Origin of the sequence: Ottowia sp. VDI28 (assembly GCF_049532675.1) — a bacterium.
In the GTDB taxonomy this organism is placed as follows: Bacteria; Pseudomonadota; Gammaproteobacteria; order Burkholderiales; family Burkholderiaceae_C; genus Ottowia.
Genome location: NZ_CP149820.1, coordinates 800352 through 912429 on the forward strand (window position 1 = coordinate 800352; position 112078 = coordinate 912429).

Below are 112078 nucleotides of genomic sequence, written 5' to 3' on the forward strand. Positions count from 1 at the left end.
TCGTTGTCGGTCAGCAAGGGAAGCATCGTCGCGCTGTTGGGTTCCAACGGGGCAGGCAAATCGACCACGCTCAAAGGCATTTGCGGCGTCCTTTACCCGGAAAATGGCGAAATCAAGGGCGGCCAGATCATCTTCGAAGGTCGTCCACTTGCCGGGTTGCCGCCGGACGAGATTGTGCGCACGGGTGTGGTGATGGTACCCGAGGGGCGCCGCCTTTTCGACCAGTTGACGGTTGAAGAGAATCTCGTGATGGGTGGCTACACGCGAAGCCGGGCCGACGCCAAACGCCGGATCGACATGGTGTACAGCCTGTTCCCGCGACTGGTGAACAAACGCACCACGGTGTCGGGCTATCTTTCGGGCGGCGAGCAGCAGATGGTAGCCATCGGTCGCGCCCTTATGTCGGCCCCGAAGCTACTGATGCTCGACGAGCCGACGCTCGGCCTTGCACCGCAAATCACCGAAGAGATATTCGAGATCGTCACCCGCCTCTGCCGTCAAGACGGCATGGGCATTCTCCTGGTGGAGCAGAACGCGCAGATGGCACTGGCCATCGCCGACTACGGTTACATCATGGAAAATGGCCGCGTAGTGCTTGATGGCCCGGCGGACAAGATGCTGCGCAATGAAGACGTGCGCGAGTTCTACCTTGGCTTCGGCGAGGGCGGATCGCGCAAGAACATGCGCGACGTAAAACACTACAAGCGGCGCAAGCGCTGGCTATCCTGAGAAGCATCATGAACGACGATTTGCTGAGGGTCGAAACCCTGTCCAAGCGATTCGGCGGCGTCGAGGCCGTGGCCGGCGTCAGCTTTCACGTCAAGCGCGGCGAGATCTATTCTCTGATCGGCCCCAACGGGGCCGGCAAGACAACAACGTTCAACATGATCAGCAGTGTGGTCAAGCCCAGCAGCGGCACGGTGCATTTTGACGGTCGCGACATCACCGGCATACCCACGCATCGTCTGGCCGCCATCGGCATCGGTCGAACTTTCCAGAACCTGGCAGTATTCAAGCATGCCAGCGTGGTGGACAACCTCCTGGTAGGTCGCCATTGCCACATGGCGACGAATGTGCTGGATGCCTCTTGGTTCTTCGGGCGGGCGCGACGCGAAGAAATGGAGCACCGCCGCAAGGTCGAGGAGATCATCGATTTTCTGGAGATCGAGGAAGTCCGCAACATGCCGGTGGGCACCTTGTCCTACGGGCTTCAAAAGCGGGTCGAACTTGGGCGCGCACTGGCCACGCAACCCAAGCTGCTGCTGCTGGACGAAATGGTGTCGGGAATGAACAGCGAAGAAACCGAAGACATTGCCCGCTTCGTGCTCGACATCCGCGACGAATTAGGGATCTCGGTGCTTATGGTTGAGCATGACATGGGCATCGTGATGGACATCTCCGACCGCATCTGTGTGCTCAACTTCGGGCGCAAGATCGGCGAAGGCACGCCCGCCGAGATATCGGCAAACCCGGCGGTGATCGACGCCTACCTGGGCAGCAAAACAAAGGAGGCTGCGTGATCGACTCCCTGGAGACCAAGCTGCGCGACGGTAACGCCACCCTTCCCAAGCTGTTGCAGCATTGGGCGCAAAGCACCCCGGATTCGCTGGCCTTTCGGGAAAAGGACTACGGCATCTGGAACCGGATGACCTGGCAGCACTATTTTGAAACGGCGCGCCGCTTCGCCCTGGGACTGAAGTCCCTGGGCTTCAACAAGGGCGACCGGCTGGCCATCGCCAGCGAGGACAGCCCGGAGTGGATGTTCGCTGACCTAGCCACGCAGGCCATCGGCGGCGTGGTGGTGGGGATCTACCCCACCAATCCGTGGCCGGAACTACAGTACATCGTGCATCACTCGAACAGCAAGTTCGTGGTCTGCGGCGACCAGGAGCAGGTGGACAAGGTGCTCGATGCGATGGACAAGCACGCGACCGGTTTGCCCGATGTGGTAAAGATCATCTGCGCCGACATGAAAGGCATGCGCGGCTACAAGCTCGACAAGCTGATGTCGTTCGAGGATGTACTCGAACTCGGCGACCAGTACTTTGCATCGTCGCCCGAGAACGCGAGAGCATTTGACCGTGCCATTGAGCAAACCCAGCCCGACGACACATGCATGCTCGTCTACACCTCGGGAACCACCGGCCCCCCAAAGGGCGCAATGCTCTCACACCGCAACCTGATCGTCACGGTGGACAAGCTCAAGACCCATTTCAGGCTGGACCGTCACAACTACGAGGTGGTGTGCTACCTGCCACTGTGCCACGTGGCGGAACGTGCCTTCTCGACCGTTTTGCACCTGCTCACTGGCGGCGTGGTCAACTACGCCGAATCGATCGACACCGTCGCCGTCAATTTGCGCGAAATTGCGCCAAGGGTGTTTCTGGGCGTGCCGCGCATCTGGGAGAAGTTGCAACAAGGCATTCTGATTCGCATGCAGGATGCCTCGCGCTTTCAACGCTGGGCATTCTCGCGCTGCATGGCGGCCGGACAGCGGCTGTTCGAGCGCGTCGAGGCACGAGAAGGACGACGCTCACTCACCGACCGGCTGCAGTTCTTCCTGCTCTGGCTGGTGATGTTTCGCAACCTGCAAAAGTTCATCGGTCTGGACCGCATGCGCTGCGGGTTCTGCGGCGGCGCCAGCGTCTCGCCCGAAGTGCTGAAGTTTTTCCGCGTCCTCGGTCTTCCGGTGTTCCAGGTATACGGCATGACCGAGTCCGGGGGTGGTCTTCTTCCAGCATGAAAAAGCGGCCAGGCTGGGCGCCACCGGACTGCCGATCGACGGCCTGAACTGGAAGATCGCCGACGACGGCGAGCTGATCATCAAGCACCCCGCCGTGTTCAAGGGGTATCTCCACGACGATGGCGCCACCGCCAAGACCGTGGTCGATGGCTGGCTGCACACCGGCGACATCGTGGCACTCGCCGACAACGGCGAACTGATGATCGCCGACCGCAAGAAGGCCATCATCATCACCAGCGGGGGAAAGAACATCGCCCCGTCCGAAATCGAGAACGCACTCAAGGACAGCCTGTACGTGCGCGAGGCCATCATTCTGGGCGACGGTCGCCATTACCTGTCCGCGCTCATCCAGATCGACTACGAAACGGTGGGCAAGTGGGCACAGGAGCGCAAACTGGCCTACACCACCTACAAGAGCCTGGCCTTGCTGCCCGAGGTGCGCGAGCTGATCGACGAAGACGTCAAGCGCGTCAACAAACTGTTTGCGCGAGTCGAAAATATCCGCAAGTTCCTGATCCTGGAAAAGGAACTCGACCACGATGACGGTGAACTCACCGCCACCCAGAAAGTGCGCCGCAACGTGATCGAAAAAACTTTTTCTCGCGAGATCGCGATCATTTACGGCGGGGGAAATGCCTGATGGACTATTTTCTTCAGCTACTCATTTCCGGTATGGCCGTCGGTCTGATCTATGGCTTCATCGGCATGGGCTTTGCGATGATCTACCGCGCCACCGGCGTGGTGAACTTCGCCCAGGGCGAGATGATGATGCTGGTGTCCTACATCGCATTCACCCTGGCAGATACATTGCACTTTGGCTTCTGGCCGATGCTCGCGGCAACAGTGGCGATCTCGGTACTGATCGGTCTGATGGTCGAGGTTTTGCTGATCCGGCCCATGCTCGGCCAGCCGGTCTTTTCGACGGTGATGGTGACCATCGGGCTGGCCGTGATTCTGCGCTCGGTAGTCGTGCTCATCTGGGGTGCCGACCCGATGCCGATGAATACAGGCCTGTCCACCGAAGTCATCAGGATCGGGCCCGCCGGTCTGTACCCGGCACAACTGTACGCCTTGGGACTCATGGCTGCGGTGCTGATCGGTGTTTGGGCCTTCTTCCGCTATTCACGGGTCGGCATCGCGATGCGCGCGACCGCCAACCTGCAGACCGCGGCGCTGCTGATGGGTATCAATGTCAAGCGCATTTTCGCGCTGTCGTGGGCCCTGTCGGCCGGCCTCGCCGCCATAGCCGGAGTGCTGATCGGCGTGATCTACGACGTCAATCCCGGCATGTGGACAACGGGTCTGCGCAGCTTTCCGGCGGTGATTCTCGGCGGACTGGACTCGGTGTTCGGTGCCGCACTGGGTGGCGTTCTAATCGGCGTCGTCGAAAACCTGTCTGAAGGTTACATTGGCCGCGGCATGAAAGAAATCGCCGGCTTTGTACTTATTCTGGTCGTCCTCATGGTCAGGCCCTATGGCCTGTTCGGCAAACCTGATATCGAGCGTGTCTGATGCGTAGCGGGAATTTCAAACAAAACTATCGCGAACTGCTGGCACTGACCGACTCGGTCGCTGTCGTCTTCTGGTCATGTGTGCTGGTGGCGTTCCTGCTCGCTGCGCCGCTGGTGTTGCCCACGTACTACGTGTCCGTGCTGCTGCTGCTCCTGATCACGGCGGTGGGGGTGCTGGGCCTCAATCTGCTGACCGGCACCACCGGGCTGATCTCGCTCGGGCACTCCGGGTTTCTGGCGGTCGGCGCCTACGCGACTGGCATCGTGGCCAGCAAGCTGGGTTGGTCAATGCTGCCGGCTATATTGGTCGGCGGCGTGAGCGCAGCCATCGCAGGCGTCATCGTGGGCATACCGTCGCTGCGGCTCAAGGGCCTGTACCTGGCCATTACGACAATGGCCTTCGCCGTGATCATCAACCATCTGATTCTCAATGGCGGCACCCTCACGGGGGGGTCGGAAGGCCTGACGGTCCCGCAGCCCTCGTTGTTCGGCCACCCACTTGGCGCAGAGCGCGGTTACTACTACGTGGTTCTCGCATTCCTGGTGGTGTTCACCTTCATTACCCTGAACATCCTGCGCAGCCGCATCGGCCGGGCTTTCCTGGCCATTCGGGAGCATGACATCGCCGCCAAGGCGATGGGCGTCAACCTGATCCGCTACAAGTTGCTGGCGTTCATGATCAGCGCCTTCTACACGGGAATCGCCGGCGGATTGCTGGCGTTTTACACACGTTACCTGAATGTCGACAGCTTCAGCCTGCTGATATCGATCGAGGCACTATCGATGCTCATCGTCGGTGGGCTCGGCACGGTGGCCGGAGCCTTGCTTGGTACTGCTTTCATCGTCTTGCTGAATGAAGGACTGGGCTTTTTGTTCGGCATGATCGGCGCCAGCTTCGGCGGGTCAGGCTCCACTGCCGCCTACGAAATCAAAGGCGTGATATACGGGCTCGCGATCGTGCTGTTCCTGCGCTTTGAACCCGACGGGTTGGTGGGACGCTGGCACGACATCAAGCACTACTGGACCAACTGGCCCTTCCGTTTCTAAGCACCTCGGCGGGGAACGACCGCCGCTGCTGATGCTCAAAAGGAGACCTGAGATGCGAAAGATCCACAAGTTGACCATGCGCCATTACCTGGGCACCCTCGTCACAATGGCCCTGGGTAGCGCTCTTGCAGCAATGAGTTCCATCCCCGTTTCACCCATCAATAGAGGAGTGTCTTTCATGATTCAAAAACTCAACCGACTCGCGGTTGCCAGCCTGATCGGCATGGCGGCCGCCATTGCCGCAACACCAGTGGCAGCGGAGCCTGGCGTGACCGACACCAAGATCGTTCTCGGCTCGGTGACACCCGTCAGCGGTCCGGCAAGCCTGCTCGGCAAGGCTCACATGCTCGCCCTGCGGGTGTGGGAACAAGACGTTAACGCTCGCGGAGGCATCAACGGCCGCAAGGTGGATATCCGCCAGGACGACGACGGCTACGTGCCACAGCGCGCCTTGCAGAGCGTCAAGAAACTGGTCGAGGTCGAGAACATCTTCGGACTCATCGGCACCTCAGGGTCGGCGATGCTGCAGGCGATGATCCCCTACATCAACGAGCAGCAGATTCCGACGATCAATGCCATGGCGGTGGCGGCCGCCCATTTCACGCCCCCCAACAAGACCGTGTTCGTGGTCGGGCCCACCTATTGCCAGGAGGTCAGCGCCGCGATGAGGCACATGGTGACGAGCAGGAAACTGCAGAAGGAGAAGTTCGCGATCGTCTACCAAGACGACGAGTTCGGCAGCGACGTGCGTTGTGGCTACCAGAAGGCCGTCAAGGAACTCGGGCTCAACAGCGTGTCCGATATCTCCTTCAAACGCGGTACCAAGGATTTCTCGGCCGAGATGCTCAGCCTTAAGCAGGCCGGAGCGACCTTCCTCTTGTCGGGCGGTGTGGTAGCCGAGCACTCCATGCTAATGAAGGAAGCTGCCAAAAACCAGATGCCGCTGACCATTCTGACGGTGCACTCGGCCCATCTGACACCGGTGCAGGCGCTCGCTGGCGCTGCGGGAGATGGCTATTTCGTCGCCGATTACGTGCCGCCTCTGACAGACCTGTCTGTTCCGGGGATGGCCAAGTTCATGGGACTGGCCCAGAAGTACCTTTCATCAGACGAGCTGAAATCGCTCAACCGCTACTCGATCACGGCCTACATTGGCGCGCTGTTGATGGAAGATGCCATCAAACGCTGTGGCAAAGCATTGACGCGTGCCTGTGTCGTCGACAAACTCGAAGCAACCAAAAACTTTGGCACCGACGGCTTGGCATCGCCGATCAGCTTCGCAACCGGCGTACGTCACTCACCAAGCAGTATTCTGGTCTTGCGCTCAGATGCCAAGAATTCCCGGTTCGAGCGTGTGTCCGAGCCCCTGCCGGTGGTCGACTGATACCTGCGTCGCCATTGACCTGTCCTCATATGCCGGTATTCCAAAAAGTTCTGATCGCCAACCGGGGGGAAATCGCGCTGCGGATTCATCGCAGTCTGAAGGCCATGGGGCTTTCCACCGTGGTTGCTTACCATGCGGTGGATGCCGGTAGTCCGGCAGTGCTGGAGGCTGACCAGGCCGTCGAGCTGCACGGTGCGACGCCAGTGGCAGCCTACCTCGACATCGCCCAAGTCGTCGAAGCTTGCCGCAGCACGGGGGCGCAGGCGGTACACCCCGGCTACGGCTTCTTGTCCGAGAACACGGCTTTTGCCCGTACTCTGATGCAGGCAGGCATTGTGTTCATCGGGCCCCGTGCCGACACCATTGAGCTGATGGGCGATAAGGTGCGCGCCCGCAACTTTGTGGCCGAACGCGGATTTCCAGTGGCACCCGGCGCGATTGAGGACGACGACCCGGAGACTTTTCTCGAACGCGCCCGCCAGGTGGGCTCGCCGCTGCTGATCAAGCCCTCGGCAGGTGGTGGCGGCAAGGGAATGCGCATCGTGCGAGACCTGGCCCATCTCGAGGCCGAGGTTGCCACTGCGCGCCGTGAGGGCGAACGCTACTTTGGCGACGGCCGCCTGTTCGTCGAGCGCTACGTTGAGCGCCCGCGCCACCTCGAGGTGCAGGTGCTGGGCGATGAATCCGGTCAGGTGGTCCACCTGTGGGAGCGCGAATGTTCGGTGCAGCGGCGCTTCCAGAAGATCATCGAAGAAACCCCCTCGCCCGCGCTGACCGGCAAGCAGCGGCGCGATATCTGCGAGGCTGCGGCGGGCATCGCCCGCGCATGCGGCTACCGCGGCGCCGGTACGGTTGAATTCATTTATGGCGCGGGCGGGGAGTTTTACTTTCTCGAGATGAACACACGGTTGCAGGTCGAGCACCCGGTGACCGAGATGGTCACGGGCATCGACCTGGTGCGCGAGCAGGTGCGGGTAGCGCGCGGCGAGCCGCTGGCCTTCGCCCAGTCCGATATTGCGCAGCAAGGCCATGCCATTGAATGCCGGCTCTATGCCGAGGACGCGGCGCATGACTTCCGCCCGGCCATCGGCAAAATCCTGCGCTGGCAAGCGCCTGCGGGGCCCGGCGTGCGCGTCGATTCAGGCGTGCGCGAAGGCCAGGCCGTGACCGCCGCCTTTGACCCGATGATCGCCAAAATCATCTGCCACGGCGCCACGCGCGACGAGGCCATCGCGCGTTCAGTGCGTGCGCTGCAGGACACCGTGCTGTTGGGCCTGACCACCAATGCGCGCTACCTGACCCGTGTTTTGCTCCATCCCGAATTCATGGAAGGCCGAGCCGACACCGGCATGCTGGCGCGCTGCGCCGACGAGCTGCGCGCCGCACCGCCAGGCGAGGCCGACACCGACATGGCCATCGCCGCGGCCGTGCTGTCTGATCGCGAGTTGCTGCGCGCGGTGCGCAGCGTGCCCGCGATGCATGCCGCAATGGGCGCCTGGAGGAATTGACGATGCGCCGACGCTACCTGATAGACGGACAAACCCATGACGTTGTGGTAACCCGCAGCGTCCATGGAGGATTTTCCATTCTGCGCGATGGTCGCCGCATTGACGTGCACGCCGAAGCCCTGCCCGACGACCGCCAGCGCTTGCACATAGACGGACAGGCGCACGATGTCTGGGTCGCTTGCAGTGAGAAGTCGGTTTTCGTGCACAGCAACCTCAGCGGTGCCATCGAGATCGAGACGGTGGACGCCGCGGGTGGTGCCGGACAAGCCCGCGTTGGTGCGTCCGACACGCTGGTTGCACCGATGCCTGGCACCATCATCGCCGTTCACGTGTGCGAGGGCGACATGGTGAACGCCGGCCAGTCGCTGTTGGTGATCGAGAGCATGAAGCTCGAAACCACACTGGTCGCGCCCCGTGACGCGCGCATCCAGGCCGTGCATTTTGGCGTTGGAGCCACCTTCGGACTCAAGGCAATTTTGTTGACGCTGGCCGACGCCTGAGCCCCAAAAACTTTTGCCTCACGCCATGAAACGCATCGAATCCCGCATTGACACTTCGTCCCCGGCGTACCGTGGCAACTACAAGGCAATGACAGCCATCGTCACGAAGTACCGTGAGCGCATGCAGATCACCCGCCACCAGCGCCCGGCGCACGAAATCAAGCGTGTACGCGATCAAGGCAAGCTGCTGGTGCGCGAGCGCCTGGATCTGCTGCTCGACCCCGGCACGCCCTTCCTCGAATTCTCGGCCCTGGCTGCCTGCGATGACTACAACGGCGAGGTGCCAGGCGCCAACGTCGTCACCGGCCTGGGTGTGGTCAGTGGCCGTGAGGTGCTGATCCATGCCGACGACTCCAGCGTCAAGGGGGGCGTCTGGTACACCCTTACGCCACGCAAGCTAAGTCGCCTGCTCGACATCGCGCTGGAAAACCGCCTGCCGGTGATCCACCTGTGCGACAGTGGCGGCGCCTTTCTCGAAGAACTATCAGGCGTGTACATCGAGGGCGGCAAGGTTTTCCGCAACCAGTGCCTGCTGTCGAAGGCCAACGTGCCGCAGGTCGCCATCGTTTTCGGCCACTGTACGGCCGGCGGCGCCTACATTCCGGCGTTGTGCGACTACAGCATCATCGTGCGTGGCACCGGCGGGGTGTTCCTGGGCGGCCCGCCGCTGGTCAAGGCTGCTACCGGCGAGGAGCATACCGCAGACGAGATTGGCGGCTGCGACCTGCACACCCAGGTTTCTGGCACGGTGGACTATCCAGCCAACAGCGAGGCGCATGCGTTTGAAATCTGCCGCGACATCGTGGCCCAGTTCAAGCCGCCGACGCGCAGCTTCCTGCCCGAGCGCGAACCCGAGGCGCCCTACTACGACCCGGACGAAATCCATGGAATCGTTTCGCCCGACCATAAGGTACAGTTCGATCAGCGCGAACTCATTGCCCGCATCGTCGATGGCAGCCGTTTCCACGAATACCAGCCAGCCTATGGCACGACGCTGATCTGCGGCTACGCGTACATCTGGGGCTACCGCGTGGGTATCCTGGCCAACAACGGCGTGCTGTTCAGCGACAGCTCCAAGAAAGCGGCGCACTTCATCTCGCTGTGTAACCAGAACCGCACGCCATTGCTGTTTCTCCAAAACACCACCGGCTACATGATAGGCCGCGGCTACGAAATGGAAGGCATCACCAAGGACGGCGCAAAAATGCTGATGGCCCAGGCTGGCAGTGAGGTGCCCAAGTTCACGGTCATCACCAGCGCCGCCTTCGGCGCCGGCTACTACGGAATGTGCGGCCGCGCCTGGGACCCGCGCATGCTCTGGGCCTGGCCCAACGTGCATATGGGCGTGATGGGACCAGAGCAGGCAGCAAACACCCTGGCCGACGTAAAAATCGCACAGTTGCGGCGCAAGGGGAACGAACCCGCCGCAGATGAAATCCAGGCGCTGCGGCAACGGGTCTATGAAAAGGCGGAGCGCGAGTCCAACGCCTACTTCGGCACATCGCGCCTGTGGGACGATGGACTGCTGGCACCCGTCGATACCCGCAATGCGCTCGGCATGGCCCTGTCAGCGGCCTCGCACGCTCCCATCGCCGATCCGCACTACGGCATCTTCCGTTTCTAAAGGCGCGCCCCATGACCGAACCCACCCCCTTCGGATTCGACGACGAGGCCCTCGCCGCCCGTCCCACCGTCTACCAGCCAGGCCTCTTCGCCGGGCAGGTGGCCATCGTCAGCGGCGCTGGCAGCGGCATCGGCAAGGCCATTGCCTTCCTCTACGCACGGCTCGGTGCCCGGCTCGTGATCTGCGGTCGCGACCCGGCCAAACTCGAATCCTGCGCCGAGTGGTTGCGCCGGCTGGGCAGCCCCGACGTTCTGGTGCAAGTCACCAACATTCGCGAACCCGAGCAGGTCGACCGGTTGATCGACGTTGCTTGGCTGCACTTTGGCCGCATTGACGTACTGGTCAACAATGCGGGCGGGCAGTTTCCTCAGCGGGCGCTGGACTACAGCGTCAAGGGCTGGAAAGCGGTGATCGACACCAACCTCAACGGCACCTGGTACATGATGCATGCCATTGCCCGCCGCTGGAGAGATACTTGCACCCAGGGCAACATCGTCAACATCGTCGCCACCTTCCAGCGCGGCATGCCGGGAGTGGCCCACACCTGCGCCGCGCGCGCTGCAGTCACCTACCTGTCCAAGACGGTCGCGGTGGAGTGGGCGCAATACGGCATCCGGGTCAACTGCATCGCACCAGGCGCAATTGCCAGCACGGGCTTCCGGCAGTACTCGCCAGAAGCGGTAAAAGCCTTCGCCGGAGCCAACCCGATGAAGCATGTCGGTGACGTGCAGGACGTCGCTGAAGCCGTGGTGTACCTCAGCGCGCCCAGCGGCAAGTTCATCACCGGCGAGCTGCTCACTGTGGATGGCGGCGGTGTGCTCTGGGGCGAGGCTTGGACCATCGCCAAACCCGACTACTTCAAGGTGAACGCATGAATTCAGCCGCCACACCAAACCCCAAGTTCGGCCCGGGTGACCAAGCCCTGGCCGCGTTGCCCACGGTTTACCGTGACGACCTTTTCGCCGGCAAGGTGGTGCTGGTATCGGGTGCCGGTAGCGGCATCGGCAAGGCCATCGCCTTCCTGTTTGCGCGACTTGGCGCCACGCTCGCCCTGTGCGGGCGCAAGGCCGACAACCTGGAGGACTGCGCCGAAAAACTACGCGCGCTGTCGGGACGCGAGGTGTTTATCTACCCCATGACAATCCGCGACCCCGAGCAGGTGGACGCCCTGTTGGCTGCAGTCTGGGAGCGTTTTGGTGGCATCGACGTACTGGTCAACAATGCTGGCGGCCAGTTCGCCGCCCATGCGATGGACTTCACCGTCAAGGGCTGGAACGCTGTGATCGACACCAACCTCAACGGCACATGGTTCATGATGCAGGGCGCGGCCAAGCGTTGGGTGGAGCAGGGTCGGCCCGGCAACATCGTCAACATCACCGCCGCCATCGACCGTGGCCTCACGGGCATGGCGCACACCACCGCTTCGCGCGCCGGCGTGATCGCGCTGTCGCGCACGCTGGCCATCGAATGGGCCGAACACGGCATCCGCCTCAACTGCATCGGGGCCGGAGCCATCGAGAGCAATGGCTTCAACAATTACCGAGAAGAAAACGTTTCCACCTTTTATTCCTGCAACCCGATGAAACGCGCTGGCGACGTGCAAGATATCGCCGAAGCAGTGGTGTACCTGGCGGGGCCATCCGGCAAGTTCATCACCGGCGAGGTGCTCAACGTCGAGGGCGGAATGCTGCTGTGGGGCGAGTTCTGGCCTGCCGGCAAGCCAGACTATTTCATAGTGGAACCCACTTGAGCGCGCAGGACCCTTCTGCGTCGGCAAGCTACTTCCACGGGCCGTTTCAGCAGCTCGTGGGATACGATATCCTGAACAACGAGCGCGGCCTGTATTTCCGGCTGCCAATCCGGCGCGACCACCTCAACCCCCACGGCGTGCTGCACGGCGGCGTGCCCTTGACCTTGCTCGATGCGGTCGGGGGCAGATCGCTGATTGACCGACCCATCCCTGGCAGCGGCCAGCTTATCCAGTCGTCCGTGACGGTCACGCTCACCGTGGATTTCATGCGTGCGGTCAGCACGGGTATTCTATTTGCATCTGCAACGCCAGACCACATCGGCAAGACGCTGGCCTAAGTCTCTGTCAAAGTGACGCTCGACGCACTCGACGGCGACATCGTTTCGCGCGGCATCGGCACCTACCGCATCTATACCAAGCCGCTGGTTAATTGCGTCTAATCGACACTGAATCTAGAAACGGCAATTGACTGCATGCATCCCCGATGGACCCGGCACGCGCATGAACCCAGACTTCCTGGGTGAGGGCGCTACGTACGCGATTGCGCCATCCTAGGGCGCGGCCAAATGCCGTTTCTAGGGTCATTCATGGCGGCTCGTAAATGATAGCCCTGCTGCGTTCCTGAAATCAGGTACAATCAGGCCGCCCGGAATCGCGGAAGTACCATGCCGCCCCCGGCGGGCTCGCAGACCAACTCGACTGCCATGTCGAAACTCACAACTGATGGATCTGCACCCACAAAGGAGCTGATCATCCGCGGGCCTTCTTCGAGTTCGACCAGGATCACGGCATATGGCGTGTCCTGTTTGAAAGCCGGCCCGGGAGCCCGGTGAACGACGCTAAAGGAATGCACTTTGCCGCGGCCGCTGGCAGCACGGTGCTCCAGGCGCTCACTGCCGCACGCGCGGCAAATGGCCTGCTGGTAGTACTGCACGTGAGCGCACGCCTGGCAGTGCTGCAACAGCAACTTGCCCTCGTTGATGCCCTGCCAGAAAGCTTGCGAATCGGCATCTGGCATGGGCATCGGCTTGATGTGGGCATCTTTGGGGTTGATCACAGGGTCGCCTCCGTTCCCAAAATAGTCGTTGCGTTGGTTGCGAAGCCTGCCCCCAGGCTGTGTACCAGGCCAAGTTCGGCACCCACCACCTGGCGGTCGCCGCAACGTCCACGCAGCTGGTTGATAACCTCATAAAAGTGGAACAGGGAGCCCGGCATGCCCGAGTGCGCGAACGACAGCAGGCCGCCGTGCGTGTTGCATGGAATGACACCTCCGTAGGTGATCTGACCAGCGTCGACAAAAGGCCCGCCCTCACCTTTGGCACAGAAGCCAAGATCTTCCAGCATCATGATCACCGTGCCGGTGAAGCAATCGTAGACCCCGGCCACGTCAATATCCTTGGGGCCGTAGCCGGCCATGGCATAGGCTTTGGCACTCGACTGCACCGCGCCGGTGGTGGTGAGCGAGGGCATCAAAAAGATGTGCTCGTGCGTGTAGCATTCGCCGCCACCCAGAATGTAGACCGGCTTGCCAATGCCCAAGGCCTTCGCGCGCTCGGCCGAAGTAACGACGAAAGCCGCGCCGCCATCCGAAATCAAAGAACAGTCCAGCTTGTGGTAGGGGCTTGTCACCATGCCCGAGTTGAGCACGTCGTCGACGGTGAGGGGGTCGGTCATCTGCGCCCCCGGCGTGCGGCGCGCGTGTTCACGGTGGATCACCGCCACCTTGGCCAATTGCTCTGGGGTGGTACCGAACTCCCTCATGTGCCGATGCGCGGTCATGGCGAAGGTGTTGGCCACGGGAATGCCGAACGGCATCTCGTATTGCTGGTCACGGCTTTCGGTCATCGAACGCAAGGCGAGGTCGGGCGACAGGCCGGTCAGCAGGCTGTCTCCACCGACCACCAGCACGGTTTCGGCCAGGCCACTGGCAATCGCGGCGGCGGCGCTATTGAACATCGTCGCCGCCGTGGCGCCCGAGACCTGCAGCGTGTTGGAGAATGTGGGCTGGATGCCGAGGTACTCGCTGAAGGCGACGCTGAAGCGATGAAACGGCGAGGCGAAGGCGGCGCTTGAGAGCACACCATCCACCTCACGCTTGTCGATGCCTGCCTCGGCCAGCGCCTTTCCCGCAGCATCCGCTGCCAGCGCGAGTGCACTCTTGCCCGGCACGCGTCCGACTGCCGAAAGACCAGCACCGATGATCGCTGTCTGCCCGCGAAGCGTCCGCCGTGATGACGAGGAAGATTTGAAACGTGTCATGGGAAGTCGGATCGGGAAGTAATTCAGGTTGCGGGTGCGCGCAAATGCTGACGCAATTGCACCTTGAGGATTTTGCCCACCGGATTGCGCGGGATCACATCGATCAACTCCAGCCGCTCCGGCAGCTTGTAAGCTGCCACGCCAATCTGCCGCAGGTGCGCGACGATATCTTCCAGCGTCGGCGGCTGCGCCTTGTCCTTGGGCACGACCATGATGCAGGTCTTCTCGCCCATGATGTCGTCGGGTACAGCCACCGCCGCCACCTCTTGCACGCCAGGGTGGGTCAACACCAGATTCTCCACCTCGGCAGCGCTGATATTGAAGCCGCCGCGGATGATGATGTCTTTCTTGCGGTCAAAAAAACCAACATGGCGCTCGTCACGCACGATGAAGAAATCGCCGGTACGAAAGAAGCCGTCCGGCGTGAACGAGTTCTGCGCAAGGTCGGACCGCCGGTAGTAACCGGCAAATACGTTCGGCCCACGGAAAACCAATTCGCCTACCTGGCCCGGCTGCGTGCACTCCCGGTCTTGCTCGTCGAGCAGCTTGGCCTGCACGCCTTCCATATTGGACGGCCATTCAAGCCCTGGCTTGCCCCACCAGGGGAAATGGTCCGAGCGCATGGCGAAGTCCGGCACATCGACTGGCCCCCCCACCAAGCCTGTGCCCTCGGTCTGACCCCACAGGTTGCAGATTTCGATGTTCCAGCGCCGTTTGAACTCTTCCATGCTCCAACGCGACGGCGGTGCCGAACCGGTGGCGATCGAGCGGATCGACGAGAGGTCAAGCTGGTCGACGTTGGGCAGCTTCAGAATCATGTTCAGAATCGCCGGCACCAGAATCGTGAACTGAACCCGCTCCGTGAGTATCTGCTTGAGAAACAGCTCAACGTTGAGCGGATGGTGCAACAACAGCGTGCCACGTGCCGCCAACCAGCTCATCCATGCTACGGCGCCAGTCATGTTGACCATCGGTGCAGGTGCCAGCACACGGTCGCCCTCCTGGATGCCCGCTGTACTGGGCACAAGCCGCATCTGGTAAATCCAGTTGTTATGCGACATCGGGCAGCCCTTGGAATAAGATTCGGTCCCCGAGGACCAGCAGATGCTGAAGATATCGTTGGGACCGATACTGATCGCGTCCAGCAACGCCAGGTCCGGTGCCTGCGCGGACATGGCAGTGATGTCTTCGAGCACCAATGTATTGCAGCCCAGCTTGTCAGCCATGGCGATGTGATTGAAGCCCTTGAAGTCCTTCACGCCGATGTACAGCCGTGCCTGACTGGTATCAAAAACGTTGCGCAACTCGGTTTCGCGCCACTGCATCGCCACAGGCGACAGCACGCCACCGGCACGGGAAACAGCAAAGTACAGCGCAATCAACTCCCAGACGTTGGGCAGCTGCGCGACCACAACATCATCCTTTTTTAACCCCCAGCGTATCAACCCAGTGGCGATAGCATCAACGGCCTGACCGAACTCGCGCCAGGTCACCGAGGTGGCGGGCGTGCCGATCAGCGCCTCGCGGTCTGGGGTGTCGACGATAGCCACCCGTTCAGGAACATGGGTGACGTGTGTTGCAACGACATCGAGCAACGTTCGGTCACCCCACAATCCGGCAGACGTGTAGCGTTCAATCGTGGCAGGGCTATGCAGAATCATGTTGCAGGTCTCCAAAAAGCAAACAACTCAGGTCGCGATCCACTTTGATCACTCCCTGAGGATCAAAAACCATGGAAGCTGGCGAAGGCATCCACCTCGGCACGTTCGGTAATGAAGGCGTTTTCCGGGGCCGACAGGTCTTCGTGACCCAAGGCAATACCGCAGGCCAGGATCTCGTGGTCGCCGATCGGCAGCTGGGTACGCGCCACTTTGTGGAACCAGGCAAACGCCGCCTGCGCACAGGTGTGCAGGCCTTGGGCACGCGCAGCGATCAGGATGTTCTGGATGAACATCCCCAGGTCCATGAAGCTGCCGGTGTTCAGGCGACGGTCCAGCGTGACTATCAGCCCGACCGGCGCCTCAAAGAACAGGTAGTTGCGCAGCATCTGGTGCTCGCGCGCCGCCATATCGTCGCGGCCGATGCCCAGGCTGGCATACAGGCCGAAACCGCAGCGGCGCCGGCGCTCCAGATACGGCTCAACCCAGGTCGTGGGGTAATAGGCGTACTCGGGCAGGTGGCGGTCGGCTTCGTGGGTGGCCGCATGGATGATTGACTCGCACAAGCGCTGCCGGGCCTCGCCTGCCACCGCATAAACCCTCCACGGCTGCACATTGTTGCCACTCGGCGCCCGCGCCGCCACGTTCAAGATGTGATGAACGACCGAGGTGGGAATGGGCGTGGGCAGAAAACGCCTGACCGATTTTCGGCTGCGGATCGCTTCGTCGACATGCATGGGAATACACCGCCTTTCTGACATGCCAAATAAAGGAAAATTTATACGTGCACCCGCACTGGACTCCAGCACGACCTTCAGTGTATATTATGTCATGATTTCTAACAAACAACCGTTCGACTGGGTGCCGACCCCGGACCTGATGGCGCAATCGAACCTCACCGCCTTCCTGCGCAAGGTTGGCGAATCGAGCTTCGCGAGCTTGAGCGCTCGTGCCGATGCCGATCCGGCATGGCTTATGGAAGAGGTGCTCGACTTCTGCGACATGCGCTTCTACAAGCCCTACACCCAGATGCTCGACACCTCGCGCGGCATCGAATGGGCGCGCTGGTGTGTAGGCGGCACGACCAACATCGTCTTGAATTGTCTGGACCGGCACCGCGGTACGCCGGTGTGGGATCAGACCTTCCTGGTCTGGGAGGGAGAAGACCCGAAAGACCGCAGAAGCCTGAGCTATCGCGAGTTCGATGCCGAGGTTTGCCGTCTGGCAGGCGCGATGACGTCGCTTGGCATAGGGCGGGGCGACCGGGTCGGCCTGTTCATGCCCAACCTGCCAGAGACCTTCATCGCGTTTTTTGCGGTGCTGAAAATAGGCGCGGTCCTGATGCCTCTGTTTTCCGGCTTCGGGCCGCAGCCGATCATCTCGCGCCTGAACGATGGCGAAGCCAAAGCCGTGCTGACAGTCGATGGCACCTGGCGGCGCGGCAATCCAGGGGCCATGAAGCAAGTGCTCGACGAAGCGCTGGCCGAAGTGCCAAGCGTCCAGCATGTAATGGTACTAAGCCACCTCGGCGAAGCACTCGCCTGCCCGATGACACCCGGACGCGACCACGACTGGGCCACGCTGGTGGCCAACCAACCCGCCGACCACCCGACTGCCGAAATGGAGGCCGAGGCACCCGCCGTGCTGCTCTACACCTCCGGCACCACCGGCAAGCCCAAGGGCTGTGTCTGGACGCATGTCAGCTTCCTTGGCTCGATGGTCACGCGCGACATGCATATCTGTGGCGACTTCAAGCCAACGGATCGATTCTTCTTCATGAGCGACATGGGCTGGATGGTGGGTGCCATGTGCGCCTGCATTCCAAGCTACTTCGGCGGCAGCCTGCTGGTGGCCGAAGGCACACCCGACTTTCCCGATACCGGCCGCTTCTGGCGCTTGCTGCAGGACCACCAGGTCAGCTATGCCGGGGTGGCGCCGACGCTGATCCGGGGGCTAATGCGCTATGGGGATGAGGACGTCAAACGCTACGACCTGTCGTCGCTGCGCGTCACTTGCTCAGGCGGTGAGGCCTGGACCGAGGCACCGTGGCGCTGGTTCTTCAAGCATGTCTGCAAGTCGACGCTTCCGTTCCTGAACATCGTGGGCGGCACCGAGGTCGGCGGCTGTAATTTCACCGGTACCCTGCACCATCCTCTGCGTCCTGGTTCGTTTGGCGCGCGCGGCCTCGGTGCAGGCGTTGACATCGTGAACGAAAGTGGCCAGCCGGTCGGCCCCGGGGAAGTCGGTGAACTGGTGCTGCGCAACCCCAACATCGGCTTTACCAAAAGCCTGTGGCGCGACGATGAGCGCTACCTCGACAGCTACTGGCGTACCCTCCCCGGCCTGTGGGTGCATGGCGATTTCGCCATGCGTGACGCAGACGGTCTGTTCTACATCCTCGGCCGCAGCGACGACACGATCAAGGTCTCGGGCAAGCGCACCGGCCCGTCGGAAATCGAAACGCTGCTCACCGGCACCGGCAAGGTGTCGGAGGCAGCCGTGATCGGCGTGCCCGACGAGGTCAAGGGCTCGGCCATCGTCTGCGTCTGCGTGCCGATGCCCGGCGTGGCTGCGGACGCGGTGCTGCAAGCCGAACTGTCGGGGGCCGTGGTTGCAGGCATGGGCACGTCTTACCGTCCTCGCCAGGTGCTGCTGGTCAGCGACCTGCCGAAGACACGCAACATGAAGATCATGCGTCGCGTCGTGCGTGCCGTGTACCGCGGCGAGAGCCCTGGCGACCTTTCCTCACTGGTCAACCCGGAGTCCGTGGCCGAACTGCAGGGAAAACTGGCAGGGTGAGACTTCGATCGCTCCGTAGGCGAAAGCTCAGATTGGGTTCCGCTCCACCAGTTGGCGGGCAATGATCAGGCGCTGCAGTTCGTTGGTGCCCTCGCCGATGCACAGCAGCGGCGAGTCTCGGTAATAGCGTTCGACGTTCAGCTCTTTAGAGTAGCCGTAGGCACCGTGAATGCGCAGGGCCTCCATGGCGTTTTCAACCGCCGCCTCGCTGGCGAACAGCTTGGCCATACCGGCTTCCATGTCGCAGCGCTGGCCGGCGTCATAAGCACGCGCGGCCTGTTCAACCAGCAGCCGCGCCGCCTCGGTCCGGGTCGCCATGTCAGCCAACTTGAGCTGAATGGCCTGGTGATCGCAGATCGGCTTGCCAAATGTGCGCCGCAGTTGCGCATAGGCAACCGATTCCTCCAGGCAGGCGCGCGCCACACCCACGCCGCGTGCCGCCACATTGATGCGCCCAAGCTCGAGCCCGCCCATCACTTGCTTGAAGCCTTGCCCTTCCACACCGCCCACCAGATTTTCGGACGGCACGCGGAAGTTGTCGAACACCAGCTCGGCGCTGTCAATGCCCTTGTAGCCGAGCTTTTCCAGCTTGCGGGTGGAGGTGAAGCCCGGGCCTTTCTCGCAGATGAACAGGCTCATTCCAAGATGCCGTGGCTGCGCTTGGGGTCGGTCTTGACCAGCACGGCAAAGGCCTGTCCATGGATGCCGTTGGAGATCCAGGTCTTGGTGCCGTTGATGACGTAGTGATCACCGTCGCGGCGCGCCACCGTGCGCACCGCCTGCAGATCGGTGCCGCAATCGGGCTCGGTCAGTGCCAGCCCGCCGCGCAGTTCGCCTCTGGCAAAGAGCGGCAGAAAACGCTGGCGCTGCGCCTCGGTGCCGTTGCGCTGCACGCAAGCTGCCATGATGAGGTGAGAATTGATGATGCCGGACACCGACATCCAGACCCGCGCGATGCGCTCCACAACCTTGGCATAGGTGCTGGCCGACAGGCCCAGGCCGCCGTATTCCTCTCGGATGATGCAGCCAAACAGGCCCATCTCGCGCATCCCGGCGACAATGCCGACCGGCCACTCGTCGGCATGTTCGAGCCGCTGCGCCACCGGCTTGATCTCCCTCTCTACGAAGCGCGCGACGGCATCGAGCACCAAACTTTCTTTTTCAGCATCAAAGGCCATGGGCTGGCTGGTGGTCATCAGGGTGCTTCGGAGGTGTTGGACTGGGTCAGGGTGCGCGCCAAGGTGGCTGCGTCTTTGATCCGGTCAGCCGCCAGCACGGCGTCGCGCCAGCGCAGCGCTTGATCGCGTGGCAGCTCCAGCAGCGCATTGCGCATGAATTTGGTCTCGATGTCAGCGCCCGTGATGGGTTGACCCGGCGCGCCGCGGTGCATTGACTCACGCCAACGCAGTTTGCGCCCATCGTGCGTGCGCACGCGCAGTTCGCCCGAAAAGAAGGCCGTGTATCGGCCTCGGGGTCAGCCACGTGCGCTATGCGGTCAGCCAGCGCCCGCACCTGCGGGTCGCTCAGGTTGGCAGCATCCAGTTCGGTCAGCCCCAACTCCCCGCGCAGCAGGGCCAGCGCGACAAGGTGGTGAATGCTGAACTGCGACTCATAGACGTTGGCCGGGCGGCGCTTGGCCGCAACGGGTTCGCACACCACCGGGTGCACCCCTTGCGGCAGGAGCACTTGCACCGATGCCACCTCCTCGGCGCGCAAACCAGCGGCCCACAGCGCCAAGGCGGCGTCGATGCTGGCATGCGTGAAGTGGCACGTCGGATACAGTTTGACGGCGACATCGAGCACTTCCCAGCGCTCGCCCAAGCCGCGCGTGCACTGCGACAGGTCGGCCTGCAGGCCGCGCGCAGCAAGGTGACTGGCGTACAGGCCAAAACGCCCCTCGTAAGGTTGCGAAGGGCCGCGAAAACCGGCTCCGGCCAGTGCCGGGGCTGTCAGTCCGCAGACACCGGCCCAGCCCGGGTGCATGCGCTTGGTCCAGGCACCGTCGCTCAGAAATTCCATGCTGCCGGAAGCCATGGACAACACCACGCCTTGCGCGTGTTCGAGTCCGGCTCGGTCCAGCCCCATCAACTTGCCCGCCGCCAGCGTGCAACCAAAAGCCCCCACCAATCCGGTCGGATGAAAGCCAACGTCGTGGAAGCCGCCCCGGGCCGCTGCACCCAGGCGGGCTGCGACCTCAATCGCCAGCACGTAGGCTGCAATCATCTCGGCACCCGTGGCATGCCGCTGTGCCGCCAGGCCCAGCGCCAGCGAAAAGGCGCTGGCGCCGGGGTGCGTGATCGCGCCGGGGTGGGTATCCTCAAAGTCCAATCCATGCACCAGAATGCCATTCATCAACACCGCATCACGCAACGGCAACGGCGCAAAGGTGCCCATAACGGCGCTATCGCCCGCGCCGCCCAAGGCCTGCAGACCGCGGTAGGCGCAGTGAGCGAAATCCTGCTGTGACGACGCTAATGCGATGCCCAGTGCGTCGAGCATCAGCAGCTTGGCCCGTTCGACCACGGCCGCCGGCAGCATGCCGGGCTCGAGGTCATGCGCGAACGAAGCCAGCTGCGCGGCAATGCTGGGGGCGGCGTCAGGGGTGTTTGGAATCATTTTCAAGAACCTCGCTTGCGGCAATTCACGGCAGACTGAGCGCAGCCAGTGACTGGACGTAACGATCTTGTCCATCCTGCGCTCCGTTGACACTGAGACCCACCGGCCGCAACAAGCCATCGCGCAGGCCATAAACCAGCCCATGCACCTCGACTTGCTGCCCGCGCTCCCAAGCACGACGCAGGATGGTGGTGCGGCACACATTGCTGACCTGCTCGATCACGTTCATCTCACAAAGCCGGGCGGCGCGCTCGTCGGCACAGGAAATGCCGTCAAGCCGATCGGCGTGCTTGCGCGCCACGTCTTCCAGATGACGCAGCCAGTTGTCGGCCAGGCCGGTTCGGCGCTGTTCGACCACGGCCTGCACGCCGCCGCAACCGTAGTGCCCTACCACCAGCACATGCTCGACCTTGAGCACCTCGACCGCATATTGCAGCACCGTCAGGCAGTTCAGGTCAGAGTGCACCACCAGGTTGCCGACGTTGCGGTGCACGAACACCTCGCCCGGCTGCAAGCCCACGATTTCATTGGCTGGCACCCGGCTGTCGGAGCAGCCGATCCACAGATAGCGTGGCATCTGCTGCCTCGCCAGCCGCTCGAAGTACTGCGGGTCCAGGGCCGCGCAGCGCGCCGACCAGGCACGGTTGTTCTCAAACAAAGGGTTCAGACTGGACATGGCTTTTCTCCAGTGCGCCATCAGCGGCGCTGCACATTGGCTTTCCGTTCCCGGCAAAGGCGGGCGGGCTGCCGCGCCCGGCGACGTGCAAATCTGGGTTCACGCGCTGCATCCGGCCGTTGGCAATCAGGTGAAGTGCCGAGCCTATGACCACAAGGTCTGCGATCAGGGTTTTATGGAACATGTCAGCCCCCGCGCCAGCGCGGTGGGCGCTTTTCGTTGAAGGCCTTGACGCCTTCGAGTCGATCGGCCGACGACACCAGCACGTTGTAGGCCGTAATGTCGAGCATGTAACCGCTGTGAAAGTCGATTTCGCCGCCGCGCGAGGCGGTCAGTTTGGCGTAGCGGGTGGCCATCGGTGCAGCCCGCACGATTTCGCGCGCGTCGGCCAATGCGGCGGCCAGCGCCGTGCCCGGCTCGGCCAAGTCAGTTACCATGCCCCATTCGGCGGCTTCTTCGGCTGAAAACCTTTGTGCGGTGAGCAGCAGCTTCTTGGCCCGCCGTACGCCGACCGCGCGCACCAGGTTCTGGATGCCACCGCCGCCAGGCATGATGCCGCGCCGCAGTTCGGGCAGCGAAAACACCGCCGCGCGCGAGGCGATGATGTAGTCGCACATCAGCGCCAGTTCGCAGCCACCACCATGCGCGTGGCCTTCGACGGCGGCGATCACCGGTTGCGGAAAATCCTTGACTGCCAGAAAGACCTCTTCGGCGAGCTGGTGCTGGCGCCGCCACTGGCCGTCGGTCATCCCGTCGCGCTGCTTGAGGTCGCCGCCGGCCGAGAACGCGCGGCTGCCGGCACCGGTGAAGATCAGCACGCGCAAGGCGTCGTCAAAAGCCAGTTCATGCAAGGCCTCGCGCAACTCGACGAACATCTGCGTGTTCATCGCATTCATCACCTCGGGCCGGTTCAGCACCAGAGTGCGAATGCCGTCAGTGGGATCAGTGTTGGGCGCGGCTTCGACGCGCAGGGTAGTGTAGTCCATGGTCGGGAATGGCGGCTTTAAAGCGGTCAATAGGATCGGGGCATGCCCAGCAGGTGCTCGGCCACCTGCGCCAGCACCAGGTTGTTGGAAATCGGCGCGGTCCGAAACAGCCGTGACTCCTTCCACTTGCGCTCGATGTCAAACTCGCAGGCTATGCCGTAGCCGCCAAAGGTGCTCATCGCCGCCTCGGCCGCCTCCCAGGCGGCTTCGCTGGCCAGGTACTTGACCATAGTCGCTTCGCGGCCGCAGGGCAAACCTGCGTCGAACAGCGTGACGGCCTTGTTGCGCATCAGTTCGGCGGCTTCGATGTTGATATGCGCGCGAGCGATGGGAAACTGCACCCCCTGGTTGGCACCGATCGGACGGTCGAAGACGACACGCTCGCTGGCATAACGCGAGGCCTTTTCGACAAACCACTTGCCGTCGCCGATCGCCTCGCTGGCCACTAGCAGGCGCTCGGAATGCAGCGAGTCGAGCAGGTAATAAAAGCCCTTGCCTTCTTCGCCGATGCGGTCGTCGTCGCTGACCTCAAGGTTGTCAATGAAGACCTCGAACGTGTGGTGGTTGATCATGGTGCGGATCGGCTTGGCCTTGAGCGAGGAGCCAGCCTTGGCGATATCGACCAGAAACAGGCTCAGGCCGTCGGTCTTCTTGGCCGATTCCTCGAACGGCGTGGTGCGCGCGATCAGCAGGTACATGTGCGAGTGGCTGTAACGCGACGTCCATATCTTCTGGCCGTTGATGACATAACCGCCGGCCACCTTGCGCGCGAAGGTCTTGATGCGCAGCGTGTTGGAGCCTGCATCGGGCTCGGTCACGCCGAAAGCCTGCAGGCGCAGGCTGCCGTCGGCAATGCGCGGCAGCGTCTTGCGCTTTTGCGCCTCGCTGCCATGCCGCAGGATTGAGGCCATGGTGTACATCTGCGCATGGCACGAAGCGCTGTTGCCACCGTTGCGATTGACCTCTTCCAGGATGGTGCAGGCATCCATCAGCGACAGCCCGGAACCGCCGTATGCCTCAGGGATCAGCGCGGCCAGCCAGCCTGCCTCGATCATGGCATCGACAAATGCCTCCGGATAGGCGCCGTCCTGCGCGCACTGGCGCCAGTAATCGGGGCCAAAGCCGTCGCACAGGGCTTTCACGGCGGAACGAATCTGCGTCTGTGTTTCCGTGTAGCTGAAGTCCATGGGTATCCCCTGAGGGCTCACCTTCTGAACACGCCGAATTGCGTGTCGCGCTGGGGCACGCGTATCGGCTGCTTGAAGCGCTCCCGGTCTTCATCGATCCAGCTGGCACCCGCGCACCGGTGGATGGTCCCGCGCACCATGGTCAGCGTGGCGGCGGGCTGTTCGGGGCTACCGCAGCCAGCGCCGCAAAACGCTGCAGGTGGTGGTCGGCGCTGCCGAACAGGTTGCAAAAGAGGGTGAGACGGCGGAAGTAGTGGCCAATGTCCAGCTCCTCGGTCATGCCCACCCCGCCGTGCAACTGCACCGCCTGCTGGGCGACGAAGCGAGCTCGCTCGCCAATGGCCGCCTTGGCGGCCGACACGGCGCGCGAACGAGTCACCGCATCAAGATGCTCGGCATGCAAGGCCGCCATCAACACCAGGGAGCGAGTGGCTTCGACGGCGGCAAACATATCGACCAGACGGTGCTGGATAACCTGGAAGCTGGCAATCGGCACGTCAAATTGTTTGCGCGTACTGACGTATTCGCCAGTCTTTCGCAGCAGCGCGCCCATCGCGCCCAGGGCATCGGCGCAGGCGGCCACAATGCCCAGATCGATCAAGTGCTCCAGCAGCGCAAGGCCTTCGCCTTCGGTGCCGAGCAGCGCGCCCTCGCCGAGCACGACATCGTCGAGCCGGAGATCGCCGGCCCGGCTGCCGTCATAGACCTTGTACCCCGTCACCTGCACCCCCGGCGTGCTGGCCCCGACCAGAAACAAGCTGATCCCCTGGCGCTCATTGACCGCGCCCGACGTCCTGGTCACGACGACAAAGCCGTCCGCCCAGGGCGCGCCCAGCACGCCGCTCTTGCGACCCGACAGCACCCAGCCACCGCCCTTGGCCGTGGCGCGGGTCTGCACATGGGCGAGGTCGTGACGCGCATCGACCTCGGTGTGCGCCAAGCTGAGAATGAGTTCGCCCGAAGCCAGTCCTGGCAGCCACGTCGAGCGCTGCGCCGGGCTGCCTGCGCGCGCCACCGCCTGCGCACCGAGCACCGTGCTGGCAAGGTAGGGTTCTACCGCCAGCGCCGCACCCAAGGCCTCGGCGACCTGGATCGTCTCGACAATGCCTCCGCCGAAACCGCCATCCGCTTCGGGCAGGGCCACGCCCAGCCAGCCGAACTCGCCGAATCGCCGCCAGTGCTCGCGGCTCATGCCAGGCTCGGAGGCGACGATTTTGTTGCGGGCATCGAAACCGTACTCGGCGCGCAAAAATTTCTGCGCCGCGTCACGCAGCATCGTTTGTTCTTCAGACAAATCAAAGTTCATGCGGTTTCCTTTAGCGTGCGCCGCCGGCCAGAAGCATCTTGGCCAGTACGTTCTTCTGCACCTCGTCGCTGCCACCGTAGATGGTGGCAGCGCGTGAGAAGCAGTAGCGCGGCATCGCATGCGCGTAGCGCCCGTGGCCCAACTCGCCGCCCTCGTGCCAGGGCCACGCCATCTCGGCGGCGATTTCCACGTCCAGCTCGGACAAGGTCTGCTGCACCGCCGTGCCCATGGTCTTGAGCAGTGAGGATTCCGGCCCCGGTGCCTTGCCTGCGGCGGTGGCCGCGAGCACACGGAAATTGGTGTATTCAAGCGCCATCAGTTCAATCTCGGCACGCGCCAGCTTGAGGCGCATCGCGCCATCCTCGGCCAGCGGTCGGCCGCCCGAGCGGCGCTCATCCGCTGCGGCATACAGGTTGGCCAGATGCGCCTTGCAGTCGGCCACGCCGGCGATGCTGGTGCGCTCGTGCGTCAGCAGGTACTTGGCGATATCCCAGCCCTGGCCCTCACGGCCGACCAGGTTTTTCCGGGGCACGCGAACGTCGGTGAAGAACACCTGATTGAGGTGATGCTCGCCGTCGATCGAGACGATGGGCTTGACCTCTATGCCAGCACGGTCCATCTCGATCAGCAGGAAGGAAATCCCTCCCTGCTTTTTCCCGGTGCTGGATGTGCGCACCAGGCAGAACATGTGGGTGGCCCAGTGAGCGTAGGTGGTCCAGATTTTTGAGCCGTTGACGATGTAGTCGTCGCCATCGGCCACGGCCGTGGTCTTCAAGCTGGCCAAATCCGAGCCTGCGCCCGGCTCGGAATAGCCCTGGCACCACCAGTCGTCACAGCGACGGATACGCGGCAGGTACTGCGCTTTTTGCTCAGGCGTTCCAAAGGCGATCAGCACCGGCCCGAGCATGATTACCCCCATCGACAGGCCCACCGGCGCGCTGGCCGCCGCGCGTTCAAGGTCAAAGATGTAGCGCTGCGTTGGCGTCCAGCCCGGCCCACCGTGCTCCTTGGGCCATCCGGTGACCAGCCAGCCTTGCGTGTCGAGTCGGCGCTGCCATTGAACGATGTCGTCCTTTTGCAGCATTTCTCCGGTGACGGTCTTGCGCTTGAGATCGGCTGGCGTGTGGGTCTTGAACCATGCGCGAACCTCTTGCTGGAACGCTCTGTCTTGCGGGCTGAAATCGATGTCCATCGTGTGCCTCTGTGCGCTGGTGATGTGCGTTTCAGATCGAGATGCCGCCGCCGCAGATCAGGGTCTGGCCGCTGACGTAGTTCGATTCGGGAATGCACAGCAGATAAACCGAACCAGCCGCCTCCTCGGGCGTTCCGCCGCGACCCAGCGGAATGGTGCGCTCCATCATTTCCAGCAGATCAGGATTGACACCAACCTTGATCTTGTGGCCTTCAACATCAATCGAGGCATCGCCTGCGGCCGAAGCTTCGGTCAGCCGCGTCTTGATCATGCCGAAAGCGACAGCATTGACGTTGACCTTGTAGCGCCCCCACTCCTTGGACAGCGCCTTGGTCAGACCGATGATGCCGGCCTTGCCGGCCGAGTAATTGGCCTGGCCGGCATTGCCGCCGGTGCCGGCGATGGACGAGATGTTGACCACCTTGCGGAACACTTCCTGCCCTGCTTCGGCTTCCTTGCGCGAAGAGGCACGAATGAACTCCGCGGCCGCGCGCAGAATCTTGAACGGCGCGGTCAGGTGCACATCAATGATCGCATTCCATTGCTCGTCGGTCATCTTCTGGACCACGTTATCCCAGGTGTAGCCGGCGTTGTTGATGATGATGTCCAGGCCGCCGAAGTTGTCGATCGCGGTCTTGACGAAGCGATCAGCGAAGCCGTCGGCGGTGACGCTGCCTACGCAGGCCACGGCGGTGCCGCCGGAGGCCTTGATATCGGCCAGCGTCTGCTCGGCCGGCGCGGCATCGAGGTCATTGACCACGACCTTGGCTCCTTCACTGGCGAGCTTCATGGCGATGGCGCGCCCAATGCCGCGACCCGATCCGGAGACGATCGCGACTTTGCCTTCGAGTTTCTTCATGGTGTGTGTCCTTGCTTGTGAATGAATCGAAAAGAGATAGAGCTCTCGACCGCCCTTCGGTGGTCCGTCAGTTCAGGGCCACCAGAGCCTCGCCCGCCAGCGTGATTTCACCCGTGGCCTTGGCCGCGCTGATTTGAACGCGCACGCAGGGGCGACCGGCGTGGTTGAGCTTCTCGACCACCTTGCCGCTGCAGCGCACGCGGTCACCCAGGTGGGTCATGGCTGCAAAGCGAACGCCATAGCTGAGAATCTGGCGCTGCGGCACCCATTCGGTGAGTGCACGCCCCAGATACGCCATCGACAACATGCCTTGAGCAAACACGTCCTTCATGCCCGCGCCACGGGCGAAGTCGATATCGATGTGGATCGGATTGTGGTCTCCCGATGCACCGGCGAACAGGGCCAGAGTGGTGCGGGTGATGGGTGGCAACTCCAGCACGGGCATGTCATCACCGACCTGGATCATCTTTATTGGAGAGTTCATGGATATTTCCTTCAGGCGTGGCGCACGACGATCACCGCGTGCAAGTCGGCGACATGCTCGCCGAACTGATTGGTGACTTTCGTGTCGTTGACGACAAACTCGAGCGCGCCATCCTTCTTGTCGTAGATGTCGGCAACCCGGGTCTGAAAGCGTAGCGTGTCGCCAGCGCACACCGGGGCGTGATAGTCGAAGCGTTGCTCACCGTGCAAAACCTCGCGCAGATCGATCTTGAGCGTGTCGAGCAACTTCATCAACACGCCCGAATCGCTCTCGGCACCAAAGATAAAGGTCGGTGGCGCAACAACGCTGCGGTAACCGGCGGCCTTGGCGGCGGCCTCGTCGAAGTAAATCGGGGCGGCGGCACCGATCACCTCGGCAAAGAAACGGATGCGCCCCTTCTCCACCTCCCACAGCGTCGGCGGCACCTCGTACCCGATGAATTTTTTGTCAATCATGGCATTCAAGCTCCGGCTTTCCTGTGGTGACGCTCAAGCGGCCTGGTAGAGCGTGACGACGCAAGCGCCGCCCAGCCCAAGGTTGTGCTGCAAGGCCACGCGCGCGCCCGCCACCTGGCGTTGATCCGCCGTGCCACGCAGTTGATGGGTCAGCTCAAAACATTGCGCCAGGCCCGTTGCACCCAGCGGATGACCCTTGGATAACAGGCCACCCGACGGGTTGGTGACGACCTTGCCGCCATAGGTGTTGTCGCCGTCCAGCACGAACTTCTCTGCGCCACCCAGGGGACACAGGCCCAGAGCCTCGTAAGTCAGCAGTTCATTCTGTGCAAAGCAGTCGTGCAACTCGACCACATCCACGTCGTCCGGCCCGATGCCGGCTTGCGAATAGACTTTTTGCGCCGCATCGCGTGCCATGTCGAAGCCGACCAGACGCATCATGTCGCGCGATTCGAAGGTGCTGGGGAAGTCTGTGCTCATCGACTGGGCGCGGATGGAGACGCGGGTGTCTAGCCCATGCTTCTTGGCAAAGGCTTCAGAGCAGATAACCGCGGCGGCGGCACCACAGGTCGGCGGGCACGCCATCAAGCGCGTCATCACACCGGGCCAGACGACAGGTGCGTTCATCACGTCGTCAACACTGACCTCCTTGCGAAACAGCGCGAGCGGGTTGTTGGCGGCATGGCGGCTGGCCTTGGCACGAATGCGGGCGAAGGTGTCCAGGCGGGTGCCGTATTTGTCCATGTGCGCCTTGCCCGCACCGCCAAAGTAACGAATCGCCAGCGGGATTTCCGGGTGGCCCACCAGTTCGGCGGTGGTGCGATCGAATTCTTCAAAGGGCGTGGGCCTATCCTCGAACTGAGCCTTGATGGCACCTGCGGCCATCTGCTCAAACCCCAAGGCCAAAACGCAATCGACCGCCCCGCTTTCCACCGCCTGGCGCGCCAGAAACAGCGCGCTCGAACCGGTGGAGCAGTTGTTGTTGACATTGACAATCGGTATGCCACTCATGCCCACTGGATACAGTGCGCGCTGACCGCAGGTGGAATCACCATACACGTAGCCGACGTAGGCCTGCTGAATCATGGGGTACTCGATGCGCGCGTCGGCCAGCGCCTGGCGCACAGCCTTCTCCCCCATCACGTGATAAGGCTCGCTGGCACCCGGCTTGGTGAAAGGAACCATGCCGACGCCGGCGACGATGACTTTATGACTCATGACTCTCTAACTCCTCAAATTAAGCGTCGGCTGACGCGGATGAATGGCCGGGTTGCAGGCGGCGCGACCGGATGGTTGCCAACGCGGCAGCGCCAAGTGAACGTGTACGCAATGAAGTCTACCTAACGCTTGACAGTTTTGCAATGCCCCAGTAAATTCACACTGAGCTAAAGATTTGCATCGACGCCGGTGGATCGATCTGGCGGGTGTCGTAACTCTTTGATCCACAACCCAAACACTGATTGACACCCCGACATGGTCGCTCCTCGCAGTTTCGCCCTCTCCGCCGATGACCGCGCCGTACTCGACGCTGCGGACAAGTTCGCCCGCAAGGAATTTGTACCGCTCGCGCGCCGCATGGACGACGAGGAATGGTGGCCTTCGGATATTTTTCAGAAAATCGGCGCGGCCGGCTTCATGGGCGTCACAGTACCCACGGAGCATGGCGGCGCAGGCATGGACTTGTTCAGTTCGGGCCTGATCTGCCAGACCTTCGCGCGTTGGAACCCTGCCATCGCGCTGTCGTGGGCGGCGCACGACAACCTGTGTGTCAACAACATTTATCGCAACGCCAGTGAAGCGCAGCGCCGCCAATACCTGCCCGGCCTATGCGACGGCAGCAAGATTGGCGCGCTCGGCCTGACCGAACCCGGCGCCGGCTCGGATGCACTAGGTGCCATGCGCACCAGCGCACGCCGTGAGGGCGACCACTACATCCTCAACGGCACCAAAATCTACATCACCAACGGTCCGGTGGCCGATGTGCTGCTGGTCTACGCCAAGACCGCCCCGGAACTCGGTGCCAAGGGCATCTCGGCCTTCATCGTCGAAAAGGACTTCCCCGGCTTCAAAGTGGCGCAAAAACTGGTCAAGATGGGCTTTCGCGGCAGCCAGACCGGAGAGCTGGTGTTTGACAACTGCCGCGTGCCGGCGACCAACCTGGTGGGCAAGGAAAATGAGGGCGTCAAAATCGTCATGAGCGGGCTCGACCTGGAGCGCGCGCTGGTGGCCGCGCTGTGCGTCGGTATATGCGAGCGCGCGCTCGAATTAGGCGTCGAATACGCCAGGACACGCGTGCAGTTCGGTAAACCTATCGGCAGCTTTCAGATGGTGCAGGCCATGCTGGCCGAGATGTATACCGAAACCGAGGCAATGAAGACCCTCGTCTGGCGCACGCTGGCCGAGGTCAACGATCTCGAGGTCGGCAGCGGCGGGCGCGGCGCGGCGCACAAGATCACCGCGGCGTCCATCCTGTACGCGGGTGAGGCCTGCAACCGCATCCTCAACCATGCCGTACAAATTCACGGCGGCAGCGGCTACATCTGGGAGTCCGAAATCAACCGGCTGTTCCGCTGCATCAAAATCCTCGAAATCGGTGCGGGCACCTCCGAGGTGCGCAAAATGATCATCGCAGAGGAACTGCTGCGCAACTGATTCCCTACTGCATTGCCAACAACCGTGCCCGCGCCTTGCCTGAGGCAGGACGCACAACGATTCCATAAGGACATAAGGAGACAACGAACATGGCAACCCCCTCCACCATCCTGTTCGAACAGCGCGGCGCCACGGCCTGGATCACGCTGAACCGGCCCGAGGCCATGAACGCGCTCTCCGACGCCATGTGCGCCGAACTGCTCGAGGCCACCGAGCGCTGCGAGCGCGATACCTCGATCCGCGTGATCGTGCTCACCGGCGCCGGACGCGCGTTCTGCGCGGGCGCCGACCTCAAGGGCGTATTCGAAAACAAGCAAAGCAGCCCAGGCCCGCGCGACCCCATGGGCGAGTTCCTCGACCTGGTCAACCGCATGATGGACAAACTGCGCTTTTGTCCCAAACCGACCATTGCAGCACTCAACGGTCTGACCATTGCCGGCGGGCTCGAGTTGGCCATGGCCTGCGACCTGATGCTGGCCACCGAGAGTACGCGCATCGGCGACGCGCACGCCAATTTCGGCGTCTTTCCCGGTGCCGGCGGCGCGGCCATCCTGCCGCGGCGCATAGGGCCGACGGCGGCCAAGTACCTGCTCTTCACGGGCGACACCATGCCCGCACGCGACCTGGTGCCGCTGGGCCTCGTGAACCGTGTCGTGCCCGACGCCGAGTTCGTACCCGAGGTCGAGAAGCTCGCCGCACGTATCGCCAGCAAGAGCCCGCTGGTGCTGCGCCGCATGAAGCAGACCGTGGCCGACGGGCTCGAGCAGCCGCAAGCTGCAGCGCTGCGCCTGGAGCGCCTGGTGCTCGAGGCGCACAGCCATTCGCACGACATCCAGGAAGGCCTCGCAGCCTTCGTCGGCAAGCGCACGCCCGACTTCAAGGGCTATTGAACCCCGGCTGCGGCGCGAGCGCCCAAAGTGGATCGCGCCGGCCACGGCAAAGTATTTTTTGAGAAATCAATCCCGAAAAGATAGCTGCTTACGCTTTATTCACAAGCATCGAATGCCTATTTTTATCATCCATTATTGCTATTGTTTTTGAAACTCAGGAGCCCTCCATGAGCCACACCCAGCCTCCCGTTTACATCGCCGGCATCGGCATGACACCCACCGGCAAGTTCCTTGACAAGAGCATCAAACAGCTCACGGCCGACGCTGTGCATGCGGCGCTCGCGGACGCGGGCCTTTCGGTAGCCGACATCGAATCGGCCTTTTTCTCCAACGCCACACAAGGCGCGCTCGAGGGGCAGACCATGGTGCGCGGCCAGATCGCGCTGCGCACCATGGGCTTCGAGGCCATTCCCATCTTCAACGTCGAGAACGCCTGCGCGAGCGCAAGCTCGGCGTTTCACCTCGCAGTGCAGTACGTGCGCTCGGGCGCGGGCGAGATCGCGCTTGCCGTGGGCGCCGAAAAAATGTTCTGCGCCGACAAGGCCAAGATGTTCAGCGTGTTCGACGGTGCCTGGGACGTCTCCACCGTCGAGCAAAACAAAAGCACGCTGCTGCAAATGGGCCACGGCGTCGTGCCGCCCGAGGGCAGTACGTCCAAGGCGCCGTACAGCCTGTTCATGGACATCTACGCGGCCTTCGGGCGTTTTCACATGCGCGAGTTCGGCACCACGCAGCGCCAGATCGCCGCGGTCTCGGCCAAGAACCACGGCCACTCGGTACACAACCCGCTCGCGCAGTACCGCAACGCCTACACCATCGACGAAGTGCTGGCTGCGCCGCCCATCACCTACCCGCTCACGCTGCCCATGTGCGCGCCCGTGAGCGACGGCGCTGCGGCGGCCATCGTCTGCTCCGAAGCCGCGCTCGCCAAGCTCGCGCAGCGCCAGCGCGCAATCCGCGTGCTCGCCTCGGTGATCGCCACGGGCACCAACCGCCGCCCCGAAGACGTGGGGCAGCACCTCACCGTGCGCGCCGCCAAAAAAGCGTATGAAATGGCCGGCGTCGGTCCCAAGGACATCTCCGTGGCCGAGGTGCACGACGCCACCGCGATCGGCGAGATCATCCAGAGCGAAAACCTCGGCTTTTGCGCCTTCGGTGAGGGTGGCCCGCTCGCCGAGCGCGGCGAAACCACGCTCGGCGGACGCATCCCCATCAACACCTCGGGCGGCCTCGAATCCAAGGGCCACCCCATAGGCGCGACCGGCATAGGCCAGCTGCACGAACTCGTGCAACAGCTGCGCGGCGAGGCCGGCGCGCGCCAGGTGCAGGGCGCGCGCCTGGCGATTGCCGAAAACGGCGGCGGCCTCTACGGCTTGGAAGAAGCCGTGGCCGCGATCACCATCCTGGGCCGCTGAAGCGGGGCGCGTCATGAATCCACGAGACAAAGTCGCCATCGTCACGGGCGGAGCCTCCGGGCTGGGCCGCGCAGTCGCGCAGGCCTTGCACGATGCGGGCGCAAGCGTGGTCTTGTTCGACCGCAATGCCGAACTTGGGACGCAGGCCGCCGCCGAGCTTGGGCAGCGCGCGCTGTTCGCGCAAGTCGATGTCACGAGCGAAGAGCAGGTGCAGGCAGGTCTGGACGCTGCCATGGCGCGGTTTGGCGCCGTGCATATCTGCGTCAACTGCGCCGGGGTTCCTGACGCCGCCAAAACCGTGTCTGATGGCAAACCCTTTCCGCTCGCGGTCTGGCAGAAGGTGATCGCGATCAACCTCACGGGCACCTTCAATGTACTGCGGCTGGCCGCCGTGCTCATGGCGCGCAACACCCCCGAGGGCGAAGAGCGTGGCGTGATCGTGAATCTTTCCTCCGGCGCCGCACACGACGGCCAGATGGGCCAGGCAGCCTATGCCGCCAGCAAGGCCGGCGTGATCGGACTCACCTTGCCCGTGGCGCGCGACCTGGCAGAGCACGGCATACGCTGCGTAGCCGTGGCTCCAGGGCTGTTCGACACGCCCATGGTCGCGGGGCTGCCGAAAAAAGTGGCGCAGGCCATCGTCGATCGCATGGTGCTGTTCCCGCCACGCATGGGGCGCCCTGCGGAGCTCGCCCACCTGGTGCGCAGCGTCGTGGAAAACCCCTACATCAATGCCACCTGTCTGCACATAGACGCCGGTGCACGCATGAGCGCCCGCTGAGCGTTCCATGCTCACATCGCCCTCTCCTTCCTCCATCCCACCCCTGTCCCGCAGCCCATCATGAACTTTCTGCCCACCGAAGAACAACGCATGGCCGTCGAAGGCTTCACCCGCTTTCTCGAAGACAAACTGCGCCCCATCGTGCAGCGCTACCAGCCCGACAAGCTCATCGAAAAAGAGCGCATGCTCGAGATTTTCCAGATGATGCTGCCCTACGGCATGGGCGGCAACGGCCTGATCTCGGAAGAAAACGGCGGCATGGGGCTCTCCTGGCTGACCTACGCGCTGATGTACGAGCAGCTCGCGCGCATCTCGGGCGACGTGGCCATTTCGCTCTTGATCCAGCAACTCGGCGCGTATTCGCTCGAAGTCTGCTCGAACGACGCCATGCGCCAAAAATACCTGCCACGCATGGTGCGCGCCGAGATCATCGCGTGCAGCGGCATCAGCGAGCCGGGCGTGGGCTCGAACGTGGCCGAAGTCACCTGCCGCGCACAGCGCGACGGCGACCACTACATCGTCATGGGCGAAAAAACCTGGATCTCGAACGGCCACTACTCCGACTTTTGCATGGTCATCGTGCGCACCTCGAGCGAAGGCTCGGGCAACCTCTCGATGATCCTCGTGGACCGCGCCGAGCACGGCTACGAAAGCCGCAACATCGACAAGCTCGGCCTCAACAGCACCTCGACCGCGCAGCTCTTTTTCGACCACGTGCGCGTACCCGCCGAAAACATGATGCTCACGCCGGGCGCAGGCCTCAAAAACACCATGGTGCTGTTCGAAAAAGCCCGCCCCATGGTGGGCCTGACCTCGATCGGCATCGCGCAGGCCGCGCTCGACAAGGCCGTGGCCTACGCCAAGGAACGGCGCCAGCACGGCAAGCCCATCGGCGGCCACCAGTTGATCCAGGGCATGCTGGCCGAGGCCGCCACCGAGCTCGACGCCGCGCGCCTGCTCGTGTACCGCGCGTTTAACCTGATTGACCACGGCGTGCGCAGCGAAATACAAAGCGCCATGGCCAAATGGTATGCCACCGAGATGGCGGTGGACGTAGCCTCCAAAGCCCTGCAGGTGCACGGCGGCAACGGAATCACCAAGGAGTTCGGAGTGGAATTGCTGTTCAGAAACGCCCGCATGATGCCCATCCCCGATGGCACGACGGAGATTCAAAAACTCATCATCGGCCGCGCGCTGACCGGCATCAATGCCTTCTCCTGATCATTCCTGCTCCATGGACAAACACACCTCTGCGGGAGCCGGCAAGGCCACCGTGCTGCAAGCACAAAACGTCACCCTGCGCTTCGGCGGTGTCACCGCGCTGTCCGAAGTGTCGGTGGATGTGCGCGACGACGAACTGCTCGCCATCATCGGCCCCAACGGCGCCGGCAAGAGTTCGCTCATGAACGTGCTCAGCGGTTTTTACCTGCCGCAGGATGGCACGGTGCATTACCGCGGCAAAAGCATCAAGGGCCGTGCGGTGCACCAGATTGCGCGTGACGGCATCGTGCGCACCTTCCAGGGCACGCACCTGTTTTCGAACATGAGCGTGATCGACAACATCCTCGTGGGCCGCTACAGCCTCATGCGCTCGGGCCTGCTGCAGTCCTTCCTCTACTTTCCGTGGACGCAGCGCGAAGAGTCGCAGCACCGCGAGGTGGTCGAGGACATCATCGACTTCCTTGAAATCGAAAGCATCCGCCACCAGCCCGTGGGCACGCTGGGCTACGGGCTGCGCAAGCGCGTCGACCTGGGCCGCGCACTCGCGATGGAGCCCCAGGTCTTGCTGATGGACGAACCCATGGCCGGCATGAACACTGAAGAAAAAGAAGACCTTGCGCGCTTCATCATCGACGTGCGCGAAGCCAAGCACATCCCCGTGGTGCTCGTGGAGCACGACATGGGCGTGGTCATGGACTTGGCCGACCGCGTGGCTGTGCTCGACTTCGGCCGCAAGATCGCCGACGGCACGCCCGCGCAGGTGCAGGCCGACCTGGCCGTGGTCAAAGCCTATCTGGGAGCCGCGGCATGAGTGTTCGCCCCTCCACCCCCGCGGCCGTGCACGCCATTCCCACGCTGCCGCAAACCCTGTTAGCACACGCACAAAACCACCCGCAGCGCCTGGCTCAGCGTGTCAAACGCAAGGGCATCTGGCGCACCTACACCTGGGGCGACGTGTTCGAGCGCGTGCGCAACATCTCGCTGGGCGCGGCGGCGCAGGGCCTGCTGCGTGGCGAGACCGTCGTCATCATCGGTGAAAACGAACCCGAACACTTCTGGGCACTGTTCGCCGCGCAGTCGCTCGGCGCCAAGACCGTCTCTGTGTATCCCGACGCCACGCCCGACGAGCTCCACTACCTCAGCGAAGACTCCGAGGCGCGCTTCATCTTCGCGCAAGACCAGGAGCAGGTGGACAAGGCGCTCGCGGTGCTCGACCGTCTGCCCGACATCCGCGGCATCGCGTATTGGGACGACGCGGGCATGTGGTCGTACCGGCACCCTCTGCTGCACTCGCTGGACGCCTTGAGCGCCGAAGGTGCGCGCCAGCATGAGCGCCAGCCCCAGCGCTTTGCGCGCGAAATCGCCGACGGCCAGGCCGACGACCTGGCGCTGCTGACCTACACCTCGGGCACCACGAGCAAGCCCAAGGGCGTGATGATCAGCCACCGCTGGCTGAGAGACAACGCCCTGCGCATGAAGAGCGCGCTGCCGCTGCAAGAGGGCATGGAATACCTCTCGTACACGCCGCTGGCCTGGGTGACCGAGCAGTTGCTGGGCGTGACGCTGGGCCTGATCACGCCCCTGGTGGTGAACTTCCCCGAGGCGCCCGACCAGGTCTTGCCCAACCTGCGCGAGCTCGCACCGCACATCGTGCTCTTCGGCCCGCGCCAGTGGGAAAACATCGCCGCGACCATCGAAGCACGCATGCTGGACGCAGGCTGGCTCGCACGCCGCATCTATCGCTGGGGCTTGCGCGTGGGCCAAGACGTGCACGTGGCGCGGCTCGAAGGGCGCGCGGCGCCGCTTACCTCGCGCCTGCTGCTGCCGCTGGCCGAAGCGCTGGTGCTGCACCCTCTGCGCGACCAGTTCGGCTTCATCCACAGCAAGATAGCCGTCTCGGGCGGCACGGCCATGGCGCCCGATGTGTTCCGCCTGTTTCACGCCATGGGCGTGGGCCTGCGCAACATCTATGGCTGCTCGGAATTCGGCCTGATCGCCGGCCACCGTGGCCAAAGCTACGACCTCGAGACCGTGGGCCCGCTGCTCGACGTCGATCCCACCTTCGGCGAACCGCTGCAGGCGCGCATCGCCGACAACGGCGAGCTGCAGCTGCGCGGCGGCACGGGGTTTCTGGGCTACTGGCACAAGCCCGACAAGACGGCCGCCATCCTGCGCGACGGCTGGTACCTCAGCGGCGACGCGGTGCGCCAGACCGAGCGCGGCGAGCTCGTCTACCTCGACCGCGTCGAACACCTCGTCAAACTCGCGAGCGGCCACCTGTACCCGCCGCAGTTCATCGAGACGCGGTTGCGCTTTTCGCCCTACATCAAGGACGTGATGGTGCTCGGCGACGCTACCCGCCCCTGGGTCGGCGCGCTGATCAACATCGACATGGCCGTCACGAGCCGCTGGGCCGAGGAGCGGCGCATCGCGTTCTCGACCTTCACCGACCTGTCGCAACGCCCCGAGGTGCGCGAACTGGTGCGCGAGGAGATCCGCCGCATCAACCAGTTCCTGCCCGAGGGCTCGCGCGTGGTGCGCTTTGCCAACTTCCCCAAGGAGCTCGACCCCGACGAAGGCGAACTCACGCGCACGCGCAAGCTGCGCCGTGAGTTCCTCGAGGTGCGCTACCGCGCGCTCATCGAGGGCCTGTATGCGGGTGCTGCTGACATTCCCTGCGAGATCGCCGTGACCTACCAGGACGGCCGCCAGGGCGTGCTGCGCGCCACCGTCGTCGCCACCGATATCGCCCCCCCAACCGCACAGGAGCGCAACACCCGGAGTGCCCAAGCATGATGACCGAATTCTTCAACTACGCTCTCAATGGCGCCCTGCTCGGAATGCTGTACGCGCTCGTCGCCATGGGCTTCGTCGTGATCTACCGCGCGAGCAAGGTCTTCAACATGGCCGTGGGCGAAATGATCGTGCTCGGCGCGTTTTTGCTCTGGTGGGCGATCCAGTCGCGCGGCCTGCATCCGGCGCTGGGCATAGGCGTTGCGCTGCTGATCGCGGTCGTGGTCGGGTTGCTCATCGAGCGCTTGCTGTTCAGACGCCTGATCGGCGAGTCGGTGTTCTCCATGATCATGGTCACGATCGGGCTCTTGATCCTCATGCGCGGCCTGGTGCTCGTGATCTGGGGCCCGCAAGAGCGCCAGTTCCCGGCGATCTTTCCGCTCGCGCCGCTGATCGTGTTCGACATGATCGTGCCGCGCGCGCTCGCCGCGGGCGGCGTCATCGCGGTGCTTGCTGCGCTGGGGTTGCACTGGTTTTTCAACCACAGCCGCAACGGCCTGGCCATGTCCGCGGTGGCCGAAGACCACCAGATTGCCCTCTCCATGGGCATCAGCGTGCGCCGCTCGATCGCCTTTGCCTGGGCGCTCGGTGGCGTACTCTCGGTCGTCACCGCCATGGTCTATCTGAGCGGCAAGTCGCTCACCTTCCTGTCCTCGGAAATCGGCTTTGCCGCGCTGCCCGTGGCCTTGCTCGCGGGCCTCGAGTCGATCGCCGGCCTGCTGCTCGCCGGTCTCATCGTCGGTATCGTGCAGGGGCTCACTGCAGCCTACATTGACCCACTGATCGGCGGCAACGCCGCTGCGGTGGTGCCCTACATCTTCATGCTGGTGGTGCTGGTGGTGCGTCCTACCGGCATGTTCGGCTGGAAACGCATCGAAAGAGTCTAAAAACATGGATCCCTCTGGCATCTTTCCCACGAGCTACGCGCAAGACCGCGCGCTGATACGCACGCGCCCGCAATGGGTGATTTTCTGGCTGTTCGTCGCTTTGCTCTTTTTGTACCCCTGGCTGGCATCGGCACGCCTGGTGGCCGTGGCCAACCTCATGCTGGTGACCTCCATCGTCGTCATTGGACTGCAGATCACCACGGGCTACGCCGGGCAGATCAACCTTGGCCAAGCGGCCTTCATGGGCGTGGGCGCCTACGCTGCGAGCGTGATTGCCACCAAGACGGTGCTGCCCTTTTGGATCGCGGTTCCCGTGGGCGGGCTGGTAGCAGGGTTCGCAGGCTGGCTGTTCGGCCTCACGGCGGCGCGCATCAAGGGCTTTTACCTGGCTTTGACCACCATTGCGGCGCAGTTCATCTTCCACTTTTTGGTGCTGAACCTGCCCTCGGCCTGGCTCGGCGGCGTGACCGGCTTTAGCCTGGAGCCCGCGCGCCTGGGCAGCATAGTGTTCGACACCGACCGCTCGCTCTACTACCTGTTCCTCGTCGTCACTATGGTCATGGTGTTCGGTGCCTTCGGCATCCTGCGCAGCCGCCACGGCCGCGCCTTCGTGGCCGTGCGCGACGACGACGTCGCTGCGGGCATGATGGGCATCGACGTGGCTGGTGCCAAGTCGCGCGCCTTCGTGCTCGGCGCGTTCTATGCAGGCATAGGCGGCGCTCTGTGGGCCTACCAGGTGCGCTACGTCTCGGTCGATCAGTTCACGCTGTTCCACTCGATTTGGTTCATCGCGATGATGATCGTGGGCGGCCTGAGCTCCATCGTCGGCGCTGTGCTAGGTACGGTGCTGATCCGCGGCGTGCAGGAGACCATCACCAGCCTCGGACCCGATCTGGTCGAGCGCATTCCCAGCCTCAGCAGCGACCTGATCTTTGCCAGCATGAACGTGTTCCTCGGCCTCATCATCACGCTGTTCCTGCTGCTCGAGCCCAAGGGTCTGATGCACCGCTGGAACATCCTCAAACTTAACTACCGGCTCTGGCCGTTCCATCACTGACTTGTTGAAATCCACGCTTTCCCCACTGCAACTACCAGGAGACATTTATGCAACGCCACACATTCCTCAAAGTCTCGGCGGCACTGGCCGCAGGCTTGGCTCTGAACGCCCCGGCGCTGGCCCAGACCAAGACCATCAACATCGCAGGCTTGGCCGATTTCGCCGGTCCTTATGCCAACGTCATGCCCGAAATGGCGGGCGGACGGGCCGCAGTGTTCGAGTGGTGGAACAAAGAAGTTGGCAGCAAGCTTAATGTGCAGATCGCCGTCAAAACATTCGACACCCGCTACGACGTCGCGCAGACAGCGAGCCTGTGGCCTGGCATCAAGGCCGAGCTCAAGCCCGTGGTCGTGCTCGGCCTGGGCGGCCCCGACGCTGCGGCGCTGCAGCAACGCCTGCCCGAAGACAAAATTCCCATGCTGTTGGCCACTGCCACCTACGGCTTCGGCTGGAAACCCAACCAGTGGGCTTTGAACCTGCGCCCCACCTACGCGCACGAGTCGGGCGGCTTCATCGAGTGGTATCGCAGCACCAAACTGGAAGGCAAGCGCCCAGTCAGGGTCGGCATCATCACGTCGGAAGCCACGCCTGCCTACGCCGACATGGCCAAGGGTCTGCAAAGCTTTACAAAAGCGCACCCTGACAAAGCCACCTTCGTCGAGGCCATCTGGACCGAGGTGCAGCCCACCGACGTCACGCTGCCCGTGCGTCGTCTGGCCAACGCCGGAACCGACCTAATCGTGATCCAGACCAACACAGCGCAAGCCGTGGCCACCAAACGTGCGCTACAGGCGCTGGGCAAGAACATCCCCATCGTGCTTTCTCTGCACAATGGTCTCGCTGCCTCGGCCAAAGCACTGGGCAGCCCAAGCGGCTTTGTCGGCGACTACGAAGTTGGCGCCATCGCCGACGCGAGCGAGAGTGACACGCCAGCGCGCAACTTCTACCGCATGCTGCAAGAAAAATACGGTCTCAAGTCGGGCTGGAACGCTATGACCATCATGGGCATGGCACAAAGCATCGCCGCCGCGCGCGCCATCGAGCACACGATCAAGAGCAAAGGTTTCGACCAAGTGACCGGCCAGGCAGTGCATGACACCCTCATGAAATCCCAGTTCACCAGCGCCGATCTCATGGGCATCCTGCCGGGCATGGATTTCAGCCCCGAAAACCCCTTCCCCACAGGCAGCTCCAAGCTCAACATTGTGACCATGGAAAAAGACGGCAAGGCCGTCCGTGCCGCTGGCGACGTGTCAATCCCGACGGTGCCCAAGTGGTAATGTCGCAGGTTCAAACAGGGGCCGGGGCCGCTGCCCCGGTCGCACTGCTCACGCTCTCCAACGTCGAGGTACTTTATTCAGAGGTCATCCTCGCGCTCAAGGGCGTGTCGCTGCAGATTCCTGCGGGCGGCTGCGTCGCGCTGCTGGGCGCCAACGGTGCGGGCAAGAGCACCTCGCTCAAAGCCATCTCGGGAGTGATCGACTCGGAAGACGGACGCGTTTCGGGTGGTTCCGTCACCTTCGAAGACCGGCCCATTCACGGGCTGGATCCGGCGACCGTGGTGCGCAGCGGGCTCGTGCACGTGATGGAAGGCCGGCGCGTGCTGCAGCACATGACGGTGGAGCAGAACCTCATCATCGGCGGGCACATGTTCCCGTCTGCAGGCGCGATGCGCCAGGCGCTGGAACGTGTCTATGAAGCCATCCCGCGCCTGGCCGACCTGCGCAAGCGCACCTCGGGCTATCTTTCGGGTGGCGAGCAGCAAATGCTCGTGATCGGCCGCGCCATCATGGCCCAGCCCAGGCTCATGCTGATCGACGAGCCCTCGCTGGGCCTTGCGCCACGCATGACCGAAGAGGTCTTTGCCGTGCTGCACACACTGCGCACGCAAGGGCTCGCACTGCTGATCGTCGAGCAGAACACGCGCGTGGCGCTCGAAATCGCCGACTATGGCTACGTCATGGAAAGCGGGCGCATCGTGCTCGAAGGCCAGGCGCAGGAGCTCCGAGACAATGAGGATGTGCGCGAGTTTTACCTCGGCCTGGACCGCGAAGGCGCACGCAAGAGCTTCCGCGACATCAAACACTACAAGCGCCGCAAACGCTGGCTCGGCTGAGACTGAAATGCTGCCGCAGCGCCATCGAACCCAAGGAGAATCTTCATGAGTGGCCCTCTCAAAGGCTTGAAAGTCATCGAATTCGGCGGCATCGGCCCAGGCCCTTTTTGCGCCATGATGCTGTCGGACATGGGCGCAGACATAATTCGCCTCGACCGCAAGGCCGACAAAGGCAAGGACCGCGGCCAGGGCACCTTTCTGGCAAGCGGCCGCCGCGGCGTCCTGCACCGCGGCCGGCGCTCAGTTGCGGTCGACCTCAAAGACCCGCAGGACAAAGAAAAAGTGTTGCAGCTGATCGATGGCGCAGACGCCATCATCGAAGGCTATCGCCCCGGCGTGATGGAGCGCCTGGGCTTTGGGCCCAAAGTGCTGCTCGCGCGCAACCCGCGTCTGGTGTATGGGCGCATGACGGGCTGGGGCCAGGACGGGCCACTCGCACAGACTGCGGGACATGACATCAACTACATCGCCTTGTCGGGAGCGCTCAGCATGATCGGGCGCGCCGAAGGCGGACCGGTGGCACCGCCGGCCATGGTTGGCGACCTCGGCGGTGGCGGCATGATGCTCGCGTTCGGCATCGTTTGCGCCTTGCTCGAAGCGCGCACGTCTGGCCAAGGCCAGGTGGTCGATGCCGCGATCACCGACGGAGCAGCCCTGCTCACCTCCATCGTCTGCGACCTCAAAGCCATAGGACTTTGGAAAAACGAACGGCAAGCCAACCTTCTGGACGGTGGCGCACACTTCTACGACACCTACGAGTGTGCAGACGGAAAGTGGATTTCAATTGCCGCGCTGGAGCCACAGTTCTATACGTTATTCTTGGACAAGCTCGGCATCAGCGCCCCCGAATTCGAAAAGCAACGCGATCCAGCAGCTTGGCCGGCACTCAAACGCCAGGTCACCGACATCTTCCGCAGCCAACCGAGCGCGCACTGGTGTGCCTTGCTAGAGGGTACCGACGTCTGCTTTGCACCGGTGCTGACGCTGGAAGAGGCAGCCCGCCATCCGCACAACGCGGCTCGCAAGACGTTCTTTGAGCGAGACGGCGTCCTGCAGCCTTCGCCGGCCCCGCGATTTAGCCGAACGGCTCCGGATCGGCCGGCACCCGCGCCGTTTATCGGGGAGCACGACGACACAGAGGTCACAGGCGCGACCTGATGCAATTGACGATCTCGATCCAGGCCTGAGGTGCTTCTCTTCGCTGACGCTGCTGCATAAGTGCAGCCACAAAGGTTGGTGCCGGCAGCTGTTCGTCATAAGGCCGAACTTCACATCGCGCCCCGACGAAGTAGGCAGCCGCTTTTTCAGCGGGCCGCGTCCATCCAGAGCTTGGCTGAGCTAACTGGACACAATACAGACGCTGCTACCCCGCAATGCGCTCATCGCCTGCCATCGCGGGCTGACGGTGCCAACACAGTTTGTCTGGTCGGACTTGTTTCGGACCGTAAAACGGCGTACTGTCATGATCGACCCGAGTTCGAACCTGCTGTGCTTGGTTCAACGGCAGTAACCAAGCCCACAGGCCACATAGAACACAACTTCTCTTGTGTGAACGGCGCGCGTTCGCGCAAGACATTTTGACCCTACATCTGGGGTCAAATAGCCGCTGAATCCCATCCGTTCGCGCCTGATCCACGGGCCTCTCTGCAAGAGAAACTGGCCCCTGATGGCGATTTCAAGTAAATCTCGCCCGTGCTTGCCTTCAGTGCTGGAGTCAGCAATGACAAAACGGCAACGGGTCGGAGCGCGCACGGCCGCCAGTGACTTCACTGCGCCACAGGTCGACATCATCCAATGGGTCGCGGTCGATGAGGCGGCGTTGTCTCCAGCAAGGCAGCGGCAGTTTCGAAACCGCAAGCGTGCCATCGTCCTGTACCTGAACGGGGCCAACGAGGCCCAACTGCTCCAGGAAACCGGCCTGAAGCGGCGCAACGTCTACCGCATCATCGTCGAGCGGTGCCTCCAGCAGCAGGAGGACGGAACGCTGCTGGGCTGGCGAGGTGCATTGCCGTTTCTGCGGATCAAAGCCTACACCCGCGAGACACCTCCAGTGATCAGTCCATGGGGCGGCGGCGCTGCCGGCGCCCTCCAGTGGATCTTCTCTTCACCAGGCGGCCAAGACCTTGAGACCCGCTTTCGCCGTCACATCCTCATCAAAGGGCCCGCCCTGGCAACAGTCAAGCAACCCAGGCAGGTGCTTGTTCGGTGGTTCATTGAGGAGCTGCGCAAGCTCGGCTATGAAGAGCGTGGGGAGTGGCCGTTCAACGTGGATCGACTGGGCTACGTCACGATCAACACCTTCATTTCCAAGGTGCTTGCGCAGATCCCCAACGCCAGCGCGAGATCCTGGGAGGGAAGGACGCCGTTCGCAAGGCCCGCGCAGGTGACGGTGTCGAACGCCCAAGGCTTCAGGTGTTCGGGAGAGTCGAGTGTGACGCCCACAAGCTGGATACGCGCATGGTGGTGATGGTCCCATCTCCTCACGGCGGTACCGAGCCGCGCAAGATTCATCGGCTTTGGGTGGTCGTCATCATGGAGGTGGCGTCCCGCGTGGTGCTGGGCTACCACCTGAGCCTGCGCCGGGAGTGCGCGGCCGAGGACGTCCTGCGCGCCGTCAAACACGCGCTCTCGCAATGGACCCCGCGCGACCTGCAGTTCAGCGACAACGCTTACGTCGACAAGGCGGGCTTTGCCTCCTATCGGTCTCATCGTTTTGTGGGGGCATGCTGGGATGAATTCAGTGTCGATGGCGCCTTGGCCAACATCTGCACCCGCGTCGAACAGCCCATGCACGATGTGGTCGGCGCCCGGGTTCTGAAACCACAAGACACCACAGCGTTCGCCAGCCGGCGCAGCCTGGACGACCGCCCGTCTATCGAGTCATTTTTCGGCGACTGGCCGACGGTGGATTCCACCGGCTGTCGCCAACCACGGGTGGCTCACCCAAAGATGTCCGGCGCGCCGACCCGGATGCGGCAGCCAAAGCAACTCAGTTCCAACTCGAATACGCCGCTGAGTTGCTCGACACCATCATCGCCAACTACAACGCGACACCCCACAGCGGCCTGGGCACCGCAGTCCACTCGACCAGCTGGAATGGTTGACCGCAAAAGGAGCGACACCCCTGCGCCTGGCCGACCCCGGTGCAGTCCGCAGAATGGTGGGCGTTCGCAAGTTGTGCACCCTGCTCGGCGGTGTTGCGACCGGACGGCGCCCCCATTTCAACTTTGCCAACGCCCGGTATTCGGCCGAATGGCTGTGCCTGCGCACCGACCTCATCGGCAAGAACCTCTGGCTCCACATTGAGGATGAAGACGACGCCCGCTACGCCAGCGTCTCAACCGCCCACGGCCTGTACCTGGGCACCGTGCGTGCGGCCCCACCGTGGCATCAATCGCCTCACACGCTGTACATCCGCCAAGCGATACGTGCACTGCACAAGCGGCGCTTGCTGCACCTGTCTACCCACTGCGACGCCATCGAAGAACTGGTGTGGGTCCGATCGTTGCTGGCGACAAGGTGACGATCGCGATCGAGCAGGTGGGTGAGATGACGTTGTCGGTTGTCGAGGCGGACGAGGTCGCGCCGCGTCCGTACTGAGAAGCAGCAAGGAGACAAATGTGAACAAGATGTCCTCCCCTCTCAAGATCATGCTCGGCGTGGTGGCACTGGTCGCCATGGGTGTGGCTGGTGCGCAGGCGGTTCCCTACCCGAGCAAGCCCGTGCGCGTCATCGTGCCTTTCCCTGCCGGAGGCGGCATTGACGTGCTGGTACGGGCGCTCGGTAACGAGCTCTCCCAGAAATGGGGGCAACCCTTTGTCGTCGAGAACAAGCCGGGCGCCTCGACCTTCATCGGCGCAGAGCTCGCTGCCCGCTCGCCGGCGGACGGATATACGTTGCTGGCAACGACAGATCCGACATTCACGTCGAACCGGCACCTGTTCAAGGCGCTTCCCTATGACCCGGATGGCGGATTTGAACCAGTGATCCAGATGGTCAAGGGCGACAACCTCGTCTTCGCGCATCCGAACGTACCCTTCACGGATCTCCAGGAGATGGTGGCTGCGGCGAAGAAGGGGCGGCAGCATTTCTCCTTCGGCTCATACGGGAACGGCACGCAGCCACAGTTGGTGTTTGGCTACCTCAACAAGCGTGAAGGTGTTGACCTGTTGCATGTGCCCTACAAGGGTATCGCTCCGGTCATGATGGGTGTGGCCTCTCGGGAGGTCGACTTGAGTGTCGCGAGTCCAGGCGTTGCCGGTGAGATGATCAAAAGTGGTCGCGTGCGTCCGCTGGCGGTGGCCGGGGACAAACGACTGCCTCAGTTCCCGAACGTAAAGACGACGGCGGAGCAAGGCTTCCCGTACCTGAAGTCGTTCATCTGGTACGGCTTGTTCGCGCCAAAGGGGACGCCACCGGAGATTGTCAACAAGCTGAACGCTGAAATCGCGTCGATCTTACGCAGTTCGGCCTTTGCCGAGCAGCAGGTGAATTCCAAGGGTATGACTGTGATGGCGGGGTCTCCGCGGGAATTCGCCGCGGTGATCAAGCAGGACACGGCCTTCGTCGGCGAAATGGTTAAGGCGGCCAACGTCAAACCTGAATAGGTGCTTGAAGCCTTGTTACTTCTCTTGCGCCAGTAGCAAATAGGGATTGTTTGGCGGCGTCTCGGCAAACAGCAACCGGGCATTGCCCAGCAGGTAACCGTGGAGGCCGCGAGACTTCCTGGGACCAGTGACCTCGCAGCTCCAGATGTTCAGGCCGTTGGGATGCTTGCGGTGGTATTGCAGCCGTTCGAAGCGCTTTTGCACCCACTGCCAATCCTGCTGGCTTTCCTGTTTCGCCAGCGTGCCCACTTGCGGGTGCTCCTGCGCATATCGCTGGAAGACGCCGGGGCTGACGAGGTAGGCGGTGTCGCCCACGGTGTGTACGAGCGCCTTGGCGTCGTTGATGATGAGCCGCCGCGAAGCGACACCTTGTTGCAGCCATGCCATGAAGTGCTCACCGGATGGCTGCGCGGCAGTGGACGCGGGCGCTGGTGACGGAAGCAGGGGGTTCGCCAGGGGCGGCGCAGGCGTTTCGGGGCCTACGGCAGGCGCTTCGACCGAGACGGCTTCTGCATCCTGCCGGGCGGCGGGCAAATCACCCATTCCCACCATCGCCAGCATGTCTTCCATGACGTCGGGCACGGCTTGGGCGGCAGGCGGATGAGCCACGGCAGCGGCGCCGCTGGCTTCCTCCCAGGGAGCGGGCTGCTGATCTTCGGCGGGCGGCACCGCCGCGATCGCTGGTGCTGGCACTGAAGCATCGGCATCTTTGTCTGCTGGTGTCGTGTCGATCGCCACCGTCCCGGCGAACGGCGTCGGCCGCTCGCCAGGCTCCCAAATCAGCGCAGGTGCCAGCCGCAACAGGGTGAACGAGTGGGACCAGCCGGTCGAACTGGTCACGGTCGCGCGCCAGATCGCCTTGCCATCGGACGTCGGCTGCAACATGCCGTGGTCCTGGAGCACGTTGAACACCGCGGTGTTGTTCGCGGGGATGCCATCGACCCCCTGGGACAGCAGGTGCGCGCGCAGCTTGTCCGATACCGTCTTGCTCACCAGCCACAGCGCGTCCTCGGTGAGCCAGCCATCGGAGGCTTCGGGCTGGTTCAGTTTCAGCTCTTCCTTGAGCAGGTAGCGCAGCCCGTTGACCAGCTTGCGTTGGAGCGAGTGCTTGGGCGCGGCCATGGCGCGCGCGGGGTCGCCGCCCAGCTCCTGGGCGACGGAGGCGCGGTCGGCCTGCACGACCAGCTCGCCCAGCACCCCGGCGTGCTCGTACTGCCCGGCCAGGACGTAGAGCAGCGGCGCCCACAGGGACGGATAGCCGCTGAGCCAGTCCAGCAGATCGCGGTCGAGCAGTTGCCGGTAGAGCAAGCCTGTCGCGGCGCTATGGAGCCGGTACTCGCGGTCGGGGTTGTAGCGGAAGCGGTACGGCTGACGCAGCGGCCCGTGCCACGGGTGCCAGGTGCTGCCGTCGGCCAGTTCGACGTGCAGATCGACCGCCACCTTGCCGATGTCATGGAGCAGCGCGGCATAGGCGACGGCCGCAGTCCAGGCTTCGGCCTGCGCCGCCTGGTCTTCGGGGCTGGCGCCGATGGGCAGCAGATGGGACTGCCGCAGTTTCAGGCTGTAGGCGACGATTTCGAGGCCATGGTCGAGCATGCCGCCCGGGTAGGCGTGGTGGTGCGCTTCGGAGGCCGGGAAAGCCTGGACCAGCTCGGCGTAGCGCTCCAGCGGGGCGCGGTAGAGGGTGGCGAACTGCCGGCGCGAGAGCGACGTGCGCTGCCAGATGTGTTCCAGCAGCTTCTGCCGGCGCGGGGTGGCCAGCAGCGATGCGGCCGACTCCGGTCGCACCCACCCTTTCGGGAGGTCGGTGTCGGGTACTGGCGACGGCGCGGCAGCGACCGGGGGTCGTTTTCGCTGGAACAGGGAGAGCATGTCGGTGTCCTGATGGCGGGCCGGGCGGGAGGCCTTTTGGCCTTTTCGAGGTAGGGCCTTTCCCCTTGCACCCCATTCCCTTGCCGTTTCGACCCTTTGGCCTTTAACCGTTTCGGTATAGCGGGGCCTGGGCTACGGCTCCAGCGTCAATGTGGAACCCGCACGAATGGATTGGACGGCGACCTGGCGCTGGCCCGGGCCCATGCTCCCAAGACGCTGCCCCGCCAGGTAGGCTTCCAATAAGGCGACAAAGTTGACAAGAGAGACAAAGGCGACTAGAGTGAATCCTGTCTCAAACCTACCTGGGAAATGACCATGCCCACTGCCATCGAATTCATTGCCGATCGTCTGCCGCGCGTCACGGTGGAGGATGTGCGCCGATTCGCGGATACCGTCGAAATCCGGGATGCCCCGGCGTTCGCGGCCGAGTTGCAGGCGTTCATCCACGAGCGCGTGGAGGCGGTGAAGCTGCCCGCCAACCTGGAAGGTGAAACGGTGGCGCAGGCCTTGCAGCGCAAGGCGGCCGCGCTGCGCGCCGACACGCGCTGGGCACCGACTGAAACCGACGTCCAGAGAGGCCGCGCCGTGCTGCTGGAAGCCTTCAACCAGCCGGACAACCTGCCGCCTGCCGAGTTCGCCAAGCTGGCGGACAAGTCGCGGCAGCAAATCTACAAGGACATCCTGGCCCGTCGTCTGCTGGCGCTGAACGTGGGGCCGCGCGGCCAGAAGCTGCCCGACTGGCAGCTCGACCCGGTGAAGCAGCAGTTGACCCAAGCCGTGCTTCAGGAGGTCGAGGGCATCGACCACTGGACGATCTACCGCGCGCTGTCCGAACCACTCGAAGGCTTGGGCGGTCGCTCGCCGGTGGATGCGGTGACGCATGGCACGATCGATGACGTGGCCGAGGCCGTGTTCAACGTGCTGGGCGTCCAGGTGCATTGAAGCGAGATCGCCATGAGCCACGAGCTGCCTTCGTTCCTGATCGATGCCGGTGAACTGCTCCAGCATGTGAGCCGCGTCGTCTATCGGGGCAGTCCGCTGTACTTTGGCCGCAGCAGCACGAATCGCTACGATGACCCGGCGGGGGCCTATGGCGTGCTCTACCTGGGGCGCGACCTGCCCACGGCGCTGATGGAGTCGGTGTTTCACAAGCACCAGTGGCTTGAAGACACGAAGCGCTCCATCGCCCTGAAGGAAGTCCAGGTCCGGATGGTGCGCGCAGTAGGCGTGCTGGACGATGTGCTCCTGGCCGACCTCACGGCGCCGGGCGTCATGGCGGGCTACTTCGGTCTGAACCTGGAGCAGTTGGCCAGCCGCGACTACACGCACACGCAGCAGGTGTCCGCCCAGGTGCATGCGATGCGCGGAAACGACGGCCAGCCCCTGTTCGACGGGGTGCTCTACCCGTCGCGCAACAACTATCCCGCCAAGAGCATTGCCCTGTTCGAGCGTGCGGGAGCCAAGGTCAGCGTTGTCGAGGACATCGAGCTGGTTGACCATGTGGACTGGCCGCAGTTCGTTGCCACCTACCGCATCGGCGTGGAACCCGATCCCGGCCCGGTGGAGCCGGAGGACGAAGCGTCCTGAAGCAGCAAGAAAGCGCATTGAAGCCTCAAACCGAATGAATTGGAGCAAACTGGAATAGGCATTCCTCAACAGCAGGAGACGACCATGAACACGACGACCCGCACCAGCACCGCAGAACGCCTCGGCCGCGCCTTTGGCCGTGGATGGCGTGCCTATGCGCGCGGCGAACGGCGGGCGTCGAACTGGCTGGCCTCCAAGGGAGTGCCGCTGGCCGGTGCCGCTGCGCTGCTGTGGGCGATCAAGTTGGTCGTGCTCGGTGTGCTGCTGTACAGCACGGCTTGGCTGGCGCTGCTGCTGGTGTTTGCGATGGTGGCCGCCTGGGTGGCGCGCAATGCTGGGCTGGACGAAGACTTGCCCGAGCCAGAATGGCGCAATGGACCTGCAGGATTCGGCCTGTACACCTACGACGGTTTTCGCATTGATCCGCACGTCGAGGACGCCTAGCTGCGCCTACTTCTTCGACACGGCATTGATCGCGATGCCGCCACCCCTCCCGCCAGCAGCCTTGGCATCTCCCGTCGCGCCGGCGAGGCCTTGCAGGACGTTGCCGGCGCGGATACCTGCCCAAGCCAGCGCCATGATCCAGAACGTGGGTAGCACGATGAACATCGTCCCCATGACGAAGTTCAGCAGCATGTCGCCAAAGGCATTGTTCAGCCCCACCAGTGGATCGAAATTGCTGTGCGGCCGGTTCCAGCCCCAGCCCCATCCATAGAGCGCATCGAGGATGGTGCTGTCGATCCAGCGGGCCAACTGGAACCAGAAATCCACGAAGAACAGCGCGAACTGCACGACGCTCACGGTGACGACCGTCTTCAGGTCATAGGTGCCTACGACTAGCACCAATGGGATGCAGATCACGAGCGCCATCTTGAGGAGCGCAAGCACCATCGGCAGCGCTTGGCGCACCACGTCCATTGCCGGGAACGCCGCGATACCCCCGACGGCCATCCCCACGTCGCCGGCAGCGCGCGTGATGATGTTCGGCAAGGTCTTGTCGATCTGGCCGCCGTAGTCCGTATAGACGCTGCCCTGGTTCAGCTTCTGCTGCCGCGGTGACGCGATCGCGCGGATCACCGAATCGTCCACTTGGGCACGGCTCAAAAAACCCGCCCAGCCCGCCAGCCGCGTGAGCAGGCTCGGGTCCACCTGGCCCAGCAACCGCGCCCGCAGGCCGTTGCTGCCATCGGCCCACCATTGCCTGCAGGTCGGATAGCCGCCGCCACTGGCGACCTGCGCCAGCCCGGCGTCGCGGGTACTGTCGTAGGGCCAGTTGTCGCGCGGTGTGGCGGACCGATAGCTGTCGTAGTAGCCAGCGGTGTCCGTGAAGAAGCGCGAGCCGATCCAGGTGACATCGTGCATCTGCGCCTCATCGAGATCCGGGCGCTGCATGAAAAGTTTGGCGCGCGCCGGCCCGTAGCAGTTGTGCGTGAAATCCGCCACCTCCTGAGCCAGTACCGGATCGTCGATGCGCGTGGCATCGATCTCCATCCTCATCTGCCGAAGGTCTGTTCCGCACGGGATGGCCGCCACCGAGGCGCCCGTGACGGCACGTGATAGCGCGTGCATGAAACCCCACCAGACCGGCACCTTGGCGCTCTGGTTGTTGAGCGTGCTGAAAGACTGCGACCAGCCTGTATCCGTGGGTTGAGGCACGCTGACCTGGCACTGGGCGGAGCGCGAGCTGTCGTACTGGATGGTGTTGAGGTCCACGTCGATGAACGGGATGCCGGCGAACATCACGACGACGATGGCGACGAACACCCGGTTCTCGATGCGCGCAGCCGAGAGCACGCCCTTGTTGCCTTCGTCGGCGCCTTCCGCACGGGCCTTCAGCCACTCCTGCACGATGATCGCCACGAAGGGCAGCGCGGACACCCCGCTGGACACCAGCACCGCCCAGATGCCGTTGTTGATGATCCAGGACACGAGGGTCAGGTAGTACTCCAGGTAGTCGGTCGTGAAAAGAGTCATGGCCTGAATCTCCCCTCAGCCCCGCATCAACAGGCTGGCTTCCAGCGCCACGATGGCAACGACGCCAGCGATCTCGCTGCGCATCAGGCGCCGCCGCGCCTGCTCGTCGTCTTCGCGCGCCAGCAGCCGGCGGCGCATCCACACCCATCCATAGGCCGTTGCCCCATACAGGCACAGCCGCCACACCAGGAAGTAGCCTGAAGCTGCCGCCAGCCACTGCTCCCAGCCGGCAACGCTGCCCAGCAGGTAGATGCCCACGATGTTTGCGCCCACGGCAGCGGCGACGAGCGCCACCGCCCACAGCAGCGCCTTTGCCGCGCGCCGGCTGAACAGCCAGCGCGGGTGCAGCCAGGTCGTGTTCATGGCCTGCCCCGGGATTGCCCTTCTGCAACCGATCGAGGCGGTCGGGCACCGGATCGCCTTCGTAGATGCCGCGCGAGCCAGCCGCCCGCGTGCTGTGGCGCTGGATGATGGCCATGGGCGAGTTGTTCGCCAGTTCGCGGCGCAGTTCCAATTCGGTCTTGAGGTTGCGGATGTCCTGGTCGAGCGTGTCGCTCTCGTGGTTCACGGTCTCGACCGCCAACTGGTTCGCCGCCACGTTGGGCTCCTTCTTGCCGGTCAACAAAGTCCGCTGAAGCAGCAATGCCTTCTCCAACACGGACGACAGCGCAACTTCGGAGGCAAGGCGCCGCGCCAGCAGGTCCTGGTCCGGCTCGTCACGCAGTGCCTCGATGACGCCGCGCGTGATCGGCAGCGAGGTGCTGCCGGCAGCGCGCAGGTTCTCGAACGTCGTGTTGCGCGCCCCCGAGACCAGTTCCTGCAAGGCTTCCAGCTTCGCCTCGTATTCCTCTTGGATCAGCGGCGTCAGCCCAACGCCGGGTACGGTCTCGGTCTTGGTGCAGGAATCGCACGTGCGCTGCACCTGTTCCCCGAGGACCCGCGTGGCCCATTCGGTTGCTTGCTGTGGCGAGGTCCAGGTCTGGCAGGACAGGCTGGCGCAACTGACGGGCGCAATGGAGGACGTGTCGGTCACGCCGCGGCCATTGACCAGGTTGTAGCCCGCCCGGGTGACGTCGCCGACCACGCGGATGGCGGTCTGGCCTGCGCCGCCGGCATTGTTGCCGCCTACCCAGGGCACGCCGTCGTTGCCCCGGCGCGTCTCGGCCTGCTCGACGGCCGACACGGCGTCGTTGCTCCCCATCGCGTCACGCAGCGCCATGCCTTCCGCCATCTGGCTCCAGCCAAGCTGGCCCCCCGCCGTCTCGGCCATCTTTTCCGCCATCGCGCGGCACGTCAGCTTGGAACGGTCGAAATCCAGCCGCGCCTGCAGCACGCCGTTGGTGAGCAGGTTGTACAGGCCAGGATCAGCGCGCTGGATGATCAGCGCAGGCAGGGACGCCACGGCACTCGTGGCGCTCTGGATCACGTTGCTCATGATCTGCTGAAAGCCGTTCGTGATGCCGTTGAGCTGGTTGCGCAGCGTGGTCTGGATGCTCATGTCACCGCAAATGAGGTTGCTGTTCCAGCCCACGCCGACCCCGATCGAGCGCATGCCGGCCGCACGGCCCATGGACACCGCGCTGCCGCCACCGATGGAGTACATGACCTCATCGCCGATCACCGGGCCGCTGGTCTGGAATCCCGTCTGTGCCCACGCCAGGCCGCAGCCCAGCGCGAGCGCGCCGGCCAGGATCGCCGGACGCAGAAGGCGACCCGTCTTGGTGGAGAGGTTCGTCAGTTCAGGACGCTTCATCGCCGTACCCTCAATAGAAATCGACGCTGCCGAGGAACACCTGGCCCCTGCGTTCGCAGCACGCATAGGGCCGCCACAGCGCCCAGGCGTAGTCGCCCTGTTGGGCCTGGGTCAGGAAGCCGCTGCGAGGGAAAACCGTGCAGGACGAGGACAGGACGGGCGTGAGTTCCTGCCACTTGCCGGTCGAGGCGTCGCCCTCCATCAGCGCGCCGGCAGGCCAGTAGCCGTCGCGGGAGCTGGCGAGCAGCGGCTGATAGACGTGGATCTGCCCGCGGCGCGTGACGACATCGCCAGCGCGTTGTGCGACTACTGCGCCAGCCTTAAGGTCGTCGCTCTGGTGCAAGAAACCGCCGCGGGGATACACGTTGCCCCAGAGGTTCATCGTGGCGCGCGCACCGACCTCGCGCCGGCCCGGAATCAGCGCTTCCGGATAGGCCATCTCGGGCACGTTGTAGCGCCAGGCCAGCGTGTCCAAGGTGCTGAGCAAGTACGGCATGAATGCCGTGCCCGCGCCCTCGCAGAAATAGCCCGAGGACGAGATGAATTGGTTGAAAACCTCGACGCCAGGGTGGCCGATCACGTCGGCGTTCTTGAACTTCGCGAGGTTGTTTTCGTGATCCTCGTTCGTGGTTCCATCGCCGCCTGCCTGGGCGGACGGGTTGGGCGTGCTCATTGCCCGGACTTCGACCCAGGGGTTCTCGCCGGTGTTGCTGTAGCTGGAGACGACTGCATCGGGAACGTAGTGGCGAACCTTGGTGGACGTGCGCACCGTGCAGCCCGTCCAGGTGCAGTAGAGCCAGTAGCAGATGCCGACGACGCGGTATTCGAGGCAATCGGGCGAAGCCACCGAGCCGACGATGGTGGCGGTGTTGAGGGCGTAGCTGCCGGTGGCACTGAGCAGCAGCACGGACGCCACGCTAGCGTGCAGGCGGCGCATCAGGTCGAATGCTCGGGTCACGGCTGGGTCCTCCGGTGCTGCTCGATGCGCGCAATGGCGCGAGCCACGTCCGGCTCGCCATAGGCCACGTAACGCTGGTCCACCACGACTGCTGGGAGGCTGGTGACGCCCAGGCTCCATGCGTCGGTGACGCCCTGATATGCGGAGGCGATGCGGCGCTGGAGGTCGGCGCCGCCGCTTGAGAGCCGGCGCTTGACGATGGCCGTCGCTTGTTCGGGATCGGTGGGCAGTTCCGCTGAAAGCTCCGCTTCAATCCTGTGAGCTTCGTCCAGCTCGATCAGCCGCTCGCCGCCCATGGTCTTGACCGGGTGGCGGCTGTCGGTGACGACCACCACGTCGGCGGCGAAGGTGGCCGGGCTGAAAACGGCCAGGGCTGCCGGCAGCGCCACGGCCAGGCCGAGGGTTCGCCAGCCCGGCGCGAACCTGGAAATAGATGCTGGCATGTCGCGTGCCCTTGAAGTTGATCAGAGCAGTAGTCAATCGCGAAGCCGACGCGGCCCCAACAAACAATGCGCATCGCGCACTGCCCGCATACCTGCTTGTCTCGCGCCCATGAAAAAGCGGAGGCCGAAGCCTCCGCGTGGATTAGCAAGCCGATGCCATCGCTACAGCAGGCCGGATTCCGCGAACGAGTACGGCGTGCCCTGGCCGACGATGAGGTGATCCAGCACCCTCACATCGATCAGCGCCAGCGCGGTCTTCAGCGTCTGGGTCATCGCGCGGTCCGCGCTTGACGGCTCCGTGCAGCCCGAAGGGTGCTGGTGCGAAAAATGACCGCAGCGGCGTTAAGTTCCAGGGCGCGCTGCACGATTGGGCGCGCATGCACCGTGGTCGAATGGACCGTGCCCTTGAACATCGGCTCGTAGGCCAGCACCTCGTGCATGCTGTTGAGAAAAACGATGGCGAAGATTTCGTTGGGCTCGGCGGCCAGTTTCAGGCGCAGGTAGTCCTTGACGGCCGCAGGCCTCTCCAGGGATGGCCCCTTCTTGAAGACCCGCTGCTCCAGCAACGCGATGGCTTGCCGGATGATCCAGTCATCGGATTGGGACGCGGGGGAAAAACGTGGCTCCACGCAGGAGTCGTTGGCGACGAGAGACATGGCGGACCTCCAGAAAGTGAGCGGAGGGCGCCCCCTGGGAGGGCAAGCCCTCCTGGGGATGGAAACAGCGGAACAAGGTGCATCCATCACCGCGCGGCGGTGATTGTTCGCGGCCAGGATGCGAAAGCGAACGGGTAGCGGTCAGCGCGGCAAGCCGTGCCGTAGCCTCCAAGACCGAGGGCTACCTGGGCATGTCGCCGACAACGTCGGCAGGCATTTCGGATGTGGCGGTGGCGGGTGAAGCCGCCGCGTCGCTGGCCATGTCCCCAGCCGCCAGCATGTCCATGGCCGACAGCAAGGCATCGCCCTCGATAGGCCCCTGCAGCAGGATGGCCTGGCCCGTCTGGCGATCGAGCAGCCGCAGCGACGGTGTGGCGGTCACGCCGCTCTTGGTGGCTTCTGAGGACTGGACGCGAATGGCGGCGCCGGGACGTTCGCTTGCCATGCACTGCTCGATGGCTGGCGTGGATTCGGGGTACTGAAGCCCGTCGGGCAATCCTTGGCCGTCGCTGCGCGTATGGGCATAGACCCATTCGACGGCTTGCCAGAACGCAGCATGCCCGCCAGCTTCAGCGGCGCACTCGGCCAGACGTGCCTCGGCCGACGCGGCCGGCTCGTGCGCAGCCAGCGGCTGGTGGTGCCATTGCAGTGCGACGTCGGTGTTGTTGCCGACCCAGCGCTTGAGCTGCGGGAAGTACTCCCGGCAGAACGGGCACTCCAGGTCGGCATAGAGCGTCAGCGTGAAGCGGCCCTCCGGGTTGCCCATCTGCCAGGGCGGCCCGGAAGGCTGCGTCATGCTGGCCGACGCGGGCGGCTGCGGCGGGGATTCGCCGGGCGACCGGAACACCAGCCAGATCAGCAGCAGCGCGACCAGCGCAGCAGCCAAGACCCAGGGCCAGCGAGGCCGCCGAGTGCGGCCGCGGAACGCCTGGACCTGCATCGGGATGGAAGGACGTTTCGGTTCCATGGCGTTCTCCGGCTTACGACAGTTCCAGGGCCGGCGACTCGATGCCGCGCGCCTGGTCGATCTTCTCGGCCACCTTGAAAGCCGCTTCCAGTTCGGTGCAGCCGTACTGCTGCATGAGTTGGTAGCGCTCGGCCTTCTCCTCTGGTTCTGTCTGCGCGAGCGCGAGGTACAGGCTCGGTGGCACGGCGCGGAACAGCACTTCCATGCTCTTGGAGAGGATGACGCCTTCGGTGAATTTCCCCGCCTCTTTGCGGGCCGAAAGCATCAGCGCCTTCTGCGCGGGCGAGAGTTCGCGGAACCGCGCGATCTTCTCGACTTCATCGGGCGGCATGCTGAGACAGATCCACCACTCGATCATGTTGAGCATGGGCTCTGCAGCGCGTGGCAAGTCGTCGATATTCTGCGTTGCGAGCCAGAACCAGGCCCCCAACTTTCTCCACATTTTTGTAATTTTCACGACATAGGGCGCGAGCAGCGGGTTCTTCGTGATGATGTGCCCTTCGTCGGTGACGTTGATGATCGGGCGTCCCAGGTACTGATCGCGCTCGGCGATGTTGTTCACCGTGCTGATCAGGCTGATGTAGGCGATGGAGAGCTGGGCGTTGTAGCCCTCGCGGGCGTAGGTTGCGAGGTCCACCAGGGTGATGTCCGCCTCGGGCCACGGCGTGCCGTCACGGTCGAACATCTCGCCGTCCGTGCCTTGGCAGAACATGTCCATCGCGTCCGCCATCTCCAGCAGCCGCACACGCCGCATCTCGGGCAGCGTCGGGTCCTGGCCGCGGGTGCGCAGCGCGTTGCGCACATCGCGCGTGAGCACCGTGCGTTTCTCGGCCACGCAGTGCTCGGCGGCGTCGAGGATGCACTGGCGGACCAGCGAGCGGTCGGCCCGCGTCATCCGAGCTTCTTCCTTGTCCTCGCCGCCGGTGATCATCAGCCGCGCCGTGATCTCCAATTCGCCCAGCACGTCGCGCTGCTCGTCCGCCTCCATGGCCGAGGCATCCGGGGGAAGGTCCTCGTCCAGCGCGTCGGCATCGAGCGTCTGCACGTCGCTCGGCGTTTCGATCAGCCGGCGCGCATCGGCGAACGGTGCCAGGCTGATGCCCGAGCCAGGGGCCAGTTTGACCCGGTTCACGGTCAGGCCCAGCCGCTTGGCGAAATCGCTGAACAGGCCGAAACTGTTGCCGGCCTCCACGATGAACAGCCGCGGCCGATAGATGGCCGTGACCTGATTCAAGAGGTTGTTGAGCGTCGCGGACTTTCCCGAGCCCGTAGGGCCGAACAGAAACAGGTGGGCATTCATCTGCCGATCCAACCTGTTCAAGGGGTCAAACGTAATCGGGCCGCCACCGCGATTGAACATCGTGATGCCGGGGTGCCCCGTGCCTTGGGCGCGGCCCCACACCGGCGACACGTTCGCGATGTGCTGCGCGAACATCAGTTGGGTGTACCACCTACGCCGGTCCTGACCGGGGTTGTAGCAGCACGGCAGCCAGCGCAGGTAGCTGTTGAGCGGTGCCACCTCGTCGTCCTCGCGCACCGGCTGCAAGCCGGCGTTGAGCATGACGTTCGCCAGGTCCAGGCCGCGCCGGTCCAGCTCCGCTTCGTCGCGCCCGCGCAGGTAGAACGCCAGCGTCCCCCGGTAGAGCTTGTGTGCGCTGCCGATCAGGGAGCGGGCTTCCTGCACGTCCTTGAGCGTCTGCTCTGACGCCAGCGTCTCGCCCACGGCCTTCTTCGCCAGGTGGTTCAAGTCCGCTTCCAGGACATCCTGCGGCGTGGCGACCATCGTGAGACAAAGCAAGGTGTCTTCCGGCATCTGGTCGAACAGCGTGTTGATGGCATCCCCTTTGCGGGTCTCGCCGGTCAGGTGTCCGGTGCCGGGCGGCATGCGCAGCCGGTCGGTGATCAGCACGCGGTGCGGCATGCCATCGAAGTACCAGGTGCCACGCTCCACGTCGGAGCGTGGCTGGCCGAAGAACAACCGCTGGCTGAAATCCCGACCGCTCGCCAGTTCGATCTCGCCGTCCTCGGTCTCGTCGGGGTAGCGCGCCAGCGCGTAGAAGCGCTCCCGGTCCTCTGCACTCGGCCCGAGCATCGCGGGGCGCGGATTGAACCAGCGCAGCAGCCAGTCGTGGACGTCGGCTGCGACCATGCGCCGTGCCTGGATGCCTGCGTTCGCCAGCCCGCCGCACAGGCGGTCGCAGACGATGTTCAGCATCTGCTCGGGCGTCTGGCCGCGGCGGCTTGCCTGCCCGGTGGCACGGCGATAGATCACCATGCGCACCCGCCGCGTCTGGCCGCGCCAGCGCAGCCGCGTGACCACCGTGTCCTCGAACAGGCCGCCCGGCTTGGCGACCGCGCGCAGGTGGTGGCTGAAGAATCGAAGGTAGAACTCCGTGAATGCGGTGCCGCGGGCGCGCGGCTGCACGTAGTTGCGCAGGTTCTCCATGTACTGGTCGAAGCTGGGTTCGTCCTGGGCGTAGAGCTGGAGCACCCAGGGGTTCTCGTCCAGTTCATCGAAACTGTCTTGCAGCGCGTTTTCGAGCGCATCGCGGGCATGTGCCAGCCAGCCGGGTTCCCGCCCCTCGGTGCCTAGCGGCACCAACTCGTAGAAGGCCGCCACGGATTGCCCGTCTTCGAGCAGCATGGACTTCGACTGCGGCAAGAACTCCACCCAAGGCAGCAGTTCCGCGAACGACGGCGCGACGTCGTACAGCGCCTGCTCGTCGGCTACCGTCGCCGGCCTGCGGTCCTGGACCGCTGCGCCGGGTTCAGGGACGCCGGCCTGGCGCAAGGCCTCGACGTGGCGCTGACAGCCGTCCGGCTTCTCTTCGTCGCCGGTGCCGGATGCGGCCAGCTTCGGCCAGGGAAGTTTCCAGCGCATCAATAGTCCTCCAGCCGTTCACCGGGCATGGCGTACTGCACGCGCTGGTACAGCGGGAAGACCGTCGTGTAGCCCGGAACCGGCACGGGGTCCGTGCCCGCCAGGTGCGGGTACACGTACATGACGAGATCGGGGTTGGGCAGGCGCTGGAACTGGCGATAGACCTCGTTGCGCGCGGTGCGCGTGTAGCGCATCTGCTCGGCCGGTGCGGCCTGCACATCGGCGTCGGTCAGCGGCCGGCGCAGGCGCTGGCGCGCGTCGAGCAACTGCCGGCGGGCGACCTGGCCGGTGCCACTGCCGCCGCCGCCCGTTTCCTGCTGCCAGATGTCCATCATGGTGCGGTCGCTATGGGTCAGCAGCTCTTCCTTGCTGGTGGCGCAGCCGCCGAGCACGGCGACGGCCGCTGCCAGCGCGAGGCCTTTAATCGAGTTCGAGCGCATGGCTTTCTCCTGCACGGTGATCGACGCGCCGGCCTTCGGGGTCGTGATCGATGGCGAGCGGCTTTTCGAGGTGGACGGCGACCTTGGCGCCGGGCTGCACATAGACGGCGGCGAAGGCCTGGCCGTAGAGCTTGTTGACCCAGGCCGACATGTCCCGCACGCCGCCCGCGAGGATCTGGCCGACCGCTTCCTGGCCGCTGATCCCCACGGTGCCGATGGCGCCGTCCGAGCCGACGTAGGACATGCGGCCGCTGTCGCTCTCGATGAGCGAGGCGACGCCGGCACCGGCCGCCGTGATCAGGGCCTGCGAGCCGAGGTATTGCTGGGCGTTGCTGCGCCGCTCGCCGCTGACGCAGGGGATGCCGTGCGGATCGATGATCCAGCCCAGGCCGTCGCGTTGCTGGTTGTTCTGCTGGTTGCCTTCACGGTCTTCGGGGATGGTGCGGATCGTGCCGTCGTTGAAGACGAAGGTGATGCTGCGCACTTGGCCGCGCACGCACGAGAGCGTCCAGTCACCCGATGCGGTTCCGCTGAACACCGCACCGGCCACGTCGGGAATATCAATCCCGTTGGCCGTGAGGTTGTCCGGCCCGACCAACACTTTGAAGGGGTACGGATCGTTCACCGTCCCGTCGATCGGCACACGACCGATCAGCGCCGTCATCGCGACCGACCCCATCAGCGTCGAGTTGGTCGGCACGGTATAGACCGGCTTGGCCCTCTTGACGCCTGCCGCACGTGCGCCGGCGTTCGCCACGGTTTCCGCGGTGGTTTCCAGCGTGCTTTGCGCGGGGCCGAAGCTCGTCGGGAAGCTCATGCCGTTGCCCGTGCCACGACTGCCATTGCGGCCCTCGGCCTTCTTCGCGTCGTCCGGTTCGACCCATCGCATGCCGCCTTCCATGCCGGCCTCGTCGCCATCACGCAGCCCCAGGCCCACCGGCAGATCAGCATGGCCGCCGCCGCGCCCGCCGATGCTGTCCAGGCGCCGCTGCAGGTCGGCGAGCAGCCCCTCGGTCTGCTGGCGCGCGCTGGCCGCCTGTTCCTGGTCGCGGCGCAGGTTGGAGCGCTCGGATTCGAGGGCCGAATTGATGCGCTGGTCGATGGAGTTTTCGCGCTGGCGCAGCCGCTGGTTTTCCTCGCGCTGCGACTTGTTGTCGGTCAGCGCGGTCTGAAGCTCGGTGCGCAACTGCTTCACCTGGGCCACCAGGGTTGCAACGGTGTCGCGCGGGGTATCGCCTTCGATGCCCAACGCCTTCATTTCCTCGGGCGTAAGCTTGGAGCCGGCATCCGCGGCGGGCGGTGCCGACGTGCTTCCGCCGGAGAACAGCCGGATGGCAACGAACAGCACCAGCAAGGCGACCGGGATCATCAGCCACTTGAGCAAGCCGTTACTGCGCATGGCGGGCCTCCTTGCCGTCGTCGGCTTCCGCTTCCGGCTGCGGCAGATGCACGGCCGGGTCGAAGCGGTGGATCGCCGGCAGCAGCGATTGCGCGAGGCCGCGTCCGCGCGTCACCAGGTACAGGACGGTCGTGTCCTCGGGCGTCCCGCGGGGGCCGAGCGCTTCGTGCTGGAAGGTGGCGGTGAGGAAATCGCCTTGCAGCACGCGCGGGTCGAGCGTGACCCAGCCGCTGCTGCTGTTGGTCAGGCGCACGGCGGTGACCCACTGGTCTTCCAGACGCCATGACGCAAGCGCGACCGCGCGCACGGGCAGCGTCGGCATCAGCGTGCCCAGGTCGAGGTCGCGGCGCAGGTTCACCCGCATGACGCCGGGCAGCGGCTCCACGGTGCGCAGGGGCGCGTAGAGGTTCTGCGCGGCGAAGCGCGTCAGGACGACCGAAACCGGCGTCTCGCGCCGCGCTGCCCGCGTACCTGTCTCATCCTGGGCGCGTGCTGGGGCCTCATTGGCACCGCCTGCCTGATCACCATAGCGTGCCGGGGTGCTGCTGCCCTCGACGATGCGCACCGGCTCCAGCTCGGCTTCGCCGTCCTTGGGCGGCTCGGCCGCGATGTCGAGCAGGATCAGCGCGCCCGTGTCGGCGTCCTGCAATTGCAGCCGCGTGGGCTCGATCGGCTCGCTGGCGCGCAGGTACACCGCACCACCCGCGCTCTGCACGCGCAGGCGTTCGCCCACGCCCGCAGGCACGCCCACGCGGACGTTCCGATCGATGAACACGATGCGCTCCTGGCCGACCTTCAGCGGCACCGCCAGCGGCATGCGCTCCCAGCGCAGAATCTCCACAGCATGGGAGACGGGTGCCGCGGCCGCGGCCAGCAGCCCCAGCAGCACGAGTACAGGATGCTTCATGGGGTGTTTCCTCCTTGGGGCGCTTGCGGAGACAGGCCGTCAGGCGCCGGGCGCGTCGGCTCCGGGGCGCTGATGCGCTGGGGCGCACCGTCGTAGCAGTCCAGCGCCAGGCCGAACGGATTGCGGGCGGGATCGACGTCCACCCGCGTGACTTTCACCGGGTAGCGCACGAGCGCGCGCTTGACCTGCTCGGCGCCGTAGTACTCGTCGGCGGTGATGTCGAGCGTCACCACCCAGTCGCGGTCGGAAACCACGCGCACGCGCGCCGTGGGGTCGTCGCCGTAGCCGCGGCCGGGGATTTCATAAATCCCGCGCACGCGCTGGCGCAGTTCGCCCGTGCTGCGGCGGTAGTCGTAGTCCGCGCGCAGGAAGGCTTGGCAGGACGGGGTGAGGTACGGCGAGAGCGTGTGGAGGTTGCGCGCGTAGTCCTCTTCGCCGTTCGTCGGCCAGCGGTTGAGGGTCTGGAACACGTAGAACGTGAACGCATAGACCGATTCGGGCGGCACTTCCCACCACTTCCGGGTACTGCCGGAGCGCAGGTCGGGCGGGACGTGGATGGTCAGGTCGCGCGGCGCGCTCCACCAGCCACCGCCCATGACCAGGGCGACGATGACCAGCGCGCCAGCGCCCAGGCGAAGCGTCTTGATGTGCGCCTGCAGGTGGATGATCTCGTTCTTGAAGCGGCTCATCGTGCCCCCCTTGCAACGGACCTTCGGGTGGACCAGAAGCCGGAGCGCGAGATCAGCACGTGCCCGCCTACCCAGCCCGCCATCAGCGGATGGCGCGTGGCGATGCGCCATTGCAGTTGCCGGTACAGCCAGGTGTCGGGACGCCCGCGCTTGAGCCGGCGCAGGATGCCGCCGCCGATGAAGACGCCCAGGGCCACGCCCAGGACGACGAACGTCGGCGCGATGGCGATCGTGCGGAACACCCAGGACAGCGGCGCACCGACCAGCAGGCCGGCGGCGCCGGACAGGCCGCAGCAGATCCACAGTTCGTCGGCGGTGAGGCCGCGCACGACCACGGGGTGGCGGTTGAGCCGATGCGGAAGGAACGTGACCGTCCCGTCCGCACGGATGTGCTGCTGGTCGGACATACCGGCCTCGCCTTACAGGATGCCGGTGGCTTCGGTGAGCAGCCAGATGCCGATCACCAGCAGCACGGCACCGATCGCGACGGTGAGGCCGAACTGGCCCCAGGTCTTGCGGCCGGTGTGGATTTCCGCGTAGGTCCCGTAGGCGTGGTAGCAGACGCCGATGAACATCGACGCCACGACCAGGAGGGCCACGAGCATGATGATGTCGTAGCCGTAGTTCCTGATCGTTTCCATGATGCCGTTGCCGGTGCCGCGGGTTGGGTTCTCCAACTGCGGCAAGCCTTGCGCGAACGACAGCGCGGGCAGCGCGGCGGCGCCCAGTGCCACAGCGGCGCGCTGGGCAAGACGGGAATGGAGGATGCGGTTTTGCATGGTCATGCCTTTCAGGTCAGGAGAGGAGGAAGAAGCTCAGGACGAGGTACATCGCGACGAAGCGGATGCAGACGCCGAGGAACTGGCGCTGGTTGAGGCGGCTCTCGGACCACCCCACGTAGGCCGTTCGGATGGCCCAGACGCCCCAGACGAGCAGGACCGCGAACACGGCGCCGACCAGGACGGTCGCCATCGCCGACGGCGCGATGCCGCTGTTGGCTTGAAATGCCGAGACCTGGGCACCGTTCATTGCTTGCCCTCCGCAGCCGTCGTCGGCGATGGCGGAGCGGACCGCTCGGTGCGGTAGTCGCCGGCCAGTTCGGAGGGATCGCGCGGCTGGGCACGCGACGGTGTGAGATGGGCTTGGATGCCGGCGCGCACGCGCGCCAGGTCAGCCAGCAGCCGCGGGTAATCGAAGTGGTAGCGCTCGCCCGGCTGGACGGGGGCATGCGCGGCGCTGTCGGCGACGGTGCGCTCCAAGGCGTCGAGCTGGCGCAGCGCGGCGACCAGCTCCTGGCGCTGTGCGGGGGACTCGGCCAACGCCATCGGGGACTGACCCAGCAGCAGGGCCGTCACGAGAAAAATGGGCACGCCGCGATGCGCGGCGCGCTGCCAGATCGGAGCCAACATCGCGCCATTCCTGTGTGATCAGCAATGGCTTGATCGTGGGCAGCGAGGGGCTTTTAGGCCGCAAACAATAGGAACTCGCGCATGCCCGGATTGATGGCCTAGAGGTACTTCTTGAAGCTGCCTGCGGTCAGGCTCACGGCCAGTCCCAGCAAGGCGGCGCTGGGCAGCAGGATCAGCAGTGGATGCACCGAGATCGGCAAGGCCAGGTACGTGACCCACGGCAGCACGGCCAGCGGCATCAGGCTCGCCTTCGCGCGGTGGTAGATGAAGCCGGATTCCCGGCCTGCGCCGAACCGGCGCACGTCCCGGCGCACAAGACCGTCGATCAGGCCGACGAACGCCGCGGTGAAGATCAGCGGCAACGTGAGCACCAGAGCCAGCAGGCGCACCAGGAACGTGAGCGTGGTGAAGGCCGCGGCAATCAGGTAGTTCTCGGCCCAGACATAGACCTGGCTGATGTAGTAGCGGAAGTTGCGCGTCTGCCCGTGGCTGGGTGCGCGGGCGCGCTCGGCGGTCTGGCTCATGCGCTCCAGCAGCCCGGAGCGAACGAATACCCATTCGTAGCCGGTATCCACCAGTTCGTGCGCGGTGCGCCCCGGCTCCTGCACGACGACGCTACGCGTGAAGTGGCTGGACAGGTGCCCCAGTTCGTACTGCAACATCTGCTGCGAGTGCCGCCAGCCCTGGTCCTTCCAGAACAGGTGCATGCCTACGCACTCCACGACGATCGAGAACAGCAGCGAGCCGATCAGCACCCCGAGCAGCCGGAACGGCAAGGTGATGGTGCCGACGATCAGGCCCTGGCGCTGGTTCTGCTCCCGTTGTGCAGTCGAGGCGGCGTCCTTCATGGCGAGGCCTTGTTGCCGGTGTCCTCGTCGGTGGCAATGGCCACCGCGGGAGGTTCGGCCGCAGCGGCGTCATCCAGCAGGTCGTCGGGCAGGCCCGTGTCCTGCAAGGCGGGGGAACTGGTGAACTCCCACCACTGCGTCGCTTCGCTGTAGCTCTGGCGCATGTACCCGGCCAGTTGCTGCAAGTCTGCCGGCATCACTTCGTCCGGGTCCGGCGCCGGCAGCGGCATGCGCACTTTCCAAAGCTGGCCGCCCTGCAGCAACGCGAAGCACTGGCCTTTCGGCAGGCCGACGACGTGAGACGGCTCGATCATCGGCACGCTGGACATGCTGATGCGGTCCTGAGTGTTCGACGTGAAATCCGTCGCCCCGCGAATGTCCGAGCTGTCGGTCGCGCCGCTGACGATGGTGGTCGTATAGACCTCGACCTTCGGCAATTGCCGGGTCAGCAGTTCGGCGGTCGCGGTCTCGCGCACGCGCAGCATGAACAGGTTGTTGAAATTTCCGATCACCTGACCGGCCTTGGCGCGGTTGCCGATGCGGGCCTCGATGTCCGAGAGGGTCTGCGTGTACGCAGTGACTTGCAGGCCGGCACCGCCGCCCTTGTTGATCAGCGGGATGAACTCGTCTCCCATCAACTCGTTGAACTCGTCGGCGTGGACATTGATCGGCACGCGCGCACTGGCCGATGCCGACATCGAAGTGTTTGGCAGGCCATCGTCGATCCCATGCTTGTAGATATGCCCGGCGACCGACACGAGATCGCTGAAAATCGAGTTGCCGACCGCTGCGGCGACCTCGGCGTCGGAGAGCGCATCCAGGCCCACATAGACGATGGCCCTCTTACGGATGATCTGCATCCAGTCGAAGATCGGGCGCGGGTCGGCCAGGTCGGAGTAGTTCGGAGCCAGGAGCTGGGCGATCTTGCCGCTGGTGAGCTTCTCCAGCAGCGGCAGCAGCGATGCGACGATCTTGTCGAAGTACGTCTTGTCGTAGCGAACCGCCGTGCGCAGGCCATCCAGCACCGGGTCGTAGTTGCGCGCCTGCGAGAGGTACTGCTCCAGCGCCACCACGCGCTTCTCGCGCCCGATCATGTTGCGCGGGATGTTCTTCTCGTTGATCTTGGCCTCGATCTGGACGATCACCTCCCAGGCCTTGGGCTCGGTCTTGGCGAAGTAATGCTGGGCGTACTCGATGAACAGCGCGTCGATGTTGATGACGTGCCGCTGGATCAGCATGTAGTCCGGGCGCTGCCCCAGCTCCACCAACGCGCGCGCAATGATGTTGACGAAGCGCCAGGCGAACTCGCGGAACGCCGCGCTGTTGCCTTCGCCGGAAAGCTGCCCCGCGACGCGGGTGGCCACCTCGCTGATGCGCCCAAAGCGGCCCACGGCGTTGTAGCGCGCGGAAATGTCCGGCCAGCCCAAATGAAAGACGTAAAACTCGCCTTCGCGGCCCGCGCGCTTGGCCTCTACGTACATCCGCTTCAGGAGATCGGCATCGCCCTTGGGGTCGATCACGATCACCACCTCGTGCTCGCCCGCAGCGTTCACGCGCCGGATGTCCTGGGTCACGAACAGTTCGGCCAGCCGGGTCTTGCCGACGCGCGTGGTGCCCAGCACCAGCGAGTGGCCGACGCGCTCGCCGAGTGGCAGGCTGACGTCCACCTCCTCGGGTTCGATACCGTGCAGGCGCGGTAGGCCGCCCACAGGCGGAAGCGGCCGCACTGGGTTGAGCGGCACATCCCAGCTCGTGAGCCGGGCCAGGCTGGACAGCGGGAACGGCGCGAACTCCAGCCGTTCCTCCAGCCTTCGCGCCAGCCGGTATGCGGGTGTCGGCTCGACGTAGCGGCGGAATTCAGGCCGGTACGTCTGCATCAATCTATGGGTGTGCTTCTGCTCCCACAGGAAGCCGCGCCCCACGAATAGGCGCTGCTGGCTGACCGGCACGTCCTTGCTGGTCATCACGTACCGAGGCAAGCGGCGGATGTTGCGCCGGTAGCGCAGGATGACGCGGGCATCGCGGTAGCGGATGGTGCCGTAGGCGCCGAACGCCAGCGCGCTGCCGACGCCCATGGACGGGCTCAGCGCGAGCGACCATGGGGCCACCAGGGACAGAAACGCGGCGCCCGCGCATGCGGCAACGGTGTATAGCTCCACCGCTGGGCGAAGCAGTACCTCGACCGGCTGTTTCCCCGACATGGCTTCATTGCTCGATGCCGGTGGCCGTGATCAGCGCCGGGTAGTGCCGCAGGCCCAGACGCTCGGCCAAGTCGTCGCCGGACACAGGCGCGAGCGGCACACCGGGCACCAGGGCCCGCAGCCTCGCCAGGCCCTGCATGGTCTCGACGTTGACCACCAGGCCGACCGCGCCGCGCTCGCGCAGCGCTGCCGCCTGGCGGCGCAGCCAAGCCCGGGATGCCTCGTCGTCGCCGACGACCACGAAAGGCCGCAGGCCCGGTGCCTCGATGACCCGCCGCGCGACGGTGCCGGGCGTGAGCTTGGCGCTGCGCACGGGCAGCATCGCGGCCTCGTCCGCCGGCGTGGCGGGAACCTGGGGTGTCGGGATCGGCGGCCGGGCCGGCGCGTTGGTGCGCGGCTGGAGGTTCAGGGCTTCGTAGTACGGCAGCGCCGACGCGCCGCCGCGATCTTCGACCACGATCAGCGGCTCGCCGGCGAGCGAGGCCAGCGGCAGACCTGCCAGCAGTACGAGCAGGCCCCGCAAGGCCAGATGGGATGTCGTCATGGGGATGTCTCCTGGCGCGCGGCGAGGACCGCGGCGGTTGGGCGCGCGCCCTGCACGCGGGCAAGGTGGCGGGATACGCTGCGCCGGTAGCGGGCGGCAGGCTCGCCCCCGGCAGGACGGTGGTAGCGGCCGATCGCCAGCAACCAGTCTTCGCCCGGGGTGTGCTGCTCGCGCAGGATCTCGGCGGCGATGGCAAGATTCCGGTATGGGTCGAGCAGGTCGCAGGCGCTGGCGTAGCGCTGCTGGTGGTAGCCGAGGTTGATCTGGCCCAGGCCCGCGTCGATGCGTGTGTGTGGCGTGGAGCGCATCGCCCGCTGCAAGCCGGCGCAGGCGTCGGCGCGGGTTGCGTAGCGGCGCGATTGGCCAGCGACGTTGAGGGACCACGGCCACGGGACGATGCGCCCATTACGGCGGATGCCGCTCTCCTGCAAGGCCACGGCGTAGAGCACCGTCGAAGGGATGCCTGCGCGCTGCGCGGCGAGCTGGTAGGCCGGTGGCGGAACCTCCTGGGCCTGGGCGGCGCAGGCGCACAGGCCAACGGCGAGCACCAGTGCGCGCAGGGATGCGGCTACGGCTGGCGCTGCCATTGGCCGTTCACCTCGCGCACGACCGCGGGCAAGTCGCCGGGCAGGCCCAGCGACAGCCAGCGGCCGCCGTCGTGGTTGAGCGTGATGGTGCCGCGGCGCACGCGCGCCGGATCGACGTTCGCGCGTTTGGCCCAGTCGCGGATGCGCGCATCGTCCTGGCGGCTGCCGACCATGTACAGGTCGAACTCGGTCCCCGAGGATTGCAGGCGCTGTACGAGCTGTCCGCAGGCCTCGCAGCCGTCCTTGACGAACACCGCCGTGCGGCCGGAGCCGCGCGTGGCTCCCGCGACCGGCTTGTCGTCGGGCATGTTCACCCGCTGCATGCCGGGGTTCAGACGCTGCCAGGCCTCGTCGTAAGCCCTCTGGTAGGCGAGCAGCTTCTCCACGCGGCGCGCTTCGACCTGCACCTGCAGCTCGGCGTAGCGGCGCCGTTCTTCATCGGTGCGCGCCTCGATGCCCAGGGCCGACAACGGGTCCAGGTTGGGCGAGTAAATTCCCAGCGGCCCGTCCATCAGTTCGCGGTAGCGCGTCCACTCCTGCGGTTGCAGGCCCCAGTCGCTCGCCACCCGGTCGTCCAGAACGCGAGCGGCCAGCGGGCGCTCCTGGCTCTGCGCATTGCGGGCGGGAGCCGTGGCGGGCTGCTGCCCCCACGCGGGCCCCTGGGTGGACGCCAGCAGGAGCGCGGAAAGGATGATCGATGGCTTCATGCGATCTGCTCCGGTCAGGGAATCGCCACGCGGCGGGTCTGGTCGCCGGCCTGGAACACCGCGGTGTTGCCTTCGATGACCTGCAAGCGCCACGGGCCGACGGCATCGCCGGGTAGCAGCACCTGAAGCTGGTCGGGCGTGAAGTCGCCACTGCTCGGCGCGACGGACACGCTGCGCTCGCCGGCGCGCAGTTCGGCACCGACGATGCGGAACGGGAGCGGCGGGGGTTCAGACTTGGCGGCTGACTTGCTCGGTGCGCGCGGCTGGGCGGGTACTGCGGCGCGTGCGGCGGTCTGGCGCGCCTTGACCTGCTCGACTTCGGCGCGCAGTGCCTGAAGATCGTCGGCAGCGGCATAGGCGCTCAGCGATTTCTCGACCTGGGCCGCGCGTGCTTCCAGGATTTGGTGGGTGTCTTTGAGGTCTGCCGCCGTGGCGACAGCCGGACGCTGCTGGATGGCCTCGATGTTCTCGGCCAGGCCTGTCGCCTGCGCTTCGAGGCGTTGCAGGCGGGAATCGAGGCGCTCCTGGTCGGTCTGGTCGTTCATCGCCTGGTAGCCGAGGGCGACGAGGACACTCAGGCCGATCAGCCAGAGCCACATCAGGCTCTGCACCACCACGGCGGCCGTTGAACGATGGGCGGGCTGCGGGGCGTTCATGGCTGGCCTCCCGATGCCGCGGGCGCCAGCGGGAACGTCTGCACCACCTCGGCGGCGGGCGGCGCGGGTACGTTGTCGGCGGTCATGCTGTCGCCGGGCCGCTCGAAGCAGACTTGCCGCGCGCGGTCATCCGCGTGCAGTTCCCAGGCCGGACCAGCCAGGGTGAGCAGCGCATCGCGCAGGGTCATGGGACCGAGGTGCAGGTGCACCGCCGGCAGTGGCAGTGCGTACAGCTCGATCACGGCGTGCGCCGTCTGGCACAGGCCGTAGCCGCTGCGCTTGAGCACATGCCGTAGCCCGTCGCCGACCGTGGCGCGGGCATCCTCGGGCATCGACACGTCGATGGTCTGCAACAGCAGGTCGCGCTGCGCTGCCGTCGGTGCCAGTTCCACGAGGGTGTAGCGGCCGTAGCGCACGACGGGGATGTACTCGGGCGCCTCGGGTACGGGCGCGGCCGAGACTTCCTCGATGGTGTCGGGCGCGACCGGCGCGCTCGTCGTCGCGCAACCGCCAGCCAGCACCGACCAAACCAGGCCGAGAAAACCCGCCAGCAGGCGGCGTTCGGGATGGTGAAACCAGGGGGGAGAGGGGCACATGGCGCGTCGTCCTGAAACATCGAGCCCTCACCATCGCCGCTCGGGCCACGAGCGGCAGCAAACAATGCGAACCAGGCAGCGCCCGATTTCCCGGCAGCCTCGCTCCAAAGAAAAAGGCCCCCGAAGGGGCCAGTGAAAACGCATCGGGCTTCGCTCGATCAATCCCGAGCCAGCTTCAGGCCGGAATCAACCTGTGCCAGTTGGGTATGCGCCCAGCAGCGGACGAGTTGGCCGTTCTCGCCAACGGGGTGATCGTCGACGGCTTCGGAAGCCTCGTCGGTATCGCCTTCGTCGTAGCAGATCACCTTGATGCTGCCGGCGTCGCAGCACACCGAATGGACGAGGCCGTCGGTCATGTCGATGACGACGACCTGGGGAACCAGATCCAGCGAGCGGGCCGCTGCCGAGATGGCACGGTGTTCGGCGGGATCGAAGCAGAGGAACGGCTGTTCGTATCCACTTTTTGCAGCCAATGCCTGGGCTTTGTCGTAGTGGGCGCCGATGTGGTACTCGGCATCCGTGACGGTGACGGTGAAGATGGGCATGTCCGTCATGCCCGAAGCGTTGCGGCACGCGACCGCGATGCGCAGGATTTTCATTCGATAGCTCCTTGCCCCGTAGCCGGGGCGGCAGTGAAGATAGGAAAAGAAGCCGGCGACCGCATGGGTCGGCGGTCGGTGTGCCCCGATCAGCTGCGGTAGCAGCCTGGAGAAGTGGAACTCGGGTCCCGGCTCTCTTGGTCCGGCGCCAAGTTGAAATGAGAGATCAGATCGCCTATCGGCAACTGCTGGCTAGAGATCTCGATGTCGGTGTGCTTGAGATACGCCGCGAACCAGAAATGCCTGTCCGAGACGTTGAGCGTGTCGGCTTCCGTGCGAACGAAACGGTCGTCGTCGTCGTCCGAGTCCGTCTGATCGGAGTCTTCCTCGTCGTCATGCGACAAGTACTGCGCGCGGTAGTCGAACTTCTCGACCTTGTAGAGACCATGGGCCTTAACTACCGCTGAGAGGCGAAGAATCTCGCGTGCGGTGGATACGTCGATCGAGAATTCTGCGACGGCCGGTAGAACGGCGTATTCGTCGCTGGAGGACACTTCGGTACGAAACAGCTTGTCGTCTTGCATGATGATTTCTCCTTGGCAGGATGAGTGATGAGGTAGGGATGCGACAGAAAGAAGGGCGGCTCCCGAAGGAGCCGCCGGCATGGAGGAGCTAGGCGGCGACCAGTTGCCTGGCCAGCGCGACTTCGACGGAATCCCCGTCTTGGTTCAGGACGTCGAGTCCCGACTCGGGCACGTCTCCCGACGTGCTCTGCGATACCATGATCTTCTTGGCCATCAGTTCCAGGCAGGTCATTTGCGAGGTGGCTGCATAGCCAAGGTAGATCACGCGTACCGACTGTTTCTGCCCGATGCGCCACGAGCGGCGCGCCGCCTGCTGAAGCGAATACACGTTGTAGCCCGACTGCATGAACACGATCGTCGGAAACTCCAACAGGTCCAGCCCCGTCTTGACCAGCTCGGGATTGGTGATGAGTACGTCGATGCCGCGGTCCAGCTGCTCGGCGATCCAGTCCTCGCGGCGGCTGGCGTCCACGCTCGCGCGCAGCACGGCCACCCGAAAACCTTCTTGCTCCAGCAATACCTTCAAGCGCGACGTGGTGTCGCGCGTGCCGGTATAGACCGTGTAGGCCAGAACCTTGCGGCCCTGTGCCTTCTCTTCCTTGCAGATGTCGATCAGCTCGCGCTCTTTCGGCGTCACCTCGAACTCGTTGAACTGAGCCGGGACGAACGCCAAGGTGTTGCGCGTGCGCGGATGCACCACGGTCTCCGACCGGAAGCAGCAGTCCGGCCAGGCCAGCAGCACGTTGAGCACCACACCCAGCAGCGTCGTATCGCGTCGCGCCAGAGCCTGTTTCAGCTCCGCGGTCAGCCGACCCGCCAGGTCGCGGTAGGCCGCGGCTTGCGCCGTGTCCATTGCGACTTCACGGAACTCCTCGTCATACGGCGGCAGGACGTTGCCGCCGATGTCCTTGAGCTTGAGGAAGATCGTGAACGGCAGGATGCACCGCAAGACCCCCTTCGGCCCGAAGCCGGGAGCCTTGACCGTGCGCACCGATACCTTGGTGCCCCTGGCCGTCTTGTGCGCCGGGCCGGTGCTTTCGGAGTAGATGTCCTTGAGGACCCCGTGGTCCCTCATGAACGCCATGGCCGCCGAGGTCATGCTGCCGCTCGTGGTCGGGCGGTAGCCGTCTTCGATCATCCGCCCAGGCAGGGCTCGGAACAGCAGGTAGAACAGGTCGTCCCCGTAGCCGCCCATCAGCGTGCCTGTCAGCAGCAAGGTCTTGCGAGCCTTCGCCGCCAGCACGCCCATGGCCTGGCCCTGGGCACTGCCACCGTTCTTGTACTCGTGCGCCTCGTCCGCGATGCACAAGTCGAACGTGCCTTGCGGCAGATAGCGCTTGATGAACTCGGACGGCTGGTAGCCGCCTTCGCCAAAGCCGAACTCCATGTTCGCCATCGCTCTTTCCATGCGATGCGCCTGGCGGTCAGAGAAGACCAGCTCGCCGTTGCCATCCATCAAGTTGATGAACTCGTGGATGTTGTCGCCGAGCATCGACGCCAGGAACCCGTCGCCGAACTTCTGCATCAGCTTCTGCGCGGTGACTTCCCCGATCGTCGGGATGCGCTTCAAGGCTTTCAGCACGGCCGAGGACTGGTCGCTGCCGGACAGACTGCGCGGGCGGATCAGTGTCCACAGGGGGCGGCGCAATGGCTGCACTTCCTGCGGTATTCCTCGGCTTGGAGCGCGACCGGGTTGACCGGCTCGCCGTCGAGGTCGGTGATGACCGTGCCGCAGTCCGGGCACGCCGCCACGTTGCCGTGACGGGTACGCCGCTGGGTGAAGACAGGCTTCCAGTGGAACCCCATCCGCATCCTGACCCGGCCCAGGACAAAGAACTCCTGGCCCGTGGGCTGGACATTCAACTGCTCGCGCAGCTTGATGAGCTTGACGAGCGTGTCCGGCCCGTTGAGCACCCATACCTTGGCGCCTGCCACCGTCTCCTGGATCTCGCGCCGCCACTTGTAAACAAGGTGCGGCGGCGAAAGAACCAGGGTGCGGCGGTAGCCTTCGGCGTTGAGCACAGCGGCCGTGGCGATGCCGACGGTCGTCTTGCCGCAGCCCATTTCGCCATTGACGATCGCGGCGCGTTCGCCACGATCGATCAGCAGCTCGGCGGCGGCGTGGACGACTTCGGCCTGGGCCGGGAACAGCTTGCGCTTGAGGCTGGCGACGACGAGTTGCCGGTGCGCCTGCGGCTGGCCGTTATAGACCGGCGGATTCGCGCTGTTGAGGGCGTCGAGCAGTTCGTCGCCGAACTCACCGACGAAATCCTGAAGACTCAGGGCCAGAGGGGAAGAGTTCGCGTCGAGCAGTTCGCCCTGAACGGACGTGGCATCGGTGGCGGTGGTTTCGAGATCGAGGGACATGGTGATGCTCCAAATAAAATGGGGCTTGCACCACCCCCAGCGGGGCGATGGCATGCCCCGTGGTGGGAAAAGAGACGGCGAACCGTCAGCAGTGGAGAAACGATCAGCGAATGGTCAGCACCTCGCCCCGTGTAGCCGAGCCAGGTGTCATGTCCCACGCGCGGATGACAGGCACGAACTTGTCGGTGAGGATGCGGGTCTCGGCGATGGAGCCGTCTTCGCGTTCGGTGAATTCCCGCTGGAGCGTCTTGTCCTTGTGGGTGTCACCTTTGACGACGAGCATGCGCCCGGTCTTGGAGCGCACAACCCCCGAGATCGCACCCGCGGCCAGGGCCAGGGCGAGATGCCAGTGGGACAAGGCACGTGCCGGCGGACGCGGCGACTGCGGCGCGGCCCCCAGGTGCGTGTCCTGCGACGGCCAGAGGCCTTGGAGCCGACCAACCTCATCGGCGAACTGCTCCGGCTCCATCGTCACGCGGAAGAAATGCTCCGGCTCGGCCGGACTGGCGGGGACGATGTACGGCAGGAACGGCCATTGGCTCGGCAGTTCCTCGGCTTCGACTTCGCCGAGCCCGACCTGCAGCAGCAGATTGCGCACGGCCTTGAGACCATCGGGTGCCAGCTCGCGCTGACGTACCCTGCGGCCGAAGATCACCACCTGCTTGAACTGCGTTTCCACCGCTCGGTAGATCCGCAGATCCGTGTAGTGGCGTGTCAGCCAGCCGACCAGCTCCGCGTCGAGCACGTAGCCGGGGACGATGAAGACCAGCACACCGCCGTACTGCAACAGCGACAGGCTGCGCTGATAGAACAGCTTCTCGAAGCGGGCACGGCCCTGGCCCTGATAGCCGATGTTGCCGTTGACGTCCTTGGACAGGTCGCCATATGGCGGGTTGAGCCAGAGCAGTCCGAAGGACTGCTTGGAGATCATCGTATCCATCAGATCCGCGTGCAGGCAGTGATCGACCAGGCCGCGGGCATGGCGTGCCCGTTCCGCGTCGAACTCGACGGCGAACGCCTTGGCCTGCTCGCGCCCGAGGGCATGAGCGGCTTCGGTGATCGCCACGCCTTCGCCGGCGCAGGGATCGAGGAGGCACATCGGGCCATCGCTGGGCATGAGTGCGTTGAGGGCTCTTTCGAGCGTGGGTTCGTCGGTCGGGTAATACCCGTTCTTGGCGAAATTGCGGGCGAGCCGCGGGAACATGAGGGCCATGGAAGTCTCCTGGTTGGCGGGATGAAGGGCGAAAGCACGCAAGGCGTGCTTTCGCGGGTGGGTCAAGCCGCTACCGCTTCCGGCGTCCAAATCTTGGCCGGATAGGGATAGGCGGTGAGCACGTCACTGCGGATCAGGGAGCCCAGCGCCAAGGTCAGCGCCGGCACGTCGATGGCGAGCCGATGGCCTTCCAGTGGCCCGAGGGCGAACGGAAGACGGGCCAGCATCTCGCGGGTCTGTAGCAGCTCCAGCACGGTTTCGCGCCAGTGGTCGAGCAGCGGCAGTGGGCAGGTGTCCCGTACCAGCATCCACAGGCGGTCAAGCCGGTGGGCGCTGCCCTTGGGCAGCAATGCCAGTGCGCTGGCGTTGGCCTTGTCGGGCTTGACGCAGCGGCGGTCGAACAGCCACACGTTGGACAGCGAACCGAACAGCGTTCGCCGGTAGGCGCGGGTCATACGCTTTTCCAGGCGATCGACGTTGCTGACGAACACCGGGACGCTGCCGCCCTGGTCGGTGATGACGTGGAACTGGTCCAGGCCCTGTTCGTCGCGCCCGAGGGTCAGACGAGCGAGGAACTGCTGGACGGCGGTGTCGCGCGCCCAGATCGACAGGAAGATCAGATTGCCCTGGTCATCGCCGACGCAAGCGTCGGTCATCACGTCGGAGCATTCGTCGATGCGATACAGCGTGGTGGAAGAAGTGTTTGCGGGCATGGTGGTGTCCTCGGATGAACGGGAACAGCACCGCCCGCTGGGGCAAGTACTGCCCCAGGGGGTGGAAGAAAACCGCTCAGTCCGGCTCGAACTGCCGGGTGTGCGGATTGAAGTGAAGCGCCTCATCTACCGAAGTGATTGGCGTGAAGCCCTCCAGGTAGATGTTGTTGAGGTACTGGTCGCGGTAGGTCAGTGCCTGCCGCGCCTGTTCCTCGGTGAGGCCGTTGCTGATGAAGTACTCCAGCATTTCCTCGTCGGACGAAACTTCGTCGTTGGACAAACTCCCTTCAACGAGCTTCAGCAGCGAGGGCGGAAGCGCGGCCAGGATCGGGTCCATGTCGGTTCCTCCTGGCTCAGGCCATCAGCGCTGCGGTGGGTGCCGCAGGTGCCGTGGGTGTGCGCCGCTGCGCGTGGTAGGCGCGAACGCCTGTACGCCAATCGGCGGACTGCTCCGGTGCGAGATCCAGATAGGACAGCGGGCACGAGTAGTAGTACGGGTGCATGGACTCGTCCAGCGGCTTGTAGCCCCACTGGCCGCCGCTGCGTTCGAGCAGATCGCAACGGATGTAGCGCAGGGATTGACCCGGCGCCAGATGACGATGCACGCCTTCGACCTTGGCCGTCACTTCCGCGACGGACCACAGGACGTTGCCGCGCAGCGCGTGGGCGATGACCTTGACGCTGGCGCGCTCGGTCTCTTGCGGTGCGATCAGTTCCGCGATCAGTTCAGACCGCGATTGGGGGAGAAATACCAGCCCATGAAAGGCCTCCTGAGGAATCGAGCCGGAGGCCTCCCCGTGGGGGAGAGCCCCCAGCGGGTGATGGAATGCCGCGCGTGCGGCGATGGAGTCCGGTGCGGACTAGGAACCGCAACCGGCTGGGCAGTAGCCCAGTTCGATGCAGCCGTTTGCAGCGTTCCACTCCTGCGTTTCCTGCCGTTCGGCAGGTGTTGCGTAGTCCCATTCCTGGGTCGCGATTTCCAGGGCCTGAGCCCGCTGGCTTTCCGGCAACCGACTGGCTTGCGCGTCGATCTCCGAACTGAAAAGCGTGACCCAGTGATCCCAGGACAGGCCGCAACCACGCTGGGCGTGCTCGGCGGCCGTCTTGCAGACAGCGCGCCACGCGGGTTCGTCCAGCGTGGAATGAGGTGCATCGCAAGCGATGGTGGACATGATGGAGACCTCCAGAAGAAAGCCGGAGCCTCCCCCGCATGGGGAAGGAACCCCGGCGGGTGGATGAAGAACACCGCGGATGCGGCGTTTGCGATCACGCAGGTTCCAGTGCGGCCTGACGGTTCCACTCCTGCGTCTGGTACTGGTGCTTGTAGCCCAGTTCGCCCAGCCGGGCAACCTGCGCGCGCAAGGTGCGCCGGTCAATGGTCGAATCCAGTCTGACGGACTCGCCCAGCGGCCACAGGATGCCGAACAGTGCGGCGTCACCATCTTCGGCGCTGCCGGTGGCAGCAGCCGCAGCGGGCGTCGGCGCATCTACGCCGAAGGGCGTGGTATCGACCAATGGCGCGGATGCCTGCACGGGCGCCTGCTTGGCGGGTTTGGACGTTCTGGCGGGCTTGGCCGGCGTTGCTGCCGGTTGGGGCCCCAGTTCTTCATCGAGTGGATCGACTTCCTGGGTGGCGAAGCTGCGGGCCTCGTCACGGCTCAGTTTTTCGATGCCGTTGAGCGTCATGCCATCGAGGTTGGCGCGGACTTCAAACCGCGCGCCGCCCGCGACCGGATAGGACTTCGCGAAGATGTAGCGGATGACAAATTCCCCGTCGTACTTGCCTTCGGGGTACTGCTCCAGCTCCGCGTCCTTGACGGCGAACTCGCCGATGGGGGTGGTCAGGCGACCGACCGTGAACGGGCCGTTCTTGCCGCGGATGGTCCGCAATGTGAGCTGGCCCGGGACGACGATGGGCAGGACTGATCTCGCAGGTGCCGATGTGGCTGCCATGATGGTTCTCCTTGGGAAATAGGAAAAAGGCAAGGCCCCGTGAGGGGCCATGCCGGATCAGAACGAAGCAGCCAATGCCGGCTCCTGCTCCTCGACTTCACCTGCGGGCTCGCGCTCGGCGGGCTCGACGGGCTGGTCGGCAGCGGTGTCGGCGGCAACCTCGGCTTCGGGCGCGGGTGCGTCCTCGGCTTGCCGCGCCTCGGCTTGCGCCTGGCTCGTCGGATAAACCTGGGTGCCGTCGATCTTGATCAGACCGATGTGGACGAGCGTCGATTCGAGGCTTGCTCCCGGTTCCCCGGCGCGCTCGCCCTTGGTGCGGATGTACGGATCGATCTTCATGTCGTTCAGACGGAAGGCGATCAGCACCTTGCGGTCCCCTTCGATGGCCTGCACGCACCGGCGAACCAGGTGCTCGGCTTCAGGGGTGGCGACGATGGTGTCGAAGTACCGATATTCCGGTTCACCGACAGGTCCGGCCAGCGCCGCGACGCAGCACGACAGGAACGGATCGCCATCCTTGGGGGAGACGTCCTTCGGACGGCTGAGGTAGCCGATGCCGCGGGTGATCAGCTCGTGCTGCTTGATCGAGGCCAGTTCGGCCCGGTCAAGCGGCTCGGCCTTGAGCAGCCGTGCCTTGAGCGTCGCGCCGGCCTCGCCCTTGTGCTCACCCTTGTCGCGGATGTACGCATCGCCCCAGAGGTCTCCGAGGCGGAAGCGCACCAGCGGGCGCTGCTTGGGATCGTCAACGCCGATGTAGCGCTCGACCAGCTTCTTGGCATCCGCACCGGACACCTTGACGTCGAAGTAGCGGTAGCCGGGGTCCTTGGCAGAACCGACCAGCGCGGCGATGGTGCATGCCAGGAAGGGCTGCGCACGGCGGCCGCCCCGGACGGGAACCTCGCGGACGCGCTGGATGTAGCCGATGCCCGAGGTGTGGAGGTCGAAATACGATTTCTCGTTGGACGTGGTGTTCATGGTGAATCTCCATAGGGATGAAGCGGAGACACACCGGCCCACGCATGCGGGGAAAGGTGCGTAACCCCGCGGTGGGTTGATAAGGCGAAAGCATCCGCCACCAGAGACTGGTGGCCGCTCGCGGATGGATGCGGTGCGAGCTGGCTCGGTCACGCAGTGGGAACTGCGCGGCAACCTCGAAGACCGATGGTTGCCTGGCATGTCGCTGACAACGTCAGCAGGCATGGGGTCAGCATGGCCGGGCCTCGCGCGCGCGGCAGCAATCAATCGGCATCCGGGTGTTTCCCTTTGTCCGCGCCGCCTGGCGCCTGCCACAGGCACTTGCGGCCGCGCAGGTGGTCGGGGGTGCCGGCTCGGGGACGGCTGGGGCGGTTCCAGGCGCCGCCGTCGCGCATACCGAGCAGCAGCCAACCGGCGGCGCGCAGGCTGGCACCGCCTTCCTCGGGCAAGGTGTAGGTGATCAGCCGCGTGTAGCCCAGGGCCTTGGCCGCCTTCCACGCCGCGCCGTAGAGCTTGCTGCAGGCGTTCGACTCGCCATCAGTGCAAAGCCTGGTGACTTCGAGTGTCCAGCCGTCGTCCAGGTGGCGGGCAACCGGCCGGCCGACGATGGCCACACCGCAGATGGCATCGTTGCCGGACAGCGCAACGGCCAAGGCGAACTTCGCGCCCTGAACTGGCCGGTGGTGGCGGTGGTGCTCCTGCACGAAGGCATTGGCACGGCGCAAGGACACCGGAAGTAGTCGCAGCGATGGGGAGGGCGATTGCCCGTCCATGGCCGTCAATCGCCGCTGAAGCAGGCGATCGATTCCTCGGCGGCGTCGAACAGATCGCCCTGGTCGGCGGCGAAGCGTGCCAGGTCGGCGTAGCTGGGGCCGTCGGCGCGGAACCGAGCACCGCTGGGTTTGCTCGCCAGGTTCAGCGATTCCATGCGAATCCACCACACGGCGGCCTCGGGCCGAGCCTTGATGAGGGCCAGGCGTTGCCCGCGCGGTTTGAGGAAACACAGGTCGCAGTTGCCTTCGAGCGTGCGCCCGTTCACCGTCAGCAGGTCGAGGTCGAACGCTTGCGCCTGCCAGAAGGCGCCTACGTCGCGCACGGTGACGCCGGCATCCGCCAGCGGCATGCACATGGTCTCGTGGGTCGATTCGGTGGAATGGCCGCGCGCGCGAATCTTGGCGACGCGGCGCTGCTCGTCGGCGCGGATGCCAATCATCTGGTCCCAGTCCGTCCACCCCAGATGCCGCAGGTAGCGGTGCATCGGGCGGATCTTGAGGCTGGTCGTGCAGCCGCGCGCGACGGGATTGGGCAGGTACTGGCGCTTGCGGATCAGCGCCTCGAACGGCTCGCCCTGGCGGCTGGCCCGATCGAAGTCCACCAGCGTGAAGCCTGGCTCCCTGGGCAGGTATTCCAGCCAGCGTATCGGCACCTGCCAGTGCGCGGCGCAGTTGCGCACAAAGCGCAGGGTCGCTTCCACCTCCTTGCCGGTGTTGGCGAAGCAGACCACGGTGTCGGCAGGCAGGCCCCCATTGGCCTGCAACACGCGCCAGAGCATGTAGGCGCTGGTGCGTCCGCCCGAGAAGCTGATGCAGGTCGGTTGGGTGATCTTGAACGGGTGGTGCATGCGGTCGTCTCCGTGGGTAGGTCGGCGGGCGGGCCGACGCGGCGGGCCATGGCGGCCGGAGACGAGCACGCACGCGGCGAAGGCCGCAGTGCGGAAAAAGGAAGCCCCCATGAAGGGGGCCGTGAGGGGACGGGAGTAGCCGCGCTACGCCGATGGCACCACCTCCAGCGACAGGTGCGTCGTGGTGGCAGACAGCATCAGGTCGTCCGTGCCGTGCAGGATGCGTGCGAAGACGCCTTCCTTCGGGTCGAAGAACTCGCCGAAGTCGTCGCCACCCAGCTCGGTGCGCGCCAGCTCCCACCAGTCGTCAAACGGGTCGGTATCCGGGTTGCAGCCGACGGCATAGGCCAGCAGCTTCACGCGGCCATCGGGACGGCGTTCTCCCTGCTCGGCGAGGAAGTACACGCCCTGGTCCTTGGCGAGGACGACGCGGCATTGGTTGGCAACGGCCTCGGCCAGCACGGGGCGCAGGTCGGAGCCTTTGAATCGAAGTGACATGGTTCATCTCCTGAAAAAAGGCCCTCCACCCGAACGGATGAAAGGCCTATGGGGCAAGTCGCCGGTAGGCTGCGGAGTCAGCCGTTTGCCTCGCACGTCATGCCGCAACCGCCTGGCGGCGCCGGGGAGCCTTGGCGTCGATCACGCTCACGTCGATCAGGCGCCAGCGCCCGTCGTCGATGAGCCGATCCAGCACTTCACCGAGCATGTCGAAATACACCTCGTCGTGCCGATCGATCAGCTCGCCGTCGCGGCGCAGCTCGACCACGTAGGTGTCGCCGCCGCGATCGTAGAGGATCGTCACCTGGCCCTCGAACTTCGCGGTCGAAACCGAGAAGCTGATCGCTGGGGGTGTCTCGATGATCTTGGACGGCTTCGGATCGACCCAGGTGAAGTCGCGGGCACCCGCATCGACCAGCATGTGGGTGATGCGCCGGAACCCGTCGGGAGCCGGCATTTCCTCCAACTGCTGGATGAGCTGCCCCAGTTCCATGCACTGCGGCTTGGGGATGGGCAGCTTGGCAGGCGCGGAGCCGAGGACGTGCCTGGTGATGGTGTAGGGAACACCGTCCGCGGTCTTCTCGGTGATCACTTCCGGGGTGTCCGCACGCAGGCCGTCGAAGCGGCGGCGGGCATACGGTTGGACATGCACCTTGGCACCTTCGCTGGGAACGGTGGTCACCAGGTGGGGATCGAGCACCGCGAACTCGCTGGGCTTGAGCTTGACGACGATGGCGTCGTCGTTGGCCGCGACCACCTTGCCGTCGAAGGGCTTGGGATCGATAGCGAAACCCAGCGCCGAGGACTGCGGCTGATCATCGAACACGCGGTACTTGAACGACCGCACGTTGCGGGGCACATGGCCTGCGACGAGCGAAGGCATCAAGGATTTGATGAGGGAACGGTCCATGGGAATCTCCTTGGAAGAACAAGGGACTCCCCATCCACAAGGGAGAGGTCCCTTGTGGGTGGATGGACGCGGGGCGTCCGCAGGAAGAAACGACCAGCACGGTTTCCCGTGCTTGCAGCCTCGAAGGTCTTGACTGCCTGGGCATGTGTCGGCGACGCCGACGAACATGGCGGCAAGGATGGCCCTGGATCTGCTGGTCCGCTCGCGGGAAACGGCATTGCCTCGCGCCCGCATTCCTGCGCAGGGAAAGAAAATTGGGCACCGTACCCGACACTGAGTGTGCGCCGGAGGCAAGAAGTGTCAGGATCTAGCGATGGCTGGCCTTGGAACTGGGCGCGAGCACTGCGAGGACCGCAAATCCGCGCGATCAGCGGTCAGTCGGAGCGTCAGTCTGTTTGCGTGGGACGCTCTGGTCGCGCATTCATCGACAAGGGCCTGGCGCCATACCCCATCATCACCAACAGCCCTATCACGAGAAAACCTACGCCGGCCAAGATGCCCAGCAGTCCCGGCCAAACCCCAAAGTAGCGCCGGAAATCGAGAAACAAGAGGATGGTCTCCGGCGAGACGACCGCCGGTAGTGGCTCGAAGCCAATGAAGTCGCGCGCACCGAATGCCGCGACGACAGCTCCGAGCAGCACCATGAAGCAACCGACGTATCGTCGGCCCACCTCGTGCTCGTCGTCCTTGGCATTCATGGCGGTGATTGTGCGCCTACTTCGCCATAACGTGAAGGCGCCGCTTGCCGTCCAGCGGCTTCTGCCCCGCAAAGAGCCAAGAAAAAGCCCCTCGAAAGGGGCTGGTTGGGTCAGGCTTCGTACACGAAGTAGTGCTCGCGCTGACGCGGGAAGAACACATGCTTCCACGTGTCGCCGCTGGTGTTGCCACCGTCGAAGACGACCATCTCGTAGTCGTCAATGTCGGTGTCCACCAAGTCGGCGCCGGCGATATGGCGCATGTGCAGCGTGCCGTGCGTGCGCTCGAATACCAGGATCTGGCCGATGGCGTCGTCCTGGCTCATGGCGTTGACGCAGGCTCCGAGCTGGTGCTCGAAGTCCGGTGCGCGCGAAATGAGGTTGGGGAACATGAGGTTGCTCCTATGAAAATGGACCAGCCCGACTCCTGGAGGGGAGACGGGCTGGCATGACAGGACAAAGAGGAAGACTGGCGTGTCGCGCGGCTGCTAGGGCTCGGCCAGCGGCAGGCCCAGCAGCGCGGGTGCGTCGGCATCGAGGATGAGGATGCGTACATCGGCCTGGCCGGCCAGTTCAAGGATGTTCGCCAGGTCGTCCGGCATGCCCTTGTTCTGGTGCTCCTGTCGAAGCTGCTCGGCGGTGATGCCCTCGGCGTGCTCCAGGTTCTGGTCCGTCCAGGGGGTGGAGATCAGCTTGACGCCGATCGCCGGGCTGTACGGCACACGGAAGGCGATGAACAGCATGGCCTCCGGCGTGGCGAGGTCCGCCAAGTTGGCGAGGTAGTGCCAGGTATCGACCGTGATGTGCTCACGGCTGATCTCCCAGCACCGGCTGTAGTAGCCGGTCTCGAAACTCAGGCGCTGCACCACTTCCCGCGCGGCCTCGGCCGAATAGGCGTCACCGACGTGGACTGGGCGGCCGTCGAAGTCCTCGCCATGGATGGCATAGACCACAGCACCGATCACACCTTCGCCGCTGACGCCTTCACCGGCATCGCATTCGGCCAGTACCTCGGCGTTCACGGCTTCGCGGCCATCGCTGACCACGGCGAAATCGTTGGCGACGATGCACGACGATGAAACCAGTTCCTCGTCGGAGAGGTGTTGCTGGCTCGCGTGGATGTTGCGCCAGACATGCGGGCTTCCGTCCTCGTAGCTGATGGACAGCGTGCGGACAATTTTCAGATTCCAGTAGCCACGGAGAAAGGGATTGGGTTTCTGGGACATGGGAACTCTCCAGATTGAATAATGGAGCCAATTCCCGCCACCGGGAATTGGACCCGGTGGGTTGAAAATGGAAAATGCGTCAGGCGGCGCTGATCGTTGGCATTTGGGCCAGTCGGTCGGCGACGCGACGGCGCACATTCAGGCGCAACTTCTCATCGTTGATGCCTGCGAGCAGGCTGGCGGCCTCCAGAGCGATCAAGGCCGAGGCCTCTTCGATGTCGGCGGACAGGATCGTCTTGTGCAGTTGGTCGCCGAGTTGGAGCGCCTGCGAGGACGTTCTGAAGACCTGGACCTCGCGGCTCAGGTAGCAGCCGTTGCCGCCGAACTCGAACAGCCTCGGCCTGCTGCAATGCCAGCAGCCCTCAAACTGAATGGCGGTCAGGCGATGGCCGTCATCGAAGCAGGAGGCGATCAGAAGCAAGGCTTCCAGGTCGGCGCTGTCCTCGAACTTGTGGTGCTCGATCAGGTTCTCCAGCTCCGCGTCCTGCTCGGCACCGAAGTGCGCGGCCAGCCGTTCGAGCAGAGGTGGAATTGACAACTCTTCGTCGTCGGGCATGGGGATGCCGAGTTGTGTGGCCAGGCCTTCCAGGCCGTCCAGCACGTCCGTCCAGCGCGGATCATTGGTCTCGGCAATCTGAGCGATGTAGGCCTGCCCGTTGCCGGGATGGCCTTCGTCCAGCGCGAAGGCGCCGAACAGCGCCTTGATGACCGGGGTGACATGCTCCAGCACGAGAACGCCCGTGCCTTCGTAGTAGTTGTTCGCCATGGTGGCTCCTTTCGAGAAATGAGCAGAGCCAGCCCGTGCGGACGATGGCATCCGCAGGGTGATGGAGAAGAAATTGAGGGACATGGCCTTGTGGGCGCATGTCCCTCGTGGGGAGTGAACGAAGACGCGGTGGTGTGCCGGATACCGGCTCACCAGCCGCTGTAGTTCACCAGCAGGTCGGCGATGACCTTGCGGCGTTGCAGATCGAGACCGTCGAAGTCCGACAGTCCGTGGAAGTGGCAGCGCTTGAGCATGGCACCGCCCTCGCGCGCGTTGTAGAAGCTGACCATGGCGGACAGGAACATCCGTTCGCCGCTGCTCAGGACGCCGAGGGCGTCGTTGAGCCGTAGCATGTTGGGACGCAGATCCCACTTGCTCTTGGCCTGGTTCAGCCCTTCACGGGTGCTGTCGCCGAACCACTCGGGGCCAGCAATCTCGACGCCGCGCTTCCATGCCTCGAAAAAGGCTTGGGGCGCGGCAGCGAAATGCTGCTCTTCCCGCGTGATCTGATCGACGACTTCCCGCGGCAGTAGCTGGTTCATGACGTGATTCCTCCAGTTGGATCAGGGAACGGCGAGCTGGGACCAGCCGCCTCTTTCGAGGGCACGTTGAGCCGCGGCGTAGCTGCGGAAGTACTCGCGGGATTCCCGCGAAAGGGGACCTTCGGGATCGCGCGTGCCGATGTAGTGGCCGGCGGCGCTTTGCAGGACTTCGAGCGGCAGGAACTTGCCGCAGTAGGTCGAGGCCAATTGCCCGAAGGTTTGGCCGAAAGAGGCTTGCTGGGACATGGACGGGCTCCTTGGAAAAAGCGGGGCCTCGTCCCTCACGGGATGGCAGCTCCCGCACGCGGTTGATAAAAGGCATCGACGTCACGAGGACGCGCGTCCGCGGAATTGATGCGATGCGGACTGGTGGGCAACGCGGGAGAGACCCGCGGCAGCCTGGAACCCTGGCTGCTGGCATGTGCTGACCGGAATCAGCGAACATGCGGGCAGCTTCGTGCGCGGGCCGCCCCGCGTCAGTTGGAAAACGGCATCCGGCCCAGCCCCGATTAATACGCGCAGAAAAAAGAAGCCCCGCATCGAGTGCGGGGCTGTCAGGAGGGTGCGTCGGTACTGGATCAGTCGGGCTTGTCGCCCAGGACATGCTGCTTCCACAGGTCGAATGCCTGCTCGGGAGGAAGCTCGGCGAGGATGACGATGGGCTGGGCCTGCCGGGCGTGCAGCGAGGCGAAGTACGTCTTGCGGTCAGCGATGGCCTTGAGCTTGATGCCCTTGAGGAACTTCAGCTTGCCGTCCTTGATGAACAGCACTTTGTTGCCGATGTCGCGGTTGAACGCGGATCGCACCTTGCGTTCCGCGTGCATGGCATCGGCCAGTTCATCGACCAGGAAGTCGAGCGTCATGTCGATGAGATGGGGGTCTTCACCTTCCTGCCCGAGGTGGAGTGGCGCAGGCGGCAGGCCCTTGGCGAAGGCTTCGGCCTGAGCCAGCAGCGCAGCCTTGCCATCGAGCGCGCGCAGGAACGTCGAGCCGCCGTGGCCATCGTTGCGGGCCTCGGCGATGGGAGTGCCGTCGAAGACGACGGTAGCGCTGAAGCACATCGTTTCCTCGCTGGCAAAGTCTGCCACCTTGAGGTTCTTCAGCTTGATGCGGTCTTGCTTGGTGATGTTTTCCATGGGAAGTCCTGAATCGACCGGGTGGCGACTTGCCCCTGATGGGACGTGACGGCCATCCCGTGGGTTGGAGAAAGAGGCATCGGTGCCCGGTGGGCAGCGTTCGCCGGTGAGATGCCGAGGCGAACTGGCGGGTGGCGTGGGCGGAACCCACGGCAGCCTTGACACCCTGGCTGCGGGCTGCTGCCGATACATCGGCAATGCAGGAGGGAGAATGGCGCGGCCCGCAGGCTGCGTCGCCGATCAATCCGAAGCGGTCGAGCCCGTCTTGTGCAGGCACTGCACGAGCCGCTGCCCCAGCCATGCCATGCACGGGACGGCCATGGAGTTGCCGATCGCCTTGTAGCGCGGGGCGTCCGTGGCGGGCTTGCCGCGGTACGGGATCAGCGTGTAGTCGTCGGGCATTCCTTGCAGCCGCTCGCACTCAACTGGCATCAGCCGCCGCACGCGCCACTGCGACCAGTCGCCGGGGCCAGGGTCGTTCCAGTCGTAGCGGAAATGCGCCCCGAAGTCGGGGGTCAGCACATGGGGCTTGTCCGCGCCGCCGCCGCTGGTGCGCAGTGCGGTCGCTACGTTGCCGCCCAGTTCCAAGGCCAGTCCTTCGGCGCGGCCACGCAGCGCCGCGCTCAGCACCATGGGCCGGCCCTGGCCCGGCTTGCCGCCGCCCGTGGAAAGCGTTCCGGCAAGCTGGCCGTGACCGGATTCGAGCCGCAGTTCGCCACGGGAGTTTTGTGCGAAAGCGACGGCTGGCACCACACCCGCATTCGCGCGACTGTTGCGGTGCCCACCAGCGCGCAGCGTCGGTGCTTGGTTCTCCATCGCATCCGCGCCGCTGCCCTGGGCGGTGAAGGCGATGATCGGAACACCCTTGCCGGTGCCGTCTTCGCTGCTGCCCTTGCCTCCATTGGCGGTGCTGAGCGTGTGGGTGACGTTGCCTGCAACGGATTGCGCGAGGAAGGTTTCGACCTCAAAGTCATTCTTCGGACCGGGCGCGGCGGTCAGGCAGGCGGCCACGTCGATGGGACCTGCGGTATTGCCACCGCCGAACCCGAACGTGATGGTGACCTTGCCATAGGGCCGCTTCAGTCCGGCGTAGCCGCCTGCTGCTGCAGCGCCATGTCCAGCAGTGTGGGAAGCGTCTTGCCACGGCGAGCAGCCCGGCGAAGAATCCCCGCGCAGGCCGTCGCGCTCAAAAAGTACTTCTGCGGGATCGAGGTCATCTCCACCACTTGCCACAAGAAACACGCGCTTGCGGCGTTGGGCGACACCGAAATATTGAGCGTCGAGCACGCGCCAGGCGATGCGGCGGCGGGGTCCAGACACACAACCAGCGTGCGCCCACCGATCCCCTGGCGGCTGGAGCGCACGGCTTTCTCCGGCCAGTGCCCCCAGGAAATGCCCGAAGGCATTGCTGCGGTCGTTGAGGACGCCGGGGACGTTTTCCCAGACGAGCGTGGCCGCCGGGCGGCGGTCTTGATGGCGGGTTTGGTCCATGGCATTGGCAAGCTCCACATAGGCAAGGGTCAAGGCACCGCGCGGGTCATCCAGCCCACGGCGCGCACCGGCCACGCTGAACGACTGGCACGGCGTGCCGCCGACCAGGATGTCTGGCGCCGGCACCGTGCCGGCGCGCACCTGGCGGGCGATCGCGGTCATGTCGCCCAGGTTGGGCACGCGGGGATAGCGGTGGGCGAGCACGGCGCTCGGGAACGGCTCGATTTCGGCGAACCACGCGGCTTCGAGGCCGAGGGGTTGCCAGGCGAGGCTCACGGCCTCGATGCCGCTGCACACGCTGCCGTACAGCAGTGGCGCGGCCTGGGGCACACCGCGTGGGGTGCGAGGTTGCGGGTTCATGTCGGGTCTCCTGTTCGTGTGGCCCAGGGCGGGCCGGGACGTTGATCGGCAGGAGAAAGGCGCCGAAGGCCGTGTGGCCTTCGGCTCGGGAGGACAGAACCACCCGTGGGCTGTTGCAGGCCCGGTCGTCGCTAGAACCGTCTGCTGTCAGCAATCGCACCCGGCGCATGTCGTGGTTGGCGCCGGCATCTTCTGGCGCACATCCGCGCACAAAAGGAGCCCAGTTTTTCGCCGTTGGGCACGGCATCGAATACCGCTGACCACGAAGGGTCTCCGGGTGGCTCGCGCAGCCTGGCAAGCCATCGGGGGACCCTTCGCAGAGGCGGAAAAATGCAGATCAGCAGAACGCGCCGGGAGACCCCGGACATGGTTCGCGGAGAAGCTACCTTCAGGTCCCGCGGCCGGGGACGGCCGGGCGGGACGCGCACACGGACAAGAGAAGGCGTTGCGCGCTGGGCGTCCCGCAGGGCGTGCGGGACATGGGCCACGCCGCCGATGGCGGGCACGGCTCTCGGGGAACGGGGTCGGTCAAGAGCCTCTGCGGCCGCTACTGCGCGGGCGCGAGGCACCGCGCTTGGACGCGCCGGTTTCGACCGGCAGCGTGCCTTTGCAGTCGGGGTAGCGACTGCACGACCAGAAGGGGCCGGTCTTGCCGGTGCGCTGGCGCGTCGGTGCGCCGCACTGCGGGCAAGCGGGTCCTTGGGGAACCTTGATGGACAGCGAGGTGCTGCCGTACTGCGCGATCAGTTGCGAAATCCATGCGGTCTGCTTGCCGAGGAACACGTCCAGGGTGAGCTGTCCGGCCTCGATCATGTCGAGCGCCTGTTCCCACACGGCGGTGGTTCCGGGGTCGGCAATCGCCGCGGGCACGGCGTCGATCAACGTGAATGCCGCATCCGATGCCCGGATGGAGCGTCCTTTCTTCACGATGTAGCCGCGGGCGATCAGCCCACCGATGATGTTGGCCCGTGTCGCCTCGGTGCCGATGCCGACCGTATCCTTGAGCTTCTGCTTCAGGCGCGGGTCCGTCACCAGCTTGGCGACCCCCTTCATGGACTTGACCAGTTCGCCCTGCGTGTAGGGCTTGGGCGGCATCGTCTTGAGCGCCTTGATCTCGGCTTCGGCCACCTGGCACGCCATGCCCTCGCGCAGCGCGGGGAGCACCTGGCTGCGCGCCGTGGCTTCTCCATCCTCGTCCGCTTGCGGCTCGGCCAGCACCAGACGCCAGCCTCTGACGACCACCTGCTTTCCGGTGGCCGCCAGCTTCTGCTGGCCGCAGGAAAGCTCGGCAACGGTGCGGTCGAACTCGTGGTGAGGGAGGAACTGCGCGAGGTAATGCGCGCGGATCAGCCGGTACACCGCCAGTTCCTTCTCGCTCATCGCAGAGAGGTTCGCGGGTTCGAGCGTCGGGATGATGCCGTGGTGCGCCGTGACCTTGCCATCGTTCCAGGCGCGTGAGCGCTGGGAGCGGTCGAGCTGGCCCATTATGGGATGCAGCGAGGGGTCGGTCTTGAGCAGGCTGTCCAGGACAGTCGGCACTTCCGCGAACATGCTTTCGGGCAGGTAGCCCGAATCGGAGCGTGGATACGTCGTGGCCTTGTGCGTCTCGTACAGGGCCTGGGCGATCTCCAGGGTCTCCTGCACGTCCAGCCCAAGCTGCTTGGAACAAACCTCCTGAAGCGTGCCCAGGTCGAACAGCAGCGGCGGGCCTTCGCGCACACGCTCGGTCTCGACCGATACCACCTGGGCGCTGCCCGCAGTGCGGATCTGCTGCGCGGCCTGCTGGGCGATGGGCTGCTGCAGACAGCGGCCGGCGTCGTCGGTGCAGCCATCGGGCGGAATCCACTGCGCGCTGAAAGCCTGTCCACCTGCGGAAAGGGACACGTCGATGGCCCAGAACGGCACCGACTTGAAGGCCGCGATCTCGCGGTCGCGGTCCACGACGAGTTTGAGCGTCGGCGTCTGGACGCGCCCGACCGACAGCACGCCGTCGTAACCTGCCTGCCGGCCCAGCACGGTGAACAACCGGCTGAGGTTCATGCCCACGAGCCAGTCGGCGCGCGAGCGCGCCAGTGCCGAGTAGTACATCGGCAGCGTGTCGGAGGAAGGCCGCAGCTTGCCGAGCGCGGTGCGGATCGACGCATCGTTGAGCGCCGACAGCCATAACCGCTCGATGGGGCCGCGGTAGCCGCACAGGTCGATAATTTCGCGGGCGATCAACTCGCCCTCGCGGTCAGCATCGGTGGCGATGACCAGTTGGGTCGCCTTCGTCAGAAGCGCCTTGACGACCTTGAATTGCGTGGCGGTCTTCGGTTTGACCTCGACCCGCCACTGCTGGGGAACGATGGGCAACTGCCCCAGCGACCAGCGTTTGAGCGCCGCGTCATAGACCTCGGGGGCTGCCGCTTCTACGAGATGGCCGATGCACCAGGTGACGGTGACGCCGGAGCCGCTGAGACAGCCTTCACCGCGCTGCGTCGCGCCGAGAATCCGGCCAATGTCTTTGCCCTGGGAGGGCTTCTCGCACAAGAACAGCCGCATGTCCGTCCATCCGATTTCCGTGGTTCATTGAGTTGCTGGAATCGAGGATGCCGAGCACCACCAGGGGCAGCAGCAAACAAGCCGCATGCGGTGGCGACCACTTTCACGGGATGGAATGGCGGGGACGGGAGTGGCGTGCGGCCGGGGGTGTGCGGTTCGGGAGCCGCGGCTTTCGGGCGCGCGTGGAAGCCGGTGGACGTTGATGGAGCTATCCCCTGGGGATAGCTCGCTAGGGCATGGGGCGACGAACGACTGCCGTCGCCCCATGCCGGGTCACTTCCTGCGCTTCGGCTCCTTCGGCGCGGTCGGTTCCTGGGCGGCCTGGGGCTTCGGCTGCGCCTCCTGCGCGGTCTCCTGCTGCCCGGGGCTGAGGGTCACGGACTCGATGCGGAACGGCAGGATGCCGACGCTGCGCGCGTTGATCTGCCAGGTCTCGCGCGGCTGATCCTCGTTGTCCGTCCAGGGTTCGCGTTCCATGCGGCCGACGACCAGCACACGCATGCCTTTCTGGTACAGGTCCTTCCAGTGCGCGGCGTCGCGGTGCCAGATTTCCACCGGCGCCCAGAAGCCGCCGCGATCCTCGAAGGTGCCATCCTTCTTGGGAATGGGGTTGTCGAAATAGACGTTCAGGCGCAGAAGGCGGCTGGGCTCGTCGTTGCCGTTGGGGAACTCCCGGTACTCGGGGGGCGAACCGATGTTGCCTTCGCCAGAAAAATGCGTGCTCATGTTGCAATCTCCGTGGTGGTTGAAATACCCGCTGGTTGGCGGCGGGCGCGTGCTGGGGTGCCCTGCGCGATTACCGATCGCGCAGGGTGGGCGGTGTGGACTTGAGCCGGCGCAGGTAGGCGTCTTCCGCCTCGGCGGCCTTGCTGGCGCACTCCTGGGCCTGCCTGCCCAAGGTGTGCAACAGGCTGATCTGCATGTTCAGCGTGATGCGCTGAAGCTCGATCGCGTGCAGGTCGGAGAGCAGGTTGACCGGCGTGCTGGTGCTCGCCATCAGCTCCTGCCACAGGGCCACGCCCATGGCTGACCTGTCGTGCTTGCGCCAGCGAAAAAACACCGTGCCTGCGCCAGTGGTCTGCTGGGCCAGTTCGATAGGCAGCAGGTGGAAGGGATGCCCGAGGGCCTGTTGCAGCACCTGTCGCTGCGCCAAGCCAATCAATTCGTCGCGCATGGCGAAGCACTGGCTGGCCCAGACCTCCAAGTCCCCTTTACCTTTAAAAGGCTTTAAAAGGCCTTTTTGAGAGCCTGCGTGTTCCAGCCGCATGAAGGCGGTCTGTTGCAACGGGCGGAAGTAGCGGGTGTCGCGGTTCGGGTCGCTCATGCCTGCGCGTCCTCGCCTGCGGTGGTCTCGGGTGCCTCGGTGGTGGTGGCCTCGTCGCTGGGCGATGCGGTTGCGGCAGGACCGTCACCGCGCTGCTGCAGGCCACGGCGCACGATCGGCGGCGCGAACTTCGAGCGGCGCGTGCCTTCCAGCACGTTCTGCGGCAGTTCACCGAATTTCTCCAGCGCCGCCCGCGCTGCGGCATTCTTCGCGGCGAAGTCGTCGCGGGTGCAGCCCGAGTAGCGGTACTGCTGGGCCAGGCTGAAAAGACTGCGCAGCGCATGTGCGCCTTCGTTGAGCCAGCGTTCGAGCGTCGAGCGATCGATCAGCGCGGTGTGGTGCGCGAGGATCAGCTTGCGGGCGATGTCGTCGTAGTCGGCCAGCAGATACACCGCGGCAAAGCCCAACTGCGCATTGACGAACAGCGGCAGCTTGACGGGCTGCACGTTGAGGTTCTCGCCCAGGGTGAGTGCCGGCGGCACGCTCGCCAGGGCCTGGTCCACCTGCTCGCGTAGCGTTTGCAGCGTGGCCTTCGTCTGGTCGAGCTTGTCCTCGATGCGCAGCATCCAGAAGTCGCTGTACGGGTCGTCCTGCTCCGAGCCGCGCCGCATCTTGTTCATCTGGGCGATGTAGCCGTTCAGGCCGACGATGCCCGGTCGTCCCTCGGCGGCGGCGCGGCCGTGCCAAATGCGCGAGGCGTGGTGCGTGTGCAGCGTCAGCGACATCGCGCTGCGCAGGGAGCCGAGATTCAGTTGCAGGGGTTCGTTGGTGGTTGCCATGGTGTCCGCTCGTTGTTGGAAAAGAGCGGACAGCTTCGGCAGGTAGCGGAAGGCAGTCAGTCAACAAACCGAAACCCGCCCGTCCCCGGTTCAGAGCGCGGCGGTTGCATGCGGCGCGAGCTATCCCCAGGGGATAGCTCCATGGAGCGCCAAGGAACGCTGCACACCCGGATCAGCGCGGACAAGGCTGATCTGCGGCAGGCGAACGAGGCCTGGCGTGCAGCGGTTCGACGTCGTAGCCGTCAGTGGAACTATCCCCAGGGGATAGTTCCACTGAAAGCCACCGGCATCCACTTCACCGCCTTGCACGCCCGCTCACTTGCTGGCAAGCAGATTGCGCAGCCGCTCGATGTGCTGCTTGGCAACTTCTGGCGGCACAGGCTTGCCCTGCGGCTGGGATGGTGGTGCCGCTGGTGGTGGCCGCTCGTTTGGCGGGGAAGGTGCTGATGGCGCGTCTTTCTTGGCCCAGGCGTTGAACTCGCCATGGATGGCCCGCTGGATGATGCCGAACAGATACCCCGCAGGATTGCGGATGCCATGATTGGCGCAGCGTGTAGCCCATTCGTCCAGCACGGCCTGCCTGAGCGAAACATCGACTTGCTGCAATGCCACTCTGGCACCTGTTTGCTGCTCTGCCTTCAGTTCCGCGAAGCGCTTGGGCCATTGCAGGTCGCCCAGCACGCGCGCCTGCGCGGTAGTACGTACTTCATTAATACGACGACTACGTACTGTACGGGCCTGCTTCGGATTCCGAAGAGAGGCGTCTGGCGCGGGTTTCGGCCCTGCTTCGGAGTCCGAAGTGGGGTCATCAGGATTCCGAAGAGGGCTCGCAACCCCTTCTTCGGAATCGTGAGTGGCATCCTCTTGTGGATAACTTTCGGTCGCCGTGATGCCTTGGCTGGCGAGACGTTCGGCCAGGACCTGCAGCCGTGACGGCAGTGTGCGGCCGGACAGCAGCGGGTCTTCCGCGATTTCCTTGAGTGTGTTCAGGCCCACGATCTGCACGGCTTTGGCCGAATGGCCGAGCGCCTGGCTGACGAGTTGCAGGTAGTCTGGGTCGAGCTGCATCGCTTCAAAGGGGGTCAGCGGCTCGTCGTGCAGGACATAGAGGTTGCCGAGGATGCGGCCGGTCTTGGGCTCGCGGCGGCGCCGCACCAGGCTCAACCATCGGGTGAGGCGCAACAACGTCAGGGCACGCGCCACGGTTTCGTGCGAGGCTTGCCCGGCACAGGGCATCGACGCTAGCCAGGGCCGAAGCTGTTCATACGTCGGGAACGCCGTCACGCCATCGTCGTTGAGCATCAGCCGGAAGACCTGCCAGGCGTTGCGCTCCAACGGCGTCAGGCGACGGTCGAGGAAAAGGCGCCGCGGTACGGTCTCGTGCCGATTGCCGCTGAACAGGAAGGCATCGCCAGACGTCGGGGTCGTGGGCATCGCGACAGGCGTGGGTGTGGACGGGGGGCGTCGGCGTTGGGCTTGGGCGCAAGGTCTTTCAGCGCAGCGTCGAACAGGTCTGCGAGTGCGATGGGGCCACGACGTGGTGCGGTGTCGTCCACGGCCATGGTCAACCCAACCCCTGATCGACCCAGCTCTTGATTGAGGCCCAGACCACCGACAGAGGCAGCAACATGCCTTCGGCCAAGTCCATGGCGGCATCGAGGATGGAGGTTTCGTCTTCGAGATCGACGTTCCTGCTGCTGGTCACTGCCTTCCACTGTCGCCACAGTTCCGTGTCCTGCTTCTCGTCTAGGACAGGGTGACGCCCCTTGCGCTTGGGCAGTCCCAGCACCTCACGGCGCAGGGCGACTTCCTGATGGGTCAGGCCATAGAAGCGGCTGACCATCTCCGTGCTGGCCCCCAGGCGCAACATGCGATCGACGGTCGCGATTTCCTTCTCCACGTCCTGCGCCTGCGAGAGCAGACGCCGGAGCACCTCGCGGTTCACGGACACGGAACACCACGAGACATTGGCGTTGGCCAGCACGCTCACCATGGCGGGATGCTTGAGCGCATCCAGCTCGGCCTCGCTGAAGCCCATCGCCTTGCAGCGGCGCAGTTGGCCGTTGCGCAGGTCGTAGAGCGCCTGGGCGATGACGGCCTGATTGAGCGGGTGCGGGGCGGACATGCGGGTCTCCTTCCTTCATGCCCCAGGGCCTGCGACACCGGATTCCAGGTCCAGCAGGCGCCGGGCCAGGCGCAGCAATCGGAACAGCTTGACCAGCGCGGTGTCGCTCAAGCGGCGTGTCGCATCGCCTTGGCCGTGCAGCAGCGCCGGCAGCTCGGCGGCAAGCTGCCCGCCGTCCAGATCGGCATCGGTGAAGCTCTGGCCTGCCAGGCTCGCCAGCAATGCCAGCACGCCGCGGCCCAGGGGTGATGGGGGCTGCGCGCTGGCATGGCATGCGAAGCCCACGCCGTCCGCGCGGTCCTCGATGCACTGATCGAGGCCTGCCTCACCCGCGATCTCGCGTGCGAACTGCGCGATGTGGATGCGCAGGCGATCGGGCGTGTCCAGGCCCGCGTCGATGTGCCAGACGTCGGAAATCGGGTAGAGACCGCCCGCCTGGACTGGAATGGACTGCAGGACATTGGCCGAGAAATCGGGCAGCGCATCCCCCAGCTCGTCGGCGACCATCCGCTGAATGGATTGCAGCCGCTCCGTCGTCGGTGCAGGCGAAACGATGTGCCCCTGCAGCAGATCACCAGGAGCCGCCACGGGGCTTCCTGCGGGCGAGCTGTCCGTCCCTGAGCCGCCCTCGCGCTCGCGCGACCCAGGTGTGGCCGCCGGCGTCGGGGCCGATGGGGTCGGCGCGGCGGGCGGGCGTGCCACGGTGCCAGGCTCAGGCAGCGCGGGCGGTGCCGATGGCGGGGTCGGATCGCTGACCAGGGCGCGATGGCGGCTTTCGGATTCGGTGAGGTCGAGCGCCAGCACGTCGTAGTCGATGCCCAGCAGCTCGGACATCTGGCCGATCAGCTCGTCCTGCACGCGCTGGGGGGCGAACTCGTCGGCCTGCGTGTCGAACTGCGACAGCACCTCCTGAAAGAAGTCGTCGAAGTCCTGTACCAGCGTGCGGCCCTTGGCGTAGCGCTCCCACGCGAGCATGCAGGCCTTGCGCATGACCGACAGGCGTTCGACCTGGTGGCGGCCGAGCCCGCCATACAGCACGTTCGGGATCGCCGGCAGGAGGTAGCGCACCGCGTCGTTCATCCGGCTGATGTGCGACTGCTGGACCGGGAAGCCATCGGCGGCGAGGCGGCGGGCCAGCTCGGACTGGCTCAGGGCGGCGCTGCTTTCCTGCTCGTAGAACTCGCGCGCCTTCTCGACGCCGAGGGCGCGCTCGATGAACGTCAGGCCCCCGCGCAATTCGTTCTCGGCCAGGTGGCCGGTCAGCATGACGACTTCGCCGCGGCTGGGCCACGGCCGGAACAGGCACGATATGCGGAAGAACCGCTCGTCCTTGGTCTCCGACCACAGTTCGCGCAGGATCGCCAGGCGTGTGTTGCCGCCGTTGCGGATGATGTAGTGGTCCTCGCCCGGGCGCCGGGTGATCGCCGGCGCCGCGTCAAGGCCGCGCTCCCGGATGGACGCTTTGATGTCCTCGTAGGCCGGGTTGCGCTTCTTCCTGGGATCGTGGTCGTAGGGGCGCAACTGGTCCAGGGTCACGACCATGGGCGTGTCGGCGATGGGGTCGCTCAAGGCCGAGGTGGACGGGCCGCTGCGCTCGAACCCGGCCGCGAGCAGCTTGCCGGCCATCTGCTGGGAGGTCATCTCAGCCATGGCGGCCTCCCTGCGCTTCGGACCGGGCCTCGCGCTCGGCGCGGCGGATCTGCGCCCGGGCATTGAGGGCCGCCCGGTGGTCGCTGGCGGTCGAACTGGTGTAGATCGCGGCGCAGCCTGCTTTGGTGAATTTGAGGTGGCCGCCCGGCGTGCGCTTGACGTGCCAGCCTTCACCGACAGCGAACTCGATCAGGGCGCGCAGCCGTTTGTGCCCTCGGGCCAGTTCATGTGCGTTCGCCATGGGGCCTCCCGGTATCAAGAGGGACAGGCGAACGGCCGGACACCGTGGCAAATCGGTGTTGCCACTGCGGGAACAGTTCGCCAGCGAGGCTGCGCATGCTGTCGAGCGCGGCGGGGGCGACTCTGCCCGGTGGCTGGCGGTACTCGACCCGATGCACCGGCAGGCCGCGCGTCGCGGCACGCGGATAGGCTTCGATGGCCGGCACGTCGGTGGCCAGCACGCGGATGTCGGCGTGATCCTGGAACAGGTCGCGCAGGGCCTGCTGGATCAACCGAGCGTTCGCCGACACAGGGTGGACACGGTTGATGAGCAGATGCAGCGGCGGCGGCTCGATGCCGAGGTGCCGGTATGGCGCGATGTCTTCGAGCAACTGCATGGTGCCGCGTCGAAGCTCTCTAGCCGCGAGGATTTCCGGGGTCACGGGCGACAGCGCGGCATCGGAGGCGAGCACGGCCATCTCCAGCAGCACCGAACGCGCGCCTTGGGTGTCGATCAGCACCAGGTCGTAAAGAGGCGCCAGGATCGGCAGCAGGTGCCTCAGCCGCAGGCGCCCATCCGGCGCGTGCAGCAGCAAGGTGTTCAACTCGCCCCGGTGGTCGTTGGACAGCACCAGGTCCAGGCCCGAAATGATTGTGCGGGACACGAGCTGGCCGAGGTCGCGCTCGTTGAAGGCCAGCAGCTCATAGATGCCACCAGGTGCGCGGTGGCTCAGCTCATAGTAGGAGGACAAGGTAGGCTGGACGTCGAGATCGAGCAGCAACACGCGCAGCCCTGCGTCTGCGGCCAGGCCACCCAGGTTCGCGGCCGTGGTGGTCTTGCCGACGCCACCTTTCGTTGAAATGATGGATACAACCTGCATGGCGTTCTCCGTGTGAGGATGGAAAGTCCGCGGGAGAACGGATCAGGCCCGGTTGTTGACGCGCTCGGCGATCCACTGATCGATCTCGATGGAATCCCAGCCGACCGCGCGCACACCCAAGCGCAGCGCTTGCGGGAACTCGCGCTTCTTCATCAGGTTGTAGATGTGGGCGCGCTTGAAGCCGGACTTCGCTTCGACTTCTTCCAGACGCAGAATGCGGCGCTCGTTGGGTGGCAGTACAGGTGTTTGCGACATGGCGGTCACTCCTGAACGCTCAGTGGCGTTTGTTGGCGTGACCTCTATTCAATAGACATGGGTGCGGAAAGACATTGCAAATGCAATCTCCGCGACTGCACATACAAGCTGGCAATCCTCAGAGCGTTGCGCTATGCAGCCGGCGTCTGGCCGTGGCGAACTTGCCGTTCAACGTCCGCTCGGCGATCCCCATGACGCCGTGGTGATGGGCGACCAGTGCGCTGACCACGGCCTCCTGCGACTTGAAGCTGGAGTACGGCGTGCCCGAGGGCGACTGGCCGAGCATCAGCTCCAGCATGCCCCCGATGATGTTCAGGTAGGTGGCCTCGGCCCGATCGCTGATCGGGCACTGCGCGCAGGCGGGAATCACCGTGGACTGCTTGAGCAGCGCGTCGTGCGTGTCCTGCAGCTCGCGAAGTTGGCGCTTGGACTGCTCCAAGGCGGATTTCAGGGCGAACTGCTCAACCAGCATGGCTTGCCCGGTTTCCAGTGAAATGGAAGGATGGGCGATGCGCTCGCTACGGGAAAAGAGAAAGCCTGGTCGGTGTTCGGGATAGTGCTGGCGCATCCAGCGCTTCAGATCGACATGGCGGACGGTGAGATCGGGAGAGTCGATCAGTTCGGTATCGTGCGTCGTGATGCCGTCCCGTCCGAAGGGAAGTTCCCCATTGAGGATGCCGTCATAGATGCGTTCGGTGTACAGCCGCAGTTCGCCCCAGCGCGGGCAGTCCATCGAATGTGGCAGGTTCCGCGCCGACGAGATCGACGCCAGGATCACCTGTTTGTATCGCAGTAGCCCGGCCCAGCGGATGGACGCTTCGATCGGGCGATAGAACACCTTTGATTTTGGTGCATTGTTGTTCATGCTCCCATCCCCTTCCAGGAGAGTTACATGGCCGACTCCTTTGGTGCCAACCGCATGGTCGGCCTGTTGTCTGTGCATGAAGCGGGGGTCAGGGACCCGCTTCGTCGTGGGGCTTGAGCCTTCTCACCAGCTCTTGCAGGTAGCCGTCGCGCGCTCGATGTGCAAAAATATGTGAGCTATCCAGATGACTGGGCCTTGGCAGGTATGGCTCAACAGTGGCCTCACACTGGCAGCGTCATGGGTTGCAGCGATCTACGCAAAACCGTTTGGGTATGGCCTGATAGCCCAGTGGTTTCAGAAGCCGCAAGCAGCGTCAACTGCTGCTTGGAACCTTGGATTTGCAGGGAGAATCCAGTGGGGCGATATCTGATTAGGATGCTGATATATCGAGATAGCATTACGCACGAGCAGTTTGTGGTGACAGCGAACCGCAGATTTGACGCTCACCAAGCCGTTGCTTCATGTTGCTGCTGGTGCGGTTGGAGGCCGCAACGTGGAGCGGGGATGCTGAGTAGCCACTTTGGCTCAGTAGCTTGCCCTTGTTGCGGTTGAGATCACATCAGAGGGCGAATAGCTCGCAGTTCTCTGCATACCGAAGGATGAGTTGTCTGTTCTCTAAGAGTGGACTTTGGCTAGCATGCCCGTGGTAAAATGAGAACGGCTGATACAGGAAGTGCGTTCGGAAGTCACCGGATTGGTTTCCAGCGTTTTAATTCAACACTTTGGTCTGTCCATGACTCGTACCGCTTCGACCAACATCGCTCTGTGGTGGCGCTTCCAATAGGAAGCGGCATGTCGTTGCGGTCTTGACCGCACCTTGCCGCCGTACCGGCAGGCAAGGTTTCAAAGAAGGCTACTCCGGCACGGCGGCTCCAAGATTTGAGGAGATTGCCCGATGCCCTTAGCACCCCAGCCCCATCTTCGAGCTCAGGCCCCGCGCGCCGCGTCGCCGCGGGCCGTAAGCTTGGCCGTTTTGTCTTGGCCCTCAAGCCAGCCACGCGAGCGGAGGCGCTTCCTCAGTACACCGTGTCGGCGCACCCTACGGCCTCTCTCAAAATTCATTGTGACCCAGTGCCGACCTCTACCTGCGCTTCGTCCATCGCAATCGACCGTCGATGTGTGTAATGATGTGTGTAATGGAGGTGGTGTGTAATGAAAAACATCAATAAAAACAAGGAGTTATGATGATGAAAGTCCTGATGATCGACAACTACGACAGCTTCACCTACAACATCGTCCAGTACTTTGGCGAACTGGGCGCCGAAGTCGAGGTATTCCGCAACGACGAAATCACCCTGGAAGGCATCGCCGCCCGCAAGCCTGATCGCCTGGTCATCTCGCCCGGCCCCTGCTCACCAGCCGAAGCGGGCATTTCGGTGGCAGCCATTCAGCATTTCGCTGGCAAGTTACCCATCTTGGGCGTCTGCTTGGGCCATCAGTCCATTGGCGCGGCTTTCGGCGGCCACATCGTCCGCGCTGGCGAGTTGATGCACGGCAAGACCAGCGTCATCACTACCACTCAGCAAGGGGTATTCAGGGACTTGCCCAAGCAGTTCACCGTCAATCGCTATCACTCGCTCTCCATCGAGCGGAGCACCTGCCCGAAAGAGCTGGACATTACCGCCTGGACGGACGATGGCGAAATCATGGGCGTACGGCATCAGTCGCTGGATATCGAGGGTGTGCAGTTTCACCCTGAAAGCATCCTCACGGAACACGGCCATGCCATGTTGAAAAACTTCCTGGAGCGGCCGGTCACGGCATAAATCGCTACAAGCCGGGTGCCCCGTGCCCTGGCTTTCAAGCGGCCTTCCCACTGAATCAAAGTCAACGCGAATCGAGGCAAAAATGATCACTCCTCAGGAAGCGCTTCAGCGCACCATTGAACACCGCGAAATCTTCCACGACGAAATGCTGCATCTGATGCGGTTGATCATGAATGGTGAGATCTCCCCGTTGATGATCGCGGCCATCACCACTGGCCTGCGCGTCAAGAAGGAAACCATCGGCGAAATCACCGCGGCGGCGCAGGTGATGCGCGAACTGTCCACCAAGGTACACGTCCAGGACCCCACCCATCTGGTGGACATCGTGGGCACCGGGGGCGATGGCTCCCATACCTTCAATATCAGCACTTGCTCCATGTTCGTGGCGGCCGCTGGCGGCGCGCGTTGTGCCAAGCATGGCGGGCGCAGCGTGTCCAGCAAATCCGGCAGCGCCGACGTGCTGGAAGCGCTGGGCATCAATATCAATCTCAAGCCCGAGCAGATCGCGCAGTCCATCGCTGAGATCGGGATCGGCTTCATGTTTGCGCCGAATCATCATCCGGCGATGAAGAACGTGGCGCCCGTGCGCAAGGAGATGGGAGTCAAAACTTTCTTCAACATCCTGGGGCCGCTGACCAACCCCGCTGGCGCGCCCAACATCCTGATGGGAGTGTTTCATTCCGATCTGGTGGGTATTCAGATCCGGGCGTTGCAGCGGTTGGGTGCAGAGCACGCCGTGGTCGTCTATGGCCGCGATGGCATGGATGAGGTGAGTCTGGGGGCGGCCACGATGGTGGGCGAACTGAAGAACGGCGAAATCAGCGAATACGAAATCCATCCGGAGGATTTCGGCTTGTCCATGGTGAGCAACCGGGCTTTGAAAGTGAGCACCCCCGAGGAGTCGATGGCGCTGCTTCGTGGCGTTCTCGAAGGCCAGGCCGGCGCGGCACGGGACATTGTGCTGTTGAACGCCGGTGTCGCGCTCTATGCCGCAGGCGTGGTGGCCAGCATGAAAGATGGCGTGGTGCGCGCGCGCGAGGCCATCGACTCCGGCGCGGCCCGCGCCAAGCTGAGCGACCTGGCCGCTTTCAGCAAGAAAATGGCTTCCTGATCAGTGCGGGGAATGGTTGAAATATGAGTGATATCCTGAACAAGATCGTCGCGGTCAAGCGCGAGGAAGTCGCCGCAGGGCTGAAGAAAAAGTCCCTCGCCGAGATGCGCGCCGATGCCGAAAGCCGGGTGCTCACCCGTGATTTTCTGGGGGCCTTGCGGGCCAAGCAGGCTGCGGGACAGGCTGCGGTGATCGCCGAGGTCAAGAAAGCCAGTCCCAGCAAGGGCGTCATCCGCGAAGACTTCGTGCCGGCCGACATCGCCCAGAGCTACGCTTTCGGCGATGGCAAAACGAGTGCCGCTTGCCTTTCAGTGCTCACGGACCGCCAGTTCTTCCAGGGCAGCATCGATTACCTCAAGCAGGCGCGCGCCAGTTGCTCGTTGCCGGTGCTGCGCAAGGATTTCATGATCGATCCCTATCAGGTGTACGAAGCACGGGCCATCGGAGCAGACTGCATTCTGCTCATAGCCGCGTGCCTTGCCGATACGCAGATGGCCGAGTTGGAAGCCATTGCTCACGGCCTCGATATGGCTGTCCTGGTGGAGGTACACGATCAGGAGGAATTGCAGCGCGCCCTGAAACTGAAAACGCCTTTGCTTGGTATCAATAACCGCAACCTGCGCACTTTCGAGGTCAGCCTGGACGCCACGCTTGGCATGTTGTCCGAGGTGCCGGCTGATCGCTTGCTGGTCACCGAGAGCGGCATTGCCACCCGTGCCGATGTGCAACGCCTGCGTGAGGCCGGCGTGCATTCGTTTCTGGTCGGAGAGACCTTCATGCGTGCCCCCGAACCGGGCGAGGCGCTGGCTGAACTGTTCCGCTGACATACACAGTTGATGGCACGTTCCCGTTCCGAACCCGTAGATTCACTCTCTCTTTTTCCTGAAAGAGGGGAGGGCGATGGCACATCGCTGCGTGCTTGGCCGACCGATGTAGAGCAGGTGGCTCCGGGATGGCGTCCGGTGCTGGATGGCTTTTTGCGCAGCACGGCCGGCTTGCAGTTGAATGAGCTCTTGCGGGAGCGCATTGCCGCTGGCGCCACTATCTACCCTCCGCACCCCCTGCGCGCATTGGCGCTCACCCCGCCTGAAACCGTGCGCGTGGTGATCCTCGGTCAGGATCCCTACCATGGGCCTGGACAGGCCAACGGGCTGGCGTTCGATGTTTTTCCGGGCATCAAGCTTCCCCCGAGTTTGCGAAACATCCACAAGGAGCTTGCGCGGGAATACGGGCGCTCCCCTCGGCCTGAAGGTCTCCTTGAGCACTGGGCACGCCAGGGAGTGTTGCTTTTGAACACCAGCTTGACCGTTGAGCAAGGTCAAGCCGCGAGCCATGCACGCATCGGCTGGCAGTGCTTGACGGATGCCATCTTCGATCAGTTGGTGGAAAGTAAGCAGGCGCTCGCTTTCATGCTTTGGGGCGCCCACGCGCAAAGTAAGGCGCAAGGACGGGAAGATGGCGAGTCCGCAGGCCGGCATTTGTGGTTGCTTGCCAACCATCCTTCGCCGTTGTCCGCATTGCGTCCGCCTGTGCCTTTCATTGGCTGCGGCCATTTCAGGCGGGCCAACGATTTCCTTGTTCAGCAAGGGCAGACTCCTGTCGACTGGTTGGGTTGATCTGCGGGGCTGCGCCTTGGCCGAGGTCGGGCTGGCCGGGCGGTCTCAGGAAAATTTTTTGAGTCAAGACGAGATAAAAAATAAGAAGATTGGCATTCGTTAAAAACTGGTGGCATAATTGCGAGTTCTTCGCCGGAGAGGTGGCCGAGTGGTTAATGGCAGCAGACTGTAAATCTGCCCTCTTACGAGTACGCTGGTTCGAATCCAGCCCTCTCCACCAGCGAAATTGTTTGAAAACCGGCTTGCCGGTCGACGAGTGTTTGGGAAGCTTTTTCCGAGCATGGGCCTTCGAGGTCTTTGCGGGAGTAGTTCAATGGTAGAACCTTAGCCTTCCAAGCTAATGACGCGGGTTCGATTCCCGTCTCCCGCTCCAGTCGATCCAAGTCGGTGACAGCGGTTTTGCCCTTGTGGCTCAGTGGTAGAGCACTCCCTTGGTAAGGGAGAGGTCGTGGGTCCGATTCCCACCAAGGGCACCAGATTTGCCGCGGCATGCGCGCCCCGGCTATCGTTTTGATGATGTTGGGTTAATTTTTTCGGAGTCGAAGAAATGGCAAAAGAGAAATTCGAGCGGACGAAACCGCACGTCAACGTCGGCACGATCGGCCACGTGGACCATGGCAAGACGACGCTGACGGCAGCGATCGCTACGGTGCTGTCCAAGAAATTCGGCGGCGAAGCCAAGGCGTACGACCAGATCGATGCAGCGCCTGAAGAAAAAGCGCGCGGCATTACCATTAACACCGCCCACGTGGAATACGAGACGGCCAACCGCCACTACGCCCACGTGGACTGCCCCGGCCACGCCGACTACGTCAAGAACATGATCACCGGTGCTGCCCAGATGGACGGCGCCATTTTGGTGTGCTCGGCCGCTGACGGCCCCATGCCCCAGACCCGCGAGCACATTCTGCTGTCGCGCCAGGTGGGCGTGCCCTACATCATCGTGTTCCTGAACAAGGCCGACATGGTGGACGACGCCGAGCTGCTCGAGCTGGTCGAAATGGAAGTGCGCGAGCTGCTGTCCAAGTACGAATTCCCTGGCGATGACACCCCCATCATCAAAGGCTCTGCCAAGCTCGCCCTCGAAGGCGACACCGGCGAGCTGGGCGAGCAAGCCATCATGAAGCTGGCTGAAGCCCTGGACACCTACATCCCCACGCCTGAGCGCGCTGTGGACGGTGCCTTCCTGATGCCCGTGGAAGACGTGTTCTCCATCTCTGGCCGCGGCACCGTGGTGACCGGCCGTATCGAGCGCGGTGTGGTCAAAGTCGGCGAAGAAATCGAGATCGTCGGTATCAAGGCCACGCAAAAGACCACCTGCACGGGCGTGGAAATGTTCCGCAAGCTGCTGGATCAAGGCCAGGCTGGCGACAACGTGGGTATTTTGCTGCGCGGCACCAAGCGTGAAGACGTCGAGCGCGGCCAGGTGCTGTGCAAGCCGGGCTCCATCAAGCCGCACACGCACTTCACCGGTGAGGTGTATGTGCTGAGCAAAGATGAAGGTGGTCGTCACACGCCGTTCTTCAACAACTATCGCCCGCAGTTCTACTTCCGTACGACGGACGTGACCGGCTCCATCGAGCTGCCCGAAGGCAAGGAAATGGTCATGCCTGGCGACAACGTGAGCATCACCGTCAAGCTGATCGCTCCGATCGCCATGGAAGAAGGCCTGCGTTTCGCTATCCGTGAAGGCGGCCGTACCGTCGGCGCCGGCGTGGTGGCTAAGATCATCGAGTAATCGAGGTCAAGGAAATCTAGGGGTATAGCTCAATTGGCAGAGCGTCGGTCTCCAAAACCGAAGGTTGTAGGTTCGATTCCTACTGCCCCTGCCACCTAAAAGTGGCAATTTCAAGCTCTCAAGCCCGCCCGTTTAACCGGCGGGCTTGTGTGTCTGAAAAATTCAGGATTTATGCAAGCCAGATGGGGTATTTTCCCAATGCGAGCGGTCTCGCTGAAAGCTGTTTTGTATAGGTCGTTGTATTGTGTATTGAGCCCTGCTCGGCGGGGTCAGGCGAAATTCGCTCAACATGGCAAGCACTCAAGTTGAAACCGTGACCACGGGCGCCGAAAAGGCTCGCCTGGGTCTTGTCGCGCTTCTGATCATTGGCGCGCTCGCGGCGTTCTACCTGCTGTCCAAGGAAGGTCCGCTGGCTCAGTGGGGCGGGCTTGTTGTGGGTTTGGTGCTGGCAGCGATCGTGTTTTTCACGGCCGAATCCGGCAAGCGCCTGATTGCTTTTGGCCGGGATTCCTGGCGTGAAGTGCAGAAGGTGGTCTGGCCTACGCGCAAGGAAGCGCTGCAGACCACGGCGTTCGTATTTGCCTTTGCGGTCGTCATGGCGCTGTTCCTTTGGCTGACCGACAAGACGTTGGAGTGGGTGCTCTACGACTTGGTTCTGGGCTGGAGGAAATGATGTCCGATACCACTACGCAACTGCCACCGAGCACTTCAAACAATCCTGACCTGAAGTGGTATGTCGTTCATGCCTACTCAGGCATGGAGAAAGCGGTTGAACGCAACATTATCGAGCGCATCAATCGTGCAGGGATGCAGTCCAAGTTTGGCCGCATCATGGTGCCCACCGAAGAAGTGGTTGAGATCAAGAACGGCCAGAAGCGCACCACTGAGCGCAAGTTCTTCCCGGGCTATGTGCTGGTCGAGATGGTGATGGACGACGAAACCTGGCATCTGGTCAAGCACACCAGCAAGGTGACGGGTTTTGTGGGTGGTGCCAAGAACCGCCCTGCGCCCATCTCGGAAGACGATGTGATGAAGATCGTCAACCAGATGCAGGAAGGTACCGACAAGCCGCGGCACAAGGTCGAATTCGAAGTCGGCGAGTATGTGCGTGTCAAGGAAGGTCCCTTCACTGACTTCAACGGTACAGTCGAAGAAGTCAACTACGAAAAAAGCAAGGTGCGTGTGTCGGTCACGATCTTCGGCCGCGCGACACCCGTGGAACTCGAATTCGGGCAGGTCGAGAAAACCTGACCTCTGTTTTTATGATCGCTGGCGTTTTTCCGACTCTGCGCCAAGCGGTTTTTTCTTAGAGTCGACAACCCCCGGGGAGTTTGGAATCTTCGGCCCAGGCCGGTCATCCAGACATTTGTACCCGCAAGGAGAGTAAGCATGGCGAAGAAAATCGTCGGCTTCATCAAGCTGCAAGTTCCAGCTGGTAAAGCCAATCCATCGCCGCCCATCGGCCCTGCACTGGGTCAGCGCGGTCTGAACATCATGGAGTTCTGCAAGGCGTTCAACGCCCAGACCCAAGGCGTTGAGCCTGGTCTGCCGCTGCCGGTGGTGATCACCGCCTTCGCGGACAAGAGCTTCACCTTCATCATCAAGACCCCGCCCGCGACGGTCCTGATCAAGAAGTCCATCAAGCTCGACAAGGGCTCCTCCAAGCCGAACACCGACAAGGTCGGCAAGATCACTCGCGCTCAGCTCGAGGAAATCGCCAAGACCAAAATGAAGGACATGACGGCTGCCGATCTGGACGCTGCTGTTCGTACGATTGCCGGTTCCGCCCGTTCCATGGGCGTGACGGTGGAGGGTGTGTAAATGGCCAAGCTGACCAAGAAGCAAAAAGCCCAAGAGGGCAAGATCGACAGCACCAAGTTGTATCCGTTGGCTGACGCTCTGGCGCTCGTCAAAGAGTTTGCCAATGCCAAGTTCGACGAATCGATCGACGTGGCCGTTCAGCTCGGCATCGATGCCAAGAAATCCGACCAGGTGGTGCGTGGCGCCGTGGTGCTGCCCAACGGCACCGGCAAGACCAAGCGCGTGGCTGTGTTCGCCCAAGGCGCCAAGGCTGAAGAAGCCAAGGCCGCCGGCGCGGATATCGTCGGCATGGACGATCTGGCTGCTCAGGTGAAGGCGGGCGATATGCCCTTCGACATCGTGATTGCTGCTCCCGATGCCATGCGTGTGGTGGGTACGCTGGGCCAGATCCTCGGCCCCCGCGGCTTGATGCCTAACCCCAAGGTGGGCACTGTGACCCCTGACGTGGCAACAGCTGTGAAGAACGCCAAGGCTGGCCAGGTGCAATTCCGTGTCGACAAGGCCGGTATCGTGCACGGCACCATTGGCCGCCGCTCGTTCGACGCCGACAAGCTGCAGGGTAACCTGGCGGCACTGATCGATGCCTTGAACAAGGCTAAGCCTGCTACCAGCAAAGGTGTGTACCTGCGCAAGGTGGCGGTGTCCAGCACGATGGGTGTGGGCGTTCGCGTCGACACGCAGTCCATCGCGGCTTGATAGAGAATGCGGGCCGGCTCTTCGGGAACAACCTCCAGAAGAGCCAGCCCGATGTGGTGGGCTGCCGCCGCTCCTTCAAAAGGGGCGTTGGCAGGCCATCCAAGACCGCTGGTGTGTGGCGAAAGCCTCCCTTAATAGCTCTGGTTTCCAGGGCGGCCAGCGCAGATGGCGTACCCGCTGAAAAGGTTTCATCCTGAACAGTTGGTCGCTGCAAGAGAGGCGCGTTGAAGAGGTGAAGCGATTTCCGCCAATCCGAACAACGCATTTTGAAGGAGTAGACCTTGAGTCTGAATCGCAGTGAGAAAGAAGCGGTCATCCAAGACGTGACCGGCCTCGCCGCAAAAGCTCAAACGCTTGTGATGGCGGAATACCGCGGCATCACGGTCGCTGACATGACCAAACTGCGCACCGACGCGCGCAGCAAGGGTGTGGCTCTGAGCGTGTTGAAAAACACGCTGGCCCGCCGTGCTGTGGCTGGTAGCGCATTCGAGGCCGTGTCCGACCAGATGACCGGTCCGCTGATCTATGGCTTCTCCGAAGACGCCGTCGCCGCCGCGAAAGTGGTGGCCGATTTCGCGAAAACCAACGACAAGCTGGTGATTCGCTGTGGCGTTTACGGTGGAAAGGCCCTGGATGCGAACGGCGTGAAGCAACTGGCCAGCATTCCTACCAAGGAAGTGCTGCTGGCGCAGCTTTGTGGCTTGCTCATGTCGCCGATTTCCCGCACCGCCGTGGTGCTGGGTGCACTGGCGGCCAAGAAGGGCGAAGGCGCAGGCGAAGCAGTAACGGAAGCAGCTGCCGCCTAAGGCGTGTGCTGACCATTTGATCAATTGTTTTAGGAATATTTATCATGGCATTCGATAAAGACGCATTTCTGACCGCGCTGGACAGCATGACGGTCATGGAACTCAACGACCTGGTGAAAGCCATCGAAGAGAAATTCGGCGTGAGCGCCGCAGCTATGGCCGCTCCGGCCGCTGGTGGCGCCGCTGGTGGTGGCGCCGCTGCTGCTGAAGAGAAGACCGAGTTCACCGTGCAGCTGATGGAAGCCGGTTCCAACAAGGTGTCGGTCATCAAGGCCGTGCGCGAAATCACCGGCCTGGGCCTCAAGGAAGCCAAGGACTTGGTGGACGGCGCACCGAAGCCCGTCAAGGAAGGTGTTGCCAAGGCCGACGCCGAAGCCGCCAAGAAGAAGCTGGAAGAAGCCGGCGCGAAAGTCGAACTCAAGTAATCGGCTTTTCAATAGCGGCGCGATCCCATGTCACTCATCTGATGAGCACGGGTTTCGCGTCGCGAAGGCTGGCCTGAGAGGGCCAGCCTTCAGCTCTTTCAGAGCGCACTTCAGAGTGCACCTGAAAGCCGCCACCCAGGACGGTTTTCAAGTGTCTTCTGACTCGACTGCAGAAGGCGACTTGGTTCGGACCGCGTGCAACGCGTGGTCGTCCGCCATCGGCTGGTAGTGGCCAGCCACCAAGCAACGCAGGCTTCTCACGCAGCCTGCTGTCCCAGTCGCCAGATGTCCAGGACTTATCGTCTTTGCCCGGAGATTACATGGCCTACTCATATACCGAACGCAAGCGCATCCGCAAGAGCTTTGGCACCCGCGACAGCGTGCTCGAAGTGCCGTACCTGCTGCAGATGCAGAAGGATGCCTACACCGCCTTCCTGCAAGCCGACACCGCGCCCAAGAAGCGTACGCACGACGGCCTGCAAGCCGCGTTTGAATCCGCGTTCCCGATCGTTTCGCACAACGGCTTCGTCGAAATGAAGTTCGTTGAGTACACGCTGGCCAAACCCGCATTCGATGTGCGCGAATGCCAGACGCGTGGCCTGACCTTTTCGTCCGCCGTTCGCGCCCGCGTGCAGCTCATCATCTATGACCGCGAGTCTTCCACTTCACAATCCAAGGTGGTGAAAGAGGTGAAGGAGCAAGAGGTCTACATGGGCGAAGTGCCTCTGATGACCGACAAAGGCTCGTTCATCGTCAACGGCACTGAGCGCGTGATCGTCAGCCAGTTGCACCGCTCTCCCGGCGTGTTCTTCGAACACGACAAGGGCAAGACCCACAGCTCGGGCAAGCTGCTGTTCTCCGCACGCATCATTCCCTACCGCGGTTCGTGGCTCGACTTCGAATTCGACCCCAAGGACATCCTGTTCTTCCGTGTCGACCGCCGCCGCAAGATGCCGGTCACCATTCTGCTCAAGGCCATCGGCCTGAACCCTGAGTCGATCCTGGCGAATTTCTTCGTCAACGACAACTTCCGCCTGATGGACAGCGGCGCGCAGATGGAATTCGTGGCCGATCGCCTCAAGGGCGAGGTGGCGCGTTTCGACATCACCGACAAGTCCGGCAAGGTCATCGTTGCCAAGGACAAGCGTATTACTGCGCGCCATACCCGCGAGATGGAGCAGTCGGGCACCACGCACATCAGCGTGCCTGAGGACTTTCTCGTGGGCCGTGTGGTGGCCAAGAACGTGGTCGATGGCGACACCGGCGAGATCATCGCCAAGGCCAACGACGAGCTGACCGAAGCGCTGCTGAAAAAGCTGCGCGAAGCCGGCGTGCAAGAACTGCAGTGCATCTACACCAACGAGCTCGATCAGGGCGCCTACATTTCGCAGACCCTGCGCACTGATGAAACGGTGGACGAGTTCGCTGCCCGCGTGGCCATCTACCGCATGATGCGCCCCGGCGAGCCGCCTACGGAAGACGCGGTGCAGGCCCTTTTCCAACGCCTGTTCTACAACCCGGATACCTACGATCTGTCGCGCGTGGGCCGCATGAAGTTCAACGCCAAGGTCGGCCGCGAGGAATCGACGGGTCCCATGGTGCTGACCAACGAAGACATCCTGGCCGTGGTCAAGATCCTGGTCGAGCTGCGCAATGGCCGCGGCGAGGTCGACGACATCGATCACCTGGGCAACCGCCGCGTGCGTTGCGTGGGTGAACTGGCCGAGAACCAGTACCGCACTGGTCTCGCGCGTATCGAGAAGGCCGTGAAAGAGCGTCTGGGCCAGGCTGAGCAAGATCCGCTGATGCCGCATGACCTCATCAACAGCAAGCCGATCTCGGCCGCGCTGAAGGAGTTCTTCGGCGCCTCGCAGCTGAGCCAGTTCATGGACCAGACCAACCCGCTGGCCGAGATTACCCACAAGCGCCGCGTCTCGGCCCTTGGCCCGGGCGGCTTGACGCGTGAGCGTGCTGGCTTCGAGGTGCGCGACGTGCACGTCACGCACTACGGCCGCGTTTGCCCGATCGAAACACCTGAGGGCCCGAACATCGGTCTGATCAACTCCCTGGCTCTCTACGCTCGCCTGAACGAGTACGGCTTTATCGAAACGCCGTACCGCCGCGTGATCGACGGCAAGGTCACCAACGAGATTGATTACCTCTCGGCAATCGAGGAAGGCAAGTACGTCATCGCGCAGGCCAACGCCACGCTCGACAAAGATGGCAACCTGACTGGCGACCTGGTTTCCGCCCGTGAAAAAGGCGACTCGATCCTGGTGGGCGCCGAGCGTATCCAGTACATGGACGTGTCACCGGCGCAGATCGTGTCTGTGGCGGCGTCGTTGGTGCCCTTCCTGGAGCACGACGATGCGAACCGCGCATTGATGGGCGCCAACATGTCTCGCCAGGCCGTGCCCGTGCTGCGTCCGGAAAAGCCGCTGGTCGGCACCGGTATCGAGCGCGTCGCCGCGGTTGACTCCGGCACCGTGGTCACGGCCAGCCGTGGCGGCGTGGTTGACTATGTCGACGCCACCCGTATCGTGATCCGCGTGAACGACGCCGAAGCCGTAGCCGGCGAAGTGGGCGTGGACATCTACAACCTCATCAAGTACCAGCGTTCCAACCAGAACACCAACATCAGCCAGCGCCCCATCGTCAAGAAGGGCGACAAGCTGAACAAGGGCGATGTGATCGCCGACGGCGCTTCGACCGACTTGGGCGAGATCGCCATCGGCCAGAACATGCTGATCGCCTTCATGCCCTGGAACGGCTACAACTTCGAGGATTCGATCCTGATCAGCGAGCGTGTGGTGGCCGATGACCGCTACACCTCG

Annotated in this window: 111 protein-coding genes, 4 tRNA genes and 6 pseudogenes (2 of these 121 only partly in view); 48 read left to right on the plus strand and 73 right to left on the minus strand. The window is 64.1% G+C overall.

Annotation, left to right across the window (positions count from 1 at the left end; genetic code table 11):
- From WJU18_RS03675 to WJU18_RS03735, 13 genes are all read left to right on the plus strand, one after another.
- A protein-coding gene (locus tag WJU18_RS03675) for an ABC transporter ATP-binding protein (protein WP_423458820.1) crosses the window boundary here: on the plus strand, positions 1 to 729 show its 3' portion. The gene continues 63 nt to the left of window position 1, outside the view; the window shows 729 of its 792 coding nt (coding positions 64–792); the start codon falls outside the window, past its left edge; the stop codon is at positions 727 to 729.
- 8 nt (positions 730 to 737) lie between these two features.
- Entirely contained in the window at positions 738 to 1520 is a 783-nt protein-coding gene (locus WJU18_RS03680) for an ABC transporter ATP-binding protein (RefSeq protein WP_423458821.1), read from the plus strand.
- Positions 1517 to 2743, plus strand: coding sequence for an AMP-dependent synthetase/ligase (locus WJU18_RS03685; RefSeq protein ID WP_423458822.1), 1227 nt, complete (start codon positions 1517 to 1519; stop codon positions 2741 to 2743). Before WJU18_RS03680 ends, WJU18_RS03685 begins: the two co-directional genes overlap by 4 nt.
- Entirely contained in the window at positions 2724 to 3383 is a 660-nt protein-coding gene (locus tag WJU18_RS03690; protein ID WP_423458823.1) for a hypothetical protein, read from the plus strand. Before WJU18_RS03685 ends, WJU18_RS03690 begins: the two co-directional genes overlap by 20 nt.
- Complete coding sequence (locus WJU18_RS03695; protein WP_423458824.1) at positions 3383 to 4255, plus strand: branched-chain amino acid ABC transporter permease; 873 nt, start codon at positions 3383 to 3385, stop codon at positions 4253 to 4255. Before WJU18_RS03690 ends, WJU18_RS03695 begins: the two co-directional genes overlap by 1 nt.
- A complete protein-coding gene (locus WJU18_RS03700) occupies positions 4255 to 5301 on the plus strand; it encodes a branched-chain amino acid ABC transporter permease (protein WP_423458825.1) in 1047 nt (348 codons plus the stop codon). The genes WJU18_RS03695 and WJU18_RS03700 overlap by 1 nt, the downstream gene beginning before the upstream one ends.
- 178 nt (positions 5302 to 5479) lie before the next feature.
- Positions 5480 to 6685, plus strand: coding sequence for an ABC transporter substrate-binding protein (locus WJU18_RS03705; protein ID WP_423458826.1), 1206 nt, complete (start codon positions 5480 to 5482; stop codon positions 6683 to 6685).
- 29 nt (positions 6686 to 6714) lie between these two features.
- Complete coding sequence (locus WJU18_RS03710) at positions 6715 to 8193, plus strand: acetyl-CoA carboxylase biotin carboxylase subunit (RefSeq protein ID WP_423458827.1); 1479 nt, start codon at positions 6715 to 6717, stop codon at positions 8191 to 8193.
- Positions 8194 to 8195: 2 nt separating this feature from the next.
- Positions 8196 to 8693 carry a biotin/lipoyl-containing protein gene (locus WJU18_RS03715; RefSeq protein ID WP_423458828.1) on the plus strand — a complete coding sequence of 166 codons (498 nt, stop codon included), beginning with the start codon at positions 8196 to 8198 and terminating at the stop codon, positions 8691 to 8693.
- A 25-nt stretch (positions 8694 to 8718) separates the two neighbouring features.
- Positions 8719 to 10317 (plus strand): acyl-CoA carboxylase subunit beta, encoded by a 1599-nt coding sequence (locus WJU18_RS03720; protein WP_423458829.1) that lies wholly within the window; start codon positions 8719 to 8721, stop codon positions 10315 to 10317.
- 11 nt (positions 10318 to 10328) lie between these two features.
- Entirely contained in the window at positions 10329 to 11192 is an 864-nt protein-coding gene (locus tag WJU18_RS03725; RefSeq protein WP_423458830.1) for an SDR family oxidoreductase, read from the plus strand.
- The gene (locus WJU18_RS03730; RefSeq protein WP_423458831.1) at positions 11189 to 12067 is read left to right on the plus strand and encodes an SDR family oxidoreductase; all 879 of its coding nucleotides are present in this window, start codon (positions 11189 to 11191) and stop codon (positions 12065 to 12067) included. Before WJU18_RS03725 ends, WJU18_RS03730 begins: the two co-directional genes overlap by 4 nt.
- Complete coding sequence (locus WJU18_RS03735; protein ID WP_423458832.1) at positions 12064 to 12405, plus strand: PaaI family thioesterase; 342 nt, start codon at positions 12064 to 12066, stop codon at positions 12403 to 12405. Before WJU18_RS03730 ends, WJU18_RS03735 begins: the two co-directional genes overlap by 4 nt.
- 299 nt (positions 12406 to 12704) lie before the next feature.
- Here WJU18_RS03735 and WJU18_RS03740 read toward each other — a convergent pair whose 3' ends face one another.
- The 4 genes from WJU18_RS03740 to WJU18_RS03755 form a co-directional block, all read right to left on the minus strand.
- Positions 12705 to 13124 (minus strand): Zn-ribbon domain-containing OB-fold protein, encoded by a 420-nt coding sequence (locus tag WJU18_RS03740; RefSeq protein WP_423458833.1) that lies wholly within the window; start codon positions 13122 to 13124, stop codon positions 12705 to 12707.
- Positions 13121 to 14326, minus strand: coding sequence for a thiolase C-terminal domain-containing protein (locus WJU18_RS03745; RefSeq protein ID WP_423458834.1), 1206 nt, complete (start codon positions 14324 to 14326; stop codon positions 13121 to 13123). Before WJU18_RS03745 ends, WJU18_RS03740 begins: the two co-directional genes overlap by 4 nt.
- Positions 14327 to 14349: 23 nt before the next feature.
- A complete protein-coding gene (locus WJU18_RS03750) occupies positions 14350 to 15987 on the minus strand; it encodes a class I adenylate-forming enzyme family protein (RefSeq protein ID WP_423458835.1) in 1638 nt (545 codons plus the stop codon).
- Positions 15988 to 16049: 62 nt separating this feature from the next.
- Positions 16050 to 16721, minus strand: a complete 672-nt coding sequence (locus WJU18_RS03755; RefSeq protein ID WP_423458836.1) for a nitroreductase — start codon at positions 16719 to 16721, stop codon at positions 16050 to 16052.
- A gap of 94 nt (positions 16722 to 16815) precedes the next feature.
- On the opposite strand from WJU18_RS03755, the gene WJU18_RS03760 reads away from it, so the two are divergent.
- Positions 16816 to 18783 (plus strand): AMP-binding protein, encoded by a 1968-nt coding sequence (locus tag WJU18_RS03760; RefSeq protein WP_423458837.1) that lies wholly within the window; start codon positions 16816 to 16818, stop codon positions 18781 to 18783.
- Positions 18784 to 18810: 27 nt separating this feature from the next.
- Here WJU18_RS03760 and WJU18_RS03765 read toward each other — a convergent pair.
- From WJU18_RS03765 to WJU18_RS03820, 12 genes and pseudogenes are all read right to left on the minus strand, one after another.
- Positions 18811 to 19979 (minus strand): annotated as a pseudogene (locus tag WJU18_RS03765) (acyl-CoA dehydrogenase family protein).
- Between the two features lie 28 nt (positions 19980 to 20007).
- Entirely contained in the window at positions 20008 to 21399 is a 1392-nt protein-coding gene (locus tag WJU18_RS03770; protein ID WP_423460928.1) for an MmgE/PrpD family protein, read from the minus strand.
- 25 nt (positions 21400 to 21424) lie between these two features.
- The gene (gene can / locus WJU18_RS03775; RefSeq protein WP_423458838.1) at positions 21425 to 22075 is read right to left on the minus strand and encodes a carbonate dehydratase; all 651 of its coding nucleotides are present in this window, start codon (positions 22073 to 22075) and stop codon (positions 21425 to 21427) included.
- Positions 22050 to 22259 (minus strand): hypothetical protein, encoded by a 210-nt coding sequence (locus WJU18_RS03780; protein WP_423458839.1) that lies wholly within the window; start codon positions 22257 to 22259, stop codon positions 22050 to 22052. The genes can and WJU18_RS03780 overlap by 26 nt, the downstream gene beginning before the upstream one ends.
- Position 22260: 1 nt before the next feature.
- Entirely contained in the window at positions 22261 to 23061 is an 801-nt protein-coding gene (locus WJU18_RS03785; protein ID WP_423458840.1) for an enoyl-CoA hydratase/isomerase family protein, read from the minus strand.
- Between the two features lie 26 nt (positions 23062 to 23087).
- Positions 23088 to 24248, minus strand: coding sequence for an acyl-CoA dehydrogenase family protein (locus tag WJU18_RS03790; RefSeq protein ID WP_423458841.1), 1161 nt, complete (start codon positions 24246 to 24248; stop codon positions 23088 to 23090).
- 142 nt (positions 24249 to 24390) lie between these two features.
- A complete protein-coding gene (locus WJU18_RS03795) occupies positions 24391 to 25554 on the minus strand; it encodes an acyl-CoA dehydrogenase family protein (protein ID WP_423458842.1) in 1164 nt (387 codons plus the stop codon).
- Between the two features lie 10 nt (positions 25555 to 25564).
- Positions 25565 to 26746 (minus strand): acyl-CoA dehydrogenase family protein, encoded by a 1182-nt coding sequence (locus tag WJU18_RS03800; protein WP_423458843.1) that lies wholly within the window; start codon positions 26744 to 26746, stop codon positions 25565 to 25567.
- Between the two features lie 31 nt (positions 26747 to 26777).
- Positions 26778 to 27605, minus strand: a complete 828-nt coding sequence (locus WJU18_RS03805; protein ID WP_423458844.1) for an SDR family NAD(P)-dependent oxidoreductase — start codon at positions 27603 to 27605, stop codon at positions 26778 to 26780.
- Between the two features lie 67 nt (positions 27606 to 27672).
- Complete coding sequence (locus tag WJU18_RS03810; protein WP_423458845.1) at positions 27673 to 28089, minus strand: MaoC family dehydratase; 417 nt, start codon at positions 28087 to 28089, stop codon at positions 27673 to 27675.
- A gap of 11 nt (positions 28090 to 28100) precedes the next feature.
- Positions 28101 to 28544 carry a MaoC family dehydratase N-terminal domain-containing protein gene (locus WJU18_RS03815; protein ID WP_423460929.1) on the minus strand — a complete coding sequence of 148 codons (444 nt, stop codon included), beginning with the start codon at positions 28542 to 28544 and terminating at the stop codon, positions 28101 to 28103.
- Between the two features lie 33 nt (positions 28545 to 28577).
- On the minus strand, positions 28578 to 29762 hold the full coding sequence (locus WJU18_RS03820) for a lipid-transfer protein (RefSeq protein WP_423458846.1): 1185 nt from the start codon (positions 29760 to 29762) through the stop codon (positions 28578 to 28580).
- Positions 29763 to 30017: 255 nt separating this feature from the next.
- Here WJU18_RS03820 and WJU18_RS03825 point away from each other — a divergent pair, with 255 nt between their 5' ends.
- From WJU18_RS03825 to WJU18_RS03895, 15 genes are all read left to right on the plus strand, one after another.
- On the plus strand, positions 30018 to 31196 hold the full coding sequence (locus WJU18_RS03825) for an acyl-CoA dehydrogenase family protein (RefSeq protein ID WP_423458847.1): 1179 nt from the start codon (positions 30018 to 30020) through the stop codon (positions 31194 to 31196).
- 89 nt (positions 31197 to 31285) lie between these two features.
- Entirely contained in the window at positions 31286 to 32086 is an 801-nt protein-coding gene (locus WJU18_RS03830; RefSeq protein ID WP_423458848.1) for an enoyl-CoA hydratase/isomerase family protein, read from the plus strand.
- 167 nt (positions 32087 to 32253) lie between these two features.
- Complete coding sequence (locus WJU18_RS03835; protein ID WP_423458849.1) at positions 32254 to 33501, plus strand: thiolase family protein; 1248 nt, start codon at positions 32254 to 32256, stop codon at positions 33499 to 33501.
- Between the two features lie 13 nt (positions 33502 to 33514).
- Positions 33515 to 34282, plus strand: a complete 768-nt coding sequence (locus WJU18_RS03840; RefSeq protein WP_423458850.1) for an SDR family NAD(P)-dependent oxidoreductase — start codon at positions 33515 to 33517, stop codon at positions 34280 to 34282.
- A 60-nt stretch (positions 34283 to 34342) separates the two neighbouring features.
- Positions 34343 to 35503: an acyl-CoA dehydrogenase family protein gene (locus WJU18_RS03845; protein ID WP_423458851.1), complete on the plus strand. Its 1161-nt coding sequence runs from the start codon at positions 34343 to 34345 to the stop codon at positions 35501 to 35503.
- A gap of 13 nt (positions 35504 to 35516) precedes the next feature.
- A complete protein-coding gene (locus tag WJU18_RS03850; RefSeq protein WP_423458852.1) occupies positions 35517 to 36314 on the plus strand; it encodes an ABC transporter ATP-binding protein in 798 nt (265 codons plus the stop codon).
- The gene (locus WJU18_RS03855) at positions 36311 to 38299 is read left to right on the plus strand and encodes an AMP-dependent synthetase/ligase (RefSeq protein WP_423458853.1); all 1989 of its coding nucleotides are present in this window, start codon (positions 36311 to 36313) and stop codon (positions 38297 to 38299) included. The genes WJU18_RS03850 and WJU18_RS03855 overlap by 4 nt, the downstream gene beginning before the upstream one ends.
- Entirely contained in the window at positions 38296 to 39183 is an 888-nt protein-coding gene (locus tag WJU18_RS03860) for a branched-chain amino acid ABC transporter permease (RefSeq protein ID WP_144734941.1), read from the plus strand. Before WJU18_RS03855 ends, WJU18_RS03860 begins: the two co-directional genes overlap by 4 nt.
- Positions 39184 to 39187: 4 nt before the next feature.
- On the plus strand, positions 39188 to 40240 hold the full coding sequence (locus WJU18_RS03865) for a branched-chain amino acid ABC transporter permease (RefSeq protein ID WP_423458854.1): 1053 nt from the start codon (positions 39188 to 39190) through the stop codon (positions 40238 to 40240).
- A 47-nt stretch (positions 40241 to 40287) separates the two neighbouring features.
- Positions 40288 to 41520: an ABC transporter substrate-binding protein gene (locus WJU18_RS03870; protein WP_423458855.1), complete on the plus strand. Its 1233-nt coding sequence runs from the start codon at positions 40288 to 40290 to the stop codon at positions 41518 to 41520.
- Positions 41520 to 42356, plus strand: coding sequence for an ABC transporter ATP-binding protein (locus WJU18_RS03875; RefSeq protein WP_423458856.1), 837 nt, complete (start codon positions 41520 to 41522; stop codon positions 42354 to 42356). Before WJU18_RS03870 ends, WJU18_RS03875 begins: the two co-directional genes overlap by 1 nt.
- Positions 42357 to 42401: 45 nt before the next feature.
- Positions 42402 to 43514 carry a CaiB/BaiF CoA transferase family protein gene (locus tag WJU18_RS03880; protein ID WP_423458857.1) on the plus strand — a complete coding sequence of 371 codons (1113 nt, stop codon included), beginning with the start codon at positions 42402 to 42404 and terminating at the stop codon, positions 43512 to 43514.
- A 562-nt stretch (positions 43515 to 44076) separates the two neighbouring features.
- Complete coding sequence (locus tag WJU18_RS03885) at positions 44077 to 44823, plus strand: hypothetical protein (RefSeq protein ID WP_423458858.1); 747 nt, start codon at positions 44077 to 44079, stop codon at positions 44821 to 44823.
- Between the two features lie 633 nt (positions 44824 to 45456).
- Complete coding sequence (locus WJU18_RS03890) at positions 45457 to 45879, plus strand: hypothetical protein (RefSeq protein WP_423458859.1); 423 nt, start codon at positions 45457 to 45459, stop codon at positions 45877 to 45879.
- Positions 45880 to 45985: 106 nt separating this feature from the next.
- Complete coding sequence (locus WJU18_RS03895) at positions 45986 to 46963, plus strand: Bug family tripartite tricarboxylate transporter substrate binding protein (protein ID WP_377561296.1); 978 nt, start codon at positions 45986 to 45988, stop codon at positions 46961 to 46963.
- A 15-nt stretch (positions 46964 to 46978) separates the two neighbouring features.
- Here the strand turns inward: WJU18_RS03895 and mobH are convergent, their stop codons facing one another.
- On the minus strand, positions 46979 to 48835 hold the full coding sequence (gene mobH / locus WJU18_RS03900; protein ID WP_377561294.1) for a MobH family relaxase: 1857 nt from the start codon (positions 48833 to 48835) through the stop codon (positions 46979 to 46981).
- 315 nt (positions 48836 to 49150) lie between these two features.
- Here mobH and WJU18_RS03905 point away from each other — a divergent pair, with 315 nt between their 5' ends.
- The 3 genes from WJU18_RS03905 to WJU18_RS03915 all read left to right on the plus strand — a co-directional run bounded on the left by WJU18_RS03905 (position 49151) and on the right by WJU18_RS03915 (position 50866).
- Entirely contained in the window at positions 49151 to 49777 is a 627-nt protein-coding gene (locus WJU18_RS03905) for an integrase (protein ID WP_180550135.1), read from the plus strand.
- 12 nt (positions 49778 to 49789) lie between these two features.
- On the plus strand, positions 49790 to 50422 hold the full coding sequence (locus WJU18_RS03910) for an RES family NAD+ phosphorylase (protein ID WP_180550134.1): 633 nt from the start codon (positions 49790 to 49792) through the stop codon (positions 50420 to 50422).
- A gap of 84 nt (positions 50423 to 50506) precedes the next feature.
- Entirely contained in the window at positions 50507 to 50866 is a 360-nt protein-coding gene (locus tag WJU18_RS03915; RefSeq protein WP_180550133.1) for a DUF3742 family protein, read from the plus strand.
- A gap of 6 nt (positions 50867 to 50872) precedes the next feature.
- On the opposite strand, the gene WJU18_RS03920 is transcribed toward WJU18_RS03915, so the two are convergent.
- The 56 genes and pseudogenes from WJU18_RS03920 to WJU18_RS04195 form a co-directional block, all read right to left on the minus strand.
- Positions 50873 to 52396: a conjugal transfer protein TraG N-terminal domain-containing protein gene (locus WJU18_RS03920; protein ID WP_423458860.1), complete on the minus strand. Its 1524-nt coding sequence runs from the start codon at positions 52394 to 52396 to the stop codon at positions 50873 to 50875.
- A 15-nt stretch (positions 52397 to 52411) separates the two neighbouring features.
- The gene (locus tag WJU18_RS03925; protein ID WP_180550131.1) at positions 52412 to 52759 is read right to left on the minus strand and encodes a hypothetical protein; all 348 of its coding nucleotides are present in this window, start codon (positions 52757 to 52759) and stop codon (positions 52412 to 52414) included.
- 7 nt (positions 52760 to 52766) lie between these two features.
- Positions 52767 to 54149 (minus strand): annotated as a pseudogene (locus WJU18_RS03930) (integrating conjugative element protein); the annotation flags it as partial.
- A gap of 10 nt (positions 54150 to 54159) precedes the next feature.
- Positions 54160 to 55107 carry a TIGR03756 family integrating conjugative element protein gene (locus WJU18_RS03935; protein WP_180550130.1) on the minus strand — a complete coding sequence of 316 codons (948 nt, stop codon included), beginning with the start codon at positions 55105 to 55107 and terminating at the stop codon, positions 54160 to 54162.
- On the minus strand, positions 55104 to 55550 hold the full coding sequence (locus tag WJU18_RS03940; protein WP_180550129.1) for a TIGR03757 family integrating conjugative element protein: 447 nt from the start codon (positions 55548 to 55550) through the stop codon (positions 55104 to 55106). The genes WJU18_RS03935 and WJU18_RS03940 overlap by 4 nt, the downstream gene beginning before the upstream one ends.
- Before the next feature lie 162 nt (positions 55551 to 55712).
- Positions 55713 to 56206, minus strand: a pseudogene (locus tag WJU18_RS03945) (JAB domain-containing protein).
- A gap of 181 nt (positions 56207 to 56387) precedes the next feature.
- Positions 56388 to 57173, minus strand: a complete 786-nt coding sequence (locus WJU18_RS03950) for a DsbA family protein (RefSeq protein ID WP_180550128.1) — start codon at positions 57171 to 57173, stop codon at positions 56388 to 56390.
- A gap of 13 nt (positions 57174 to 57186) precedes the next feature.
- Entirely contained in the window at positions 57187 to 60054 is a 2868-nt protein-coding gene (locus WJU18_RS03955; RefSeq protein WP_377561328.1) for a conjugative transfer ATPase, read from the minus strand.
- Positions 60054 to 60494, minus strand: coding sequence for a TIGR03751 family conjugal transfer lipoprotein (locus WJU18_RS03960; RefSeq protein ID WP_180550127.1), 441 nt, complete (start codon positions 60492 to 60494; stop codon positions 60054 to 60056). The genes WJU18_RS03955 and WJU18_RS03960 overlap by 1 nt, the downstream gene beginning before the upstream one ends.
- Positions 60475 to 61893, minus strand: coding sequence for a TIGR03752 family integrating conjugative element protein (locus tag WJU18_RS03965; RefSeq protein ID WP_180550126.1), 1419 nt, complete (start codon positions 61891 to 61893; stop codon positions 60475 to 60477). Before WJU18_RS03965 ends, WJU18_RS03960 begins: the two co-directional genes overlap by 20 nt.
- Positions 61883 to 62800 (minus strand): TIGR03749 family integrating conjugative element protein, encoded by a 918-nt coding sequence (locus WJU18_RS03970; RefSeq protein ID WP_180550125.1) that lies wholly within the window; start codon positions 62798 to 62800, stop codon positions 61883 to 61885. Before WJU18_RS03970 ends, WJU18_RS03965 begins: the two co-directional genes overlap by 11 nt.
- Complete coding sequence (locus WJU18_RS03975; protein WP_180550124.1) at positions 62797 to 63489, minus strand: PFL_4703 family integrating conjugative element protein; 693 nt, start codon at positions 63487 to 63489, stop codon at positions 62797 to 62799. The genes WJU18_RS03970 and WJU18_RS03975 overlap by 4 nt, the downstream gene beginning before the upstream one ends.
- The gene (locus WJU18_RS03980; RefSeq protein WP_377561329.1) at positions 63486 to 63896 is read right to left on the minus strand and encodes a TIGR03750 family conjugal transfer protein; all 411 of its coding nucleotides are present in this window, start codon (positions 63894 to 63896) and stop codon (positions 63486 to 63488) included. Before WJU18_RS03980 ends, WJU18_RS03975 begins: the two co-directional genes overlap by 4 nt.
- A 12-nt stretch (positions 63897 to 63908) precedes the next feature.
- On the minus strand, positions 63909 to 64268 hold the full coding sequence (locus tag WJU18_RS03985; RefSeq protein ID WP_023095489.1) for a TIGR03745 family integrating conjugative element membrane protein: 360 nt from the start codon (positions 64266 to 64268) through the stop codon (positions 63909 to 63911).
- Between the two features lie 16 nt (positions 64269 to 64284).
- Complete coding sequence (locus WJU18_RS03990) at positions 64285 to 64518, minus strand: TIGR03758 family integrating conjugative element protein (RefSeq protein ID WP_003821106.1); 234 nt, start codon at positions 64516 to 64518, stop codon at positions 64285 to 64287.
- The gene (locus WJU18_RS03995) at positions 64515 to 64898 is read right to left on the minus strand and encodes an RAQPRD family integrative conjugative element protein (RefSeq protein WP_377561330.1); all 384 of its coding nucleotides are present in this window, start codon (positions 64896 to 64898) and stop codon (positions 64515 to 64517) included. The genes WJU18_RS03990 and WJU18_RS03995 overlap by 4 nt, the downstream gene beginning before the upstream one ends.
- 98 nt (positions 64899 to 64996) lie before the next feature.
- The gene (locus WJU18_RS04000) at positions 64997 to 65746 is read right to left on the minus strand and encodes a TIGR03747 family integrating conjugative element membrane protein (protein WP_180550123.1); all 750 of its coding nucleotides are present in this window, start codon (positions 65744 to 65746) and stop codon (positions 64997 to 64999) included.
- Positions 65743 to 67947 carry a type IV conjugative transfer system coupling protein TraD gene (traD, locus tag WJU18_RS04005; RefSeq protein ID WP_423458861.1) on the minus strand — a complete coding sequence of 735 codons (2205 nt, stop codon included), beginning with the start codon at positions 67945 to 67947 and terminating at the stop codon, positions 65743 to 65745. Before traD ends, WJU18_RS04000 begins: the two co-directional genes overlap by 4 nt.
- Before the next feature lie 4 nt (positions 67948 to 67951).
- On the minus strand, positions 67952 to 68491 hold the full coding sequence (locus WJU18_RS04010) for an integrating conjugative element protein (RefSeq protein WP_423458862.1): 540 nt from the start codon (positions 68489 to 68491) through the stop codon (positions 67952 to 67954).
- Entirely contained in the window at positions 68488 to 69078 is a 591-nt protein-coding gene (locus tag WJU18_RS04015; RefSeq protein ID WP_423458863.1) for a transglycosylase SLT domain-containing protein, read from the minus strand. The genes WJU18_RS04010 and WJU18_RS04015 overlap by 4 nt, the downstream gene beginning before the upstream one ends.
- Positions 69060 to 69785, minus strand: a complete 726-nt coding sequence (locus WJU18_RS04020; RefSeq protein WP_423458864.1) for a TIGR03759 family integrating conjugative element protein — start codon at positions 69783 to 69785, stop codon at positions 69060 to 69062. Before WJU18_RS04020 ends, WJU18_RS04015 begins: the two co-directional genes overlap by 19 nt.
- Before the next feature lie 14 nt (positions 69786 to 69799).
- Entirely contained in the window at positions 69800 to 70441 is a 642-nt protein-coding gene (locus WJU18_RS04025) for a hypothetical protein (RefSeq protein WP_377561332.1), read from the minus strand.
- Positions 70438 to 71037: a PilL N-terminal domain-containing protein gene (locus tag WJU18_RS04030; protein WP_423458865.1), complete on the minus strand. Its 600-nt coding sequence runs from the start codon at positions 71035 to 71037 to the stop codon at positions 70438 to 70440. Before WJU18_RS04030 ends, WJU18_RS04025 begins: the two co-directional genes overlap by 4 nt.
- A 158-nt stretch (positions 71038 to 71195) precedes the next feature.
- The gene (locus WJU18_RS04035; protein ID WP_423458866.1) at positions 71196 to 71636 is read right to left on the minus strand and encodes a hypothetical protein; all 441 of its coding nucleotides are present in this window, start codon (positions 71634 to 71636) and stop codon (positions 71196 to 71198) included.
- A gap of 89 nt (positions 71637 to 71725) precedes the next feature.
- Positions 71726 to 72160 (minus strand): hypothetical protein, encoded by a 435-nt coding sequence (locus tag WJU18_RS04040; RefSeq protein WP_423458867.1) that lies wholly within the window; start codon positions 72158 to 72160, stop codon positions 71726 to 71728.
- An 88-nt stretch (positions 72161 to 72248) separates the two neighbouring features.
- Positions 72249 to 74527, minus strand: a pseudogene (locus WJU18_RS04045) (helicase-related protein).
- 103 nt (positions 74528 to 74630) lie between these two features.
- On the minus strand, positions 74631 to 75782 hold the full coding sequence (locus WJU18_RS04050; RefSeq protein WP_423460930.1) for a DUF6094 domain-containing protein: 1152 nt from the start codon (positions 75780 to 75782) through the stop codon (positions 74631 to 74633).
- A 20-nt stretch (positions 75783 to 75802) separates the two neighbouring features.
- Complete coding sequence (locus WJU18_RS04055; RefSeq protein WP_423458868.1) at positions 75803 to 76453, minus strand: hypothetical protein; 651 nt, start codon at positions 76451 to 76453, stop codon at positions 75803 to 75805.
- Positions 76454 to 76529: 76 nt separating this feature from the next.
- Complete coding sequence (locus WJU18_RS04060) at positions 76530 to 76790, minus strand: hypothetical protein (protein WP_011347578.1); 261 nt, start codon at positions 76788 to 76790, stop codon at positions 76530 to 76532.
- 16 nt (positions 76791 to 76806) lie between these two features.
- A pseudogene (locus tag WJU18_RS04065) lies at positions 76807 to 77213 on the minus strand (hypothetical protein).
- Between the two features lie 100 nt (positions 77214 to 77313).
- Positions 77314 to 77625 carry a hypothetical protein gene (locus tag WJU18_RS04070; protein ID WP_423458869.1) on the minus strand — a complete coding sequence of 104 codons (312 nt, stop codon included), beginning with the start codon at positions 77623 to 77625 and terminating at the stop codon, positions 77314 to 77316.
- Between the two features lie 94 nt (positions 77626 to 77719).
- Complete coding sequence (locus WJU18_RS04075; protein ID WP_423458870.1) at positions 77720 to 78406, minus strand: DUF3275 family protein; 687 nt, start codon at positions 78404 to 78406, stop codon at positions 77720 to 77722.
- Positions 78407 to 78463: 57 nt separating this feature from the next.
- Positions 78464 to 79381, minus strand: a complete 918-nt coding sequence (locus WJU18_RS04080) for a DUF3577 domain-containing protein (protein WP_423458871.1) — start codon at positions 79379 to 79381, stop codon at positions 78464 to 78466.
- 263 nt (positions 79382 to 79644) lie between these two features.
- Entirely contained in the window at positions 79645 to 80154 is a 510-nt protein-coding gene (locus tag WJU18_RS04085; protein WP_423458872.1) for an XF1762 family protein, read from the minus strand.
- A gap of 5 nt (positions 80155 to 80159) precedes the next feature.
- On the minus strand, positions 80160 to 81002 hold the full coding sequence (locus tag WJU18_RS04090; RefSeq protein WP_423458873.1) for a phosphoadenosine phosphosulfate reductase family protein: 843 nt from the start codon (positions 81000 to 81002) through the stop codon (positions 80160 to 80162).
- 144 nt (positions 81003 to 81146) lie between these two features.
- Positions 81147 to 81500, minus strand: a complete 354-nt coding sequence (locus WJU18_RS04095) for a DUF3085 domain-containing protein (RefSeq protein ID WP_423458874.1) — start codon at positions 81498 to 81500, stop codon at positions 81147 to 81149.
- Positions 81501 to 81597: 97 nt separating this feature from the next.
- On the minus strand, positions 81598 to 82410 hold the full coding sequence (locus WJU18_RS04100; RefSeq protein ID WP_423458875.1) for a GTPase: 813 nt from the start codon (positions 82408 to 82410) through the stop codon (positions 81598 to 81600).
- Between the two features lie 386 nt (positions 82411 to 82796).
- Complete coding sequence (locus tag WJU18_RS04105; RefSeq protein ID WP_423458876.1) at positions 82797 to 83108, minus strand: hypothetical protein; 312 nt, start codon at positions 83106 to 83108, stop codon at positions 82797 to 82799.
- Between the two features lie 110 nt (positions 83109 to 83218).
- On the minus strand, positions 83219 to 83497 hold the full coding sequence (locus WJU18_RS04110; RefSeq protein WP_423458877.1) for a uridylate kinase: 279 nt from the start codon (positions 83495 to 83497) through the stop codon (positions 83219 to 83221).
- 96 nt (positions 83498 to 83593) lie between these two features.
- Positions 83594 to 84331, minus strand: a complete 738-nt coding sequence (locus tag WJU18_RS04115; protein ID WP_423458878.1) for an ABC transporter substrate-binding protein — start codon at positions 84329 to 84331, stop codon at positions 83594 to 83596.
- 79 nt (positions 84332 to 84410) lie between these two features.
- Complete coding sequence (locus WJU18_RS04120) at positions 84411 to 85097, minus strand: hypothetical protein (protein ID WP_423458879.1); 687 nt, start codon at positions 85095 to 85097, stop codon at positions 84411 to 84413.
- 149 nt (positions 85098 to 85246) lie between these two features.
- Entirely contained in the window at positions 85247 to 85639 is a 393-nt protein-coding gene (locus WJU18_RS04125; protein ID WP_423458880.1) for a hypothetical protein, read from the minus strand.
- Positions 85640 to 85660: 21 nt separating this feature from the next.
- The gene (locus WJU18_RS04130) at positions 85661 to 85885 is read right to left on the minus strand and encodes a hypothetical protein (protein ID WP_423458881.1); all 225 of its coding nucleotides are present in this window, start codon (positions 85883 to 85885) and stop codon (positions 85661 to 85663) included.
- Positions 85886 to 86217: 332 nt separating this feature from the next.
- Positions 86218 to 86775: a hypothetical protein gene (locus WJU18_RS04135; RefSeq protein WP_423458882.1), complete on the minus strand. Its 558-nt coding sequence runs from the start codon at positions 86773 to 86775 to the stop codon at positions 86218 to 86220.
- Between the two features lie 240 nt (positions 86776 to 87015).
- Complete coding sequence (locus WJU18_RS04140; protein WP_423458883.1) at positions 87016 to 88626, minus strand: DNA cytosine methyltransferase; 1611 nt, start codon at positions 88624 to 88626, stop codon at positions 87016 to 87018.
- A 528-nt stretch (positions 88627 to 89154) separates the two neighbouring features.
- Positions 89155 to 91167, minus strand: a complete 2013-nt coding sequence (locus WJU18_RS04145) for a DNA topoisomerase III (protein WP_423458884.1) — start codon at positions 91165 to 91167, stop codon at positions 89155 to 89157.
- A 273-nt stretch (positions 91168 to 91440) separates the two neighbouring features.
- Entirely contained in the window at positions 91441 to 91893 is a 453-nt protein-coding gene (locus WJU18_RS04150; RefSeq protein WP_423458885.1) for a single-stranded DNA-binding protein, read from the minus strand.
- A gap of 70 nt (positions 91894 to 91963) precedes the next feature.
- Entirely contained in the window at positions 91964 to 92491 is a 528-nt protein-coding gene (locus WJU18_RS04155; RefSeq protein WP_423458886.1) for a DUF3158 family protein, read from the minus strand.
- Positions 92488 to 93270, minus strand: a complete 783-nt coding sequence (locus WJU18_RS04160; protein WP_423458887.1) for a PFL_4669 family integrating conjugative element protein — start codon at positions 93268 to 93270, stop codon at positions 92488 to 92490. The genes WJU18_RS04155 and WJU18_RS04160 overlap by 4 nt, the downstream gene beginning before the upstream one ends.
- Before the next feature lie 315 nt (positions 93271 to 93585).
- A pseudogene (locus WJU18_RS04165) lies at positions 93586 to 94832 on the minus strand (STY4528 family pathogenicity island replication protein).
- Between the two features lie 2 nt (positions 94833 to 94834).
- Complete coding sequence (locus tag WJU18_RS04170) at positions 94835 to 95395, minus strand: DUF2857 domain-containing protein (RefSeq protein WP_423458888.1); 561 nt, start codon at positions 95393 to 95395, stop codon at positions 94835 to 94837.
- Between the two features lie 15 nt (positions 95396 to 95410).
- The gene (locus tag WJU18_RS04175; RefSeq protein WP_423458889.1) at positions 95411 to 97045 is read right to left on the minus strand and encodes a ParB family protein; all 1635 of its coding nucleotides are present in this window, start codon (positions 97043 to 97045) and stop codon (positions 95411 to 95413) included.
- Positions 97038 to 97286 (minus strand): hypothetical protein, encoded by a 249-nt coding sequence (locus WJU18_RS04180; protein ID WP_024002065.1) that lies wholly within the window; start codon positions 97284 to 97286, stop codon positions 97038 to 97040. The genes WJU18_RS04175 and WJU18_RS04180 overlap by 8 nt, the downstream gene beginning before the upstream one ends.
- On the minus strand, positions 97270 to 98145 hold the full coding sequence (locus WJU18_RS04185; protein WP_423458890.1) for a ParA family protein: 876 nt from the start codon (positions 98143 to 98145) through the stop codon (positions 97270 to 97272). Before WJU18_RS04185 ends, WJU18_RS04180 begins: the two co-directional genes overlap by 17 nt.
- Positions 98146 to 98187: 42 nt before the next feature.
- Positions 98188 to 98400, minus strand: coding sequence for an AlpA family transcriptional regulator (locus WJU18_RS04190; protein ID WP_423458891.1), 213 nt, complete (start codon positions 98398 to 98400; stop codon positions 98188 to 98190).
- A 118-nt stretch (positions 98401 to 98518) separates the two neighbouring features.
- Positions 98519 to 99265, minus strand: coding sequence for a hypothetical protein (locus tag WJU18_RS04195; protein WP_423458892.1), 747 nt, complete (start codon positions 99263 to 99265; stop codon positions 98519 to 98521).
- A 1187-nt stretch (positions 99266 to 100452) separates the two neighbouring features.
- Here WJU18_RS04195 and WJU18_RS04200 point away from each other — a divergent pair.
- From WJU18_RS04200 to rpoB, 16 genes are all read left to right on the plus strand, one after another.
- The gene (locus tag WJU18_RS04200; RefSeq protein ID WP_423460931.1) at positions 100453 to 101031 is read left to right on the plus strand and encodes an aminodeoxychorismate/anthranilate synthase component II; all 579 of its coding nucleotides are present in this window, start codon (positions 100453 to 100455) and stop codon (positions 101029 to 101031) included.
- Between the two features lie 82 nt (positions 101032 to 101113).
- Positions 101114 to 102142: an anthranilate phosphoribosyltransferase gene (gene trpD, locus WJU18_RS04205; RefSeq protein WP_423458893.1), complete on the plus strand. Its 1029-nt coding sequence runs from the start codon at positions 101114 to 101116 to the stop codon at positions 102140 to 102142.
- A gap of 23 nt (positions 102143 to 102165) precedes the next feature.
- Positions 102166 to 102966 (plus strand): indole-3-glycerol phosphate synthase TrpC, encoded by an 801-nt coding sequence (gene trpC, locus WJU18_RS04210; protein WP_423458894.1) that lies wholly within the window; start codon positions 102166 to 102168, stop codon positions 102964 to 102966.
- Between the two features lie 12 nt (positions 102967 to 102978).
- On the plus strand, positions 102979 to 103758 hold the full coding sequence (locus WJU18_RS04215; RefSeq protein ID WP_423458895.1) for a uracil-DNA glycosylase: 780 nt from the start codon (positions 102979 to 102981) through the stop codon (positions 103756 to 103758).
- Positions 103759 to 103892: 134 nt separating this feature from the next.
- A tRNA-Tyr gene (locus tag WJU18_RS04220) sits at positions 103893 to 103978 on the plus strand.
- Between the two features lie 79 nt (positions 103979 to 104057).
- Positions 104058 to 104131: transfer RNA gene (locus WJU18_RS04225), tRNA-Gly, on the plus strand.
- Positions 104132 to 104159: 28 nt separating this feature from the next.
- A tRNA-Thr gene (locus WJU18_RS04230) sits at positions 104160 to 104234 on the plus strand.
- Between the two features lie 71 nt (positions 104235 to 104305).
- Positions 104306 to 105496: an elongation factor Tu gene (gene tuf, locus WJU18_RS04235; RefSeq protein WP_423457841.1), complete on the plus strand. Its 1191-nt coding sequence runs from the start codon at positions 104306 to 104308 to the stop codon at positions 105494 to 105496.
- An 18-nt stretch (positions 105497 to 105514) separates the two neighbouring features.
- A tRNA-Trp gene (locus WJU18_RS04240) sits at positions 105515 to 105590 on the plus strand.
- 195 nt (positions 105591 to 105785) lie between these two features.
- Positions 105786 to 106169 (plus strand): preprotein translocase subunit SecE, encoded by a 384-nt coding sequence (gene secE / locus WJU18_RS04245; RefSeq protein ID WP_423458896.1) that lies wholly within the window; start codon positions 105786 to 105788, stop codon positions 106167 to 106169.
- Positions 106166 to 106747 (plus strand): transcription termination/antitermination protein NusG, encoded by a 582-nt coding sequence (nusG, locus tag WJU18_RS04250; protein WP_423458897.1) that lies wholly within the window; start codon positions 106166 to 106168, stop codon positions 106745 to 106747. Before secE ends, nusG begins: the two co-directional genes overlap by 4 nt.
- Positions 106748 to 106885: 138 nt before the next feature.
- Positions 106886 to 107317 carry a 50S ribosomal protein L11 gene (rplK, locus tag WJU18_RS04255; protein WP_423458898.1) on the plus strand — a complete coding sequence of 144 codons (432 nt, stop codon included), beginning with the start codon at positions 106886 to 106888 and terminating at the stop codon, positions 107315 to 107317.
- On the plus strand, positions 107318 to 108013 hold the full coding sequence (gene rplA / locus WJU18_RS04260) for a 50S ribosomal protein L1 (protein WP_423458899.1): 696 nt from the start codon (positions 107318 to 107320) through the stop codon (positions 108011 to 108013).
- Positions 108014 to 108294: 281 nt separating this feature from the next.
- The gene (gene rplJ / locus WJU18_RS04265; RefSeq protein ID WP_423458900.1) at positions 108295 to 108819 is read left to right on the plus strand and encodes a 50S ribosomal protein L10; all 525 of its coding nucleotides are present in this window, start codon (positions 108295 to 108297) and stop codon (positions 108817 to 108819) included.
- Positions 108820 to 108863: 44 nt separating this feature from the next.
- Positions 108864 to 109244, plus strand: a complete 381-nt coding sequence (rplL, locus tag WJU18_RS04270; protein ID WP_423458901.1) for a 50S ribosomal protein L7/L12 — start codon at positions 108864 to 108866, stop codon at positions 109242 to 109244.
- Between the two features lie 320 nt (positions 109245 to 109564).
- Positions 109565 to 112078 carry the 5' portion of a DNA-directed RNA polymerase subunit beta gene (gene rpoB, locus WJU18_RS04275; protein ID WP_423458902.1) on the plus strand. It continues 1599 nt past the right edge of the window, so the window shows 2514 of its 4113 coding nt (coding positions 1–2514); its start codon is at positions 109565 to 109567; the stop codon falls past the right edge of the window.

Excerpts from the sequence above, each read along its gene's own strand:
- WJU18_RS03680 (WP_423458821.1), top strand. The coding sequence starts at position 738 with ATGAACGACGATTTGCTGAGGGTCGAAACCCTGTCCAAGCGATTCGGC.
- WJU18_RS03695 (WP_423458824.1), top strand. The coding sequence starts at position 3,383 with ATGGACTATTTTCTTCAGCTACTCATTTCCGGTATGGCCGTCGGTCTG.
- WJU18_RS03700 (WP_423458825.1), top strand. The coding sequence starts at position 4,255 with ATGCGTAGCGGGAATTTCAAACAAAACTATCGCGAACTGCTGGCACTG.
- WJU18_RS03705 (WP_423458826.1), top strand. The coding sequence starts at position 5,480 with ATGATTCAAAAACTCAACCGACTCGCGGTTGCCAGCCTGATCGGCATG.
- WJU18_RS03710 (WP_423458827.1), top strand. The coding sequence starts at position 6,715 with ATGCCGGTATTCCAAAAAGTTCTGATCGCCAACCGGGGGGAAATCGCG.
- WJU18_RS03715 (WP_423458828.1), top strand. The coding sequence starts at position 8,196 with ATGCGCCGACGCTACCTGATAGACGGACAAACCCATGACGTTGTGGTA.
- WJU18_RS03720 (WP_423458829.1), top strand. The coding sequence starts at position 8,719 with ATGAAACGCATCGAATCCCGCATTGACACTTCGTCCCCGGCGTACCGT.
- WJU18_RS03725 (WP_423458830.1), top strand. The coding sequence starts at position 10,329 with ATGACCGAACCCACCCCCTTCGGATTCGACGACGAGGCCCTCGCCGCC.
- WJU18_RS03730 (WP_423458831.1), top strand. The coding sequence starts at position 11,189 with ATGAATTCAGCCGCCACACCAAACCCCAAGTTCGGCCCGGGTGACCAA.
- WJU18_RS03745 (WP_423458834.1), bottom strand. The coding sequence starts at position 14,326 with ATGACACGTTTCAAATCTTCCTCGTCATCACGGCGGACGCTTCGCGGG.
- WJU18_RS03750 (WP_423458835.1), bottom strand. The coding sequence starts at position 15,987 with ATGATTCTGCATAGCCCTGCCACGATTGAACGCTACACGTCTGCCGGA.
- WJU18_RS03755 (WP_423458836.1), bottom strand. The coding sequence starts at position 16,721 with ATGCATGTCGACGAAGCGATCCGCAGCCGAAAATCGGTCAGGCGTTTT.
- WJU18_RS03760 (WP_423458837.1), top strand. The coding sequence starts at position 16,816 with ATGATTTCTAACAAACAACCGTTCGACTGGGTGCCGACCCCGGACCTG.
- WJU18_RS03770 (WP_423460928.1), bottom strand. The coding sequence starts at position 21,399 with ATGATTCCAAACACCCCTGACGCCGCCCCCAGCATTGCCGCGCAGCTG.
- can (WP_423458838.1), bottom strand. The coding sequence starts at position 22,075 with ATGTCCAGTCTGAACCCTTTGTTTGAGAACAACCGTGCCTGGTCGGCG.
- WJU18_RS03780 (WP_423458839.1), bottom strand. The coding sequence starts at position 22,259 with ATGTTCCATAAAACCCTGATCGCAGACCTTGTGGTCATAGGCTCGGCA.
- WJU18_RS03785 (WP_423458840.1), bottom strand. The coding sequence starts at position 23,061 with ATGGACTACACTACCCTGCGCGTCGAAGCCGCGCCCAACACTGATCCC.
- WJU18_RS03790 (WP_423458841.1), bottom strand. The coding sequence starts at position 24,248 with ATGGACTTCAGCTACACGGAAACACAGACGCAGATTCGTTCCGCCGTG.
- WJU18_RS03795 (WP_423458842.1), bottom strand. The coding sequence starts at position 25,554 with ATGAACTTTGATTTGTCTGAAGAACAAACGATGCTGCGTGACGCGGCG.
- WJU18_RS03800 (WP_423458843.1), bottom strand. The coding sequence starts at position 26,746 with ATGGACATCGATTTCAGCCCGCAAGACAGAGCGTTCCAGCAAGAGGTT.
- WJU18_RS03805 (WP_423458844.1), bottom strand. The coding sequence starts at position 27,605 with ATGAAGAAACTCGAAGGCAAAGTCGCGATCGTCTCCGGATCGGGTCGC.
- WJU18_RS03810 (WP_423458845.1), bottom strand. The coding sequence starts at position 28,089 with ATGAACTCTCCAATAAAGATGATCCAGGTCGGTGATGACATGCCCGTG.
- WJU18_RS03815 (WP_423460929.1), bottom strand. The coding sequence starts at position 28,544 with ATGATTGACAAAAAATTCATCGGGTACGAGGTGCCGCCGACGCTGTGG.
- WJU18_RS03820 (WP_423458846.1), bottom strand. The coding sequence starts at position 29,762 with ATGAGTCATAAAGTCATCGTCGCCGGCGTCGGCATGGTTCCTTTCACC.
- WJU18_RS03825 (WP_423458847.1), top strand. The coding sequence starts at position 30,018 with ATGGTCGCTCCTCGCAGTTTCGCCCTCTCCGCCGATGACCGCGCCGTA.
- WJU18_RS03830 (WP_423458848.1), top strand. The coding sequence starts at position 31,286 with ATGGCAACCCCCTCCACCATCCTGTTCGAACAGCGCGGCGCCACGGCC.
- WJU18_RS03835 (WP_423458849.1), top strand. The coding sequence starts at position 32,254 with ATGAGCCACACCCAGCCTCCCGTTTACATCGCCGGCATCGGCATGACA.
- WJU18_RS03840 (WP_423458850.1), top strand. The coding sequence starts at position 33,515 with ATGAATCCACGAGACAAAGTCGCCATCGTCACGGGCGGAGCCTCCGGG.
- WJU18_RS03845 (WP_423458851.1), top strand. The coding sequence starts at position 34,343 with ATGAACTTTCTGCCCACCGAAGAACAACGCATGGCCGTCGAAGGCTTC.
- WJU18_RS03850 (WP_423458852.1), top strand. The coding sequence starts at position 35,517 with ATGGACAAACACACCTCTGCGGGAGCCGGCAAGGCCACCGTGCTGCAA.
- WJU18_RS03855 (WP_423458853.1), top strand. The coding sequence starts at position 36,311 with ATGAGTGTTCGCCCCTCCACCCCCGCGGCCGTGCACGCCATTCCCACG.
- WJU18_RS03860 (WP_144734941.1), top strand. The coding sequence starts at position 38,296 with ATGATGACCGAATTCTTCAACTACGCTCTCAATGGCGCCCTGCTCGGA.
- WJU18_RS03865 (WP_423458854.1), top strand. The coding sequence starts at position 39,188 with ATGGATCCCTCTGGCATCTTTCCCACGAGCTACGCGCAAGACCGCGCG.
- WJU18_RS03870 (WP_423458855.1), top strand. The coding sequence starts at position 40,288 with ATGCAACGCCACACATTCCTCAAAGTCTCGGCGGCACTGGCCGCAGGC.
- WJU18_RS03875 (WP_423458856.1), top strand. The coding sequence starts at position 41,520 with ATGTCGCAGGTTCAAACAGGGGCCGGGGCCGCTGCCCCGGTCGCACTG.
- WJU18_RS03880 (WP_423458857.1), top strand. The coding sequence starts at position 42,402 with ATGAGTGGCCCTCTCAAAGGCTTGAAAGTCATCGAATTCGGCGGCATC.
- WJU18_RS03885 (WP_423458858.1), top strand. The coding sequence starts at position 44,077 with ATGACAAAACGGCAACGGGTCGGAGCGCGCACGGCCGCCAGTGACTTC.
- WJU18_RS03895 (WP_377561296.1), top strand. The coding sequence starts at position 45,986 with ATGTCCTCCCCTCTCAAGATCATGCTCGGCGTGGTGGCACTGGTCGCC.
- mobH (WP_377561294.1), bottom strand. The coding sequence starts at position 48,835 with ATGCTCTCCCTGTTCCAGCGAAAACGACCCCCGGTCGCTGCCGCGCCG.
- WJU18_RS03905 (WP_180550135.1), top strand. The coding sequence starts at position 49,151 with ATGCCCACTGCCATCGAATTCATTGCCGATCGTCTGCCGCGCGTCACG.
- WJU18_RS03910 (WP_180550134.1), top strand. The coding sequence starts at position 49,790 with ATGAGCCACGAGCTGCCTTCGTTCCTGATCGATGCCGGTGAACTGCTC.
- WJU18_RS03915 (WP_180550133.1), top strand. The coding sequence starts at position 50,507 with ATGAACACGACGACCCGCACCAGCACCGCAGAACGCCTCGGCCGCGCC.
- WJU18_RS03920 (WP_423458860.1), bottom strand. The coding sequence starts at position 52,396 with ATGACTCTTTTCACGACCGACTACCTGGAGTACTACCTGACCCTCGTG.
- WJU18_RS03925 (WP_180550131.1), bottom strand. The coding sequence starts at position 52,759 with ATGAACACGACCTGGCTGCACCCGCGCTGGCTGTTCAGCCGGCGCGCG.
- WJU18_RS03940 (WP_180550129.1), bottom strand. The coding sequence starts at position 55,550 with ATGCCAGCATCTATTTCCAGGTTCGCGCCGGGCTGGCGAACCCTCGGC.
- WJU18_RS03950 (WP_180550128.1), bottom strand. The coding sequence starts at position 57,173 with ATGGAACCGAAACGTCCTTCCATCCCGATGCAGGTCCAGGCGTTCCGC.
- WJU18_RS03955 (WP_377561328.1), bottom strand. The coding sequence starts at position 60,054 with ATGCGCTGGAAACTTCCCTGGCCGAAGCTGGCCGCATCCGGCACCGGC.
- WJU18_RS03960 (WP_180550127.1), bottom strand. The coding sequence starts at position 60,494 with ATGCGCTCGAACTCGATTAAAGGCCTCGCGCTGGCAGCGGCCGTCGCC.
- WJU18_RS03965 (WP_180550126.1), bottom strand. The coding sequence starts at position 61,893 with ATGCGCAGTAACGGCTTGCTCAAGTGGCTGATGATCCCGGTCGCCTTG.
- WJU18_RS03970 (WP_180550125.1), bottom strand. The coding sequence starts at position 62,800 with ATGAAGCATCCTGTACTCGTGCTGCTGGGGCTGCTGGCCGCGGCCGCG.
- WJU18_RS03975 (WP_180550124.1), bottom strand. The coding sequence starts at position 63,489 with ATGAGCCGCTTCAAGAACGAGATCATCCACCTGCAGGCGCACATCAAG.
- WJU18_RS03980 (WP_377561329.1), bottom strand. The coding sequence starts at position 63,896 with ATGTCCGACCAGCAGCACATCCGTGCGGACGGGACGGTCACGTTCCTT.
- WJU18_RS03985 (WP_023095489.1), bottom strand. The coding sequence starts at position 64,268 with ATGCAAAACCGCATCCTCCATTCCCGTCTTGCCCAGCGCGCCGCTGTG.
- WJU18_RS03990 (WP_003821106.1), bottom strand. The coding sequence starts at position 64,518 with ATGAACGGTGCCCAGGTCTCGGCATTTCAAGCCAACAGCGGCATCGCG.
- WJU18_RS03995 (WP_377561330.1), bottom strand. The coding sequence starts at position 64,898 with ATGTTGGCTCCGATCTGGCAGCGCGCCGCGCATCGCGGCGTGCCCATT.
- WJU18_RS04000 (WP_180550123.1), bottom strand. The coding sequence starts at position 65,746 with ATGAAGGACGCCGCCTCGACTGCACAACGGGAGCAGAACCAGCGCCAG.
- traD (WP_423458861.1), bottom strand. The coding sequence starts at position 67,947 with ATGTCGGGGAAACAGCCGGTCGAGGTACTGCTTCGCCCAGCGGTGGAG.
- WJU18_RS04010 (WP_423458862.1), bottom strand. The coding sequence starts at position 68,491 with ATGACGACATCCCATCTGGCCTTGCGGGGCCTGCTCGTACTGCTGGCA.
- WJU18_RS04015 (WP_423458863.1), bottom strand. The coding sequence starts at position 69,078 with ATGGCAGCGCCAGCCGTAGCCGCATCCCTGCGCGCACTGGTGCTCGCC.
- WJU18_RS04020 (WP_423458864.1), bottom strand. The coding sequence starts at position 69,785 with ATGAAGCCATCGATCATCCTTTCCGCGCTCCTGCTGGCGTCCACCCAG.
- WJU18_RS04025 (WP_377561332.1), bottom strand. The coding sequence starts at position 70,441 with ATGAACGCCCCGCAGCCCGCCCATCGTTCAACGGCCGCCGTGGTGGTG.
- WJU18_RS04030 (WP_423458865.1), bottom strand. The coding sequence starts at position 71,037 with ATGTGCCCCTCTCCCCCCTGGTTTCACCATCCCGAACGCCGCCTGCTG.
- WJU18_RS04035 (WP_423458866.1), bottom strand. The coding sequence starts at position 71,636 with ATGAAAATCCTGCGCATCGCGGTCGCGTGCCGCAACGCTTCGGGCATG.
- WJU18_RS04040 (WP_423458867.1), bottom strand. The coding sequence starts at position 72,160 with ATGCAAGACGACAAGCTGTTTCGTACCGAAGTGTCCTCCAGCGACGAA.
- WJU18_RS04055 (WP_423458868.1), bottom strand. The coding sequence starts at position 76,453 with ATGCCCGCAAACACTTCTTCCACCACGCTGTATCGCATCGACGAATGC.
- WJU18_RS04060 (WP_011347578.1), bottom strand. The coding sequence starts at position 76,790 with ATGGACCCGATCCTGGCCGCGCTTCCGCCCTCGCTGCTGAAGCTCGTT.
- WJU18_RS04070 (WP_423458869.1), bottom strand. The coding sequence starts at position 77,625 with ATGTCCACCATCGCTTGCGATGCACCTCATTCCACGCTGGACGAACCC.
- WJU18_RS04075 (WP_423458870.1), bottom strand. The coding sequence starts at position 78,406 with ATGGCAGCCACATCGGCACCTGCGAGATCAGTCCTGCCCATCGTCGTC.
- WJU18_RS04080 (WP_423458871.1), bottom strand. The coding sequence starts at position 79,381 with ATGAACACCACGTCCAACGAGAAATCGTATTTCGACCTCCACACCTCG.
- WJU18_RS04085 (WP_423458872.1), bottom strand. The coding sequence starts at position 80,154 with ATGGACGGGCAATCGCCCTCCCCATCGCTGCGACTACTTCCGGTGTCC.
- WJU18_RS04090 (WP_423458873.1), bottom strand. The coding sequence starts at position 81,002 with ATGCACCACCCGTTCAAGATCACCCAACCGACCTGCATCAGCTTCTCG.
- WJU18_RS04095 (WP_423458874.1), bottom strand. The coding sequence starts at position 81,500 with ATGTCACTTCGATTCAAAGGCTCCGACCTGCGCCCCGTGCTGGCCGAG.
- WJU18_RS04100 (WP_423458875.1), bottom strand. The coding sequence starts at position 82,410 with ATGGACCGTTCCCTCATCAAATCCTTGATGCCTTCGCTCGTCGCAGGC.
- WJU18_RS04105 (WP_423458876.1), bottom strand. The coding sequence starts at position 83,108 with ATGAATGCCAAGGACGACGAGCACGAGGTGGGCCGACGATACGTCGGT.
- WJU18_RS04110 (WP_423458877.1), bottom strand. The coding sequence starts at position 83,497 with ATGTTCCCCAACCTCATTTCGCGCGCACCGGACTTCGAGCACCAGCTC.
- WJU18_RS04115 (WP_423458878.1), bottom strand. The coding sequence starts at position 84,331 with ATGTCCCAGAAACCCAATCCCTTTCTCCGTGGCTACTGGAATCTGAAA.
- WJU18_RS04120 (WP_423458879.1), bottom strand. The coding sequence starts at position 85,097 with ATGGCGAACAACTACTACGAAGGCACGGGCGTTCTCGTGCTGGAGCAT.
- WJU18_RS04125 (WP_423458880.1), bottom strand. The coding sequence starts at position 85,639 with ATGAACCAGCTACTGCCGCGGGAAGTCGTCGATCAGATCACGCGGGAA.
- WJU18_RS04130 (WP_423458881.1), bottom strand. The coding sequence starts at position 85,885 with ATGTCCCAGCAAGCCTCTTTCGGCCAAACCTTCGGGCAATTGGCCTCG.
- WJU18_RS04135 (WP_423458882.1), bottom strand. The coding sequence starts at position 86,775 with ATGGAAAACATCACCAAGCAAGACCGCATCAAGCTGAAGAACCTCAAG.
- WJU18_RS04140 (WP_423458883.1), bottom strand. The coding sequence starts at position 88,626 with ATGAACCCGCAACCTCGCACCCCACGCGGTGTGCCCCAGGCCGCGCCA.
- WJU18_RS04145 (WP_423458884.1), bottom strand. The coding sequence starts at position 91,167 with ATGCGGCTGTTCTTGTGCGAGAAGCCCTCCCAGGGCAAAGACATTGGC.
- WJU18_RS04150 (WP_423458885.1), bottom strand. The coding sequence starts at position 91,893 with ATGAGCACGCATTTTTCTGGCGAAGGCAACATCGGTTCGCCCCCCGAG.
- WJU18_RS04155 (WP_423458886.1), bottom strand. The coding sequence starts at position 92,491 with ATGAGCGACCCGAACCGCGACACCCGCTACTTCCGCCCGTTGCAACAG.
- WJU18_RS04160 (WP_423458887.1), bottom strand. The coding sequence starts at position 93,270 with ATGGCAACCACCAACGAACCCCTGCAACTGAATCTCGGCTCCCTGCGC.
- WJU18_RS04170 (WP_423458888.1), bottom strand. The coding sequence starts at position 95,395 with ATGTCCGCCCCGCACCCGCTCAATCAGGCCGTCATCGCCCAGGCGCTC.
- WJU18_RS04175 (WP_423458889.1), bottom strand. The coding sequence starts at position 97,045 with ATGGCTGAGATGACCTCCCAGCAGATGGCCGGCAAGCTGCTCGCGGCC.
- WJU18_RS04180 (WP_024002065.1), bottom strand. The coding sequence starts at position 97,286 with ATGGCGAACGCACATGAACTGGCCCGAGGGCACAAACGGCTGCGCGCC.
- WJU18_RS04185 (WP_423458890.1), bottom strand. The coding sequence starts at position 98,145 with ATGCAGGTTGTATCCATCATTTCAACGAAAGGTGGCGTCGGCAAGACC.
- WJU18_RS04190 (WP_423458891.1), bottom strand. The coding sequence starts at position 98,400 with ATGTCGCAAACACCTGTACTGCCACCCAACGAGCGCCGCATTCTGCGT.
- WJU18_RS04195 (WP_423458892.1), bottom strand. The coding sequence starts at position 99,265 with ATGAACAACAATGCACCAAAATCAAAGGTGTTCTATCGCCCGATCGAA.
- WJU18_RS04200 (WP_423460931.1), top strand. The coding sequence starts at position 100,453 with ATGAAAGTCCTGATGATCGACAACTACGACAGCTTCACCTACAACATC.
- trpD (WP_423458893.1), top strand. The coding sequence starts at position 101,114 with ATGATCACTCCTCAGGAAGCGCTTCAGCGCACCATTGAACACCGCGAA.
- trpC (WP_423458894.1), top strand. The coding sequence starts at position 102,166 with ATGAGTGATATCCTGAACAAGATCGTCGCGGTCAAGCGCGAGGAAGTC.
- WJU18_RS04215 (WP_423458895.1), top strand. The coding sequence starts at position 102,979 with ATGGCACGTTCCCGTTCCGAACCCGTAGATTCACTCTCTCTTTTTCCT.
- tuf (WP_423457841.1), top strand. The coding sequence starts at position 104,306 with ATGGCAAAAGAGAAATTCGAGCGGACGAAACCGCACGTCAACGTCGGC.
- secE (WP_423458896.1), top strand. The coding sequence starts at position 105,786 with ATGGCAAGCACTCAAGTTGAAACCGTGACCACGGGCGCCGAAAAGGCT.
- nusG (WP_423458897.1), top strand. The coding sequence starts at position 106,166 with ATGATGTCCGATACCACTACGCAACTGCCACCGAGCACTTCAAACAAT.
- rplK (WP_423458898.1), top strand. The coding sequence starts at position 106,886 with ATGGCGAAGAAAATCGTCGGCTTCATCAAGCTGCAAGTTCCAGCTGGT.
- rplA (WP_423458899.1), top strand. The coding sequence starts at position 107,318 with ATGGCCAAGCTGACCAAGAAGCAAAAAGCCCAAGAGGGCAAGATCGAC.
- rplL (WP_423458901.1), top strand. The coding sequence starts at position 108,864 with ATGGCATTCGATAAAGACGCATTTCTGACCGCGCTGGACAGCATGACG.